The organism is Nocardia sp. KT25-26 (assembly GCF_056627695.1).
The window spans coordinates 4,985,765-5,101,107 of record NZ_CM152813.1; the positions used below are offsets into that span (position 1 = coordinate 4,985,765).

Annotated in this window: 107 protein-coding genes and 1 riboswitch (1 of these 108 cut by a window edge); of the genes, 44 read left to right on the plus strand and 63 right to left on the minus strand. The window is 67.9% G+C overall.

The genetic code is table 11. From position 1 onward, the window contains the following. Together AC1HFH_RS22630 and AC1HFH_RS22635 are read right to left on the minus strand one after the other, a co-directional pair. On the minus strand, positions 1-16 hold the beginning of the coding sequence (locus AC1HFH_RS22630; RefSeq protein WP_480244791.1) for a M20 family metallopeptidase. It extends 1,187 nt beyond the left edge of the window; the window shows 16 of its 1,203 coding nt (coding positions 1-16); it begins with the start codon at positions 14-16; the stop codon falls past the left edge of the window. Positions 17-84: 68 nt separating this feature from the next. Next, entirely contained in the window at positions 85-786 is a 702-nt protein-coding gene (locus AC1HFH_RS22635) for an enoyl-CoA hydratase/isomerase family protein (RefSeq protein ID WP_480244793.1), read from the minus strand. A gap of 93 nt (positions 787-879) precedes the next feature. Between AC1HFH_RS22635 and AC1HFH_RS22640 the strand changes: the two genes are divergently transcribed. Then, complete coding sequence (locus AC1HFH_RS22640) at positions 880-1,659, plus strand: purine-nucleoside phosphorylase (protein WP_480244794.1); 780 nt, start codon at positions 880-882, stop codon at positions 1,657-1,659. Beyond that, positions 1,660-3,519, plus strand: coding sequence for a phospho-sugar mutase (locus tag AC1HFH_RS22645; RefSeq protein ID WP_480244795.1), 1,860 nt, complete (start codon positions 1,660-1,662; stop codon positions 3,517-3,519). Positions 3,520-3,707: 188 nt separating this feature from the next. Here AC1HFH_RS22645 and upp read toward each other — a convergent pair whose 3' ends face one another. Continuing rightward, on the minus strand, positions 3,708-4,331 hold the full coding sequence (gene upp / locus AC1HFH_RS22650) for a uracil phosphoribosyltransferase (RefSeq protein WP_480244796.1): 624 nt from the start codon (positions 4,329-4,331) through the stop codon (positions 3,708-3,710). A gap of 157 nt (positions 4,332-4,488) precedes the next feature. Between upp and AC1HFH_RS22655 the strand changes: the two genes are divergently transcribed. The 5 genes from AC1HFH_RS22655 to AC1HFH_RS22675 are packed head-to-tail and all read left to right on the plus strand — an operon-like array spanning position 4,489 to position 7,905. After that, positions 4,489-4,821: a type VII secretion target gene (locus AC1HFH_RS22655; protein WP_480244797.1), complete on the plus strand. Its 333-nt coding sequence runs from the start codon at positions 4,489-4,491 to the stop codon at positions 4,819-4,821. Next, positions 4,818-5,924, plus strand: coding sequence for a C40 family peptidase (locus tag AC1HFH_RS22660; RefSeq protein WP_480244798.1), 1,107 nt, complete (start codon positions 4,818-4,820; stop codon positions 5,922-5,924). Before AC1HFH_RS22655 ends, AC1HFH_RS22660 begins: the two co-directional genes overlap by 4 nt. Before the next feature lie 9 nt (positions 5,925-5,933). Next, positions 5,934-6,293, plus strand: coding sequence for a hypothetical protein (locus AC1HFH_RS22665; RefSeq protein ID WP_480244799.1), 360 nt, complete (start codon positions 5,934-5,936; stop codon positions 6,291-6,293). Continuing rightward, entirely contained in the window at positions 6,290-6,643 is a 354-nt protein-coding gene (locus tag AC1HFH_RS22670) for a YbaB/EbfC family nucleoid-associated protein (RefSeq protein ID WP_480244800.1), read from the plus strand. The genes AC1HFH_RS22665 and AC1HFH_RS22670 overlap by 4 nt, the downstream gene beginning before the upstream one ends. Before the next feature lie 20 nt (positions 6,644-6,663). After that, positions 6,664-7,905: a primosomal protein gene (locus AC1HFH_RS22675; RefSeq protein ID WP_480244801.1), complete on the plus strand. Its 1,242-nt coding sequence runs from the start codon at positions 6,664-6,666 to the stop codon at positions 7,903-7,905. A 4-nt stretch (positions 7,906-7,909) separates the two neighbouring features. Here the strand turns inward: AC1HFH_RS22675 and AC1HFH_RS22680 are convergent, their stop codons facing one another. The 3 genes from AC1HFH_RS22680 to AC1HFH_RS22690 all read right to left on the minus strand — a co-directional run bounded on the left by AC1HFH_RS22680 (position 7,910) and on the right by AC1HFH_RS22690 (position 11,038). After that, positions 7,910-9,010: an adenosine deaminase gene (locus tag AC1HFH_RS22680; RefSeq protein WP_480244802.1), complete on the minus strand. Its 1,101-nt coding sequence runs from the start codon at positions 9,008-9,010 to the stop codon at positions 7,910-7,912. A 161-nt stretch (positions 9,011-9,171) separates the two neighbouring features. Further along, complete coding sequence (locus AC1HFH_RS22685) at positions 9,172-10,470, minus strand: thymidine phosphorylase (protein ID WP_480244803.1); 1,299 nt, start codon at positions 10,468-10,470, stop codon at positions 9,172-9,174. A 151-nt stretch (positions 10,471-10,621) separates the two neighbouring features. Further along, complete coding sequence (locus tag AC1HFH_RS22690) at positions 10,622-11,038, minus strand: cytidine deaminase (protein WP_480247948.1); 417 nt, start codon at positions 11,036-11,038, stop codon at positions 10,622-10,624. Between the two features lie 290 nt (positions 11,039-11,328). Between AC1HFH_RS22690 and sdhC the strand changes: the two genes are divergently transcribed. Genes sdhC through AC1HFH_RS22710 form a run of 4 tightly spaced genes read left to right on the plus strand, consistent with a single transcriptional unit; the run spans position 11,329 to position 14,741 of the window. After that, positions 11,329-11,733, plus strand: a complete 405-nt coding sequence (gene sdhC, locus AC1HFH_RS22695; RefSeq protein WP_480244804.1) for a succinate dehydrogenase, cytochrome b556 subunit — start codon at positions 11,329-11,331, stop codon at positions 11,731-11,733. A 2-nt stretch (positions 11,734-11,735) separates the two neighbouring features. Further along, a complete protein-coding gene (locus tag AC1HFH_RS22700) occupies positions 11,736-12,167 on the plus strand; it encodes a succinate dehydrogenase hydrophobic membrane anchor subunit (RefSeq protein WP_480244806.1) in 432 nt (143 codons plus the stop codon). Positions 12,168-12,183: 16 nt separating this feature from the next. Then, complete coding sequence (sdhA, locus tag AC1HFH_RS22705) at positions 12,184-13,974, plus strand: succinate dehydrogenase flavoprotein subunit (protein ID WP_480244807.1); 1,791 nt, start codon at positions 12,184-12,186, stop codon at positions 13,972-13,974. Further along, positions 13,974-14,741 carry a succinate dehydrogenase iron-sulfur subunit gene (locus tag AC1HFH_RS22710; protein WP_480244808.1) on the plus strand — a complete coding sequence of 256 codons (768 nt, stop codon included), beginning with the start codon at positions 13,974-13,976 and terminating at the stop codon, positions 14,739-14,741. Before sdhA ends, AC1HFH_RS22710 begins: the two co-directional genes overlap by 1 nt. A gap of 92 nt (positions 14,742-14,833) precedes the next feature. On the opposite strand, the gene AC1HFH_RS22715 is transcribed toward AC1HFH_RS22710, so the two are convergent. Both AC1HFH_RS22715 and AC1HFH_RS22720 read right to left on the minus strand, forming a co-directional pair. Continuing rightward, positions 14,834-15,508 carry a JAB domain-containing protein gene (locus tag AC1HFH_RS22715; RefSeq protein ID WP_480244809.1) on the minus strand — a complete coding sequence of 225 codons (675 nt, stop codon included), beginning with the start codon at positions 15,506-15,508 and terminating at the stop codon, positions 14,834-14,836. Positions 15,509-15,584: 76 nt separating this feature from the next. After that, the gene (locus AC1HFH_RS22720; protein ID WP_480244810.1) at positions 15,585-15,773 is read right to left on the minus strand and encodes a type II toxin-antitoxin system VapB family antitoxin; all 189 of its coding nucleotides are present in this window, start codon (positions 15,771-15,773) and stop codon (positions 15,585-15,587) included. A gap of 312 nt (positions 15,774-16,085) precedes the next feature. Here AC1HFH_RS22720 and AC1HFH_RS22725 point away from each other — a divergent pair, with 312 nt between their 5' ends. Next, entirely contained in the window at positions 16,086-16,982 is an 897-nt protein-coding gene (locus AC1HFH_RS22725) for a phenylalanine 4-monooxygenase (protein ID WP_480244811.1), read from the plus strand. A 132-nt stretch (positions 16,983-17,114) separates the two neighbouring features. Here the strand turns inward: AC1HFH_RS22725 and yhjD are convergent, their stop codons facing one another. The 7 genes from yhjD to AC1HFH_RS22760 all read right to left on the minus strand — a co-directional run bounded on the left by yhjD (position 17,115) and on the right by AC1HFH_RS22760 (position 23,992). Beyond that, entirely contained in the window at positions 17,115-18,137 is a 1,023-nt protein-coding gene (gene yhjD / locus AC1HFH_RS22730) for an inner membrane protein YhjD (protein ID WP_480244812.1), read from the minus strand. Between the two features lie 36 nt (positions 18,138-18,173). Further along, the gene (gene trpS / locus AC1HFH_RS22735) at positions 18,174-19,202 is read right to left on the minus strand and encodes a tryptophan--tRNA ligase (RefSeq protein WP_480244813.1); all 1,029 of its coding nucleotides are present in this window, start codon (positions 19,200-19,202) and stop codon (positions 18,174-18,176) included. 44 nt (positions 19,203-19,246) lie between these two features. After that, the gene (locus tag AC1HFH_RS22740) at positions 19,247-19,741 is read right to left on the minus strand and encodes a barstar family protein (protein WP_480244814.1); all 495 of its coding nucleotides are present in this window, start codon (positions 19,739-19,741) and stop codon (positions 19,247-19,249) included. Continuing rightward, a complete protein-coding gene (locus AC1HFH_RS22745) occupies positions 19,741-20,238 on the minus strand; it encodes a guanyl-specific ribonuclease (RefSeq protein ID WP_480244815.1) in 498 nt (165 codons plus the stop codon). Before AC1HFH_RS22745 ends, AC1HFH_RS22740 begins: the two co-directional genes overlap by 1 nt. 60 nt (positions 20,239-20,298) lie before the next feature. Next, entirely contained in the window at positions 20,299-21,171 is an 873-nt protein-coding gene (locus AC1HFH_RS22750; protein WP_480244816.1) for a hypothetical protein, read from the minus strand. Between the two features lie 154 nt (positions 21,172-21,325). Next, the gene (locus AC1HFH_RS22755; protein WP_480244817.1) at positions 21,326-23,017 is read right to left on the minus strand and encodes a purine-cytosine permease family protein; all 1,692 of its coding nucleotides are present in this window, start codon (positions 23,015-23,017) and stop codon (positions 21,326-21,328) included. A gap of 117 nt (positions 23,018-23,134) precedes the next feature. Beyond that, entirely contained in the window at positions 23,135-23,992 is an 858-nt protein-coding gene (locus tag AC1HFH_RS22760; protein ID WP_480244818.1) for an alpha/beta fold hydrolase, read from the minus strand. 203 nt (positions 23,993-24,195) lie between these two features. Between AC1HFH_RS22760 and AC1HFH_RS22765 the strand changes: the two genes are divergently transcribed. Further along, positions 24,196-24,969 carry an exodeoxyribonuclease III gene (locus AC1HFH_RS22765; protein WP_480247949.1) on the plus strand — a complete coding sequence of 258 codons (774 nt, stop codon included), beginning with the start codon at positions 24,196-24,198 and terminating at the stop codon, positions 24,967-24,969. Positions 24,970-25,151: 182 nt separating this feature from the next. Here the strand turns inward: AC1HFH_RS22765 and AC1HFH_RS22770 are convergent, their stop codons facing one another. Then, positions 25,152-26,318, minus strand: a complete 1,167-nt coding sequence (locus AC1HFH_RS22770; RefSeq protein ID WP_480247950.1) for an MFS transporter — start codon at positions 26,316-26,318, stop codon at positions 25,152-25,154. Between the two features lie 257 nt (positions 26,319-26,575). Beyond that, positions 26,576-27,793 carry an NADP-dependent isocitrate dehydrogenase gene (locus AC1HFH_RS22775; RefSeq protein ID WP_480244819.1) on the minus strand — a complete coding sequence of 406 codons (1,218 nt, stop codon included), beginning with the start codon at positions 27,791-27,793 and terminating at the stop codon, positions 26,576-26,578. 416 nt (positions 27,794-28,209) lie between these two features. Next, positions 28,210-28,319, plus strand: a riboswitch (SAM riboswitch). A 14-nt stretch (positions 28,320-28,333) separates the two neighbouring features. On the opposite strand from AC1HFH_RS22775, the gene AC1HFH_RS22780 reads away from it, so the two are divergent. Both AC1HFH_RS22780 and metX read left to right on the plus strand, forming a co-directional pair. Next, positions 28,334-29,659: a bifunctional o-acetylhomoserine/o-acetylserine sulfhydrylase gene (locus AC1HFH_RS22780; protein WP_480244820.1), complete on the plus strand. Its 1,326-nt coding sequence runs from the start codon at positions 28,334-28,336 to the stop codon at positions 29,657-29,659. Continuing rightward, positions 29,656-30,801 carry a homoserine O-acetyltransferase MetX gene (gene metX, locus AC1HFH_RS22785; RefSeq protein ID WP_480244821.1) on the plus strand — a complete coding sequence of 382 codons (1,146 nt, stop codon included), beginning with the start codon at positions 29,656-29,658 and terminating at the stop codon, positions 30,799-30,801. Before AC1HFH_RS22780 ends, metX begins: the two co-directional genes overlap by 4 nt. Here metX and AC1HFH_RS22790 read toward each other — a convergent pair. Further along, positions 30,791-31,093: a DUF3017 domain-containing protein gene (locus AC1HFH_RS22790; protein ID WP_480247951.1), complete on the minus strand. Its 303-nt coding sequence runs from the start codon at positions 31,091-31,093 to the stop codon at positions 30,791-30,793. The genes metX and AC1HFH_RS22790 overlap by 11 nt on opposite strands. Positions 31,094-31,230: 137 nt before the next feature. On the opposite strand from AC1HFH_RS22790, the gene AC1HFH_RS22795 reads away from it, so the two are divergent. Beyond that, a complete protein-coding gene (locus tag AC1HFH_RS22795; protein ID WP_480244822.1) occupies positions 31,231-31,695 on the plus strand; it encodes a tRNA (cytidine(34)-2'-O)-methyltransferase in 465 nt (154 codons plus the stop codon). A 9-nt stretch (positions 31,696-31,704) separates the two neighbouring features. Here AC1HFH_RS22795 and AC1HFH_RS22800 read toward each other — a convergent pair whose 3' ends face one another. From AC1HFH_RS22800 to AC1HFH_RS22810, 3 genes are all read right to left on the minus strand, one after another. Then, positions 31,705-32,241 carry a hypothetical protein gene (locus AC1HFH_RS22800; RefSeq protein WP_480244823.1) on the minus strand — a complete coding sequence of 179 codons (537 nt, stop codon included), beginning with the start codon at positions 32,239-32,241 and terminating at the stop codon, positions 31,705-31,707. A 358-nt stretch (positions 32,242-32,599) separates the two neighbouring features. Further along, complete coding sequence (locus AC1HFH_RS22805) at positions 32,600-32,827, minus strand: DUF167 domain-containing protein (protein WP_480244824.1); 228 nt, start codon at positions 32,825-32,827, stop codon at positions 32,600-32,602. After that, positions 32,787-33,698 (minus strand): DUF4349 domain-containing protein, encoded by a 912-nt coding sequence (locus AC1HFH_RS22810; protein ID WP_480244825.1) that lies wholly within the window; start codon positions 33,696-33,698, stop codon positions 32,787-32,789. The genes AC1HFH_RS22805 and AC1HFH_RS22810 overlap by 41 nt, the downstream gene beginning before the upstream one ends. A 165-nt stretch (positions 33,699-33,863) precedes the next feature. Between AC1HFH_RS22810 and AC1HFH_RS22815 the strand changes: the two genes are divergently transcribed. Continuing rightward, positions 33,864-35,702: a multicopper oxidase family protein gene (locus AC1HFH_RS22815; RefSeq protein WP_480244826.1), complete on the plus strand. Its 1,839-nt coding sequence runs from the start codon at positions 33,864-33,866 to the stop codon at positions 35,700-35,702. Between the two features lie 71 nt (positions 35,703-35,773). Here AC1HFH_RS22815 and AC1HFH_RS22820 read toward each other — a convergent pair whose 3' ends face one another. From AC1HFH_RS22820 to AC1HFH_RS22845, 6 genes are all read right to left on the minus strand, one after another. Further along, on the minus strand, positions 35,774-36,409 hold the full coding sequence (locus AC1HFH_RS22820; RefSeq protein WP_480244827.1) for a DUF5361 domain-containing protein: 636 nt from the start codon (positions 36,407-36,409) through the stop codon (positions 35,774-35,776). A 431-nt stretch (positions 36,410-36,840) separates the two neighbouring features. Then, positions 36,841-37,236, minus strand: a complete 396-nt coding sequence (locus AC1HFH_RS22825; protein WP_480244828.1) for a hypothetical protein — start codon at positions 37,234-37,236, stop codon at positions 36,841-36,843. Positions 37,237-37,390: 154 nt separating this feature from the next. Then, the gene (locus tag AC1HFH_RS22830) at positions 37,391-37,771 is read right to left on the minus strand and encodes a hypothetical protein (RefSeq protein ID WP_480244829.1); all 381 of its coding nucleotides are present in this window, start codon (positions 37,769-37,771) and stop codon (positions 37,391-37,393) included. Between the two features lie 367 nt (positions 37,772-38,138). After that, positions 38,139-38,522, minus strand: coding sequence for a hypothetical protein (locus AC1HFH_RS22835; protein ID WP_480244830.1), 384 nt, complete (start codon positions 38,520-38,522; stop codon positions 38,139-38,141). A gap of 4 nt (positions 38,523-38,526) precedes the next feature. Beyond that, positions 38,527-41,787 (minus strand): HNH endonuclease, encoded by a 3,261-nt coding sequence (locus tag AC1HFH_RS22840; RefSeq protein WP_480244831.1) that lies wholly within the window; start codon positions 41,785-41,787, stop codon positions 38,527-38,529. 904 nt (positions 41,788-42,691) lie between these two features. Continuing rightward, positions 42,692-43,627, minus strand: coding sequence for an SDR family NAD(P)-dependent oxidoreductase (locus tag AC1HFH_RS22845; protein ID WP_480244832.1), 936 nt, complete (start codon positions 43,625-43,627; stop codon positions 42,692-42,694). 172 nt (positions 43,628-43,799) lie between these two features. On the opposite strand from AC1HFH_RS22845, the gene AC1HFH_RS22850 reads away from it, so the two are divergent. Together AC1HFH_RS22850 and AC1HFH_RS22855 are read left to right on the plus strand one after the other, a co-directional pair. After that, positions 43,800-44,255, plus strand: a complete 456-nt coding sequence (locus tag AC1HFH_RS22850) for a hypothetical protein (RefSeq protein ID WP_480244833.1) — start codon at positions 43,800-43,802, stop codon at positions 44,253-44,255. Positions 44,256-44,306: 51 nt separating this feature from the next. Continuing rightward, positions 44,307-48,014 carry an error-prone DNA polymerase gene (locus AC1HFH_RS22855; protein WP_480244834.1) on the plus strand — a complete coding sequence of 1,236 codons (3,708 nt, stop codon included), beginning with the start codon at positions 44,307-44,309 and terminating at the stop codon, positions 48,012-48,014. A 75-nt stretch (positions 48,015-48,089) separates the two neighbouring features. On the opposite strand, the gene AC1HFH_RS22860 is transcribed toward AC1HFH_RS22855, so the two are convergent. Together AC1HFH_RS22860 and AC1HFH_RS22865 are read right to left on the minus strand one after the other, a co-directional pair. After that, positions 48,090-49,970, minus strand: a complete 1,881-nt coding sequence (locus AC1HFH_RS22860) for a DNA polymerase Y family protein (RefSeq protein ID WP_480244835.1) — start codon at positions 49,968-49,970, stop codon at positions 48,090-48,092. Positions 49,971-50,127: 157 nt separating this feature from the next. After that, positions 50,128-50,865, minus strand: coding sequence for a hypothetical protein (locus tag AC1HFH_RS22865; RefSeq protein WP_480244836.1), 738 nt, complete (start codon positions 50,863-50,865; stop codon positions 50,128-50,130). A gap of 271 nt (positions 50,866-51,136) precedes the next feature. On the opposite strand from AC1HFH_RS22865, the gene AC1HFH_RS22870 reads away from it, so the two are divergent. Then, complete coding sequence (locus AC1HFH_RS22870; protein WP_480244837.1) at positions 51,137-52,270, plus strand: serine/threonine-protein kinase; 1,134 nt, start codon at positions 51,137-51,139, stop codon at positions 52,268-52,270. Positions 52,271-52,443: 173 nt separating this feature from the next. On the opposite strand, the gene AC1HFH_RS22875 is transcribed toward AC1HFH_RS22870, so the two are convergent. Together AC1HFH_RS22875 and AC1HFH_RS22880 are read right to left on the minus strand one after the other, a co-directional pair. Continuing rightward, on the minus strand, positions 52,444-53,103 hold the full coding sequence (locus AC1HFH_RS22875) for a response regulator (RefSeq protein ID WP_480244838.1): 660 nt from the start codon (positions 53,101-53,103) through the stop codon (positions 52,444-52,446). A gap of 108 nt (positions 53,104-53,211) precedes the next feature. Beyond that, positions 53,212-54,498 carry an ATP-binding protein gene (locus tag AC1HFH_RS22880; RefSeq protein WP_480247952.1) on the minus strand — a complete coding sequence of 429 codons (1,287 nt, stop codon included), beginning with the start codon at positions 54,496-54,498 and terminating at the stop codon, positions 53,212-53,214. 751 nt (positions 54,499-55,249) lie between these two features. Here AC1HFH_RS22880 and AC1HFH_RS22885 point away from each other — a divergent pair. From AC1HFH_RS22885 to AC1HFH_RS22895, 3 genes are all read left to right on the plus strand, one after another. After that, entirely contained in the window at positions 55,250-57,148 is a 1,899-nt protein-coding gene (locus tag AC1HFH_RS22885; protein WP_480244839.1) for a PspC domain-containing protein, read from the plus strand. Then, on the plus strand, positions 57,141-57,359 hold the full coding sequence (locus AC1HFH_RS22890; protein WP_480244840.1) for a hypothetical protein: 219 nt from the start codon (positions 57,141-57,143) through the stop codon (positions 57,357-57,359). Before AC1HFH_RS22885 ends, AC1HFH_RS22890 begins: the two co-directional genes overlap by 8 nt. A 66-nt stretch (positions 57,360-57,425) precedes the next feature. Beyond that, positions 57,426-57,581 (plus strand): hypothetical protein, encoded by a 156-nt coding sequence (locus AC1HFH_RS22895; RefSeq protein WP_480244841.1) that lies wholly within the window; start codon positions 57,426-57,428, stop codon positions 57,579-57,581. Positions 57,582-57,601: 20 nt separating this feature from the next. Here AC1HFH_RS22895 and guaA read toward each other — a convergent pair whose 3' ends face one another. Continuing rightward, positions 57,602-59,173 (minus strand): glutamine-hydrolyzing GMP synthase, encoded by a 1,572-nt coding sequence (gene guaA / locus AC1HFH_RS22900; protein ID WP_480244842.1) that lies wholly within the window; start codon positions 59,171-59,173, stop codon positions 57,602-57,604. A gap of 110 nt (positions 59,174-59,283) precedes the next feature. Between guaA and AC1HFH_RS22905 the strand changes: the two genes are divergently transcribed. Continuing rightward, complete coding sequence (locus tag AC1HFH_RS22905; protein WP_480244843.1) at positions 59,284-60,102, plus strand: alpha/beta fold hydrolase; 819 nt, start codon at positions 59,284-59,286, stop codon at positions 60,100-60,102. Position 60,103: 1 nt separating this feature from the next. Here AC1HFH_RS22905 and AC1HFH_RS22910 read toward each other — a convergent pair whose 3' ends face one another. Then, positions 60,104-61,261, minus strand: a complete 1,158-nt coding sequence (locus AC1HFH_RS22910; RefSeq protein WP_480244844.1) for a GuaB3 family IMP dehydrogenase-related protein — start codon at positions 61,259-61,261, stop codon at positions 60,104-60,106. A 149-nt stretch (positions 61,262-61,410) separates the two neighbouring features. After that, complete coding sequence (guaB, locus tag AC1HFH_RS22915) at positions 61,411-62,961, minus strand: IMP dehydrogenase (protein WP_480247953.1); 1,551 nt, start codon at positions 62,959-62,961, stop codon at positions 61,411-61,413. Between the two features lie 166 nt (positions 62,962-63,127). Between guaB and AC1HFH_RS22920 the strand changes: the two genes are divergently transcribed. Then, the gene (locus AC1HFH_RS22920; RefSeq protein WP_480244845.1) at positions 63,128-63,541 is read left to right on the plus strand and encodes a DUF5319 domain-containing protein; all 414 of its coding nucleotides are present in this window, start codon (positions 63,128-63,130) and stop codon (positions 63,539-63,541) included. 86 nt (positions 63,542-63,627) lie between these two features. On the opposite strand, the gene AC1HFH_RS22925 is transcribed toward AC1HFH_RS22920, so the two are convergent. The 3 genes from AC1HFH_RS22925 to AC1HFH_RS22935 all read right to left on the minus strand — a co-directional run bounded on the left by AC1HFH_RS22925 (position 63,628) and on the right by AC1HFH_RS22935 (position 66,359). Beyond that, positions 63,628-64,785: an anti-sigma-D factor RsdA gene (locus AC1HFH_RS22925; protein ID WP_480244846.1), complete on the minus strand. Its 1,158-nt coding sequence runs from the start codon at positions 64,783-64,785 to the stop codon at positions 63,628-63,630. Further along, positions 64,778-65,356: a sigma-70 family RNA polymerase sigma factor gene (locus AC1HFH_RS22930; RefSeq protein ID WP_480244847.1), complete on the minus strand. Its 579-nt coding sequence runs from the start codon at positions 65,354-65,356 to the stop codon at positions 64,778-64,780. The genes AC1HFH_RS22925 and AC1HFH_RS22930 overlap by 8 nt, the downstream gene beginning before the upstream one ends. A 178-nt stretch (positions 65,357-65,534) precedes the next feature. Then, positions 65,535-66,359: a hypothetical protein gene (locus tag AC1HFH_RS22935; RefSeq protein WP_480244848.1), complete on the minus strand. Its 825-nt coding sequence runs from the start codon at positions 66,357-66,359 to the stop codon at positions 65,535-65,537. 550 nt (positions 66,360-66,909) lie between these two features. Between AC1HFH_RS22935 and AC1HFH_RS22940 the strand changes: the two genes are divergently transcribed. From AC1HFH_RS22940 to AC1HFH_RS22950, 3 genes are all read left to right on the plus strand, one after another. Beyond that, positions 66,910-67,203, plus strand: a complete 294-nt coding sequence (locus AC1HFH_RS22940; RefSeq protein ID WP_480244849.1) for a WhiB family transcriptional regulator — start codon at positions 66,910-66,912, stop codon at positions 67,201-67,203. Between the two features lie 147 nt (positions 67,204-67,350). Next, positions 67,351-67,938 carry a sigma-70 family RNA polymerase sigma factor gene (locus AC1HFH_RS22945; protein ID WP_480244850.1) on the plus strand — a complete coding sequence of 196 codons (588 nt, stop codon included), beginning with the start codon at positions 67,351-67,353 and terminating at the stop codon, positions 67,936-67,938. Between the two features lies 1 nt (position 67,939). After that, entirely contained in the window at positions 67,940-68,188 is a 249-nt protein-coding gene (locus AC1HFH_RS22950) for an RskA family anti-sigma factor (protein WP_480244851.1), read from the plus strand. Between the two features lie 139 nt (positions 68,189-68,327). On the opposite strand, the gene groL is transcribed toward AC1HFH_RS22950, so the two are convergent. Beyond that, a complete protein-coding gene (gene groL, locus AC1HFH_RS22955) occupies positions 68,328-69,929 on the minus strand; it encodes a chaperonin GroEL (protein ID WP_480244852.1) in 1,602 nt (533 codons plus the stop codon). A 109-nt stretch (positions 69,930-70,038) separates the two neighbouring features. Next, a complete protein-coding gene (gene groES / locus AC1HFH_RS22960) occupies positions 70,039-70,341 on the minus strand; it encodes a co-chaperone GroES (RefSeq protein ID WP_480244853.1) in 303 nt (100 codons plus the stop codon). A 474-nt stretch (positions 70,342-70,815) separates the two neighbouring features. Here groES and AC1HFH_RS22965 point away from each other — a divergent pair, with 474 nt between their 5' ends. Next, entirely contained in the window at positions 70,816-72,345 is a 1,530-nt protein-coding gene (locus AC1HFH_RS22965) for a DUF7159 family protein (RefSeq protein WP_480244854.1), read from the plus strand. A gap of 10 nt (positions 72,346-72,355) precedes the next feature. Here AC1HFH_RS22965 and tsaD read toward each other — a convergent pair whose 3' ends face one another. The 8 genes from tsaD to AC1HFH_RS23005 all read right to left on the minus strand — a co-directional run bounded on the left by tsaD (position 72,356) and on the right by AC1HFH_RS23005 (position 79,907). Continuing rightward, positions 72,356-73,399: a tRNA (adenosine(37)-N6)-threonylcarbamoyltransferase complex transferase subunit TsaD gene (gene tsaD, locus AC1HFH_RS22970; protein ID WP_480244855.1), complete on the minus strand. Its 1,044-nt coding sequence runs from the start codon at positions 73,397-73,399 to the stop codon at positions 72,356-72,358. Beyond that, the gene (rimI, locus tag AC1HFH_RS22975) at positions 73,396-73,926 is read right to left on the minus strand and encodes a ribosomal protein S18-alanine N-acetyltransferase (RefSeq protein WP_480244856.1); all 531 of its coding nucleotides are present in this window, start codon (positions 73,924-73,926) and stop codon (positions 73,396-73,398) included. The genes tsaD and rimI overlap by 4 nt, the downstream gene beginning before the upstream one ends. Then, entirely contained in the window at positions 73,926-74,591 is a 666-nt protein-coding gene (tsaB, locus tag AC1HFH_RS22980) for a tRNA (adenosine(37)-N6)-threonylcarbamoyltransferase complex dimerization subunit type 1 TsaB (protein WP_480244857.1), read from the minus strand. The genes rimI and tsaB overlap by 1 nt, the downstream gene beginning before the upstream one ends. A 42-nt stretch (positions 74,592-74,633) precedes the next feature. Further along, positions 74,634-75,104 carry a tRNA (adenosine(37)-N6)-threonylcarbamoyltransferase complex ATPase subunit type 1 TsaE gene (tsaE, locus tag AC1HFH_RS22985; protein ID WP_480244858.1) on the minus strand — a complete coding sequence of 157 codons (471 nt, stop codon included), beginning with the start codon at positions 75,102-75,104 and terminating at the stop codon, positions 74,634-74,636. Further along, on the minus strand, positions 75,097-76,194 hold the full coding sequence (locus tag AC1HFH_RS22990) for an alpha/beta fold hydrolase (RefSeq protein WP_480244859.1): 1,098 nt from the start codon (positions 76,192-76,194) through the stop codon (positions 75,097-75,099). The genes tsaE and AC1HFH_RS22990 overlap by 8 nt, the downstream gene beginning before the upstream one ends. Continuing rightward, complete coding sequence (alr, locus tag AC1HFH_RS22995) at positions 76,191-77,336, minus strand: alanine racemase (protein WP_480247954.1); 1,146 nt, start codon at positions 77,334-77,336, stop codon at positions 76,191-76,193. Before alr ends, AC1HFH_RS22990 begins: the two co-directional genes overlap by 4 nt. Positions 77,337-78,106: 770 nt before the next feature. Continuing rightward, entirely contained in the window at positions 78,107-78,280 is a 174-nt protein-coding gene (locus AC1HFH_RS23000; protein WP_480244860.1) for a hypothetical protein, read from the minus strand. A 7-nt stretch (positions 78,281-78,287) separates the two neighbouring features. Further along, positions 78,288-79,907 (minus strand): NAD(P)H-hydrate dehydratase, encoded by a 1,620-nt coding sequence (locus AC1HFH_RS23005; RefSeq protein ID WP_480244861.1) that lies wholly within the window; start codon positions 79,905-79,907, stop codon positions 78,288-78,290. 185 nt (positions 79,908-80,092) lie between these two features. Between AC1HFH_RS23005 and AC1HFH_RS23010 the strand changes: the two genes are divergently transcribed. Then, positions 80,093-80,512 (plus strand): cupredoxin domain-containing protein, encoded by a 420-nt coding sequence (locus tag AC1HFH_RS23010; protein ID WP_480244862.1) that lies wholly within the window; start codon positions 80,093-80,095, stop codon positions 80,510-80,512. Positions 80,513-80,515: 3 nt separating this feature from the next. Here AC1HFH_RS23010 and glmS read toward each other — a convergent pair whose 3' ends face one another. Beyond that, positions 80,516-82,396: a glutamine--fructose-6-phosphate transaminase (isomerizing) gene (glmS, locus tag AC1HFH_RS23015; protein WP_480244863.1), complete on the minus strand. Its 1,881-nt coding sequence runs from the start codon at positions 82,394-82,396 to the stop codon at positions 80,516-80,518. 35 nt (positions 82,397-82,431) lie between these two features. Between glmS and AC1HFH_RS23020 the strand changes: the two genes are divergently transcribed. Then, positions 82,432-83,295: a poly(ethylene terephthalate) hydrolase family protein gene (locus tag AC1HFH_RS23020; protein ID WP_480244864.1), complete on the plus strand. Its 864-nt coding sequence runs from the start codon at positions 82,432-82,434 to the stop codon at positions 83,293-83,295. Positions 83,296-83,412: 117 nt separating this feature from the next. Here the strand turns inward: AC1HFH_RS23020 and AC1HFH_RS23025 are convergent, their stop codons facing one another. From AC1HFH_RS23025 to AC1HFH_RS23050, 6 genes are all read right to left on the minus strand, one after another. After that, entirely contained in the window at positions 83,413-85,062 is a 1,650-nt protein-coding gene (locus AC1HFH_RS23025) for a serine/threonine protein kinase (protein WP_480244865.1), read from the minus strand. 65 nt (positions 85,063-85,127) lie between these two features. After that, positions 85,128-85,784, minus strand: a complete 657-nt coding sequence (locus tag AC1HFH_RS23030) for a hypothetical protein (RefSeq protein WP_480244866.1) — start codon at positions 85,782-85,784, stop codon at positions 85,128-85,130. A 41-nt stretch (positions 85,785-85,825) separates the two neighbouring features. Then, positions 85,826-87,559: a hypothetical protein gene (locus AC1HFH_RS23035; protein ID WP_480244867.1), complete on the minus strand. Its 1,734-nt coding sequence runs from the start codon at positions 87,557-87,559 to the stop codon at positions 85,826-85,828. A gap of 26 nt (positions 87,560-87,585) precedes the next feature. Further along, positions 87,586-87,942 (minus strand): hypothetical protein, encoded by a 357-nt coding sequence (locus tag AC1HFH_RS23040; protein ID WP_480244868.1) that lies wholly within the window; start codon positions 87,940-87,942, stop codon positions 87,586-87,588. A 103-nt stretch (positions 87,943-88,045) separates the two neighbouring features. Continuing rightward, the gene (locus AC1HFH_RS23045) at positions 88,046-88,354 is read right to left on the minus strand and encodes a DUF6802 family protein (protein ID WP_480244869.1); all 309 of its coding nucleotides are present in this window, start codon (positions 88,352-88,354) and stop codon (positions 88,046-88,048) included. 83 nt (positions 88,355-88,437) lie between these two features. Next, entirely contained in the window at positions 88,438-88,629 is a 192-nt protein-coding gene (locus AC1HFH_RS23050) for a PspC domain-containing protein (RefSeq protein ID WP_480244870.1), read from the minus strand. 217 nt (positions 88,630-88,846) lie between these two features. Between AC1HFH_RS23050 and AC1HFH_RS23055 the strand changes: the two genes are divergently transcribed. Beyond that, positions 88,847-89,278, plus strand: coding sequence for a hypothetical protein (locus AC1HFH_RS23055; RefSeq protein ID WP_480244871.1), 432 nt, complete (start codon positions 88,847-88,849; stop codon positions 89,276-89,278). A 5-nt stretch (positions 89,279-89,283) separates the two neighbouring features. On the opposite strand, the gene AC1HFH_RS23060 is transcribed toward AC1HFH_RS23055, so the two are convergent. The 6 genes from AC1HFH_RS23060 to AC1HFH_RS23085 form a co-directional block, all read right to left on the minus strand. After that, positions 89,284-89,502, minus strand: coding sequence for a hypothetical protein (locus tag AC1HFH_RS23060; RefSeq protein WP_480244872.1), 219 nt, complete (start codon positions 89,500-89,502; stop codon positions 89,284-89,286). Positions 89,503-89,768: 266 nt separating this feature from the next. Then, positions 89,769-91,145, minus strand: a complete 1,377-nt coding sequence (glmM, locus tag AC1HFH_RS23065; RefSeq protein ID WP_480244873.1) for a phosphoglucosamine mutase — start codon at positions 91,143-91,145, stop codon at positions 89,769-89,771. A 149-nt stretch (positions 91,146-91,294) separates the two neighbouring features. Then, positions 91,295-91,807: a 30S ribosomal protein S9 gene (gene rpsI / locus AC1HFH_RS23070; protein WP_480244874.1), complete on the minus strand. Its 513-nt coding sequence runs from the start codon at positions 91,805-91,807 to the stop codon at positions 91,295-91,297. Beyond that, positions 91,804-92,247 carry a 50S ribosomal protein L13 gene (gene rplM / locus AC1HFH_RS23075; protein WP_480244875.1) on the minus strand — a complete coding sequence of 148 codons (444 nt, stop codon included), beginning with the start codon at positions 92,245-92,247 and terminating at the stop codon, positions 91,804-91,806. The genes rpsI and rplM overlap by 4 nt, the downstream gene beginning before the upstream one ends. 199 nt (positions 92,248-92,446) lie before the next feature. Continuing rightward, on the minus strand, positions 92,447-93,868 hold the full coding sequence (locus AC1HFH_RS23080) for a hypothetical protein (RefSeq protein WP_480244876.1): 1,422 nt from the start codon (positions 93,866-93,868) through the stop codon (positions 92,447-92,449). A 52-nt stretch (positions 93,869-93,920) separates the two neighbouring features. After that, positions 93,921-96,524: an FHA domain-containing protein gene (locus AC1HFH_RS23085; protein WP_480244877.1), complete on the minus strand. Its 2,604-nt coding sequence runs from the start codon at positions 96,522-96,524 to the stop codon at positions 93,921-93,923. A 109-nt stretch (positions 96,525-96,633) separates the two neighbouring features. Here AC1HFH_RS23085 and AC1HFH_RS23090 point away from each other — a divergent pair, with 109 nt between their 5' ends. After that, on the plus strand, positions 96,634-98,076 hold the full coding sequence (locus AC1HFH_RS23090; protein ID WP_480244878.1) for a neutral zinc metallopeptidase: 1,443 nt from the start codon (positions 96,634-96,636) through the stop codon (positions 98,074-98,076). Between the two features lie 103 nt (positions 98,077-98,179). Here AC1HFH_RS23090 and AC1HFH_RS23095 read toward each other — a convergent pair whose 3' ends face one another. Further along, positions 98,180-99,706, minus strand: coding sequence for an FHA domain-containing protein (locus AC1HFH_RS23095; protein ID WP_480244879.1), 1,527 nt, complete (start codon positions 99,704-99,706; stop codon positions 98,180-98,182). Between the two features lie 169 nt (positions 99,707-99,875). Between AC1HFH_RS23095 and AC1HFH_RS23100 the strand changes: the two genes are divergently transcribed. The 11 genes from AC1HFH_RS23100 (at position 99,876) to AC1HFH_RS23150 (ending at position 114,482) form a co-directional block, all read left to right on the plus strand. Continuing rightward, entirely contained in the window at positions 99,876-101,087 is a 1,212-nt protein-coding gene (locus AC1HFH_RS23100; RefSeq protein WP_480244880.1) for a DUF7373 family lipoprotein, read from the plus strand. 8 nt (positions 101,088-101,095) lie between these two features. Further along, a complete protein-coding gene (locus AC1HFH_RS23105) occupies positions 101,096-102,316 on the plus strand; it encodes a DUF7373 family lipoprotein (protein ID WP_480244881.1) in 1,221 nt (406 codons plus the stop codon). Between the two features lie 29 nt (positions 102,317-102,345). After that, complete coding sequence (locus AC1HFH_RS23110; protein WP_480244882.1) at positions 102,346-103,545, plus strand: DUF7373 family lipoprotein; 1,200 nt, start codon at positions 102,346-102,348, stop codon at positions 103,543-103,545. After that, positions 103,542-104,792: a DUF7373 family lipoprotein gene (locus AC1HFH_RS23115; RefSeq protein WP_480244883.1), complete on the plus strand. Its 1,251-nt coding sequence runs from the start codon at positions 103,542-103,544 to the stop codon at positions 104,790-104,792. Before AC1HFH_RS23110 ends, AC1HFH_RS23115 begins: the two co-directional genes overlap by 4 nt. A 51-nt stretch (positions 104,793-104,843) precedes the next feature. Next, entirely contained in the window at positions 104,844-106,046 is a 1,203-nt protein-coding gene (locus AC1HFH_RS23120) for a DUF7373 family lipoprotein (RefSeq protein ID WP_480244884.1), read from the plus strand. Then, positions 106,043-107,284: a DUF7373 family lipoprotein gene (locus AC1HFH_RS23125; RefSeq protein ID WP_480244885.1), complete on the plus strand. Its 1,242-nt coding sequence runs from the start codon at positions 106,043-106,045 to the stop codon at positions 107,282-107,284. The genes AC1HFH_RS23120 and AC1HFH_RS23125 overlap by 4 nt, the downstream gene beginning before the upstream one ends. A 73-nt stretch (positions 107,285-107,357) precedes the next feature. Then, positions 107,358-108,932 (plus strand): serine/threonine-protein kinase, encoded by a 1,575-nt coding sequence (locus AC1HFH_RS23130; RefSeq protein WP_480244886.1) that lies wholly within the window; start codon positions 107,358-107,360, stop codon positions 108,930-108,932. 218 nt (positions 108,933-109,150) lie between these two features. After that, positions 109,151-110,293, plus strand: a complete 1,143-nt coding sequence (locus AC1HFH_RS23135) for a DUF7373 family lipoprotein (protein ID WP_480244887.1) — start codon at positions 109,151-109,153, stop codon at positions 110,291-110,293. 103 nt (positions 110,294-110,396) lie between these two features. Beyond that, positions 110,397-111,560 (plus strand): DUF7373 family lipoprotein, encoded by a 1,164-nt coding sequence (locus AC1HFH_RS23140; RefSeq protein ID WP_480244888.1) that lies wholly within the window; start codon positions 110,397-110,399, stop codon positions 111,558-111,560. Between the two features lie 36 nt (positions 111,561-111,596). Next, on the plus strand, positions 111,597-112,829 hold the full coding sequence (locus tag AC1HFH_RS23145; RefSeq protein WP_480244889.1) for a DUF7373 family lipoprotein: 1,233 nt from the start codon (positions 111,597-111,599) through the stop codon (positions 112,827-112,829). Positions 112,830-112,955: 126 nt separating this feature from the next. Then, the gene (locus AC1HFH_RS23150; RefSeq protein WP_480244890.1) at positions 112,956-114,482 is read left to right on the plus strand and encodes a serine/threonine-protein kinase; all 1,527 of its coding nucleotides are present in this window, start codon (positions 112,956-112,958) and stop codon (positions 114,480-114,482) included. Between the two features lie 75 nt (positions 114,483-114,557). Here AC1HFH_RS23150 and AC1HFH_RS23155 read toward each other — a convergent pair whose 3' ends face one another. Further along, positions 114,558-114,851, minus strand: coding sequence for a WXG100 family type VII secretion target (locus AC1HFH_RS23155; RefSeq protein WP_480244891.1), 294 nt, complete (start codon positions 114,849-114,851; stop codon positions 114,558-114,560). Positions 114,852-114,886: 35 nt separating this feature from the next. Continuing rightward, positions 114,887-115,210, minus strand: a complete 324-nt coding sequence (locus AC1HFH_RS23160) for a WXG100 family type VII secretion target (protein ID WP_480244892.1) — start codon at positions 115,208-115,210, stop codon at positions 114,887-114,889. Between the last annotated feature and the right edge of the window lie 133 nt (positions 115,211-115,343).

Here is a 115,343-nt window from a genome sequence, read left to right on the forward strand (position 1 = left end):
TACGCGGAAGGGCCATGGCACCCAGTCTCGCACTGTGCGCACGGACCGGCACCTCGCCACCTCCGGCGGGCCCCGCCGGGCGGGTCAGTTACCGAACGGCAGATTCTCCGGCGTGACCGGCTCGGCCAGCGCCTGCAGGGTCGGCGCATGCAGGGTCGACTTGATGAACGGCGTGATCGGCTTGCGCAGCGGGGCCAGCGCCGCGGCGCGGGCGACGGCAGCCGAGAGCAGCTGATCCGGTTCGGCCTCGGCATCGACGATACCGGCCGCGATCGCCTCGGCGGCCGGGAAACGATGCCCGGTGGTCATGGCCTGCACGCACACCTGATTGGTCAGGCGGTTGCTCAGCAAGGCGTTCATGCCCGGGGTGAACGGCATGCCCAGCTGCACCTCCGGCAGCGACCAGTAGCCGCGGTCGGACCGCATCACCCGGAAGTCGTGGGCCGTGGCCAGCATCGCGCCGGCGCCGAAGGCGTGCCCGTTCACCGCGGCCACCGTGGGCATCGGGAAGGTCAGCAACCGGCTGTAGATGGTGTGCACCCGGTCCAGGTACCCGTGGATCTTGTCCATGTTGCCGAAGATCCAGTCGGTGTCCAGACCGTTGCTGAAGAACTTGCCGGTCGCGACGGTCACCAGGGCCGCGGGGCCGTCGGCGGTCTCGACCCGGTCCAGCGTCTCGTGGAACGCGTCCATCCAATCCGGGGAGAAACGGTTCTCGCTGTCGGTCTGACCCTCGTTCCCGAGGAAGACCACGAACACATCTCCATCACGCTCCAGATACGGCATGCACAAAGACTATGGGACGAGCCGGTCCGGGGTTACCGGCGGGTATCGGGCAATGCGGAGTTCGGCAGTGGCCCCGCGGATTAGACTCGCGGCATGCTTGCCGAACAGGCCGCCGAGGCGATCGCCGAACGTACCGGAGTGCCCGAACATCGAGCCGCCGTGATCCTCGGCTCGGGCTGGCAGGAAGCCGCCGCCGAGATCGGCACGCCGCGCGCGTCGGTACCGATGCCGGAGCTGCCCGGGTTCGGTGCGCCGAGCGCACAGGGGCACCACGGCACCGTGCATTCGGTGACCGTCGGCGACACCCCGGTGCTGCTGATGATGGGCCGCCGGCACCTGTACGAGGGCTGCACCCCGGAGGAGGTGGTGCATCCGGTCGCCGCCGCGATCGCTGCGGGCGCGCGGACGGTGCTGCTGACCAATGCCGCGGGCGGCATCCGGCCGGGACTGCGGGTCGGCGAGCCGGTCCTGATCGCCGACCATCTGAACCTCACCGGTCGTTCCCCGCTGTCCGGCGCCACTTTCGTCGATCTCGTCGACGCCTGGGATCCGCAGCTGCGCACCCTGGCCCGCGAGATCGACCCCGGCCTGACCGAGGGCGTCTACGCCGGCCTGACCGGCCCGCAGTACGAGACACCCGCCGAGATCCGGATGCTGGCGACCCTGGGCGCGGACCTGGTCGGCATGTCGACGGTGCTGGAACTGATCGCCGCCCGGGCCCTGGGCGCCCGGGCGCTCGGTATCTCGCTGGTCACCAACCTGGCGGCCGGAGTCACCGGTGCACACCTCTCCCATGCCGAGGTACTCGCCGAGGGGCAGGCGGCGGCACCGCGCCTGGGCAAGCTGCTGCGCGGCGTTCTGGAGCGGCTGTAGATGCTGCGCTTCGGCACCGCAGGCCTGCGCGGACCGCTGCGCGACGGCCCCGACGGGATGAACGTGGACACCGTGGCGCGAGCCACCGCCGGGGTGGCCGCCTGGCTGCGGGACCGGTGCCTGGGTGGGGGCCGGGTCGTCGTGGGCCGCGACGCCCGGCACGGCTCCGACGACTTCGCGACCACCACCGCCGAGGTGTTCACGGCGGCCGGTTTCCCGGTCACCCTGCTGCCGGAACCGCTGCCGACCCCGGTCCTGGCCTTCGCCGTCCGGGAACTCGGCGCGGTGGCCGGGGTCCAGATCACCGCCTCGCACAACCCACCGGCCGACAACGGCTACAAGCTCTATCTGGACGGCGGCCTGCAACTGGTCGCCCCGGCCGACCGCGAGATCGAAGCGTGTATCGACGCGGTACGGCTGCCGGTCGACCGCGCACCGGTACCGCCCGCACCGGCTGCCGACCGGCCTGCCTCGAACCACCCCGGCGCAGCCACGGACTACGCCACCACCGCTCTGGCACCGACGGATCGGGGTCATCGGCCGGCCGATGCCACCCGGCCCGCCACCGACCCCCGAAACCGGACCGGCAGCGCCGGAACCAGCGCCCCGGCCGCTGACCGACCTGCTGCCGGCGCATCCAGCGCCATCGCCCCGTCTCCGGTAGACCCGGACGAGGCGCCGTCCGTCGTGCGCGCGACCACGGATCGGTCGCGGCAACAACTACCGCCCGGCGGCGGCACCGCCGAGTCATCGGCCGGTACCGGCGGTTCGACCGGGCCGGACGGGGTGGGCGATCCCGATCCGGCGGCCGGGCTGCTGGATCGCTATCTGGCGCGGGTGGCCGCGCTGCCTGCCCTGCTGGGCGGGCCGGGTGAGCGGGCGCCGGTGCGGATCGCGCTGACACCGTTGCACGGGGTGGGCGGGGCGACCGCGGTGGCGGCACTGCGGGCGGCCGGATTCGACGATGTCCACGTGGTCGGATCGCAGTTCGAGCCCGATCCGGACTTTCCGACCGTCGGGTTCCCCAATCCGGAGGAGCCCGGCGCCACCGATCTGCTGCTGGAACTGGCCGACCGGGTGAGCGCCGACCTGGCGATCGCCCTGGATCCGGATGCCGACCGATGTGCGCTGGCCGTTCCGGGCGCGGACGGCCTGCAACTGCTGCGCGGGGACGAAACCGGCGTACTGCTGGCCGACCACCTCCTGGACACCGCCGAGCCGGGTGCTCTGGTCGCCACCACCCTGGTGTCGTCGCGCCTGCTCGGCAAACTGGCCCCGGCCCGCGGCGCCCGCTACGCCGAAACCCTGACCGGCTTCAAATGGCTCGCCCGGGCCGGTTCGGGGCTGATCTACGCCTACGAGGAGGCGATCGGGCACTGTGTCGACCCGGCGCGGGTGCGGGACAAGGACGGCATCTCCGCCGCCGTACTGGCCGCCGACCTGGTGGCGAAGCTGAAGGCGGACGGGCGGACCCTGCGGGACCGGCTGGACGACTACGCCGTGGAGTTCGGCCTGCACCTGGGTGACCAGGTGTCGCTGCGGCTGGCCGACCAGGCGGCGGCCAGCGAACTGGTTGCCGCCCTGCGCGCCGACCCGCCGACGCAGATCGCCGGCACCCCGGCCGGGTTCGTCGACCAGCTCGCCGCCCGCGGCCCGCTGCGCACCGACGCCCTGCTCCTCGAGGGCGACGACTTCCGAATCGTGATCCGCCCCTCCGGAACCGAACCCAAGCTCAAGTGCTACCTGGAGGTGTTCGCGCCGGTCCCCGACCGCACCGCACTACCCGCCATCCGCGCACTCGCCGCCGAACACCTCGCTCGGCTCGGCGAGTTCTGCCACACCCTGACCGAGCACCGCTGATCCGTGCCTCAGTCGGCCGGCGCCCGCGCATCATCGAAGGTCCCGCCCGGCGGCGGAACCGTCACGAGCGCCGTACCGGGACGGTGCCGGGCCACCGGACCGCAGCGCCGGAACGGCCCCGCCGGATCGAACACCTGCCGCAGAGTGGGATCCGCGTAGTCGAGCAGCCAGCGCGGATCGGCGGCGGATCAGCGCGGGCCGAACTGGCGGTCGCCGGCATCGCCGAGGCCGGGGACGATGAAGGCGTTGTCGTCGAGACGCTCGTCGACGGCGGCGGTGACCAGACGCACGGGCAGACCCGAGGATTCCAGTGCGGCAATGCCTTCCGGTGCGGCGACGACGCACAGGGCGGTGATGTCGGTGGCCCCGCGGTCGGCCAGCAGGTCCAGGGTGTAGCGCATGGAGCCGCCGGTGGCCAGCATCGGGTCCAGCACGAACACCGGCAGCCCGGTCAGGTCCGGGGGCAGCGACGCCAGGTACGGGACCGGCTTGTGGGTCTGCTCGTCCCGGGCCACGCCGACGAATCCGACCCGTGCGTGCGGGATGAACGCCGAGGCGGCATCCACCATGCCCAGGCCCGCGCGCAGCACCGGGACCAGCAGCGGCGGCCGGGCGAGCTGCACGCCCTCGGCCTGCCCCACCGGCGTGGTGACCGGTTCCCGGTGCACCGGCGCATCACGCAGCGCCTCGTAGACCAGGATCCCGGTGAGGTCGCGCAGCGCCGCCCGGAAGGCAGGGCTGTCGGTGCGGGCGTCCCGCATCGTCGTCAGGAGAGCGGCGGCGAGTGGATGATCCACGGTGTCGGTACGCATGGGATGACGATAGAGTGAGCGGCGGCGGGAACGGGTGGGAAGTTCGCGGGAACCGAAGGCAGCTGCGGTGCGTCCCAATAGGTGATTGACGTACTCTTGCTCACCGAGCATCTGCCCGCCGCCGGCGCTGCTCTCGATGACGAATGGGGGAAGTTCGATGCGAAAGATGTCGGCCGATACCGAAGGGATCGCCGCCTACGCCACCAGCGCCCAGGTCATGTCGGGCGAGCTCGCCACCGCCGCGGCCGGTTCGGCCGCTTCCGACCCGACGCTGCTGGGCCCGATCTTCGGCCTGATCGGCGGCGATTTCCTGACCGCCTATTCGGCCGCGCACGCCGGGCATGTCGCGGGGATCGGCCAGTTGTCCGCGGTGATGGCGAGCATGGGCGGTGCCGCCACCGCCGCCTCCGCCACCCTGGTGGACACCGACCAGGGCAACGCCGCGCCGCTCACCGCCGCCACCGCCGAACTGGACGGCCCGGTCGCATGATCGACATCAACACGCTGGCGAAACCACTGCTCGACCTGCTCGCCAGCTTCGGTACCGGCGTGCTGCCCAGCGGCGGCCCCTCCGACGGCCTGCGGTCGACCGCGACCAACCTGGACCAGATCCACGAGCTCGGCCGCAACAGCATCAACGCGATGAACAACGCCTGGGACGGGGTGGCCGCCGATGCGGCCACCGCCAAGGCGCTGCGGGTGCAGACCTCGGCCGCCACCCTGTCCGATCGTGGCACCGAGATGGCGACCGTGGTGGACCAGGCCGGTGCGTACGTCCAGGCGGGCCAGAAGGAGCTGGAGGCGATCGCGCAGTCGTTCGTGAACCAGGCCGCCGCGCTGGGCCCGGCCCTCGGCACCCCGGCCGGGCTGATGACGGTGGTGAGTTCGGCCATCGACCACATCGGCCAGGGCGTCGCGGTGGTGAACCGGGTACAGGGTGAGCTGAGCACCCAGACCGCCGCGATGCAGGAGCTGACCCCGCCGCCCCCGACCCCGTCACTCGCCTCCACCGCGGCCGCCGCGGCGTCGTCGGTGACTTCCTCGGGTGGCGGCCTCGGCCAGCTGGCCTCCGGCCTGTTGTCCACGGTGAGCGGGCTCGGCACCGAGGCCGCGGCGACGACGGCGCAGCCGATCGCCGCCGCGACCACCCCGAGCACCGGCGCCCCGGGCGACGGCACCGCATCGGACACCGGCACCGGAGTCAAGGTCACCCTGCCGGACGGCAGTGTGGTCGAGGCGCCGAACGAGGAGGCCGCCACCGCCGTGCGATCGGCCCTGGGCGCGGTCGGGACCCCGTACGTATGGGGCGGCAACGACCCGGGCAGCGGGATCGACTGCAGCGGTCTGACCAAGTACGCCTACGGCGAGGCCGGGGTCGAACTGCCTCGGCTCGCCCAGGAACAGCACATCGGGCACCCCCAGGTGTCCCCGGGCGACCTGCAGCCGGGTGACCTGGCGGTATGGGACGGCCACGTCGCGATGGTGATCGGCAACGGCCAGCTGGTCGAGGCGGGCGATCCCGTCCAGGTCGGCTCGCTCCGGACGGAGAACAGCGGTATGGAGTTCTACGGCTTCTACAGGCCCACGGCATAGGAGACGGGCATGAGTGACAGTACGACCCCCGGTCCCGGGGCGATCCCCAACGCCACCTCGGCGGTCAGCCGGAACCGGTCCGGCAGCATCTCGGTTCGGGCGACCAACCAGGGGCTGCCGATCGAGATCCAGTTCGAGCGCAGTGAGTACCGCTACGGCGCCCAGGCGCTCGCGGCCGAGATCCTGCGTCTGACCAAACAGTCGACGCTCAAGGCCAAGAATCGGATGCGGGAGGCCTACACCGAGGCCGGGATGCCCGACGAGGCACTCGACCAGCTGGGCCTGCCCACCCGCCGGCAGATGGTCGAGGAGCTCGATCGGATGGATGAGGCGGATACGGGACAGACGAGCTGGATGAGGCCGGTATGAGCGCAGAGATGGACGCCCTGGTCAACGGGGTCGTGGCGAAGCTGGAAGCCCTGGAGGCCGGGCTGTACGGCATGAAGCAGGTACGCGGGGAGTTCCGCACCGAGGACGGGGCGGTCACCGTCGAGGTCAACGGCGAGGGCGAACTGGTCGCGTTGTCGCTCGCCGAATCGGTGACGACGATGGCGCCGGCCGAGGTCGGGCAGCTGATCGTCTGGGCCTGCCGGCAGGCCACCGAGTCGGCTCAGGAGCAGCGTTCGAAGGTCGTTGCGACACTGAACGAGTCGTTCGCCGGCACCGACGCACCGAGCGCGGGCACCTCAGGTGCCGGGCCGGATAGTGCGCGGGGCTGAACCTCGCTAGGCTTCGCATCATGGCTTCTGGAGACCTCGTCCCGATCGAGCTCGGTCTGACCGACGGCGATCTCGTCACCCTGTGGGCACCGCGCTGGCGCGACGGCGACGAGGAGTGGGAGGCGTTCCTAGGGCACGAAGACGACCTCTACGGCTTCGAGTCGGTCGCGGAGCTGGCCGCCTTCATCCGGACGAACACCGACAACGACCTGGTCGATCATCCCGCCTGGCCGGTGGTCGCCGGGCTGTCGGCCGCGGAGCTGGAGCCGGAGGAGAACTTCACCTTCGACCTGGTCGGCGTCCCCGAACTGGCTGCCGGCCGGCCCGATGCGGAGACCGTGGTCGAACTGGACGACACCCTGACCATGGTGCGCAACATCGGCGAGATCTGCGAGCTGGAGGCGGTCACCGGCTTCTTCGACGCGAATCCGGCGCTCGGTGCGCTCACCGGCGGTGTGCACAACTTCACCGGCCGTGAGGGCGAGCAGCTGTGGGACGAGGTCGGCGCGGCCATCGCCAAGGGCTGGGACGATGTGCTCGATGCGATCGACAATGTGGTGACCACCCCCGAGGTGGATGCCGAGGCGGTATCGGTCGCCGAGGCCGAACTGCTCGCCGCCGAGGAGAACGAAGTCGACGCCGACGATGCTGCCGAGGAGGACGAGGAATTCGAGTCGGTCGATCTGGACGAGGACGACGAGGACGATGAGGACGACTCGTTCTGGAACCAGGTCGGGATCGACCCGGTGAAGATCATCACCTCGGACGGCACCTGGTTCACGCTCCGCTGCTATCTGGGTGATGAGCCGATCTTCCTCGGCCGGCGCGGCACCATCACGGTGTTCCCGTCCGAACGGGCGCTGGCCCGCTATCTGGCAGATGAGCACGACCACGACCTCGCCCGGGTGAGCACCTACGAGGACGTACAGGCAGCGGCCGTGGACGGCTCGCTCGAGGTCGAGGTGACCGACGAGAACGTCTACGTCCTGCCGGGCCTGTCCGATGATCTCGCCGAAGGCCCGGACGCGATCGACGTCGAACAGCTGGACCTGGCGGTGGAGTTGCTGACCGATGCCGCCGACTATGCCGGCGACGACGGTGTCGAACTCGGGTTGGCCAAATCGAATCCGCTCGGCTGGTACGTCTCCTATGTGTTGGAGCCGGACCCGACCCGGATGGCGCCGAAGCCACCGTTCGCGGCGGAAGCGCAGACCTGGCGCGAGCTCGAACGAGCCTTCGAGGGCCGCCTGGAGCGGCAGTGACCGATCAGCCCAGCAGCACCGCGTAGCCGGGCTTGATCACGCTGTCGATGAAACGCAGCCGGTCCGGGAACGGCAGGAACGCCGATTTCATCGCATTGATGGTGAACCTTTCCAGGTCACTCCAGCCGTAGCCGAAGGTCTCGACCAGTTTGCGCATCTCCCGGCTCATGGTGGTGTCGCTCATCAGGCGGTTGTCGGTGTTCACCGTCACCCGGAAGCGCAGCCGCGCCAGCAGGTCGAACGGGTGTTTGTCCAGCGACGGGACCGCCCCGGTCTGGACATTGGACGAGGGGCACAACTCCAGGGGCACCCGAGTGTCGCGCACGTACTGGGCGACCAGGCCGAGTTCGGCGCCCTCCGGCTCCCCATCGGCCGGCCGGATGTCGTCGGTGATGCGCACTCCGTGCCCGAGCCGGTCGCAGCCGCAGAAGGCGAGGGCTTCGTGGATGGACGGCAGCCCGAACGCCTCACCGGCGTGGATGGTGAAGTGCGCGTGGTTGGCGCGCAGATACTCGAATGCGTCCAGGTGCCGGGTGGGCGGGAAACCGGCCTCCGCTCCCGCGATATCGAACCCGCCGACGCCGCGTTCGCGGAACCGGACCATCAGCTCGGCGATTTCCAGCGATCGGGCAGCATGACGCATGGCCGTGAGCAGGCAGTTGATCCGGATCGGGGTGCCGCGCTCGGCGGCCAGCACCTCACCCTCGCGGAAACCGGCGAGGGTGTGCTCGACCACCTGATCCAGGGTGAGTCCGCGTTCCAGATGCTGTTCGGGTGCGAACCGCACCTCGGCGTACACGACGCCGTCGTCGGCCAGATCCAGCGCGCATTCCCGGGCCACCCGGCGCAATCCCTCGGGGGTCTGCATGACGGCCACGGTGTGCGCGAAGGTCTCCAGATAGCGTTCGAGCGAACCGCTGTCCGCGGCCTCTCGGAACCAGATCGCCAGGCTCGCTTCGTCGGTGGCGGGTAACGCGTCGTAGCCGCATTCGCGCGCCAGGTCCAGCACGGTGCCGGGACGCAGGCCACCGTCGAGGTGATCGTGCAGCAGAACCTTGGGCGCCTGCCGGATCGAAACGAGGTCGAGAGGCATGGGACCAGTCATGTCACGACGGTAGCCGCAGCAACCACCCCGCGGCCACGAAACTCGCTGGGTGGCAACCGGCTCGTTGCCGAGCGGTCGATTCCGCTTCACCCGGGCCGTCCACCGGTCACCCAGCCGGTGCCGCCGGAGGTCCGGGCTGTCCCCGCCCAGCGGTCGGCCGACTACTCGCCGATGCGCTCGAGGATCAGGCTGCCGCCCGCCACCGGCTCGGCGACGATGGCGACAGCGGCGGCGAGCGCGGCCCGGGCCGCCGGAAACGACTCCGGGGTATCGGTGTGCAGGGTGAACAGGGCCTGTCCGGCTCTGACGTGATCGCCGGGCCGGGCATGCCACTGCACGCCGGCGCCGAACTGCACAGGGTCACCCTGGCGAGCGCGGCCGGCGCCGAGCCGCCAGGCGGCGATGCCGACGGCGCGGGCGTCGAGGCAGGCGAGGTAGCCGGTGTCCGGCGCGGTGACCGTTTCGGTGTGCCGGGCCCGAGGCAGCGGTGCGTCCGGGGCCCCACCCTGGGCTCGGACCATGGCCCGCCAGTGGTCCATGGCGCGGCCGTCGGTGAGTGCAGCCGCCGGGTCGGCGTCGGGCAGCCCGGCCCGGTCGAGCATCTCCCGGGCGAGGGCCAGGGTGAGCTCCACCACGTCGGCGGGGCCGCCTCCGGCGAGCACTTCCACGGCTTCAGCGACCTCGAGGGCATTACCCGCCGCATTGCCGAGCGGCGTGTCCATGTCGGTGAGCAGCGCCACCGTGCGGACTCCGGCGTCCCGGCCGAGCTCGACCATGGCGGTGGCCAGTTCCCGGGCGGCATCGCGGGTCGTCAGGAACGCACCGCTGCCGACCTTCACATCGAGGACCAGCGCTGCCGTGCCCTCGGCGATTTTCTTGCTCATGATCGAGCTCGCGATCAACGGGATCGATTCGACCGTGCCGGTGACATCACGCAGCGCGTAGAGCCGTTTGTCCGCCGGTGCCAGCCCGGCACCGGCGGCACACACCACGGCCCCGATCGCCGGGTCGGTCAGCATCTCGCGCATCGCTGGCATGGTGACCTCGGCCCGCCAGCCCGGGATCGATTCCAGTTTGTCCAGGGTGCCGCCGGTGTGCCCGAGACCACGGCCGGAAAGCTGTGGCACCGCGGCGCCACAGGCCGCCACCAGCGGTGCCAGCGGCAGGGTGATCTTGTCCCCCACCCCGCCCGTCGAGTGCTTGTCGACCGTCGGCCGGGGCAGATCGGTGAAGTCCAGCCGTTCCCCGGAGGCGATCATCGCGGCCGTCCAGCGGGCCGTCTCCCGCCGGCTCATCCCGTTGAGCAGGATCGCCATCGCCAGCGCGGACATCTGTTCATCGGCGACCGCACCCCGGGTGAACGCATCGATCACCCAGTCGATCTGACCGTCGGAGAGCTCATCGCCGTCCCGTTTGGTTGCGATGACCGACACTGCATCGAATACCGGATCCGCTGTCACGCGGCCAGTCTCGCACGATCGACGATGTACGCAGGGTTGCCGCCTGCGCGCCGCGACACCGGCGACGCACCCGTGGACACCACATACCGCCGCTGCCGGCCCGGCCGCCACCCGGCCGAGTCACCGAGCACCCGAGTCCATCGGCCGCTGGTCACCGGTCGCCGGGATCGGTCCGCCCGGCGGCGAGATCGTCCGGCCCGAAGGCGTGCGGCAGCAGTTCGACGAGGCGTAGCGGGCGCTCGGCATGATCGACGATCAGCTCCGGCCCGCCGTGTTCGTAGAGCACCTGACGGCACCGGCCGCAGGGCATCAGTATCTCGCCCCGGGAATCGGCTACCGACATCGCCAGCAACCGCCCACCGCCACCGGAAAACAAGTTACCGACGAGTACAGTTTCCGCACAGAGCGTCAAACCGAGTGAGACATTTTCCACATTGCAGCCGCTCACAATTCGGCCGCCGACGGTGAGAGCCGCCGCACCGACGGGAAACCGGGAATAGGGCGCGTAGGCCACACCCCTTGCCTCGATTGCCTTGCTACGCAGTAGATTCCAGTCGATCTCCGACATCTCGGCCCTTCCGTCGAGCGCGCCGATTATGGCCGCGCGGTATCGACTACGCCACTGCACAGCCTCAGGAAAGGCAAACCTAACAAAGGCGACGAGTGGACAACGCGCGGCACGCCGAATTAGTTCCCGGATTGCAAGAGGATTAGAGTTCACCCCAGATCGGTTCAGGTCCCCGGCGGCGGCCCGCGCCCGGAAGAACGTTGCGCAGCCACCAGGGCTTTCGCCTCTCCACGTGGTCGGCGCCGGATCTGCGACCGGGTCCATCAACGACGTTGGAGGCACCGCACTCTATGACCACGATAGAAGCTCCGGCTCCGGCTCAGCCGAAGCGCAAGACGCTGTACCGAGGCGACCCCGGAATGTGGTCGTGGGCACTGCATCGGATCACCGGCGCGACCATCTTCTTCTTCCTGTTCGTGCACGTCCTCGATACGGCACTGGTGCGGGTCAGCCCGGAGACCTACGACGAGGCGATCGAGCTCTACAAGAACCCGCTCGTCGCGCTGATGGAGATGGGTCTGGTCGTCGCGGTACTGTTCCACGCGCTCAACGGTGTGCGGGTGATTCTGGTCGACTTCTGGTCGCAGGGGCCGCGCTTCCAGAAGCAGATGCTGTGGGTCGTGCTCGCCATCTGGATCGTCGTCGCCGGCGCGGGTGTCGGCCGCCAGTTCTTCTACCTGCTGACGGAGCACTGATCATGACTGCACCTGTTCTCGGAAAGTCCTATGACCGACCGGCGGGCCTGGACCTGCCGCGTGCGCCGCGGGGCCGCTCGTCCAACAACTTCGAGAAGTACGCGTGGCTGTTCATGCGCTTCTCCGGCCTGCTGCTGATCTTCCTGGTCATCGGCCACATGTTCATCATGCTGATGATCGACGGCGGCGTGAACCGGCTGAACTTCGCCTTCGTCGCGGGCCGCTGGGCCTCGCCGTTCTGGCAGTTCTGGGACCTGGCCATGCTCTGGCTGGCGCAGCTGCACGGCGGCAACGGCATGCGCACCATCATCGATGACTACGCGCGCAAGGACTCCACCCGCTTCTGGCTCAAGGCCGCCCTGGTCGTCTCGATGATCCTGGTCATGGGCGTGGGCACCTACGTCATCTTCACCTTCGACCCCAACATCAGTTAGGAACAGGCCACCTCGCATGAGTGAAGCAAGCAACGTGACAGGTGACTCCCGCCCTGTTCAGGAGCATCGCTACGACGTCGTGATCGTCGGCGCCGGTGGCGCCGGTATGCGCGCGGCGATCGAGGCCGGTCCCCGGGCCCGGACCGCCGTACTGACCAAGCTCTACCCGACCCGCAGCCACACCGGCGCGGCGCAGGGTGGCATGTGCGCCGCACTGGCCAACGTCGAAGAGGACAACTGGGAGTGGCACACCTTCGACACCGTCAAGGGTGGTGACTACCTGGTCGACCAGGACGCCGCGGAGATCATGGCCAAGGAGGCCATCGATGCGGTGATGGACCTGGAGAAGATGGGCCTGCCGTTCAACCGGACGCCCGAGGGCAAGATCGACCAGCGTCGCTTCGGCGGGCACACCCGCGACCACGGCAAGGCGCCGGTGCGCCGCGCCTGCTATGCCGCCGACCGCACCGGCCACATGATCCTGCAGACGCTGTACCAGAACTGCGTCAAGCACGACGTGGAGTTCTACAACGAGTTCTACGTGCTGGACCTGGTGATGACCGAGACCGACCGGGGTCCGGTCGCCACCGGTGTCGTCGCCTACGAGCTGGCCACCGGCGAACTGCACGTCTTCCACGCCAAGTCGATCGTGTTCGCCACCGGCGGCTCCGGCCGGATGTACAAGACCACCTCGAACGCACACACCCTCACCGGTGACGGCATGGCCATCGTGTTCCGCAAGGGCCTGCCGCTCGAGGACATGGAATTCCACCAGTTCCACCCGACGGGCCTGGCCGGACTCGGCATCCTCATCTCCGAGGCGGTCCGCGGCGAGGGCGGCATCCTGCGCAACGCCGACGGCGAGCGGTTCATGGAGCGCTACGCCCCCACCATCAAGGACCTCGCGCCGCGTGACATCGTCGCCCGCTCGATGGTCCAGGAGGTCCGGGAGGGCCGCGGCGCCGGTCCGAACAAGGACTACGTGCTCATCGACGTGACCCACCTCGGCGAGGACGTGCTCGAGGAGAAGCTGCCCGACATCACCGAGTTCTCCCGCACCTACCTGGGTGTCGACCCGGTGCAGGAGCCGGTGCCGGTCATGCCGACCTGCCACTACGTGATGGGCGGTATCCCCACCCGGATCCGCGGTGAGGTGCTGCGCAACAACTCCGATATCGTGCCCGGCCTGTACGCCGCCGGTGAGTGCGCCTGCGTCTCGGTGCACGGCGCCAACCGCCTCGGCACCAACTCGCTGCTGGACATCAACGTGTTCGGCCGCCGGGCCGGTATCGCGGCCGCCGAATACGCGCAGCGCGCCGAATTCGTCGAGATGCCGGAACAGCCCGCGCAGATGGTGCAGGACTGGCTGGCGCTGATCCTGTCCGACCACGGCAACGAGCGCGTGGCCGATATCCGCACCGAGCTGCAGGTCGCGATGGACGACAAGGCCGGCGTGTACCGCACCGAGGACAGCCTCAAGGACATGCTGACCGACATCCACGCGCTCAAGGAGCGGTACTCGCGGATCACGGTGCAGGACAAGGGCCGCCGGTACAACAGCGATCTGCTGGAGGCCGTCGAGCTCGGCTTCCTGCTGGAGCTCGCCGAGGTCACCGTGGCCGGCGCGCTCAACCGCAAGGAGTCCCGCGGCGGACACGCCCGCGAGGACTACCCGAACCGCGACGACGTCAACTACATGCGGCACACCATGGCCTACAAGACCGGGCCGGAGCTCGACTCCGATATCCGGCTCGACTACAAGCCGGTGGTGCAGACCCGCTACGAGCCGATGGAGCGTAAGTACTGATGACTGCTGTTGCCGAGACTCCGCAGAAGCCGGCTCCGGTGCCCGACGGCTCCGTGATGGTCGACGTGAAGGTGGCCCGGTTCAATCCGGAGAACGGTGAGGGCGCCTACTGGGACACCTTCCAGGTCCCGGTGCTGCCCACCGACCGCTTCCTGAACGTGCTGATCTACATCAAGTCCTACCTGGACGGCACGCTCACCTTCCGGCGTTCCTGCGCACACGGTGTGTGCGGTTCCGACGCCATGCGGATCAACGGGGTCAACCGGCTGGCCTGCAAGGTGCTGATGAAGGACATGCTGCCGAAGAGCGGCAAGACCCTCACCATGACCGTCGAGCCGATCCGCGGCCTGCCCGTGGAGAAGGACCTCGTCGTCGACATGGAACCGTTCTTCGACGCGTTCCGCGCGGTGAAGCCGTACCTGATCACCTCGGGGAACGAGCCGACCCGGGAACGGATCCAGAGCCAGGCCGACCGCGCCCGGTTCGACGACACCACCAAGTGCATCCTGTGTGCCTGCTGCACCACATCGTGCCCGGTGTACTGGAACGACGGCAGCTACTTCGGCCCGGCCGCGATCGTGAACGCGCATCGCTTCATCTTCGACAGCCGTGACGAGGGCGCCCGCGAACGCCTGGACATCCTCAACGACGTCGACGGGGTGTGGCGCTGCCGCACCACCTTCAACTGCACCGACGCCTGCCCCCGTGGCATCGAGGTCACCAAGGCCATCCAGGAGGTCAAGCGGGCCCTGCTGTTCACCCGCTGATCTGCCCGCACAACGCGAAGGCCGCCGCCCGGACTCCGGGTGGCGGCCTTCGCCGTATCGCCACCGGCTCGGCCGCTCCGGCGGCCGGCCTGTCAACCGGTGAACTCACCGGCGACGGACCAGGATTCGCCGGCTATCACCAGATGGTCCAGGAAGCGCAGGCCGACGGTGTGCGCGGCTTCGGCGAGCAGTGCGGTGGCGCGGTGGTCGTCGATACTCGGGGTGGGATCGCCGGAGGGGTGGTTGTGGACGACGGCGAAAGCCCGGCCGTCGTGCCGCAGAACCGTGTTCAGGATTTCCCGCAGTGGCACCGGGACGTGGTCGATCGCGCCTTCGGCGACGAAGGCCCGGTGTCGCAGCCGGTGCTGCGTATCGCAGATCAGCACGAGCAGTCGCTCCACCCGGACCCCGGCGAACAGCGGGGCCGCTGCGGCAGCGATATCGCCGGGCCGGTGCAGGCGCGGTGCGGCATCGACCGCGGCCCGGGCGCGGGCCGCCAGCTGGAAGGCGGCCACTACCGCCGCCGCCTTGGCCGGTCCTACCCCGGCCCAGCCGGCCAGCTCCTCCGGACGGGCGGTGGCCAGGCCCGCGGTGCCGCCGTAGCGGACGAGGAGCACACCCGCCAGTTCTAGCGCGGATTCGCCGCGGCGCCCCTGGCCGAGCAGCAGGGCGAGCAACTCGGCATCGCTGAGCGCCTGGGCGCCCAGCGCCAGCAACCGCTCCCGGGGGCGCTGCATGACCGGCAGATCGGCGATCGGAATCGACATCGGTACCCACCTCCGGTGGCTCGGTGACGCCGCCGATCATCCCAGCGACCACCGACAGATACGCCGGGGTCCGGACTCAGTCCGAGTCGTGGCCGGCGGAGAACACCGAATCCGCCATCAACCGCTCCAGGTTGCGAAGCTGCCGCTCGTGGACGACGATGCGGCGCAATGCCTCGGTCACGGTGGTTCTGCTGTCGCCGGTACCCAGAATGTCCGCCGCGGCGGCCAACAGCTGCTGGTCGAGATCTATCTGCACGGTCCGCACGTGGCCTCCAATCCGTGGGCGCCGACACCGGTGGCGGCGCCTTCGTACAATCGCATTCTTGCGTCCGGGCCCGGCCCGTGTCCTGGGAATTCGCGGCGCCGTTACCGGAACCCGACGTTCGCAGATTCGCACACCCGGCGGTTCTTCGCAGCGATTCCGCCGGTTGCCGGATGATCGCCACCGATGAGTCGTACCGGAATATTCCGGGTCCGGCGGGTGGAAACACCGCGGCTGCCGCGGGGCAAGTGGGCAGATTGCCCAGTTGCGCGCCGTGCTGTTGTCGCTCGGGGCCGACGGTGCCAGCCTGGCAATATGTTCACCGAGGCGCAGCTGTACTCGCCGGTGACCCGGGACCACGAGGGCGAGGTGACCGTCCATCTGGGTGACGATCACCCGGGGGTGAACGACCCGGACTACCGGGCCCGCCGCAATGCCATCGCGGCGCTGGCCCTGGACCATCGGCCGGGCGGGCCGATCCCGCAGATCGACTACACCGCCGACGAACAACAGGTGTGGCGGATCGTGTCGGCGGAGCTGGCCCGCAAGCACGAGAAGTACGCCTGCCGGGAGGTGCTCGACGGCGCCGCGCGGCTCCGGCTGCCCCGGGACCACATCCCCCAGCTCGACGAGGTCACCGCGGCGCTACATCCGCTGAGCGGGTTCTCCTACGTCCCGGCGGCCGGCCTCGTACCGCTGCGGGAGTTCTTCGGCTCGTTCGCCGAGCGGAAGTTCCACTCCACCCAGTACATCCGGCATCATTCGGCCCCGCTGTACACCCCGGAACCGGACGCCATCCACGAGATCATCGGGCATGCCAATCAATTGGCCGCCCCGAGGTTCGCCGCCCTGTACGAGATCGTGGGCGCGGCGGTGGCCCGGCTGCAGACACCGGAGGCGCTGAAGTTCCTGGCGGATGTGTTCTGGTTCTCGCTGGAATTCGGCGTGGTCCGCGAAGGCGCTGCGGGCGAGCGGGAAGTCCGGTGCTACGGCGCGGGCCTGCTCTCCTCGTTCGGTGAACTGGACGAATTCCGGTCCGCCGAACTGCGCTCCCTGGATATCGCCGAAATGGGCACCCTGGCCTACGACATCACCCGCTATCAGCCGGTGCTCTACTGCGCAGACTCGGTCGCCGAACTGGAGGACGTGGTGGGCGGCTTCTTCGCCGAAATGGACGACGACACGCCGGCCCGGCTCACCGCCCGCTCCTGAAACGGTCGAGCACCGGCGCCGCAGGGCCGGCAGCGGGCCGGCGCCGCAGGGCCGAACTCCAGCACCTCGAAGGCGGATGCTTCGCCGAAATGAACGCCGGACCCTGCCCGGTCGGCCACCTCCTGGAAACGGTCAGCGGCGGCGCCGCAGCATCAGCAGCAGGGCCGACAGCGCACCGGCGCCGAACCAGGCGGCACCCGCGACCGGGGACTGCGTGTACTGCACCACCCGCGGCCGGATCACCACCCCTTCGGCCGGCCGCACCGCATGATCGTGCACCCGGTTGTCCCGGGCGGTAGCGGCCCAGGCGGTCGCGAAGAGCAGGATCCGGTAGGTGATGTAGATGAACACGAGCAGGCCGATCACCGAACCGAACGCCGCGCCCGCAGGGCTCTTCAGCACCGTCTCCAGATAGACCGACCCGAAGTACTTGAAGATCTCGAAGGCGATCGCCGCCAGCAGCGCCGCCTTCGCGGCACTGCGCAAGGTCACCGATCGACGCGGCAACCGGGCGATGATCCAGACGAACACCGCCCAGGAGGCGAGTAGCGCGAGGGCGGTGGACAACGTCACCAGCACCAGCTGGGCACCGGGCACATCGTCGAGTCCGACCGCCTTCAAGGCCTGACGCGCGGGCCGCTCGGAACGCACCGCGGACAAACCGATCGACACCAGGAACGCCAGCCCGAGGCCGGCCAGGGCGCCCAGGTCACCGATCTTGGTCTTCAGGAAACTCCGCTTCGGCGCGTCCGCCTCCCACTGCTCGGTGAGCGCCCACCGCAGATTGTTCATCCAGCCCAGACCGGTGTAGAGGCCGGTGGCCAGGCCGAGCAGCCCGACCGCGCCACGCGAGTTGACCGCCTTGTCGATCAACTCGTTGAGCTGGTCGCCCAGGTCACCGCTGACGCTGTCGCGGACCCGGTCCTGAAGATCGGCGAGCACATCCGGTTGTCCGGCGAGCACGAAACCGGCGATCGAGAACGCCACCATCAGCAGCGGAAACAACGACAGCACGGTGAAATACGTGATGCCCGCAGCGTAGAAGTCACCCCGCTGTTCCTGATACCGGTTGCCGGCCCGGATCAGATGATCCAACCACGGACGACTACGAACCTGTTCCCCGGCCGTGGCCGAGATCTTGTCGAGCACCTGCACCGCCGAACCTTTCCGAACACGCCGGGCGCACCTCGATCAGCGGGCCAGGAAGCCCACCCGCTCGTACACCTGGGCAAGGGTCTTGCCGGCGATCTCGCGAGCCCGGTCCGCGCCCGAAGCGAGAATCCGGTCGAGTTCGCCCTGATCCGACAGGTACTCTTGCACCTTTTTCTGCAGGGGCGTGACAAATTCGACCAGCGCGTCGGCCACATCGGCCTTCAGATCGCCGTAACCCTTACCCGCGAAATCGCGTTCCAGCGTCACGATCGGCGTGCCGCTCAGCGCGCTCAGGATCACCAGCAGGTTGCTCACCCCTGGCTTGGCATCGGGGTCGTAGCGGATCTCGCGTTCGGTGTCGGTGACCGCCGAACGCACCCGCTTCGCGGTGATCTTGGGGTCGTCGAGCAGGTTGATCAGGCCGGCGTCGGTGGTGGCCGACTTGCTCATCTTGGCGGTCGGGTCCTGCAGGTCATAGATCTTGGCGGTGCCCTTCACGATATGGGCCTCGGGCACCACGAAGGTCTTCTTGTAGCGGGCGTTGAACCGCTGTGCCAGATTCCGGGTCAGCTCGAGATGCTGGCGCTGGTCCTCGCCGACCGGCACCTGATGCGGGCGATACAGCAGGATGTCGGCGGCCATCAGCACCGGGTAGGTGAACAGGCCGACGGTCGCGTTGTCCGCACCCTGTTTGACCGACTTGTCCTTGAACTGGGTCATCCGGCTCGCCTCACCGAACCCGGTCAGGCAGCTGAGCACCCAGGCGAGCTCGGCGTGCTCGGGCACCTGACTCTGCACGAACAGCGTCGACCGTTCCGGGTCGATGCCCAGCGCCAGCAGCTGCGCGGCGGCCGTCTTGGTGCGGGTCCGCAGCTGTTTGGGGTCCTGGGCGACCGTGATCGCATGCATATCCGGGATGAAGTACAGCGCCTCGTAGTCGTCCTGCATGGTCACCCAGTACTGCAATGCCCCCAGGTAGTTACCGAGGTGGAACGAATCGCTGGTGGGCTGGATCCCCGACAGCACGCGCTGTTTGCGCTTGGCGGCCGGTGTGGCAGGGCTGGACATGTCCCGATCTTCCCATGACCGGACAAGGCGATTTCGCCGGGTACTCAGGCCACCAGCGGCACTACGTCCAGCGGTCCCGCCTCGCCCTGCAGGACCACCCGGAACGCCACCTCGCGGCGGGCCCAGTAGTCCGCGCAGTCGGTCATCGCGTCCCGGAACCAGGTGCGTTCGGCGAGCTGATCGGCCAGCAACTGGGCCGCGTCGCGCACCACGGCGACGTAGCCGGGGCCGTCGCCGACGAAGTCGTCCAGATCGCGCAGGCACTCGTCGAAGGAGTCCTTGTTCGGCGCGAAGTAGTACGGGAACTGGAACGCAGCGGCGAACTCGTCGAACAGGCTCGCGACCGACCGCATCCGGCTGCCCCGCAGCTCACGCACCCGATACTCGGCGGGCGCGTCGTAACGCACCGCACCGAACTGGGCGGCGTCGACCGACAGCGCACCCAGCACCGGGTGCACTGCCCCGGCGACGGCGGCGACACCGTCCGGTTCCGCCACCGGACGGGCGAGGAACTCGGACAACGGCATCGGCTCCGGCATCAGCGCATCCTCGTGAAGGTTTCGTAGTGATCACCGGTATACCAGGCGGAACCGTCGGAACCGGTGACGATCCGCTCCGCGTCGCGGGATCGACCCGGCTGCTTCGGATTCACATCCCACTCCTGGTAGGTCACCCGCGCGCCGTCGTCACCCCGATCGGGCAGGTTGCCCTCCCGGTTCATGAAGCGCTGCCCGCCCTTGGTGCCCGGCGCGTCCGCCGACTCCGGCCAGCGCCCCGCATCGATCTCGGCGAGCGTGTCGTACGCGCGATCGGGAACCCCCGGCGCCCGCGGCTGCGTGGTCTCCGGGATCGAGGTGGCCCCCGATGCCGGGGCCGCCGGCTCCGCCGCAGTCGCCGGCACGGTCGCCGACGTGGCCGAACCCGCCACCTCGCTCACCGCACCGTCATCCGTCCCGGTCAGCAGGGTCACCAGGACGGCCACCACGAGGGCGAACACTGCACCGAGGGCACTCAGGGTCTTCTTCGAGAGATTCATCGGTAGTGCACGGTATTCGCCGCCGGTCCGATCGGGCTACCCGAGGACGGTGGCCGGGGTTCAGCAGGACTGGAAGTATCGCTCCAGCCGGGGCGGGACGCCGTCGGCGCTCGCCTCCGACCAGCACATATCGTGCGGGAACCCGACATAGGTGGTCCACCCTTCCGGCGTGTTCCGGACGATGCGCTGATTGTCGCCCGGGAGATCCCAGTTGATCACCGCCCACGTTCCGTCGCATTCGGTGACCCGGCCCGAGGCACTCTGCAGCCGGGCATCGACACCGAGTTCGTATTCGATGCTGTCGACCGCGCACCCCGGCGGCAGGCCCGGCTCCTGGAAGCGCAGGTTGCCGGAGACCGTCTGTCCGGGTTCGGTCACGAAAAGGTTGTGCATCCCCGCGGGAACCGGGGAGGTGTTCTCGGGGGCATCCATCCCGAAGTAGAAACAGCCGACGGGCACCGCGATGGTGGCAGTACCGTCGGCGCCGGTGACGCCCTCGTACCTGGCGGCGGTGTGCGTCGTGCCGACCGGAATGTTGTGGGTCGCCGGGTCACACGGCTTCATATGATCCAAGTACACGGGGATACCCGGAACCGGGTTGCCCGACAGGGTCTGCGTCCGTAGTACCGCCTCGGCGACCGGTGGATCGGGCTCGGCCGCCGGGCGGTCCGGTTCGGCGGCCGGTCGGTCCGGTTCGGCCGCGGGCGGATCGGGCGCCGGGGTGGGCTCAGTGGTGGATGGTTCCGCCGAGGGTGGATCCGCGGGCGGCCGTTCCGGCGTGGTGGGTGATGTCGAAATGACGGCGCTCGAGCTCGCCGGAGCCGAGGTGCTTTCCGCATCGATCGGCGCCGGCTCTTCACCCCCGCACGCCGCCGCGACGGCCGCCACCGCCGTGACCGCGACGAGCGTCCGGGTCAGCTTGCGCACCAGCATGTTCGAATCCTCCTGAGGGTCGGTCGACACTCGATGATCGCATCGCTTCGCGGAATGGTTAACGATGCAACCTGATCTGCCTTCACCCTCCTGGATCGAGCGCCCGCGCGCGGACCCGGCGCCGAGCCCGGTGCGGCCCGGCGCCGGGGACAGCTCAACGCTGCTCGGGCAGCACGTGCACACCCGCCTGATCGGTGGACAGCGCCAGCGAGCTGATGTACTGGATCTCCCCTTCAGGCCCCGGAACCGCGGAGGCGATCATGTCCGGCCGCTCGAAGTCCATCCCGGTGACGGCGCACGGCAGGGTGTCACCGGACGGGTTGCCGTGCTCGTCGAACATCGGCAGTTCGATGCCGTCGTCGGTGCGCCGCAGGTAGTACTTGCCCTTGGTCGCAACGGCGGTCACAGGGGTCACCACGAAGGCGATCACCACGGCGACCAGCGGCGAGTACGGCTTCAGCAGGTCGCCGAAGACGCCGAAGAAGGTCATGATCGACAGCACCGCCGAGAGCCCGAAACCGGCCAGGCCCACCGGGTTGAAGTCGTACAGCATGCCGCGCCGGAACTCGGGCACCTTCGGCGAGATCTTCAGCAGGTACTTGTTCACCGCGATATCCGTGGCGACGGTGACGATCCAGGCGATCGCGCAGTTGGCGTAGAAGCCGAGGATGCTGTCCAGGAACTCGAACATATTGGCTTCCATCAGCACCAGGGCAATGGCCAGATTGATGCCGAGGAAGACGATCCGGCCCGGATAACGCTTGGTGACCCGGGTGTAGGAGTTGGTCCAGGCCAGCGAACCGGAATAGGCGTTGGTCACGTTGATCTTGATCTGGCTGATCACCACCAGCACCACGGCCAGGGTCATGGCCAACCAGCCCGGCACCATATCGCGGTAGATTTCCAGGAACTGATGCACCGGCTGATTGGCGATACCTTGCGCGGCAGGAAGATTCGCAATCAAGTAGACCGCCAGAAACAGCCCGACCGCCTGCTTGAGCGCACCGAAGAGGACCCAGCCCGGGCCGCCCAGCAGCATCCAGGTCCACCACTTGCGGGAATTCTCCGGGGTCCGCGGCGGCATGAACCGCAGATAGTCGATCTGCTCGGCGATCTGCGCGATCAGCGACAGGCACACACCGGCGGCCAGCAGGGTGCCGGACACGCTGATCCCGGAGCCGTCCGCGCCACCGTAGGCGAAGAACTCACCGATCGAATCGGGGTGCCGGAACACCAGGAAGGCGAACGGCGCCACCATCAGCAACAGCCACAGCGGGGTGGTCCACACCTGCAGTTTGGCGAGCGTGTTCATGCCGTAGAGCACCAGCGGAAAGATGATCACGGTCGAGGCGAGATAACCCAGCCACAACGGGATACCCAGGCCCAGTTCCAGGCCCTGGGCCATGATCGACCCTTCCAGCGCGAAGAAGATGAAGGTGAAGGAGGCGAACACGATATTGGTGATCACCGAACCGTAGTAGCCGAAGCCGCTACCGCGGGTGATCAGGTCCAGATCGATGTTGTACCGGGCGGCGTAATAGGCCAGCGGGAAGCCGGTCAGCATCACCACCACGGCGAAGATGGCGATTCCGAGCAGGGCGTTGCCGGTGCCGTAGGAGATGCCGATATTGGCGCCGATGGCGAAATCGGCCAGGTATGCGATACCGCCGAGCGCCGAGACGCCGACGACTGCCGGACTCCATTTCCGGTAGCTACGCGGCGCGAAGCGCAGCGTGTAGTCCTCCAGGGTTTCCTTCGCGGCGGCGATTCCGTCGGAATTCGCCGCCCTGGTATCGACTTCGGTCACGTGTGTACTCCTCGTCAGCTGTCGGGAATCGGCAGCCATACGAAGGTCGTGCACAGTTGTTCACACGTAATGTCCGGTTCATTACGCCGTTGTAACGGCGCCACCTGGGCGTGTGAGGAGTCTCACTACACCCCGGTCGAGGGTGTGCGGGAACGGTCACACGGCACGCAGCCGGTTGCGGCTGGCGTAGATGTGCTCGGCGATGAGGGTGGCGATCCGGTCCGGTGCCTCCAGCATCGGAACGTGGCCGACTCCGTGCACCAGGATCCGGTCGGCGGATTCCGGGAGTTCACGCAGGTAGCGCCGGGCGTAGACCCGGTTGGGGATCACCCGGTCGTACTCGGCGAGCAGCAACCGCACCGGAGTGGCCAGATCGGCCAGGTCGTCGTGGACGGGCGCGCGCAGACTGCCGAGCAGGGTGGCCGCCTTGGCCCGGCAACCCAGGAGCGCCTGCGTCATGGCCCGCGTCTCCCAGCGCGGCACCCGGCCGGGACGCCGGGCCAGCGGGTACATCGCGAGTCGCTGCACCACCGGGTTGTCCGCCAGCCCGAGCCGCCGCCCGAGCTCGGCGAACGGGAGCAGCGCCGCGAACTTCAACCCGATCCGCAGCTGGGTCACCGACGGCGCATCCCAGCCGCCCGCCGGAGCGATGGCGGTCAGGGTACGGGCCCGGCCGCGCCGGGCCAGTTCGAAGCCGACCCAGCCGCCGAGCGAGTTACCGGCGATATGACAGGTTCGCCAGCCGAGTTCGTCGAGCTGATTCTCGATATCGTCGGCGAGTGCATACACGTCGGTGGTGATGTCGTCGAGTGGCCGGCCGCCCCAGTGCCCGGGGAAGGCCGGTGCGTAGACCTCGCAGTTTCCGGCGAGGCGCCGCCCGACCTGCTCCCAGCAGTGCGGGGAGAGCATGAAGCCGTGCAGCAACAGCACCGGCGCACCGGAACCGAGGTGCAGGGCCGGGGTCGGCTCGGGGCGACCCGTGGGCCGGGCGGGCATGGACGTCGGTGAAGGCATTCGTCATCACCCTTCCTGGACGACAGTGTCCGGGACGGCATTGCTGACCTGCCAGTCTATCCCCGAGCGGGGTCCCGGGAGTGCCGGTTGTCACAGTTCGATGCCGTGCCGCTGCGCCACCGGCCGCTCGGTACGGTCGGGGGGTGGCAGCAATCATCACAACGGTGAACGTGAACGGGGTCCGGGCGGCCTCGGGTAAAGGCATGCTCGAATGGCTGGCCGGGACCGAGGCCGACATCATCTGCCTGCAGGAGACCCGCGCCACCGATGCGCAGACCGAGGCCGCCCTGGCGCCCGCCCTGTCGGCCGGCTGGGTGCTGTCCCATGCCGAACCGTCGTCGAAGGGCCGGGCCGGGGTGGGCATTCTGTCCCGCCGGGCACCGGACGCGGTGCGGATCGGCTTCGGCGACCCCGAATTCGCCGCCACCGGCCGCTATCTCGAGGCCGAGTTCGGCGACCTGACCGTGGCCAGCGTGTACGTGCACACCGGTGAGGCAGACACCCCCAAACAGGACGAGAAGGTCCGCTTCCTCACCGGCCTGCGCACCCATCTGAACAACCGCACGGACAACTTCGTCATCGCCGGCGACTGGAACATCGCCCACACCGAGCGCGATCTCAAGAATTGGAAGGCCAACCGGAAGAAGTCCGGCTTCCTCCCCGAGGAACGTGCCTGGATCGACGACCTGCTCGCCGCCGGATACGTCGACGTCGTCCGGTCCCTGCACCCGGAAGGCGACGGCCCCTACAGCTGGTGGTCCTACCGCGGCCGCGCCTTCGACAACGACGCCGGCTGGCGCATCGACGCGCTGTACGCCACCGAAGGCATCGCACAATACGCGGAGTCGGCCCGCGTCGAGCGCGCCGCGACGTATGCGGAACGCTGGTCCGACCATGCCCCGGTCACAGTGGGCTTCAGCCGGGTTCCGAGCAGCGGTGACGACCGGGCAGAACGCGAGCTCGTCCACGCGCGGTAACCGCCGGCCGACGAACCGACCGATCCGGCGGGTGGATCGGTAACGAATCAGCTGCAAACAGATCTCGACGAGAGGAGTAGACCGGTGGTTTTCGACTTCATCGACGGCGTCATGGGTGCACTTCAGGACCTGATCGACTGGCTTTTCTGACCTGCATCCACGGGTCGAAACCCGGTACCGGGTCATCCGGCGGTAGTGACGCCGGATGACCCCCTACCGGCACGAGCAGCCGCCCAGACCGTCCCGGTGAACAAAACCAGTCCGATCGTGGCCAGGCCCGCGCCTACCAGGGCCGGCGCGGTGTAACCCAGCCCCGCGGCGATGACGAGGCCACCGAGCCATGCGCCGAGGGCGTTGGCGACGTTCAATGCTGCGTGGTTGAGCGCCGCGGCCAGGGTCTGGGCGTCCGATGCCACATCCATCAGCCGGGTCTGCAGGGCCGGCACCAGCGCGGCGCCGGTGGTGCCGACCAGGAAGGCGCCGACGGCAGCGGACAGCGGGTGCTGTGCGGCGAGGGTGAAGCCGGCCAGCACCACCACCATCACGATCAGGCCGCCGAAGATCGACCGGTCCACTCCGCGGTCGGCGAGCACTCCGCCGACGATATTTCCGGCCACCATGCCCAGCCCGAACAGCATCAGCACCAGGGGCACGGCGCCGGCGGACATCCCGGCGACATCGGTGAGGGTGGTGGCGATGTAGGTGTAGACGGCGAACATGCCGCCGAAACCGACCGCCGCAACGGCGAGGGTGAGCAGCACCTGCGGCCGGCGCAGGGCGCCGAGTTCGGTGCGCGGGTCGGTGGGGCGGAATCCGGACAGTTCCGGGACGAATCGCAGCAACGCGGCGATCGTCGCGAGGCCGATCAGGGCGACCACCACGAAGGCGTCCCGCCAGCCGAGTGTCTGACCGAGCCAGGTGGCTGAGGGAACGCCGACGACGTTGGCGGCGCTCAATCCCAGCATAACCGCAGCAACCGCCTTGGCGCGCTGCCCGGCCGGAGCCAGCGAGGCCGCAGCCAGCGAGGCGACACCGAAATAGGCACCGTGCGGCAGACCGGAGACGAACCGCGCCGCCACCAGCAAACCGAAGGTCGGGGCCAGCACCGTGGCGGTGTTGCCGACGGTGAAGGCCACCATCAGCAGCACCAGCAGCTTCTTGCGGGCCATCCGGGCACAGAGCGCCGCGATCACCGGGGCGCCGACCACCACACCGAGCGCGTAGGCCGACACCGCATGCCCGGCCGTCGGCTCGGACACCCGGAACGCGGCCGCGATATCCGGCAGCAACCCCATGGTGACGAACTCGGTGGTACCGATCCCGAACCCACCTAGCGCCAGCGCCAGCATGGCCGGCACATGCCAGCCGGTCCGTGGCACGGCGTCGGTACGGTCGGTGTTCACCGGAGGCGCGGAAGTCACGTCTCAGTTCAACAAGGCCATGCTGCGGTTCGCTCCTCGACAGCACGTGAGTTCCGCCACCCGGCCACCCGGCCCCGGGCCCGCATCCCGAAACGACAACGGTCGTCGCAGCACCCTCGATCGAGGGCGTTGCGACGACCGTACAACCGGAAACGGGCCGCAGATGTGGCGGCGGAACCGGCTCGTTATCGCAGCGCGCGGGCCAGGTTCACATCCAGCGCACCGAGGAACTCTTCGGTGGTCAGGTAGCCCTGGTCGCCGCCGACGAGCAGCGCGAGGTCCTTGGTCATCTGGCCGCCCTCGACGGTCTTGATCACCACATCCTCGAGGGTCTGCGCGAAGTTGATCACCTCGGGGGTGTTGTCCAGCTTGCCGCGATGCTCGAGACCACGGGTCCAGGCGAAGATCGAGGCGATCGGGTTGGTCGAGGTCGGCTTGCCCTGCTGATGCTGCCGGTAGTGCCGGGTGACCGTGCCGTGCGCGGCCTCGGCCTCACAGGTCCGGCCGTCCGGAGTGAGCAGCACCGAGGTCATCAGGCCGAGCGAACCGAAGCCCTGGGCGACGGTATCGGACTGCACGTCGCCGTCGTAGTTCTTGCAGGCCCACACGTAACCGCCCTCCCACTTCATGGAGGAGGCGACCATATCGTCGATGAGGCGGTGCTCGTAGGTCAGCCCGGCCGCGTCGAACTCGGCCTTGAACTCGGCGTCGAACACCTCCTGGAAGGTGTCCTTGAACATGCCATCGTAGGCCTTCAAGATGGTGTTCTTCGTCGACATGTACACGGGGTAGTTCTGCTGCAGGCCGTAGTTGAACGAGGCCCGCGCGAAGTCCTCGATGGACTTCTTGAAGTTGTACATGCCCATCACGACGCCGCCGTCCTCGGGCATCTTCACGACCTCGTGGACGATCGGCTCGCTGCCGTCCTCCGGGGTGAAGGTGAGGGTGACGGTGCCGCCCTGGAAGACCTTGAAGTCGGTGGCCCGGTACTGGTCGCCGAAGGCGTGCCGGCCGATGATGATCGGCTTGGTCCAGCCCGGTACCAGCCGGGGCACGTTGGAGATGATGATCGGGGCGCGGAAGATGGTGCCGCCGAGAATGTTACGGATGGTGCCGTTGGGCGACCGCCACATCTTCTTGAGGCCGAACTCCTTGACGCGGGCCTCGTCGGGGGTGATGGTGGCACATTTCACACCGACGCCATGCTTCTTGATCGCATTCGCCGCGTCGACGGTGACCTGGTCGTCTGTCTTGTCCCGGTACTCGATCCCGAGGTCGTAGTACTCGAGGTTCAGGTCGAGGTACGGGTGGATCAGCTTGTCCTTGATGAACTGCCAGATGATCCGGGTCATCTCATCACCGTCGAGTTCGACGACGGTGCCTTCAACCTTGATCTTGGACATGGATCTTCGTGTCCTCCTAGGATGGTGCCCTCATTGCACGGCCAGGTGAACACGCTTGTGAGCGGACCCCAGCTGTTCAACAGACAACGTATATGCCCCGCGTTGTTTGCGAGACGTGTGGTGCAAACAAGACAAGCGTACTGCTGTCGGCATCCTCACCGCTCGGGGAGGGCCCACTGTGCGGACCCTGGCCGGGAGACGAACAGCCGGTGCTGCCGACGTGACAGGAAACACTTCCGAGGCCCCAGCTTACCGACCGGCACCGACGGCGAACATCGGCAACCGATACCCACCGCGCATAACCGGCGACACGCACACCACCACGCTCCCCGCCCGGTACCGGGCCGCGGCGGCCCACCCGGGAATCGGACCGAAATTTCCGCACGGACGCCATCGACAGTTAACATGTCGAATCAGGTCATGAGTGCCAGCGCCAAGCCCCGGCTCGCTGGCCGGCAACCCTCCTGTGCGGTGGGGTGCTCCGGGTGATGACCGGGCTCTCGAGAGTCGAGAGCAAGCGCGCAGTTCAGGAGGTATCCGATGACCGACTGGTCCTTCGAAACCAAGCAGATCCATGCCGGGCAGGCACCCGAGGACGGTACCGGCGCCCGCGCCCTACCGATCTACCAGACCACTTCCTACGCCTTCCGCGACACCGACCATGCCGCCGCGCTGTTCGGGCTCGCCGAACCGGGCAATATCTACACCCGGATCATGAACCCCACCCAGGACGTGGTGGAGCAGCGCATCGCCGCGCTCGAGGGCGGGGTCGCCGCCCTGCTGCTGGCCTCCGGGCAGTCCGCGGAGACCTTCGCGATCCTCAACCTGGCCGGCGCCGGGGATCACATCGTGGCCAGCCCGCATCTGTACGGCGGCACCTTCAACCTGTTCCGCTACACGCTGCCGCGGCTCGGCATCGAGGTCACCTTCGTCGAGGACCCGGACGACCTGGACCAGTGGCGGGCCGCCGTCCGGCCGAACACCAAGGCGTTCTACGGCGAGACGATCGCCAACCCGAGCAGCGCGGTCCTGGACATCCCGGGCATCGCCGAGGTCGCGCACACCGCCGGGGTCCCGCTGATCGTGGACAACACCGTGCCGACCCCGTACCTGGTCCGGCCGCTGGCGCACGGCGCCGACATCGTGGTGCACTCGGCGACCAAATACCTGGGTGGGCACGGTACGGCGGTGGCCGGTGTGCTCGTCGACGGCGGCACCTTCGACTGGACCGGACGCGACGCCGACGGCGCCCCGCGGTTCCCCGGCTTCACCGAGCCCGACCCCAGCTACCACGGCGTGGTGTACGCCGACCTCGGTGCCCCGGCGTTCGCGCTGAAGGCCCGGGTGCAGCTGCTGCGCGATCTGGGCGCCGCGGTGGCCCCGTTCAACGCCTTCCTGATCGCGCAGGGCCTGGAGACGCTGAGCCTGCGGATGGAACGGCATGTCGCCAACGCCGAGGACGTTGCGAGGTTCCTCACCGAACAGCCTGCTGTCAGCGCCGTCCACTACGCGGGACTGCCCGGTTCACCCTGGTACGAACGTGCCCGGCAGCTGGCCCCGAAGGGTGCCGGCGCGGTCGTCTCGTTCGAGCTGCGCGGCGGCCTGGAGGCCGGTAAGAAGTTCGTCGACGCATTAACCCTGCACAGCCATGTCGCTAACATCGGTGACGTGCGTTCCCTCGTGATCCATCCGGCGTCCACGACGCATGCGCAGCTGACGCCGGAGGAACAGCTGGCCGCCGGCGTCACTCCCGGCCTGGTCCGGCTCGCCGTGGGCATCGAGGGCATCGACGACATCCGCGCCGATCTCGAGGCCGGGTTCGCGGCGGCCGGATCGGCTGCCGACGACACGGCGGTTGCGACGTGACTGTGAGTACCGAATCGCCGAGCTGCCCGTCCGGCGTCGCGCTGCTGCCGCCGGGCGACGGGCAGCTCGGCACAGTCGCGGTCGGGGATATCGCGCTGGAGAACGGCGCGGTGGTCCCCGATGTGGAGCTGGCCGTGCAGCGCTGGGGTGAACCGTCGGCCGCGCTCGACAATGTGGTGCTGATCGAACACGCTCTGACCGGCGATTCCCACGTCATCGGCGGCCCCGGTACCGCGCCGGGCTGGTGGGAAGGCATGGTCGGGCCGGGCGCCCCGATCGACACCGACGAATGGTGCGTGATCGCCACCAACGTGCTCGGCGGCTGCCGCGGCAGTACCGGACCGGGCGCACCGGCACCGGACGGGGCGCCCTGGGGTGCCCGCTTCCCCGGGATCTCGATCCGCGACCAGGTGACGGCCGAGGCGGCACTGCTGGACCGGCTCGGCATCGAGCGGGTGGCCGCCGTCGCCGGTGGCTCGATGGGCGGCATGCGGGTGCTGGAATGGATGATCGGCTACCCGGACCGGGTCGGCGCCGCACTGGTGCTGGCGGTCGGCGCCCGGGCCACCGCGGACCAGATCGGCACCCAGACCACCCAGATGGCCGTGATCCAGGCCGACCCCGACTGGCAGGGCGGTAACTATCACGGCACCGGCCGGGCCCCGACGACCGGGATGGGACTGGCCCGGCGGATCGCCCATCTGGCCTATCGCACCGAAGGCGAACTCGACCACCGGTTCGAGAATCACCCGCAGGGCGACGAGGATCCGTGGACGGGCGGGCGCTATGCGGTGCAGAGCTACCTCGAGCACCAGGCCGACAAGCTGTGCAAACGCTTCGACCCGGCCACCTACGTCCTGCTCAGCGAGGCGATGAACCGGCACGATGTCGGCCGCGGCCGCGGCGGGATCGCCGCCGCGCTGGCCAGCACTCCGGTGCCGTGCGTGGTCGGCGGCGTCGACTCCGATCGGCTCTATCCGCTGCACACCCAGGCCGAACTGGCCGAGGGGCTGCCCGGTTGTTCCGGGCTGGAGATCGTGCACTCGCGGGACGGCCACGACGGGTTCCTCACCGAGGCCGCCGCGGTCGGCAAGCTGCTGACCGAGACCATGCGGCTGGCCCGTTCGGCCGTCAAACGCTGAGCGTAGCGGCCAGGAATACGATCGAGCTGCCGAGCACGGTCAGCGCCGCCACATCGAAGGGCTTGCTGCGCACGGCCAGCAGACCGGCCTCCACGGTCGGCAGCGACAGCCGGAAGGCCGCCCCGACCAGTGCCGCGCTGCCGAAGATGATCGCGCCGCGGCGCCACCGATCCCAGGCGACGAAGCCGACCGCGATGCCGATCAGCACCGCCACCACGATCATCGGCAGATGCCCACGCAGAACCTTCGACCGGGGCGCCTCCTCGGGCTCCCGGTGCCGCGCCTCGGCCATCGTCACCTCGCTCATGCCCCGTCCCACTCATGTCGGCGTCTCACTCGTGTCCGTCCGCTCACCACGGCCGGAACAGCGCCCCGATTCTCGCAGACTCCCGGCGACCGCGGTGGCCCGGCGTGACAGGATGGGCGGCTGTGCTTCATCTGATGTTCCACGAGCCGGTGATTCCACCGAATACCGGCAATGCCATCCGGCTGGCCGCGGGCACCGGCTGCACGCTGCACCTGATCGAACCGCTCGGCTTCGATCTGTCCGAACCGAAGCTGCGCCGCGCCGGGCTGGACTACCACGACCTGGCGGTGGTGCGCGTGCACCCCGATCTCGAAACGGCCTGGTCGGCCATCGAACCGGAGCGGGTGTTCGCCTTCACGACGGCGGCCACCACCCGCTACACGGATATCGCCTACCGGGACGGTGATGTGCTGCTGTTCGGCACCGAACCGACCGGACTGCCCGACCCGGTACTGGCCGATCCGCACATCACCGAGACGGTCCGGATCCCGATGCTGCCCGGCCGCCGGTCGATGAACCTGTCCAACGCGGCGGCGGTCACGGTGTACGAGGCGTGGCGCCAGCTCGGTTTCCCCGGCGGGGAGTAGCGGAGCAGTTCAGCCCAGCACCAGGCGCGGCTCGGGCAGGTACGTCCGCGCATGCGACCGGACCGTGCTCCACATGGCCATGCCCACGGCCGGGGTGTTCTCGGCGATGTGCAGCTGCCGGGCGCTCAGGTCCACTACGGCCGGCACCACCACGGCGCCGAAATTCATCGGGCGGTTGGTCACTGCCGGTAGTGCGGCCGGCTGGACGCGCTCGGACACCAGCGCGGCGACCCCCATCGCACCGCCCTTCACACCGAACATGCTGCGCTTGCGCAGGGTCTTGGCGAACTCGGAGACCTGCCGCGGATAGTCCGTCACCGCGGCCGGTGAGATCTCGTCGAGCACCGCGACGCAGACGGTCAGTTCGATCGGGTTCAGGGCCAGTTCGACGGCGGAGTTGACGCCGATCAGGCTGGGCAGCGGGCCGATATTGCGGTGCGACAACTGCATCCGGCCCATCACCAAGTGATGCGTCACCGCCGCCAGATAGGCCTGCACTCGGGGACCGCCGGGCAGGCTCGGCGGCTGCGGCGCGACCGGCGGCATCGGCTGTGCTGCCGGCGGCGGATGTGCCGGCCCCGGATGGGGGCGCGGTGCATGCGGATGCTGCGGAGCACCGTACGGCCCGGGTGGCGGCGGCCCGGGTGGCGGCGGCCCGGCCGGATGCCCGGGCCGGGGCGGGTACGCCGGACGCGGGTGGGCAGGACCCCGCGGGTGGGCAGGACCCCATGGCCCCGGTGCGGTCATCGTGCTGCACTCCTCCCGTGCGATATCCGCCCCGGACCATACCCGGACGGTCACCGGGCTGCCACGGCGGCCACACCGGCCGTGTCACGACCGCAGGCGTACCCGAATTCCTTTACCACACAACGGTATAACCGGAAAATATCCTTCCTGCGGCGGCTCAGTCGTCGACCTCGAACCGCTTGAACCGGGAGGTGGCACCGCCGGTGAGCCGTACCGCCGACCTGGCCACCCCGAAGTGCTGCGCCAGCAGTTCGACCGCGGCCTTGTTGGCTTTGCCCTCGACCGCCGGAGCGCGCACATAGAGGGTCAGGGCGCCGTCGGCGCCTTCCTCCACCAGCGGGCCCTTACGGCTGTTCGGTTTGATCGTCGCCCGAACGGTCGGCACCGCCACCTCCTGCCTCGGTCTTGCGCCGGCCACGCCGCAGCACCCGCACCACCGCCCAACCGACGGCGCCGATCACCGCGAAGAAACCGAGCCAGGGAATCGCCTTGCCGGTGAACACCACCGCATCACCCAGCCAGTCGACCAGGCCGCGCCAACCGGCGACGATTCCACCCCAGAAGCTGTCGTCGTCGCCGGATTTCGGTGCATCGGTGGTGATGGCGATGGTGAGCGTGGACAACGCCACCTGGTCGTCGAGCCGGCGCTGCTGGGCGGTCAGGCTGTCCAGTTCGCCCTGCCGGTCCGAGAGGGCCTCCTCGGCGGCGATCAGATCGGCCGTGCTGGTGGCGTCGGCGATCAGGGCCCGCAGCCGTTCCACCGAAGTACGCAGGGCCCGGATCCGGGCGTCGAGGTCCTCCCACTGCATGGTCACATCGCCGCGGTTCACGCTGATCCGGGTCACCGTGCCGATCTCGTCGAGGCCATCGATGAAACCGTCGGTCTCGGTGGCCGGCACCCGGACGATCAGCTGGGCGCTGGGCAGGGAGTCCTCGTCGTCGGTGCCGGGCTGCTCGGTACGGCTGTCGATCCGGCCGTCCAGCTCGGCCACCCGGCCGGCCACCTCGTCGGCGGCCGCGATCGGATCATCGGAGTCGAGATCCACCGATCCGGTGATCACGAGTTTGCGTTCGGTACCGGGCTCACCCGGCATCGGGGCCTGCTCACGCAATCCGGGCGAGGGCGACATCATCGCCGTCTCCGGGGCCAGATCGGCCACCGCCGAATCGGCGCTCTCATCGGAGGAATCGGCGCCGCATCCGGCGAGCAGCGCGAACCCGAACAGAACGAGGAGCGCAGGCGCAAGTTTCCGCATCACCGGAGAGTAACCGCCGCCGCCCGGCCGCGTCGAGCATCGCGGCCCGGGGACGCCCGACGCCTCGCGGGGCGAGTTACGGGCGTTGCCCGGGTGTTCGGAGTAGCGTCGAATGCCCTGGGTGACAGGCAGCCGGCACGGCACGGACAGGGGAACGATGCGGCAGTGAGTATCGGGCAGAGCGGCCAACCGAATCCCGGCTCGGCGCATGCGCTGCGCCGGCGGGGGTTCCTGCTCGCCGCACTCGGCGCGTTCGGGTCGCTGGCCACCGGGCGGGCGGCCGCCGATCTGATCCCGCTGCCGCCCCCGCCGCTGCCGCTGCCACCGTTGCCACCGCCCTCGATCACCCCGCTGAACTATCGGTCACCACCGCTCGAACCGTTCGTCGACACCCTGCCGATCCCGGAGACCCGGCCCGCGGCCGGGCGGCTGGTCGCGACGTCCGGGCGGCATCGCTACCACCGCGATCTGCCGGAAACCCGGACCTGGGGTTATTCGCGGCCGATCCTCGGGCCGACCCTGGAGGCGCATCGGGATCGGCCCACCCGGATCACCTTCCGGAACGAACTGGGTCCGCATGTGCTGGCCCCGCATGTCGACACCGGCATGCACGGCACCACCGACCTGGACCGCACCGACCCCCGGATGGTCGTTCATCTGCACGGTGCGCCCAACCCACCGGACGCCGACGGGCATCCGATGATCACCTGGCGCAACGGCGGCGAGACCACCAATTCCTACACCAACCGGCACGAGGCGGCCACGTTCTGGTACCACGATCACGCCATGGGGATCACCCGGCTCAACATCCAGGCCGGACTCGCCGGGATGTACTACCTGCGCGACGAATTCGACACCGGCACGCCGGACAATCCGCTGGGACTGCCGACCGGCGAATTCGAGATCCCGTTGATCATGCAGGACCGCACCTTCGAGCCGGACGGCAGCCTGCAGCCGATGGTCGGCATCTACATTGCCGAGGGGTACAACCAAGCCAGCCAGTTCGGCGATGTGGCGTGCGTCAACGGGGTCGCCTGGCCGCGACTCGAGGTCCGGCGCACCCTGTACCGGTTCCGGGTGCTGCAGGCCGCCAACTCCCGGGCCTGCACCTACGAGTTCGCCGACGGGATGCCGTTCTGGGTGATCGGCAACGATCTCGGCCTGCTCGATGCGCCGGTGCAAACCACGGCGGTCCGGCTGAGCCCGGGCGAGCGGGCCGACCTGCTGGTCGATTTCGGCGGACTTCCGGACGGGCATCGAGTGGAATTGATCAACACCGAGCTGAACGACTTCGGCAACACCGTCTTCATGGCCACCGAACTCACCCGGATCATGTTGTTCACGGTGTCCGGCGACGGCCCAGCAGCCACGGTACCGGCACGGTTACGCGGCGGTACCGGCCGGCCCGCGCCCCTGCCACCGCTCGCCGCACCGGAACGCACCCGGCCGGTACTGATGCTCGGCCTCGGCGACACCGAACGGCCGCCGATCGCCTCGACGGTGATGGCGCTGAACAACCTGCCGTTCCGCAGCCCGGATATCGATGTGGCCCGGGCCGGCACGGTGGAACAGTGGGACATCGTGAACGCGACGCCGTTCGACCATCCCGTGCACCTGCATCTGGCCAGAATGCGCCTGATCGGCCGGCAACCGATCCTCACCTCGGCCTATTGGATCGCGAACCTGCCCGCGCCACCGTGGGGAGTGCGCTGGAGCCCGCCGGCGGACGCGTTCGCGATGGGTGCGCAGCAGCCACCCGCCCCGTGGGAATCGGGCTGGAAGGACACGATCTTCTGCCCCACCGACACCATCACCCGGGTCCTGGTCTACTGGCCCTCGGTCGCCGACCTGGGTTTCGACCCGGACACCCCGTTGCAGGTTCCCGAGGGCGCGGCCTACACCGCGCTGCCCGGCGGCGGCGAACTCCGGGGCTACGTCTGGCACTGCCACAACCTCGATCACGAAGACCACGACATGATGCAAAGGATCCGGGTCACCGGTTGACTCCGCACGCAGCCTCGGCTTCGGGCCGACGGTCGGTGTGGGCGCACCCTCTGGAGCCCCGCCGCCGTCGGCTACGCACTCCAGCCGAGGAACTCGTTCATCTCGTTCACACCGGTTGCAGTGCCGACCCGGCGTGCCTGCTTCTTGCGGCCCGGCCGGGGAAGCGGCTCCGGGATATTGCGCCCTTGTTGTCCGTCGCGGGTCTTCGCCCAGAACAACAGTCGCAGACAGTCGACGGCATCGGCCAGCAGGTATTCGGTGAGGTCCCACCCCCGGTGCTCGGGGAACCGCTCCCGGTGGAACGCCGAATCGGTCGGCAGGTAGCGGACGATGACCGCCAACTCCCGCCATGTGAGATGAACCGTTCCCAGGTCGTCCAGCCGCAGGCCCATCTTGATCAGCTCGTATTCGATCGGCCCACCGTAATTTTCGAGCAGATCATCGAGGGCGCGTAACGTGGCGATGTTGATTCTGGAGTAGTCGCACCATGCAGACAGAACGTCTATGAACCTATCCTGATCGAGGTCGTCGAGAAGTGCCATCCCGGCCGCCGAGGTATTGGCTTCGATCAGGGTGAACGCGGCGTCTTCGTCCGACCGGTGCCGCAGATCTCGAACTACGGCAGGGGAAAGATGGGCCAGGGAAGGCCATTCGAAATCGATATCATTGATTCTGAACGTGAACGTTTCTGCACCGTCGGTGCCCAATGCTGTGGACATCAGTCGCATTCCTTCTCGAACGAGTCCCGGCCGGAGGTGTCCGGCCGGACTCACGTGTTCTACTGTATGAATCTCAGCCGCGGGGACGCCCGGAATTCGCTGCGCAGGCTCGAATATCCCTGTGCACGACGTTACTTGCGCGATCCAGCACCCTCGATCGCGCCATGAACATCGCGGGCCTGTTTCCCGTGGGATAAATTCGGCCGCTATATTCCGTAATCCTCAGGTCGACCCGAACCTCGTAACCCTGCTCCTCCCATTCGGACCACCTTTTCGCCATCGCCTTCATGGCGTCCTGCCGGGAGTGTTCGCTGCTCCAATAACGCATATTCTACCTCGATTTTCACATGAGAAAGGCCCGGCCGGAACATCCCCTGGCCGAGCCTTCGGTGTCTTCAGTTGCAGTCTTGTCAGCCCGGTCAGGATGGCCGAAGCGCCTCGATGGACTCTTCCAGTTCAGCCGGCCGGATCCTCCAGCGATCGGGATCGTTGAATTCGAATTCGACATCGATTGCCATCGTCGACCGTTTGATCTGGAGCCGACACGCCAGCCACCGGGGATCACCGCCCGACGCCATTGCGTCTTGTAGCGCGACCATTGCGTCCATCAGGCTCGTGTTAGCCGGCGTTTCGGCCCGCCACCCACCTTCTTTGAGGTAGATGTATCCGAAAACGGAAATCGTGGCATCGATTTCATAGACCAGGGTCAGCGACTCCCAGTTGTTGTCCTGATACCGGTCGTCGAGGACGATCAGCTCGCCGATCGTGGTGAGTAGTTCACTTGCAGTTGCAGAGTCGAAAGAAGGTGATTTCATATCTTCGGCTTCCTGTATTGTTGTATTGAGAGGAACTCAACGGTCGCGAGCACATGAGGCGCTGGAATAATATAGCTTGAACTCAGGCCCCGGTCGAGTGCAGTTTGACCGGGGCCGCTGCCGCCGCCAAATATCGGCAACAAGCCTTAGAGTGTCAGATCGAAATGAACGGAAATACCTCCCTGAAGCGATCTAGGACATCCCCCTTCTCCGCGAGCGCCGCCGCGGCCTTATCTTTCGTTATTTCTGGATCGTAAATCTCCATTCCGCGGGAATAGGAAATTCCGTATAACGCATCAGAAATGCCTTCGGGGGGCATCGGGACAAACGGGTCGACAATACCACCCATATCACCAGCAACTCCGCGGAAATTGAGGAGGTCGAACATGTACTCGGGTAGATCGTCAACGCTGTTTGCTTCCACCGTGTTCAGTGCCCACTGGGCCACATCGTTGTCGTCAATCGCCTGGCAGAACAGGCACGCCAGAACGAATCCCGCATCCTCTGAAATAGCTTGCGCCGGCCCATCGCCCATTGGAATCAAACCTCTTTGTCATCTTCTCGCCACCGACGTGTTCGGTCTTACTGTGTACATTGCCGACGCAAATGGCCCGTGCAGGGCGTAAGACCGGCATGGAGTTAGAATCCGTCAGGGCACCATCTGTTTTGATCTTCGTACTCGAACTCCATGCTGGCACTCATTGCATCGCCATCGATGTGAACCCTGCACGATATCCATCCGGGGTCGTTAAATTCAATCATGAATCTCCTGAGACTGGCGATTTCTGAGATGAATTCCGGATTTCTGGCATCGAAATGTTCGCGTCCACCACTACCCCCGGTCGAGCGCAGTCGACCGGGGCCTGTGTCGCCACCGAATATTGACAACAAGCCTTGAGTTGTCAGATCGAAATAAACGGAAAAACCGCCCTGAAGCGATCCAGAACATCCCCCCGATCAGCTAGTGCCGCCATCGCCTGGATTTTCGTTATTTCTGGATCGTAAACCTCCATTCCACGCGTGAAGGAAATTCCATATAGCGCATCCGAAACATCGTCTACGGATGGCATCGGAATGAATAGTCCAACCATCTTCCTCATATCGCCAGCGACTCCTTTAAAATTGAGGAGGTCGAACATGTACTCGGGTAGATCATCGACACTGTTTGCTTCCACCGTGTTCAGTGCCCACTGGGCCACATCGTTGTCGTCAATCGCCTGGCAGAACAGGCACGCCAGAACGAATCCCGCATCCTCTGAGATGGCTTGCGCCGACCCATTGCTCATGGAATTAGACCCCCTTTGTCATCTTCTCGCCGCCGAGATGTCCGGTTTTGCTGTGCTCGAACTCGTGGACCAACTGCATTCTACCCCGGTCTTGATGATGGTGCCATGTGTAGCCATCAATTTTGTGCCTTCCTGAATGTATCTGCGATAGTTGCTTTTTACTAAAAATTGATGAGTTGAATTCCCCTCGGCTGATCGCAGCAGATAGGTCACGTGAGGCCATCCTCATCTGCTCTCGGTATTTGGCCCCGTGGAACCGACTCCAAGTAATTCGTGTATCATACACTGCGAAACTATCGAAAATAGGAAATCCTCGACTATCGAACGGAACTCCTGTTGTCGGATGTTTCTTTCCAGCCAGTTTTACGTTCTTGCTGGTTACCTTCGGGATAGTATTGGATACGACGTTTCCTTCCCCGTAGACTGCTTCGAGGTCGCTTCGGGCTGTCCGAGGCGAGTACGGCCCGGACGGTGGGGTATTTCCGCGGCCGGCGGGACCGGTGCGGCCGGAGTTGGCCCCCCAGTTGCCTGGCCGACCTCCTCCAGACCCGCCGGGACGTCCGGTTCCGCCACTGGGTGGTCTTCCCCCTCCGCCGCCGGACCATCCTCCGGGTGGGCTGCTACTTGCCCGGCCGCCGGATCCGGTCGCCCCTATTCTGATCCCTGTGTTGGTTTGCTGGGCAGCGGCTGCCCCGGGGCCTCCGGCCTGTGCGGTCACCGTGGTTTCGGTAACGACTGCCGGTTGCTGGTGCCTCGATCTGGGGTTGGGTTTGTCCCCGGGGCGGGCGGGTGGCCGTCCACCGGGTTTCGGCGTGGCCTTGGGGCGTGGGCTGGCACCAGGGCGTGGACCCGGACGGTTTCCGGGGCGGGGCCGTTGACCTGGCCCGCGGGTCGGTGATCCGCCGGCGGTTCCTGGGGTCAACGTTCGCTCCGATTGCTGGGCAGCCCGAGGAACTTCGGCAACAGCTGGTTGTTGGTCCGGCCTGGGGTTGGGTTTGTCTCCAGGGCGGGCGGGTGGCCGTCCACCGGGTTTCGGCGTGGCCTTGGGGCGTGGGCTGGCACCAGGGCGTGGACCCGGACGGTTTCCGGGGCGGGACCGTTGACCTGGCCCGCGGGTCGGTGATCCGCCGGTGGTTCCTGGGGTCAGCGTTCGCTCCGATTGCTGGGCAGCCCGAGGTACTTCGGTGGCCTGAGCGCCGGTCGTTCCCGATGTGCGCGGGGCCGGTGCACCCGCTGTCGATCGCGGCGGTACTGCGGCGCGTCCGGTGCGCCACCCCCGGTAAGCATTCAGCCCGGCGCGGCCGGCGCGGAGCGCGGCGCCGCCTACAACGCCGCCTACCGTCCACCACGCGGCTTCGACGAGGAGGATCTTTCCGATTTCGGTGAAGGCCTCCCTGGTTGTGGGTGGCTTGCCGGGATCGGAGGACCAATGGATACCGGTTTCGTCATGGATGAGGAACCCGCCCCCGTCGACGGCGTACACCCCATATGCGTTGAGGCCTTCGGGGGTTTCGGTCCTCGGCGCATTGGGTGTGCCGGCTTGTGGGTGGTCGACCTGGATCAGACCTGGGAAGTAGGGGCGCGGTTCGGCGAAGAACAGCACGTCGGCTTGGTCGACGTGCGGTTTACCGGAGGGAACAAGTTTTCCGTTGTCGTCGACCGGGATCAGTTCGTCACCGAGCTGCAGCAGCCGATGCCCGGCGAGGTCGGTCAGCGTGCCGTCGGGGCGACGCTTGAACTGGAGGAATTCCTCCGATCCGTCTCCGAGGGTGACGATGTGTTCGGACCCGTCGGGATTGAGTCCGGTGACTCCGGAAAGGCTTCCGTCCGGGTTCGTGCTGATCGCCACATTCGCCGCGCCGGCGGACTCGGCGAGGCGAATCATCTCCCACAGGCGTTTGGCCTCGATGTAGTCGGGTGAGGAGTTCAGGATGCTCGGGTCGTCGGCGAGGGCCTTCGTGTCGATGCCGTTGCCGTAGAGGAATCCGGTCAGCCTTTCGGCGGCGTTCTGTCTGGCCTCGTCGGTCGGTGTTACCCGGATCGAGCCGTTGTCGCGCGACCATGCGTTGAGGAGTTGTCCGTCGAGGGAATAGGTTTCGAAGGCGATCAGTTCGCCGTTGCTGTTGTGGATGTCCTTTCGGTAGGTGTCGCCGACCCGGTACTCCTCGACGGGCCCTCCGGTCTCGGGATGCTGGTAGTTGTATCGCGGGTTGCCGTTCTCATCCGGGGCGACATCCATTCGAATGCCGTTCAAGGTGAGCCAGCCGTATCCTTCACTGTTCGTTTGGCCGACGAGGACGGTGTCGATGCCGCCCTGGCCGTCGGGCCGGGCCTCGGTGCGGGTCTCGTTACCGGCGAGATCGGTGTGGATGTTGTCGTAGAGTCCGTGCTCGTTGAGCACCCCGGTGTCGTAGCCGATGAGATTGCCGTTGTCGTCGTAGGAACCGGTGTCGACGACCTCGCCATCGGCGGTTACGCTGAACTCGTGGTCGGGTCTCCCGGAGGTGGACGACTCGGGGTCGAAGTGCTGGCCGTACGCCGGGGCGTCGGCGGTCGGTTGGTCGATATAGCTGCTGCTGTCATCCGGGTTCGTCTGCCATCGTTGGAAGCCACCGCGGCCATTCGAGACAACCCGCGCAGTCCACGTCTCGCCGGTCTCCGGGTCGACCATTGTCACGTCGACGGTGTTCGTGCCGTTGCCCTCCGGGATGGTGTAGGTGACTTCGAGATCACCGATCTTGTCGTTCCACTCGTCCCCCGGCTGGCGCCCGGTGACATCCGGCGGCGCTGCCATTTCGAGGAGGTCGCCGGGATTGTCGGACTCTTCCGGTACCGGCGGCGGTTCGGTTGCCGGATTCTCGGGTGTCGCCGGATCGCGTTCGGAGTCGTCAGCTGGGACTGCGGGCTTGTCCGACTCGGGTTCGGCTTCCTTGTCCGGAGCCGGCGGTCCGCTCGTCGGGGGCGCGGGATCCGACGCCGGCGGGCCGGCAGGTGCCTTGATCGGGGTAGCCGTCGGAACCGGCGGCGCGGTCTCGATCGGATCGGCGATGTGCTCGGCCGAGTTCTCCTGTCGCGCAGCGGCGGCGAGCATGTCTTGCTTCGCCCAGATCCGTTCCAGTTCCTGGGCCGCGGTCTCGGCGGTCATTCGGTAGTAGTTGTGCACCCGAGGCTTGCGTGGCCGGGGGATCTTCCTCGGGGTTGTCTTGCGAGCCCAGGCGGCTTGAACCTGCCAGTTGTACTCGTACGGTTCCTCGGTCAGCGCCATGGCATCTCCCGGATCGGGAAGACATGGCCGAACGCCTCGGAACACCTTGCTGATCGGGGCGCTGCAGAATAGTCGGCTGCCCCTCGGGTGATGGATAGAAATGAAGTGAGCATGAAGTTTTCGGTCCTGATCGGTGCAGATACGCGAAGAGCCCGAGCCGGGTTCCGGCTCGGGCTCTTCGGTGTGTGGGAGTGCGTCATCGAGGGATGGCGCGGGAGGTCATGTAGGCGAGCAGCTACCTCCCTTCTTCAGACATGCGGATACGACGAATCCCCGGGCCGGATGGCCCGGGGATTCGTTTGCGGTCGGCAGGACTCGCGCTGCCGCTAGCTACGTTCCGTGACGGAACGTGTGTGTTTGTGGATCGCACCACCGTGGAGGTGCGTATCGGGGCAAACAGTCTCAGCTGCCTGCGCCGAAGAGTAATAGATACAGATCTCCCCCGCTAACGAACAGGATTCCATGTCGAGGCTGAGATGTCAACGAGGGGAGTAGAACTCGGTGACCGCGCTGGTCAGCGAAGTTTCCTCGGACTGCTCGACGACCCGTCCGCGGGGCGGAACGAGTAGCACGTAAGGAAATGGGCGCTGCGCTCACATGGGAACGGGCCGGTTCGACTCCAGTTGGCAAACTTTCGGCATCGGCCAGGTCCGTCGGTGCCGATGCTTCCTACTGATACCCAGCCGCTCGCAACGACTCGAACCCGACTCGTCCCCTCCGGCTGGCGGCGCCGGAAGCAACGCAGACGGCTGACTCCGGCGGGCCGGAGGCGGAAGCGGGGGCTGCCAGCGCCCCGAACCTCAGTCGCCTCCAACACCGACTGATCCCGGCGGGGCCGGGAAAGGGCCTGCCGGAGCCGCGACCGGCCCTCGAGGGTCAGTCGCATCCAACACTGCCGACCCGACTACCAATGGGTCCCGGGAACCCAGCGGGCAGCGCGGCGCACGGCGTTCCCGGCGGCCCGCCGCGCGGCCGATGGGGCGCGGGTTTCCGATGTGGCCTGCGGCGGCTCGGCGGGCTCGGCGGGGCTCGCCTCACCCTTGGCCGCCGGCGAGTCCGGCAGGGCCCGGTAGTAGCGGTGCAGGACCCGTTCCCGGATGCCCGGTGCGAACATGGCCCCGTATTCGGCGAGGGTGCCGATCGGGACATCGATGCGGCGCGGACGTTCGGTGAGCGCCCGGACGATGGTGGCGGCCGCCCATTCCGGGGACTGGGTCCGCCCCTGGTCACCGCTGGGGGCGATCATCGGGGTCCGGACCAGCGGCATGTGGATGGTGGTGAAGGTGACCCCGTCGGCCCGGGTCTCGGTCGCGGCGACCTCGGCGAACTTGTCCAGTGCGGCCTTGCTGGCCAGGTAGGCGGCGAACCGGGGCGTGGCCACCTGGACCCCGGCGCTGCTGATGTTGACGATGTGGCCGAATTTGCGTTCCCGCATCTGGGGCAGCAGCGCGAGGGTGAGCCGGAGGGCGCCGAAGTAGTTGACGGCCATGGTTCGCTCGAAATCGTGCAACCGGTCGGTGGAGCGGTGGATCGCCCGGCGGATGGACCGGCCGGCATTGTTGACCAGCATGTCGACGTGTCCGTGCTCGGCCAGGATCTTCTCGACGGTCCGCTCGGTGGATGCGGAGTCGGTGATGTCACAGGGGTAGCCGTGCGCCCGGCCGCCCGCCGCGCGGATCTCGGTGACCACCGTGTCGAGCTCGTCGGGGCGGCGGGCCAGCAGGAACACCGTCGCACCGCGGGCCGCGACGGCCTGGGCGGCGGCGCGCCCGATTCCCGAGGATGCGCCGGTGATGAGCACGTGCTTGCCGGTGAGTTCCCGGTCGGAAGTGCGGGCCATCTCTGCTCCCTTGCAGGTAGATCCCAGTCTCTGGCAGTACGGGCGCGAATCGCACCCGCCGTCCCCGCCGAACTTACTCCAAAGTCAGTTAGGCGACCAGACCCTGCGCGCAGATCGAAAACACGTTCGATTTCCGCTCGAAATATTCGAACGTGTGTGCGATACTGACGGCATGGCGGATGATCGGATGGCGGATATCTATGCCGCGGTGCGGCTCGGCGGAAACGATCCGGTGGCTGGGCGAACGGCGCTCACCCGGCTGTGGGAAGAGATCGGCCCGGGTGGCGACCCGCTACATCGGTGCGTGATCGCACATCACCTGGCGGATCTGCAGGACACACCCGACCAGGCGCTGCTCTGGGACGAGCGCGCCCTGGCGGCCGTATTCGGCCCCGGCGTGCCGCTCGACGAGGGCTTGCGCGGATTCCTGCCCTCGCTCTACCTGAACCTGGCCGATTCACACCGGCGCGTGGGCGATTTCGCCGCCGCGAAGATGCAGCTGGCCATCGCCCGTGGCCATCTCGACGTGCTGGCACACGACGCCTACGGCGCGGTGATCCGATCGGGTATGGGGCATGTGGAAGCGGCGCTGGCGGTGCAGTCCACCGAACGGCTGCCGGCGAACTGAGTCGTCCGGACACCCGGGGAAGGTGTCCGGAGGTGTGGTGGAGGTGTCCGGGTGGGATGGAGCAACGGGCCGCCGACCTGGTCCGAGCTGGAGCGCGTGCTCTCCGGCCGGCCGCGGCGGGCCGCCCCCGAAGTGGGCGACGGCAGCGACAGCCCCGCCTGGACCCGCACCCGCGGGGAGTACCGGGCCGAGCCGGGGGAACGTCCGGCCGGCCCGGTGGTCCCGTATGCGGAGCTGCACGCCCATTCGGCGTACAGCTTCCTCGACGGGGCGAGCCACCCCGAAGAACTGGTGGAAGAGGCGGTGCGGCTGGGTCTTTCCGCCCTCGCCCTCACAGACCACAACGGGCTCTACGGCACCGTGCGGTTCGCCGAGGCGGCGCGGGAATGGAGCCTGCCGACGGTCTTCGGTGCGGAGCTCTCGCTGGGAGCCCGACCGACATCCGGCCGTCCGGCACGCGGAACACCGCCGTCCGCCGGGGAACCGGTCCGGCGCCCACCCGCAGCAACTGCGGCACAGCCGGCGAACGCGCATCTCTTCGCCCCGGACTCGCTGCCGCGCACCGGCACCCCGGACCCGGCGGACACTCATCTACTGATCCTGGCGCGCGGCCAGGAAGGGTATCGCCGACTCTCCCGGGAGATCGCGGCGGCACACCTGGCCGCCGGCGAGAAGGGCATTCTGCGCTACGACCTGGATGCACTCACCGCTGCCGCCGGTGGCCATTGGCAGATACTCACCGGATGCCGCAAAGGACAGTTGCGGCGGGCCCTGGCCCGGGACCTGGCCGCCGGTGCCACCGGGCTGCCGGATGCCGAAGCAGCACTTCGAGATCTGATCGACCGATTCGGCGCCGACCGGGTCACCGTGGAACTCACCCGATACGGCATACCCACCGACGACGAACGCAACGCCCACCTGATCGCCCTCGCCGACCGGCTCGGGCTGCCGGTGGTGGCGGCCACCGGAGCACACTTCGCTGCCCCGGCGCAACGCCGGCGGGCGATGGCGCTGGCCGCGCTGCGCGCCCGGCTCAGCCTGGACGACATCGCCGGCTGGCTCGCCCCCACCGGCGGCGCCCACCTGCGTTCCGGTGCCGAGATGGCCCGGCTGTTCGCCGACTGCCCCCGCGCGGTGACCGGGGCCGCCGAGCTGGCCGCCGAATGTGCTTTCGACCTCGCGCTGATCGCCCCGGAGCTGCCGCCCTTCGACGTCCCCGCCGGACACGACGAGAACTCCTGGCTGCGCGAACTCACCTATACCGGCGCCGCCCGGCGATACGGTCCGCCGCAACAGAACCCGCCGGCGTACCGGCAACTCGAACACGAACTGGCGATCATCCGGCAGCTGGGCTTTCCCGGCTATTTCCTGGTGGTGCACGACATCGTGACCTTCTGCCACGAGCACGACATCCTCTGCCAGGGCCGAGGTTCGGCGGCCAACTCGGCGGTCTGCTTCGCGATCGGCATCACCAATGTGGACCCGGTACGCAACGAGCTGCTGTTCGAACGCTTCCTCTCCCCGGAGCGCGACGGCCCACCCGATATCGACGTCGACATCGAATCCGACCGCCGCGAGGAAGTGATCCAGCACGTCTACACGAAGTACGGCCGCGACTATGCCGCGCAGGTCGCGAACGTCATCACCTACCGGGGCAAATCGGCGGTCCGTGATGCCGCGCGAGCGCTCGGGTTCTCCCCCGGCCAGCAGGACGCCTGGAGTAAACGGGTGAGCCGATGGAGTGGGGTCGCCGCCGATACCGATACCGGCATCCCCGAGAACGTGCTGACCCTGGCCGCCGAATTGGAGGGCCTGCCCCGGCATCTGGGTATCCATTCCGGTGGCATGGTGATCTGCGACCGGCCGGTCGCCGACGTCTGCCCGGTGGAGTGGGCCCGGATGCCGGGCCGCAGCGTATTGCAATGGGACAAGGACGATTGCGCCGCCGCCGGGCTGGTGAAGTTCGACCTGCTCGGGCTGGGCATGCTCTCGGCACTGCACTACATGATCGATTTGGTGGCCGAGCACAAGGGCGAGACCGTACACCTGCACCGGCTCGACCTCACCGAGCCCGCGGTGTACGAAATGCTGTCCCGCGCCGACTCGGTCGGCGTGTTCCAGGTGGAATCCCGGGCGCAGATGGCCACCCTGCCCCGGCTGCGCCCGCGCGAGTTCTACGACCTCGTGGTGGAGGTGGCATTGATCCGGCCCGGACCGATCCAGGGCGGTTCGGTGCACCCGTACATCCGCCGCCGCAACGAGCAGGAGGAGGTCAGCTACGACCATCCGGCGCTGGCGAATTCGCTGGGCCGCACGCTCGGGGTGCCGCTGTTCCAGGAGCAGCTCATGCAGATGGCGGTCGATGTCGCCGGGTTCACCGCCGCCGAGGCCGACCAACTGCGCCGCGCCATGGGTTCGAAACGCTCACCCGAGAAGATGGAACGCCTGCGGGAACGGCTCTATGCGGGTATGCGGGAAAAGCACGGCATCACCGGCGAGGTCGCCGACCGCATCTACGAGAAGCTCTACGCCTTCGCGAACTTCGGTTTCCCGGAGAGCCATTCGCAGAGCTTCGCCGCCCTGGTGTTCTATTCGGCCTGGTTCAAACTGCATCATCCGGCGGCGTTCTGCGCCGGGCTGCTCCGGGCCCAGCCGATGGGATTCTATTCACCGCAATCGCTGGTCGCCGACGCCCGCCGGCACGGCGTGCGCGTCCACGGCCCGGACATCAACGCCTCCGCAGCCGAAGCGACCCTGGAACACCGGGGCACCGAGATCCGTCTCGGTCTGTCCGGAGTGAGACACATCGGCACCGAACTCGCCGAACGAATCGTCACCGAACGGGCGGACCGCCCCTACACCTCGATGCGTGACCTCACCGGGCGGGTGGAACTCACCGTCCATCAGGCGGAGTCCCTGGCCACGGCGGGCGCACTGGACACACTGGTGGCCACGGCGGAATCCGGCCACGGCAACACGCCGGCGCCGGGCGACCGCCGGATCGATGGCGTCTCGCACCGCCCGGATTCGAGGCACCCGTCCGGAACCAGCTCGGACCACGATGCATCACGTGCGGAGCAGCCGGAACCCGGCCGTACACAACCGGCTGCGCCAGGAAATCCGGGCAGGGTGGGACGGGCTACCCCGCATGCGCCCGGAGATGACGCTCGGGGCACGGGTGCTCGATCAGCGGTTGCGGAATCGGGGGCGGATCCGGCGGGTGCCTCCCCGGAATCGGGGTCGGTGCGGCGAGCGGCATTGTGGGCCGCGGGTGCCGCCGCCCAGGAACGGCCGCATCTGCTGCCCGGTACCGGGCCGGTGGTGAACGCACCCGCACTACCGGGGATGAGCGCCCTGGAACTGGCGGCAGCCGATGTGTGGGCCAACGGCATCTCCCCCGGCAGCTACCCCACCGAGTTCCTGCGGCAGTATCTCGACTCCCTCGGTGTGGCCCCCGCCGCCACCCTGCTGTCGATCCCCGACGGAACCCGGATCCTGGTCGGCGGTGCCGTCACCCACCGCCAACGCCCCGCCACCGCCGCCGGCGTCACCTTCATCAACCTGGAAGACGAAACCGGCATGGTCAATGTCGTCTGCTCGGTGGGCCTGTGGACCCGCCACCGCCACCTGGCCCAGAGCGCCCCCGCCCTCCTCATCCGCGGCCGCCTCCAGAACGCCGAAGGCGCAGCAAGCGTCCTCGCCGACCACCTCGCCCCCCTCGACCTCCGCATAGCCGCCCGCTCCCGCGACTTTCGATGAACCCAAAGCCTCGACACCCCGGGTCCGGCCTGCCCTCACATCACCGGGGCGTTGCCGCTTTCGCCCACCTCGCGGCTATTCGTACACCCCTTCCGCGCACCAGACTTCGTCGCGAAAACACAGCAGGACCGCCCGGACCTCCGCGGGCGTGCCGTCCGGCAGCACCTGGGCGCGGGCGATGAACGCACCGTCCGGGGTCCACCACTGTTCGTCCACCGGCCAGGGGCCCGCCCACCCGGCCAGCATCCAGCTGCGGCTGCCCCATTCCAGCCGGACGGGATCGGCGCTGAACGAACCCCGCTCGGTGACCCGCACCGGGGCATCGGATCGATCGAGCAGATGGACCCGGGGCCGGTCGAGTAACAGCAGCGTGGGTGCGGGTTGCGGAAGCTGCCCCGGCCAAGGTGATTCCGGATCGGCAGCGGGCACGAGCTCGTCGCCGAGCGCCACCAGGGTGACCCGTTCCGCCGGTCCCCGTCCACCACTGCGCACCCCTACTCGCACCGCTTCGCCGCCGAGCAACCCCTGCACCCGCACCAACGCCCGACGCGCCCGCTCCTGCACCTCCCCCGCACCACCCCACAGCCCCAGCTGCAGTGCCGAAGCGGCCACTACTTCCACCGGCTCCAGCCGCAAGACGGTGATCGGGTCCGCCACACCGAACGGCCCACCTTCCGCACTGCCGGGCCGCCCCTCGAAAACCGCACGCCGCGACAGCGCCGGCGCATCGTCTTCCTCGGTACCACTGTTGCGGACGAGACCTCGTCCAGCGGCGAACTCGGGCCCGCGGACGTAACCGCCGGTTCCTGCCCGATGCCGACGGCCCGCCGCAGCGGGGTGGGTGCCGTCGCCCGACACCTCGGGATCGCCCGGTTCACCGCGGGGCATCCGGCCGATTCGCCATCCGGCGGTATCGGCGCGAGAACCGGAGTCGACTGCTTCGTCGTTCCGGGATCGCGCTTCCCGAGCCAGGCGTCGCCGCTCGGCGGTGAGCCAGCCGTCCAGTTGCCAGCGGATCCGGTCGGCGGTGTCATCCGGCGTGAGCGGCTCGGCACATCGCCAGGTCCTGGACAGTTCGCGACCGGATTCGGTCACGGCACCGATCGACAGTCGAGTACAGGCCACGCCCGCATCGGACAGCGCCGCATGCAACCGAGCAGCCAGCATTCGACCGGCGAAAGCGGCGGCATCGACCCGATCGATCGGCGGGTCGCAGACATATTCGACCGCCAGGTCGGGGCTCGGCGGCCGGGCGCCCGGGGCACGTTCCGGCCGGGCCCGGGCACACCGGTGCGCCAGGACCGCATCGGCGCCGAACCGCCCGGCCACATCGGCCACCGGCAGCCGGGCGAAATCGCCGATCCGACGCAGGCCGAGCCGGTGCAGCAGATCGATCAGTTCCGCGCGTTCCGGCCCGGCCAGGCTCGGCTCGCGGCCGAGTTCGGCCACCGGCAGCGGCGCCAGGAACCGAGCGCTCTGCCCGGCCGGCACGATCGCTGCCTGCCGGGCCGCGACGACCGCGGTGGACAGTTCATCGGCGATCCCGATCTGTGCCTCGGCACCCGCCGCAGCCACCGCATCGATCAGGCGCTCCGCAGCCGCCGCCTCGGACCCGAAGAACCGGGACGCACCCCGAGCAGGCAACACCAGCAGCCCCGGTCGCAGCACTTCCGCCCCGGGCACGACCTCTGCGACCGCGGCCACCACCGGCTCGAACAGCCGCGCATCCCGATCCGGGTCCGCGGCTACGGTCACCAACTCCGGACACCGCGCCTCGGCCTCGCGCCGGCGCAGCCCGCGCCGCACTCCCGCCGCCCGGGCCGGCGCCGAACAGGCCACCACCCGGTTCGCATGCAGCACCGCCACCGGGCGGGCCGCCGGTACCCCGCCCACCGCGGCGGCCGCCACGGCCGGCCAGTCCGGGCACCACACCGCCAGCACTCGCCGTGCCGCCATCACCGCCACCCCGGCGCCGGTCCCCCGGGCGGGAGGACACCGGAGACCACACCCCACCCCGACACCGCGACCCCAGACGAGAACACACCGGGGGCCGTATTTCGCCCCGCCCCGGGCACCCGGGTCCCGGCAGCAACCGCCGGATCCGGAGGGGCGCTCATCCCGTCGCCTCCCGGACAGCCGCGGCGGGCACCGCCGCGGACCCGGCGGCTTCGGTCCGCCACTCGGTGCGGCCGGGCCCCGCGCACAGGTCCAGGCGTCCGTATGCGGGTGGGCCGGACCGGCTGCGCACCCGGACATCCAGGCACACCGAACGCAGCCGCCCGCGCCCCGCGCCCAGCCCGCGATACCCCGCGATACGGGAGTCCAGGCGAAGTGCCGGATTCGCCCAGTCGCCGTCGGTGACCACCAGGGTGGTGCTGCGGTTGCGGGCCCGGGCGGCCAGCACCCGGCAGCGGGCCGGTGGCATCGCCCGGCCGCCGAGACCGAGCACCACCAGGTCGAGCCCGTCGAGCAGCACCGCCGCGATCTCCGCCGGGTCCGCGCCCGGGTCGGGGATCACCGCCAGCCGGGACAGTTCGGCACCCATCTCCGCCGCCGCCAGCAGCCCGAGCCGGGGCAGACCGACCACCGCCGCATAGCCACCGGCTTCGGTCACCGATGCCAGCAGACCGGAAAGCAACGAGTTCGTTCCGTGGAACGCGATCACGGACCCCTTGGCCAGACCACCGTCCGGCAACAATTCCGCAAGGGCGGCCGGTACCGGCAGGGTCGCCGGCGGCACCGGGGTGCCCGAACCGTGTTCCCGGACCGCATCTGTCGCGTCGCCGACTCGGCCGGGCACCTCGGCCATCCGTCGTCGCAGTTCATCGAGCAACTGCACATTCGAACCCATCAACACCACCTACTTCCACGATGGACCCGAGGTGCGACACGCCTGCCACGAACCGGCGGGACAGTCCCGGACCGGAACAGGTCAGCATCACCTCAGCTATCGATCATATTCGAATGTATGTTCGAGTATGACAGTGGTGGTCGGCCACGTTCGGACGAGGCACGGTCCGGCCCCGGCACCAGGCCGTCTTCCGGCCCGGCCCGGTGACGTGTCGCACCGGTGAAGCACAGAATCCGGTCAGGTGTCAAGGATTTCCGCTACCCTCGCTCCCGTGACCGAACGTGCTCGTCCCATCGTCGGCCCCGACTACCTCGTCGCGGGCCGCTACCGCCTGCAGTCGAAGTTGGGAGGCGGCGGAATGGGCGCGGTGTGGCTCGCGACCGACCGACTGCTCAACCGCGATGTCGCCATCAAACAGGTGCTCTCCACCGTCGGAATGAGCGAAACCGAAGCCGAGGAGATCCGGCGCCGGATCGTGCACGAGGGCCGGGTTGCCGCCAAGCTCTCCCACGAACACGCCATCGCCGTCTACGACGTGGTCATCGAGGCCGGCGAACCCTGGCTGGTGATGGAGCACTTGCCCTCACGCAATGTGGCGAAGGCGCTGGCCCTGGTCGAGACCCTGCCCCCGATCGAGGTCGCCCAGATCGGCGCCCAGGTCGCCGACGCACTCTCGGCCGCCCACGCCGTCGGCATCGTGCATCGCGACATCAAACCCGGCAACATCCTGGTCGCCGACCGCGGCAACGGTGTCGGCATGGCCAAACTCAGCGACTTCGGCATCTCCCGCGGCGCCGGCGACGCGGACGACTCCGAAGACATGATCACCGGCACCCCCGCCTATCTGCCGCCCGAAGTGGCGCGCGGCGCCAAACCCACCGAGGCCAGCGATGTGTTCTCGCTCGGCGCCACCCTCTACACGGCCGTCGAAGGACAGCCGCCGTTCGGCTTCCACGAAGACAGCGACGTGCTGGTCGAGCGGGCCGCCATGGCACAGATCATTCCGCCCGGACGCAGCGGTGTCCTCACCGCCGCCCTGCTGCACATGATGGAACCCGCCCCGCAGCGCCGCCCCACCATGGCCGAGGCCCGCGACGAAATCCTCACCGCCGCCTTCGGCCCCGGCACCGCCCCGCACATCCTGGGCGCCCCGGTACGCACCGAAGACGGCACCATCCCGGCCTGGGCCGCCCGCAACTCGGCCGCCGGCCTGCGCAGCCCGCACTCGACACCACTACCCCGGCCCCCGCGCCCCACCCCCACCGCTGCCGCTGCACCCACCACATCCGGCGGCAACCGGAGCATCCTGGACGAACTCCCCGACGGCGCCCCCTTGGCCATCGCCGTCGGCCTCCTGATCGGCCTGATCATCCTCATCGGAATCATCATCGCTGTGCTCAATTGAGCAGCTCCGCTGCTCGAGTCGCGGCCCCTGACGGGGCCTCGATTTTTCCCTCCTCCGCTCAGTCGCTTCGCTCCTTCGCTCCGTCAGTCCAAAATCGAGGCGGGGCCGCTCCGGGAGCGACTTCGTCGCTCCGGGAAGCCCTGCCTCTGAGATTGTTTCCGGTTGCGGGGCGCTCAATCGATGCGGCGGCGATGTGCCCATCTGGTCAGGGCGTTGCGGTTGGACTGCTGGGTCTTGCGCAGCACGTTGGAGGCGTGGGTTTCCACCGTCTTCACCGAGATGAACAGGGTTTCGGCGATCTCGCGGTAGGTGTAGCCGCGGGCGAGCAGCCGCAGTACCTCGAGTTCGCGCGGGGTGAGCGAGTCCAGCTCCGGATCCAGGGGTGGCTCCGGGGCGGGGGAACGGCCGGTGAACGAGTCCAGGACGAAACCGGCCAGGCGTGGACTGAACACCGCGTCGCCCCCGGCGACCCGGCGGATACCGTCGGCCAGCTCGGCGCCGGAGATGGTCTTGGTGACATAGCCGCGGGCACCCGCCCGGATCACCGCGATCACGTCCTCGGCGGCATCGGAGACGCTCAGCGCCAGGCATACCGGGGCCGAACCGGCTTCGGCCCGGTCATCGATACCGCGCAGCACCGCCACCCCGCCGCCATCGGGCATGTGCACGTCCAGCAGCACCACGTCCGGCCGGGAGGCGCCGATCCCGGAGATCGCTTCGGCTACCCCACCGGCCTCGCCGACCACCTCCATATCGGCCTCCCGGCTCAGCTCGGCCCGCACCCCGGACCGGAACACGGCATGGTCGTCGACCAGAAAGACCCGAACAGACACTGACAGCTACTCCTCATCTCCTCCGCCACCGTGAAACGTCTCCGGGGCCCTTCATCGGTACCACAAGCTCCCGGAAACGCTCAGCGGACACCGAACGAACCACGGCAATCAGTCGCGGCCCGCCTCCGCGGTCTCGGGTTCCGCATCGGAGGGCTCCGGCTCCGCACCGGAATCCCGACGGGGGAGGGTGATCCGCACCTCGGTGCCACGGCCGAGAGTCGACCGGATCTCCACCCGGCCACCGCGCCGCTCCATCCTGGCCCGCATCGACTTCGCCACCCCCTGCCGGTCGCCGGGCACGGTATCGGGATCGAACCCGGTGCCGCGATCACGCACGAACACGCTCACCTGATGCGGTTCGGTCTCGGCGAACAGGTCGATCTCGGCCACGCCGGCGTGTTTGGCGGCATTCACCAGGGCCTCCCGGCAGGCGCCGAGCAGGGCGGTGAAATGTTCCTTGGGCAGGCCGGCGCCGGAATCGTCCAGGTCCATCGAGACATCGCCGACGGTCACCGGGGCCACCTTGACCCCGTGCTGATCCTCCACTTCACCGGCGATCGTCTTCAGCGCCGCCGCCAGGCTGGATTCGACGGGCGCGGGATCGTCGAACAGCCAGTTACGCAGCTCCCGCTCCTGACCGCGGGCCAGCCGCAGCACCTCCTGGGAGTCGCCGGCCTGCCGCTGGATCAACGCCAGGGTCTGCAGCACCGAATCGTGCAGATGCGAGGCGATCTCCTCGCGTTCCTCGTTGCGGATCCGGGCGGCGCGTTCCGCATCCAATGCACCGGCCATCCGCAGCCACAGCGGCACCGTCAGCAGTCCGGCGCCGACCAGGGTGACGGCCACCGCGATCAGCGCGGACCCGAGCGAGTTCAGATCGATGCGCGCCAGCACCACCACCCCCAGACCGACCACGATCAGCGTGGCCCCGGCCACGATCCGGGACCAGGTGATCACCGAGGGCCGGGCGGGCAGGCCGAACAGCGCGCGTGCCCCGGGCGCGGCGGTGTCGTATTCGCGCCAGACCAGCGCCGCACCCACCGCCACCACCACGATCGGGATCACCACCCGGGCGGCGCTGCCCTGGAACAGCACCGACACCGCGGCCGCCAGACCGAACCCGAGCAGGGCCAGGCCGATCGCCTGCCGGCGTTCGTCACCGGACGGTTTCGTGGCGTCCTCGCCGCCGGGAGTGAAGATCCACAGCAGGGCATAGGCCACCAGACCGGCCCCCATCAGCGCCGACAGCAGCACGAATACCATCCGCACCTTGAACACGTCGACGCCGAGATGGTCGGCGATACCGCCCGCGACACCGCCGATGATCCGGCCGCCCGATCGGCGGACCAGCCGCGGCCCGTCCGGTATCGGCGCCGGCGCGGCGCCGGGCCGCACCGGTGCGGGGTACCCGGCCGGGGCACCGGACCACCACTGCGGCGCACCGCCACCGACCGGCCCGTAAGCCGCCCCGGCGGCGCCCCACTGCGGTCCTCGGTTACGCGTCCCCGCCCGGGCGTACCAGCGCCGCACGTACAGCGGAACGTTGCCGGACGCCCAGGGGTTGCCCGTCCCGCAGCCGTACCGGGCATTGCCGACGGTCGGCGGAGCACCGGCGGATGCCGCTGGTCGAGCCACTCGCCCCGGACCACCGGCAGCCGTCGTACCGTCACCGCTGCGTGCCCCCGGGTCGGATGCCCCCAGGTGGGATGCCGCGATCGGAGACACACCGGCCGTTGCGGAGGGAATCCTCGCGTGGGCATCCGCGAATTGCGCCATGCCGGATTCTGATCCTGGTGCCGACGCTGCAGCGTCGGGCGCCGGGGTGTGGGCGGACGGCGCCGACGTGCCCCGCTGGTCCGGCGATGCGGGTGCACCTGTGGTCGACGGGGCGGTTCGCGAGTCGGCCGGGATCGGGCGGGACGACGCATCCTCCTCGACGCCGGGGACAGCGGTCGGGGAAGTCCCCGAGTCGGCTGCGGACCGGGGCACGGCGGGCACGGATGGGTCCATGATTCCGATACTGGCACGCATGCCCCGATCCGGGCATCGGGAATCACCCTGAACCTTTCCGTGCAGGTCGGATCGGGTGAGGATTCAGGGTTGCCCCTGATGCGCCGGACCCCCGGGCAGGCACACCATGGAGAACATGACTAGAACGAGCTTCGCCGACCAGGTCCACCAGATGTGGCAGACGCGGCCCGTCCGGCTGCCCCGGCGAGGCCCGATCGCCGGTGTCGCCGCCGGCTTCGGTCTGCGCTACGGCGTGGACCCGGTGCTGATCCGGGTCGCCTTCGTCGTGTCGACGATCTTCGGCGGCGCGGGCGTGGTGCTCTATCTGCTGGCCTGGCTGGTCCTCAATGCGGCCGAGACAGAGGCAGGCGCCACCGCAGCCCTCGCGGACAATGCCTCCCGGCCCACCTCGCAGACCAAACGGGTGGTCCTGATCGTGGCACTGGTGATCGCAGCGGTCACCATGGCACCACTCGGCTCCGGAATGGGCGGATCAGGACTGATCAGTCTGGCACTGATGCTGGCCAGCTGGTGGATGCTGTACCTGCGACATCCACAACTACCTTCCGGTTACCCCTGGACCGGGGCCGGCGACGGCACCGCCGGTTTCACCGATACCGGATACCCGACGGCGCCGATGTCCGGGTACCTCTACACCCCGTACACCAACCTGCCGGACGCATACGTTCCCGAACCGGGCCGCTCGTTCACCGCCCCGGGTGCCGGAACCGCCACTCCGGCGACGCCCGGCAACACCGCCCCGACCGGGGCCGAAACCGCCGAGGGCACCACGACCACCCGCATCGACCTGCAGAAGGACGAAGCCGTCACCGAGCCGGTCCGCCACTCCGGGGGCGACTCCGCGGCGCCCCCGAACCGCACCGCGGATGTCACGGCAGCCGCGATCCCCGATCCGAACCCCGGTGATCCGGCGGCACCCCGCACCACCGGCACAACTCCCGACCGCTCCACCGACACAACTCCGGACCGGCCCACGGCCCCACTCGCGGCCCGGCCGGAATCGGTCGCCACCGCTGCCGGTTCCCCCGAGCACCCCGGGGACACCGACAACGAAGCGCCGAACCCCGGGGACACGGACAACGACGCCCCGCACCCCGCGGCGGCCGACGTAGACCCGAACCCTGCTGCGACCGACGTAGACCCGCCCCTCGTGGCCGCCGACGCAGCCCCGGACACCGGCACCACCGCGGCGGCCGACGCCGATGCACCGGAAACCGGTACCCCCGCATCCGAATCCGATACTCCTGAGCCCGCACCGGAACCTCCCACGTTCACGAAGACGCCCGGATCGGGTCCCGAACCCACCCGCACCACCGTGCAGGACGGGTCGCGTGGCGCACAGATCCCGCCCGGCTGGGATCCGCTGGGCGTCGCGCCGATGGCCTGGGACCTGCCCGAGCCGGCTCCGGTAACGGCACCGGTGCGCGAGGCGCAGCCGCCCAGGAAGCCGCGTTCCCGCCTGACACCGGTGGTCATCGGCCTCGCCATGCTGGCGGCGGCCGGAGCCGGAGCAGCCGCGGCAGCCGGCGCGGAGTGGATGACACCGGCCCGGATCGCCGCGATCGCACTGGCCGTCGTCGGCCTCGGCCTGGTCGCCGGCGCATTCCTGCGGCGCGGATACGGGCTCCTGCTGCTGGCGGCGCCGCTGGCCGGGTTCGTCCTGCTGGCCTCGTTGATCGGCCCGATCGACTTCACGGAATTCACCGCGGGGGAACGAGTGTGGACGCCGGAATCGGTCGCCCAGCTCGAATCCGAGTACCGGCTGGGTATGGGATCGGCCACCCTGGATCTGCGAAACCTGGACCTCACCGAGTCCAAGGCGGTGGAATTGTCGATGGGTATGGGCGACGCCACCGTGCTCGTCCCGGCGGATATGACCGTCGACGCCACCTGCGATGTCGCCCTGGGTGAATCGAATTGCTCCGGCATCACCGGCCCGAACACCCCGGGCGCTCCCGTGCTGGACCTGACCGTGGACATCCGAGTAGGAGAGGCGGCGATCGTCCGTGACTGAATCGAAAACCAGCGCGACCGGCACCGGTAAGCGCCGCCCGGCCTACGCACTGCTGATCAGCGGCCTGCTGGCGATCCTGCTCAGCATCTGGGCCCTGGCCGGCCCGTTCACCCTGCCGGATGCCACGCTGCTGCCGATCGGCTGGATCGCGGTCGGTGCCGCGATCGTCGTCGGGCTGCTGCTGATCATCGCGCCCCGGCGCAAGAACTGAACCGAATCCCCGATGACCGATCCGGCCCGCCCCGCGCGGGCCGGATCTTTGGACAGGACGCCAGGAATGACCGATCCGAACCCCTCCGGCACCACGGTGCCACTCGCCCGGCTGCTACTGCTCGGCGCCCAGTCCCCGCCCGGCACCACCAGATTGAGCCCGCTGCTGTGGAGCGTCGAATCCGAAGCCACCCACCGGCCCCGCGGCGAGATGCCCGACTGATCCCGGCGGGCCGGAGCTGATCACTCCCATTCGATGGTGCCCGGCGGCTTGCTCGTCACATCCAGCACCACCCGGTTGACCTCCGCGACCTCGTTGGTGATCCGGGTGGAGATCCGCTCCAGCACCTCGTAGGGCAACCGGGTCCAGTCCGCGGTCATCGCGTCTTCACTGGTCACCGGGCGCAACACGATCGGATGCCCGTAGGTGCGGCCGTCGCCCTGGACGCCGACGCTGCGCACATCGGCCAGCAGCACCACCGGGCACTGCCAGATCTGCCCGTCCAGCCCGGCCGCGGTGAGCTCCTCCCGGGCGATCGCATCGGCCTGGCGCAGCAACTCCAGCCGCTCGCCGGTCACCTCGCCGACGATCCGGATCGCCAGCCCCGGCCCCGGGAACGGCTGCCGCGCAACCATTTCCTCCGGCAGGCCGAGCTCCCGGCCCACCGCACGCACCTCGTCCTTGAACAACAGCCGCAGCGGCTCCACCAGCTGGAATTCCAAGTCCTCCGGGAGCCCGCCGACGTTGTGATGGCTCTTGATGTTCGCGGTGCCGGTGCCACCACCGGACTCGACCACATCCGGGTACAGGGTGCCCTGCACCAGGAATTCCACAGCGGGCGCGGCATCTCCGGTCGTATCGGCAGCCACGATCCCGGCCACCGCGTCCTCGAAGGAGCGGATGAACTCGCGGCCGATGATCTTGCGCTTCTGTTCCGGGTCGGACACACCCTTCAGTTCGCCCAGGAACTTGTCGACGGCGTCGACGGTGACCAGCTTGGCCCCGGTCGCGGCGACGAAGTCCTGCTGCACCTGCTCCCGCTCACCGGAACGCAGCAGCCCGTGGTCGACGAACACACAGGTCAGCCGGTCCCCGATGGCCCGCTGCACCAGCGCGGCCGCCACCGCAGAATCCACGCCACCGGACAGGCCGCAGATCGCATGCCCGGAGCCGATCTGCGCACGTACCTGCTCGATCAGCGATTCGGCAATGTTCGCGGGCGTCCAGGCTGCCCGGATGCCGGCGACCTCGTGCAGGAAGCGGCTCAGCACCTGCTGCCCGTGCGGCGAATGCAGCACCTCGGGGTGGTACTGCACACCGGCCAGCCGCCGCGCACGGTCCTCGAACGCGGCCACCGGCGCACCCGCCGTGGTTCCGGTGACCTCGAAGCCGGCGGGCGCGTCGGTCACCGCATCACCGTGGCTCATCCACACCGGCTGCACGGTCGGCAGACCACCGTGCAGAATGCCGCCGTCGATGTTCAGCTCGGTGCGGCCGTACTCGCGGGTGCCGGTGTGTGCCACCGTGCCGCCGAGGGCCTGCGCCATCGCCTGGAATCCGTAGCAGATACCGAAGACCGGGATGCCGAGATCGAACAGCCGCGCATCCAGCTGCGGCGCGCCTTCGGCATACACGCTGGCCGGACCGCCGGACAGGATCACCGCCAGGGGCTCCTTGTCGGCGATCTCCTCCACCGTGGTGGTGTGCGGAATCACTTCGGAGAACACGCTCGACTCGCGCACCCGGCGCGCGATCAGCTGGGCGTACTGGGCGCCGAAGTCGACGACGAGGACCGGTCTCTGCGTTTCTGCCACCGGCCCAGTTTAGTGAGGCGGCTCGGCCGGTAGCCACGGGGCTGCCCGCACCCGCACCGATCCGGCGGATGCCCTGCATCGGCCGCATCCGGCTGACTATCCTCGTGCACGTGCCATTCGCCCGCGCGATCGATGCCGACATCTACTACGAGGACAGCGGTGGCACGGGACCGGTGATTCTGCTGGCCCACGAATTCTTCATGGACCGCACCATGTTCGCTTCCCAGCAGGCCGCGCTGGCCCCGGAGTTCCGGATCGTCGCCTGGGATGCCCGCGGCCACGGACGCACCGAGGACCAGCGGTTGCCGTTCACCTTCTGGACCGCCGCCCGGGACGCGCTGACCGTGCTCGACCATCTCGGCGTGGAACGTGCCGTGATCGGCGGCACCGCGCAGGGCGGATTCACCGCGCTGCGCGCCGCCCTGATCGCACCCGAGCGGGTGGCCGCGCTCATCCTGATCAGCACCGAGGCGCACGGCCCGACCGAGGACCAGCGCCGCGCCACGCAGCGCTTTCTCGACGATTGGCACCATCGCGGCGACCGGACCCGCGCCGCGCGGCAGCTCGCCGACTGGCTCATCGGTGACGACGAGTGGTACCGCGACATCTGGACCCGTCGCTGGCTCACCCTCAACCCGCGCGGGCTGCACGCCGCCGCGGGCTGCCTGCTGGGCCGGGATTCACTGCTGGATCGGCTGGCCGAGATCACCTGCCCGGCCCTGATCCTGCACGCCGCGGACAGCGGTATCGCCGAATCCCGGGCCCGGGCGCTGGCCGATGGCCTCACCGATGCGGCCTATGTCGAGGTGCCCGGTGCGCGACTCGGCGTCACCATGACCCATGCCGATCGGGTCAACGGTGCCATCCGGACCTTTCTGCGGAATCGCGCCGGGCTGCCGCGGATACCGGCGGCCACCCCGGCCCGCTGAATCAGGCGCGCACGCTCAGGCCGACCTTCTGGAACTCCTTGAGGTCGGAGTAGCCGGCCTTGGCCATGGACCGCCGCAGCCCACCGACCAGATTCAGGGAACCGAACGGGTCGTCGGACGGCCCGTAGAGCACCCGTTCCAGGCCCGGGCGGGTGGTCTCACCGCCGGGCCCGTCGGTCCAGGCCTCGTCGACCGGCAGGAACGAACCGCGCGGCACCGACGGATGGGCCGCCGCGGACGGCCAGTACCAGCCGCGGCCGGGCGCTTCGGCGGCGACGGCCAGCGGACCGCCGAGCATCACGGCGTCGGCACCGCAGGCGATGGCCTTGGCCAGCTGGCCGGAGGAGGCGATGTCGCCGTCGGCGATCACGTGCACGTACCGGCCGCCGGTCTCGTCCAGGTAGTCGCGGCGGGCGGCCGCGGCATCCGCGATCGCGGTAGCCATCGGCACGCCGATACCGAGCACCTCACCGGTCGTGGTCGCGCCCGGGTAGGAGCCGTACCCGACGATCACACCGGCCGCGCCCGTCCGCATCAGGTGCAGGGCGGTCCGGTGGTCGCTCACGCCGCCCGCCACCACCGGCACATCGAGTTCGGCGATGAAGGTCTTCAGGTTCAGCGGTTCGCCGTCGCCGACATGCTCGGCGGAGATGATGGTGCCGTGCACGACGAGCAGGTCGACACCGGCCTGCACCAGGCCCGGGGTGAGCGCCCGCGCATGCTGCGGGCTCACCCGCACCGCGGTGGTGATGCCCGCCGCCCGGACCTCGGCGACCGCCGCGGCCAGCAGATCCGGCTGCATCGGTGCCGCATGCAGCTCCTGCAGCAGGGCGATCGCCTGTTCGTAGGATCCCTTGTCGACCAATCCCAGTAACTGGTCGATCTTGTCCTGGACGTCCGCGTGCCGGGCCCAGAGCCCTTCGCCGTTGATCACGCCGAGGCCGCCGAGCCGGCCCAGCTCGATCGCCGAGCGCGGCGACACCAGCGCATCGGTGGGGTGAGTGAGCACCGGGATCTCGAACCGGTACGCATCCAGCTGCCAGGCCACCGACACCTGCTTCGACGACCGGGTGCGCCGCGACGGCACGATATCCACATCGTCGAGTTCGTAGGTACGACGCGCGGTACGGCCCATGCCGATCTCCACCATGTCGCGCATGCTTTCAGCTCCTTGATATCAGCGGCCGGCGCCGCGTGTCCGGGGCCGGGCCGCACCGGCTGCGGCCCGGTCGACCCGAGCGAAACCGCCCGATTGCGCCTGAAAAGTCAGTGCCCGGACGTTTCGAGCGTGTCGGAATCCAGCCCGCTTTACGACTTTCCCCGACCCGTGTAGTTCGGGGCTTCGACGGTCATGGTGATGTCGTGCGGATGGCTTTCCTTCAGGCCGGCCGCGGTGATCTGCACGAACTGCGCCTGCTGCAGGTGCTCGATGTTCGACGACCCGGTGTAGCCCATCGCGGCCCGCAGTCCGCCGATCAGCTGATGGATCACCTGGTTCACCGGGCCACGGAACGGCACCCGGCCCTCGATCCCCTCCGGAACGAGCTTGTCCTCGGACAGGACGTCGTCCTGGAAGTAGCGGTCCTTGGAGAACGACTTGGCCTGGCCACGTCCCTGCATGGCCCCCAGCGAGCCCATACCGCGGTAGCTCTTGAACTGCTTGCCGTTGACCAGGATCAGCTCACCCGGCGACTCGGCCGTACCGGCCAGCAGCGAGCCGAGCATCACGGTCGAGGCACCCGCGGCGATCGCCTTCGCGACATCGCCCGAGTACTGCACACCGCCGTCGGCGATGACCGGGACATCCGCCGCCCGGCAGGCGGCGACCGCCTCCATGATCGCGGTGATCTGCGGGGCGCCGACACCGGCGACCACGCGCGTCGTGCAGATGGAGCCGGGCCCCACGCCGACCTTCACCGCATCGACACCGGCCTCCACCAGCGCCGCCGCACCCGCCCGGGTGGCGACGTTGCCGCCGACGACCTGGACCCGATCGCCCACCTCGGCCTTGACCTTGGCGACCATCTGCAGCACCTGCGCCTGGTGACCGTGCGCGGTGTCGACGATCAGCACATCGGCACCGGCATCGGCCAGCGACATCGCGCGCGACCACGAATCCTCACCGACACCGACCGCGGCGCCGACGAGCAGCCGGCCGTCCCGGTCCTTGGTGGCGTTCGGGTACTGGTCGGTCTTGACGAAGTCCTTGACGGTGATCAGCCCGCGCAGGCGGCCGTTGCCGTCCACGATCGGCAGCTTCTCCACTTTGTGCCGGCGCAGCAGCCCCAGGGCCGCCTCCGCGGTGACCCCCTCCTGGGCGGTGATCAGCGGCGCCTTGGTCATCACATCGGCGACCCGGCGGTCCTGATCGACCTCGAAGCGCATATCGCGGTTGGTGATGATGCCCACCAGCGCCCCGGTCTCGTCCACCACCGGCAGGCCGGAGATCCGGAACCGGGCGCACATGGCATCGACCTCGGCCAGCGTGTCACTCGGCCGGCAGGTGACCGGATCGGTCACCATCCCGGCCTCGGACCGCTTGACCGTCTCCACCTGGGCGGCCTGGTCGGCGGCCGACAGGTTGCGGTGCAGCACACCCATACCACCGGCCCGGGCCATCGCAATGGCCATCCGGGCCTCGGTGACGGTATCCATGGCCGAGCTCACCAGCGGCGTCCGCAGGGTGATCTCCCTGGTCAACCGGCTGTCGGTCTGTACCGAGCTGGGGATGAGATCCGAGGCGGCCGGCAGCAGCAGCACGTCGTCGAACGTCAGGCCGAGCATGGCGATCTTGTTCGGGTCGTCGCCACCCGTAGGAGGGCGCACGGCGACTCGTTCGCCCGATACGGGATTACTCATTCGGATCGACCCCTCCTGGTCGTCGGACAGCAGCCCCATCGCCACCGGCGGCGGTGCGGCCGACCGGGGAATGGATGAACGCATCCATGGTATCTGTGCCGCGATCGGCGAAACTGGCAGCCCGCATAGCTGGCGCAGACCACCCTGTTCTGCGTACCGTGGGGATGTGCGTGACCATCTACCACCTGGCTTGCCGCCGGATCCGTTCGCCGGAGATCCGTCCGACCCGTCGGCCGCGCTCGACGCCATCGAGCCGGGCGAACCGCTGGACGCTCACGAGCGCCTGGCGGTCGAAGAGGATCTCGCCGATCTCGCCGTCTACGAGGCGCTGCTGGCCCATCGAGGCATCCGCGGACTCGTGGTCAGCTGCGAGGATTGTCGGCAGGATCACTACCACGACTGGGACATGCTGCGCGCCAACCTGCTGCAGTTGCTGGTCGACGGCACGGTCCGCCCGCACGAGCCCGCCTACGATCCGACTCCCGAGGCCTACGTCACCTGGGACTACTGCCGGGGCTATGCGGATGCCTCGATGAACGAAGCTTTCCACGGCGACGGGTTCGACAGCTTCGACAGCTGAACCGCGCGACCACGCACACACGGATACGACGGCGAAGGCCCCTACCGAGACTCTCGGTAGGGGCCTTCGCCGTCGTAACGAATACCTCAGCTGCCGGGAAGCCCACCGGTGCCGGGTAGCGGCAGCGGTGTCGTCGGCAGGTTCGAGTAGGTCGGCGGCGCCGGCAAGGTCTGCACCGGCGGTGTCCCCGCGGTCGGGGTCACCGGCGGCACCGGTGTGGTCGGCAGATCCGCGGTCGGCTGGCCGGTCACCGGAGGTGAGGTCGGCTCGGGCACGGTGGGTGCGTCGCTGGGCACCGTCGGAACATCGCTCGGCACCGTCGGCGCGTCGCTGGGCACCGTCGGAGCATCGCTCGGCACCGTCGGCGCATCACTGGGCACCGTCGGCAAGTCCTCCGGGGCGGGCGTCGACATGATCTCCGGCGGCACCGTCGTGCCCGGATCGGCCGGTCCCTCGACATCCGTCGGAGTCTCGGGGTCGGCCGGAGCCGTCGTGGCATCCGTGCCCGGCGCCTTCGGCGTGGTCACCGGCGGCACGGCCGGATCCGTACCCGGCAATTGGGCCGCGATATCCGGCGCCATCCGGGCCAGCTCGTCGCGCAGCTGGTTCCAGCGATCGAGCAGCTGCCCGCGCTTGACCGGATCGTCGACCTGTGTCGCGTTCGCCGACGCCTCCTCCAGCTCGGCACGGGCCTGCTGGGCGTTGCCGCTGACCAGCATGTCCTGCGCGGCGGCCAGATCGCCGTCGGCACGCTGCACGACCGTGGTCTGTGCCTGCTCGCTGAAGACGACTTCCTTCACCCGCCACAACGGATCGCCCGGCGCGGCGTTGTAGGAGAAGGCCGTGAGGCTGCCGACGACCAGCGCCAGCGCCGCCGCCGTGCCCAGAACCGGACGAAGAAGCCGCAGACGCCCACCGCGGGCCGCACCGACACGTACCTGCCGGGCACCGATCTCCTGATTGACCGCCGCGACCACGGTGTCCAGGTCCGGATCCGCGGGTATCGGGTCGGCCGTCAGGTCCGCTCGCCAATTGGCCAGCAGTGCCGCCAGCTGGTATTCCTCGGGGCTTTCGGTCGCCACGGGTCCCGAACCGGCGATGGCATCGATCAGCGCATCGTCACGGCGGACCGCCGCAATGTCGACCGGACCGGGGTCTCCGGCCTCGTCGGCGGCGTAGGGACCGCCGTCATGCGACCCGAACCGCGCTGTGCGGTCGGGATCGCGATCGCCATCCCTAGCCATACATTTCACCTGCCCTCGCCACTTGTGACTTGAGTTTCGCGAGCGCCCTGTGTTGGGCCACCCGGATCGCTCCCGCCGTGCTGCCCACAGCGGTTGCCGTTTCTTCTGCTGACAGACCCATGACCAGTCGCAGGATCAGAATCTCTCGATGCTTCTCAGGCAAAGTCGCGAGCAAACTGTTCATCTGCCTGCTCGTTTCCGAATCGAGAGCCTTCTGTTCCGGGCCGTGGTCCGTGGATATGACATCTGGTACTTCGGCCATCGCGTCCGCCTTGTTACGGGCGGCATTGCGATGGGCGTCGGCGACCTTGTGCGATGCGATGCCATAGACGAAGGCCATGAATGGACGGCCCTGATCCTGGTATCGCGGAAGTGCTGTCATCACGGCGAGACAGACCTCCTGCGCAACGTCGTCCGCGGAGAGCTGCCCACGCTCCGCGGCTCCGATCCGGGCCCGGCAGTAACGAACCACCAGTGGCCGGACCAGTTCCAATACCTGAGCTAAAGCGGCCCGGTCGCCCTGCGCAGCGGCAGCGACGGCGAGGTCCAGCTCTTCGCCCGTGTGCGTCATCGTCAGAGGTTTTCCTGGCGTTACGAGTGGCGCGGTCGGTGTGACCGAGCTTCCACCGAATAGTGGAACGAAACCACCATAGCGACCCGGTCGGACCCCGACGTTCGGGGCAGCGCTTCCCCGGCCGGCCGCCTGCTCGCACCGCACCGGCTGCCACCGGCCGAACCGCAGGCCGGGGCTACCGGAAGCAGCCGCCGAGTTCACCGATCCGGGCGGCACATTCGGCGGCCTCCGCTGCCGGCCCCGGCGCACCGGTGACGCCCGCCCGCAGCATCGCCGCGGCCCAGCGCAGCGGCAACAGGCCGTGTTCCCGGCAGGCGTCGGCGACCCGGGTGGCCAGCAACACACTGTGCTCCGGGTCGCCCGCTGCCGCGGCCGTCGCGGCGACCAGCAACTCCGATTTCACGCGATGCCGGACCGACGGGCCGGTGCGAGCCGATGCAGCGTCGGCATGGCCGGCGGCGAGCGCGGGCATGCCCGCCGCCAAGGCGGTTTCGGCGCCGACCCAGTGCCGGCGCACCGCGGTCCGGTCGGACACTCGCTCCGCGAGCGGCGCGATGCGCTCCAGCAACCGCGTGGCCAGCTGCAGTCGGCCACAGCCGAGCGCATCGGCAGCCAGCCCGGTGACGGCGTCACAGCGCGCCTCTGCCGGATCCGGGCCACCCGGATACCGGCGCTGCACCGGCTCGGCCACCAGAGCTGCTGCGCGGCCGTCCAGCTCCGCCGCACGGGCGTGCCCGCCGAGCTGGCGCACGAAGGAGGCCCGGGTACTCAGGGCGAGCGAGCGCAGCGCCGGATCCGCCGTCCGGACCGGCACCCGGTCCAGTTGCACGCGCGCCGCCGCATACCGCCCCTGCGCTCCCAGCGCCACCGCGGCGAGCCAGCAGCCCAGTGCATCGCCGGGATCGGCCGGTACCACGACTGCGGTTGCCGGATGCGGACCGAAGGCCACGGACGTCAACTGCGAAACCACGGGATCGGCGGATGTGACGGTCAGAAACACCGGCCGACTGTATCCGGCCACAGCCCGCCCCATGCCGTCGACGTGAACCCGGAGCAACCCCGCAGCATTTCGCCCCACCGCCATGTTTCCATCAGGTAAAACTCCGCCGGATATCGCCCCCAGCGTAATTTCGGCGAATTCACACCCGTCTCGCGGAATTAACCGGTACGCCCCGCGCTCGCCATGTCCACCACACCCGGGCTGCGGCCCGGTAGCTGCGGCAAGCAGCGGCGGGCTCGCCGTCAGCCGACGGAACGAGCCCGCCGACCACCGAGAGAACCGGCACTGAACTGGGGAAACATCAATCCTCCGAGATACGGGCACACACCCGCCGCCCGAGGCAATCGCACAGTATGTACCGCTGCCGGGTTAAAAGTAAATAGTGTTCCGGTTAAATCTTTTCACCGGCGGAGCGGGATTCTTCGACAATGACGCTATTGACGGAAATTCCCGGCGCGCCCTAATGTAACTGACCGCCGCAGTCGGCGCCGTGTGAAATCGCAGCGACCGCCGGGCGGCGAATCCGGAGCTGTACGACGAGGAGTTCATCATGCCCGCGCCCACCCACCTCCCCGGTCCGAACGCCGACATCTGGGACTGGCAGATGCGGGGCGCTTGCCGCGGCCAGGACTCCGCGGTGTTCTTCCACCCGGACGGGGAACGCGGCCGGGCCCGCACCGCTCGCGAGATGCGGGCCAAGGAGATCTGCCGGGCCTGCCCGGTCCTGATGCAGTGCCGCTCGCACGCACTCAAGGTCAGCGAGCCCTACGGCATCTGGGGCGGCATGTCGGAGACCGAGCGGGAGATGCATGCGCGCCGCAACCGGCGCCGGATGGCCGTGTGACGACGGTCGGCAAATCGACCCCCATCCGTAAGCGGCGACGCGCCGAATGCCTAGCAAACACCCGGCACCGCACCGCGGCCGGGCTGTAGACGGCTACCGGCACCCCGACGGAGGGAGGTCATAGCAGGGGCGCTACATTGGTGACCGATGACACAGAATGGGGATTCTGCGGTTACCGCACGCGCAGCCGAAAGCATCGAGCTCGCCGCCCTTTTGCATCGCTGCGGCCAGTCCGATCAACAAGCCTTCGCCGAACTGTACGACCGGACTTCGTCCCGGGTGTTCGGCCTGGTGCTCCGTGTGCTCCACGATCCGGGCTACGCCGAGGAGACCACCCAGGAGGTGTATCTCCAGATCTGGCGGACCGCCGCCAGCTTCGATCCGGCCAAGGGATCGGCCGTCACGTGGCTGATGACGCTCGCCCACCGGCGGGCCGTCGACCGGGTTCGTGCCGAGCAGGCACACACCCAGCGTGAGGTCGCCTACGGGATCCGGGTCCTCGGCAACGAATTCGACGAGGTGACCGAGGAGGTGGAACGCAGACTCGAACAGCAGTCCGTCCTCGCCGGACTCTCGACCCTGACCGAGACCCAGCGCGAGGCGATTTCGCTCGCCTATTACGGCGGGCGCACCTATGCCGAAGTAGCACAGCATCTCGGCATCGGGCTTCCGACCGTTAAGTCCCGAATCCGGGACGGTTTGACACGACTGAAGAAAAGTTTGGGGGTGACGTGAGATGAACGAACGCCGCATCGATCTCGCGCACACCGTCGCGCTCGGATCGATCGACGACGCAGACCATCACGCTATCCAAGAGCTCATCGATACCGATGACCCCGACGGTTGCGCGGACTTCCTCCGGGAGGTCCGCAGTACCCGGGGGGCACTCGCAGCCCTGGCCGAGACCTCCGCCACCGCACCACCGGCGTCCCTGCGGGCGAAATTGCTCGCCGCCATCGAATCCGAAGAACCCCGCGCCAGCTGATCAGATTTCGCACGACCCGATAGCTTCGCTCGACCCGATAGCAACCGAATTCGCTCGAACTGATTGCAGCAGCTGAACAAAGAACGAGGACCCCTGGACCCACCGAAGTGGATCCAGGGGTCCTCGCGTAACCGATAACTCAGTGTGCGTGGCCGTGGCTGTCTTCTTCCTCGGCCGGCTTGTCCACGACGGCGCTCTCGGTGGTGAGCACCATGCGGGCCACCGAGGCCGCGTTGACCACTGCCGAACGAGTCACCTTCACCGGATCGACGATGCCTTCGGTGAGCAGATCACCGTAGGTGAGGGTGGCGGCGTTGAAGCCCTCCTTGCCCTCGGCGACCTTGCTGACCACGACGGCGCCGTCGAGCCCGGCATTGGCGGCGATCCAGTACAGCGGCGCCTGCAGCGCCTGGCGCAGCACCTCGACACCGACGGCCTGATCGCCGCCGAGCGAGTCCCGCAGCTCCACCAGCTTGGTGGCCGCCTGCACCAGGGCGGTGCCGCCACCGGGGACGATGCCCTCTTCCACGGCCGCCTTGGCCGCGGCGACCGCATCCTCGACCCGGTACTTGCGCTCCTTCAGCGCGGTCTCGGTGGCCGCACCGACGCGGATCACCGCGACGCCACCGGACAGCTTGGCCAGCCGCTCCTCGAGCTTCTCGCGGTCCCAGTCGGAGTCGGTCGCCTCGATCTCGCGACGCAGCTGCGCTGCCCGGTCGGCGATGTCCTCGGCGGTGCCCGCACCGTCGACGATCGTGGTCTCGTCCTTGGTCACGACGATGCGCCGGGCGCTGCCCAGCTGCTCGAGGGTCGCGTCGCGCAGCGTGATCCCCAGATCGGGGTTGATCACGGTGCCGGCGGTGACCACGGCGAGATCGTCCAGGAACGCCTTGCGGCGGTCGCCGAAGAACGGCGCCTTGACCGCGACGGCCTTGAGCGTCTTCCGGATGGAGTTGACCACCAGCGTGGACAGCGCCTCACCCTCGACATCCTCGGCGATGATCAGCAGCGGCTTACCGGATTCGGCGATCTTCTCCAGCAGCGGCAGCAGATCGGGCAGCGAGCTGATCTTCTCCCGGTGCAGCAGGATGTAGGGGTCCTCCAGAACCGCTTCCTGCGCATCGGCGTCGGTGACGAAGTAGGGCGACAGGTAGCCCTTGTCGAACTGCACACCCTCGGTGACGACGAGTTCGGTGTCCAGCGACGAGGCCTCTTCCACGGTGACCACGCCGTCCTTGCCGACGGTGGTCAGCGCCTTGCCGACCATCTCGCCGATCTGCGGGTCCCGCGAGGAGACGGTGGCGACCTGGGCGATGGCCTGTTCCCCGGAGACCGGGGTGGCGGCCGCGAGCAGCGCCTCGGAGACCACATCGGAGGCCTGGGCGATCCCGGCCCCGATCGCGATCGGGTTGGCCCCGGCAGCAACGTTCTTCAGGCCGCCGCGGACGAGCGCCTGCGCGAGTACGGTCGCGGTGGTGGTGCCGTCGCCGGCGACGTCGTTGGTCTTGGTGGCGACGCTCTTGACCAGCTGGGCACCGAGGTTCTCGAAGGGGTCCTCGAGGTCGATGTCGCGGGCGATGGTCACGCCGTCGTTGGTCACGGTGGGCCCGCCGAAGGCCTTCGACAGCACCACGTGGCGGCCACGCGGGCCGAGGGTGACCTTGACGGCATCGGCGAGTTGGTCGACACCGCGTTCCAGAGCCCGGCGAGCCTTCTCGTCGAACTCGATCTGCTTTGCCATATGTCCTGTTCCTCGGTTTCGAAGCAGCGCTACCCCGGCGCCCCGAGCGGGGGCACCGGGGTAGCGACGTGACGACTCGATCCCGGCGCGGGATGCGCCGGGACTGCGATCACTTGGCGACGACCGCCAGGATGTCGCGGGCCGACAGGATGAGGTATTCCTCGCCCTCGTACTTGATCTCGGTGCCGCCGTACTTGCTGTAGATGACGACGTCACCTTCCTGGACGTCCAGCGGGATGCGCTTCTCGCCGTCCTCGTCCCACCGGCCGGGGCCGACGGCGACCACGGTGCCCTCCTGGGGCTTCTCCTTGGCCGTATCGGGGATGACCAGGCCGGAGGCCGTCGTCGTCTCGGCCTCGTTGGCCTGGACGAGGATCTTGTCCTCGAGCGGCTTGATGTTCACGCTCGCCACGTTGAGCCCTCCACTTTCAGGGGATTACGGTCGTCCGGAACTGTTGTCCCGGACCATCTTCGGTCAGGATGCGACACTGCGCTCAGCCCCGTCGTCGCGGGTGCCGGGACCCCTGCTCAGTAGTCGAACCGGCACGCGGCGCCGACGACCCCTTCGAGCGACCTGCATGCGATCACTACGGTCGGACCGATCGGCTACCCGGTACCGACTAGCACTCTATACGTGAGAGTGCCAGCACTCAAGGTCGGGTACTGCGCGACACGCCGCCCACAGGATCGAGGGCTTCCGGTTGAAGGCGCGAGTGTGTAACGTTCACATAACAGGCTGAGACATAGTCGGTGAAAGCACCAGTGTCCGGCCGTAATGCTTCACCAGAAGGCCACCGCGTCGCTCACCAACCCCGCAGCGACCCGGTACGTCCATTCGCCGATGGTTGCACTACAGGCGCGGCCGTCCGCACGAAGGGAGGTGAACATGCGAACGTCCCTAGGCATCTCCGCCGGCAGTGAGGTCGTGTGCTCGGCCCTGATGGCAACCGGCGCGGCCGGTGAACAATCCTTCGACTACCGGGTGATCTCGGCCGATGCGGCCCACTCTGATCTCGGTGAACTGGTCGCTTCCTCGATCGAGCTGATGACCACCCAGCTGCCGGCACCGCATCTGCCCGGCGCCCCGGCCGCGACATTACCCGGGCCGCCCCCGAATTCGGTCGCGGTCGCTTATCGCACCAAGGAACAGGCCCAGCAGATCCGGTCCGCCACCGGCCGGATGCGCGACCTGCGGTTGATCTCCGAAGACACCGCTGCCCTCACCTATCTGCGGGAGACCGGCCTGCTGGCCCGTTATCAAACCGTGGCGGTGCTGGATTTCGGCGCCACCGGGCTCACCGTCGCGATCGCCGACCCGGCCGACGGCACCATTCTGGTCAGCGAGCGCACCTCGGTGGTCAGCGGCAATGCCATCGACGACCTGATCTATCACCACCTGGTGGATCTGCACTTCGCCCGGCGCGGCACCCGCCCCAACCGGAGCATGCTCACCAACCGCGGTCGCGCCGCCAAGGAGCACCTCTCCATCGCGCCGGTGGTGACGATCGACCATGTCGCCGGGCGCCCGCTCAAGCTCACCCGGGCCGATTTCGACGAGCTGATCGCCGGGGTCCTGCACCGGGCCGCGGTCTTCACCGGCACGGTCTGCGAACGCGCCCCCAAACTGCCGGAAGCGATCGTGGTGATCGGTGGCGGCGCGAACATCCCCGCCGTGCGAGCGGTGCTCGAACAGCAGCTGGACCTGCCGGTGCACACGGTGTCCGATCCGGAAGCGGTGATCGCCAAAGGAGCCGCGCTGGTCGCCGACGCCGCGGCCCCTTCCGGATTCCCGGTGACGACCATCGGGGAAGGGTCGATGAGCACCTTCACCAAGGTGGTGGGCACCCTGGCCGGTGCGGTCGTGGTGGTCGGGCTGGTGATCGGCTACGGGGTCAAGGCGGTCACGCCGGACGAGCACGACGTCTCACCGGCCGGCACCACCAGTTCGCCGCGGCAGCCCACGGCCGAGATACCGCCGCCGCAGGTGGCACCGACCACCGCCCGGAACCTGGAGAGCGGCGACCGCACCGAAGATCAGGATCGGCGAGCCGAACGTCCGGAGACCACCCGCGCCCCGAGTTCCACACTGCCGGAACCGACGTCGGCCACAACCAGCACGCCCACCGTGCCGACCCTGCGTCCGGATCCCGAACTGCCGGTCATCCCGTTCCCGGAAGCACCGCTGATCGGCCCGCTGCAGAGCGGATCCGCCAGTGGCGAGACCACCGCAACACCGGACCCGGAGACGCCGGACGAAAGCACCGATCCCCTCGCCCCGGAATCTACCGGGGAGCCGGACGACACCACGCCGACCACCACCGGAACCCCGGAGCCCGAACCGACGTCGACGCCCCGGCAGACATCTGCCCGCGGATTCGTTCCGCTGCCGGGTGCGCCGTTCGACTCGACCGACTAGACCCCGGCGGCTAGTGCACCTGGCTGCAGGAGACCGGCAGGCCCGGATCGCTCGCCACGGTCAGCTCCGAAGGCGCGGCACCGCCACCGATCACATGTGCGCCCAGGGCCGCGATCATCACCCCGTTGTCCGTGCACAACCGCGGTTTCGGCACCCGCAGCGTGATCCCGTCCGCCGCGCAGCGCTCCTCGGCCAGTGACCGGATCCGCGAATTCGCCGTGGCGCCACCGCCCAGGACCAGGGTGTCGACACCCACGTCCTGTACCGCACGCACCGCCTTCATGGTCAGCACATCGGCCACGGCCTCCTGGAACGACGCGGCGATATCCGGAATCGGCAGCCGGTCCGGCCGCACACCGCTACGTTCCGCTGACTCCACATAGCGGGCCACCGCGGTTTTGAGGCCGGAGAACGAGAAGTCGTAGCGGGCGTCCCGCGGCCCGGTCATGCCGCGCGGGAAGGCGATGGCGGTGGGATCGCCGGTCTGCGCCGCCGCGTCCAGTGCCGGACCGCCCGGATAGCCGAGACCGAGCAGCCGGGCCACCTTGTCGAACGCCTCCCCGGCCGCATCGTCGACCGTGCTGCCCAGTTCCACGATCGGCTCGGCCAGGTCGGTGACGTGCAGCAGATGCGTATGCCCACCGCTGACCAGCAGCGCCACCGCCGGCGGCATCGGGCCGTGTTCCAGGGTGTCGACGGCGACATGCCCGCCCAGGTGGTTGAGGGCGTAGAAGGGGATATCCCAGGCCGCCGCATAGGCCTTGGCGGCGGCGACGCCCACCAGCAGCGCCCCGGCCAGGCCCGGGCCGATGGTGACTGCGAGGGCATCCGGCCGTTCGATACCGGCCGCCGCGAGGGCTCGCCGCATCGCGGGCACGATCGCCTCCAGATGGGCCCGCGAGGCGATCTCGGGCACCACCCCACCGAATCGGGCGTGCTGATCGACGCTGGAGGCGACCTCGTCGGCGAGTAGTTCGCAGCTGCCGTCGGGCCGCCGACGCACGATACCGACCCCGGTTTCGTCGCAGGAACTCTCGATTCCCATCACGATCACGACAGCACCTCGTCCTGTTGTCCGGGGTCGGCCGAGCCGAGTGCGGGCCACTCCCCGGTTCCGGCGAGCGCGGGCCGGCGCATCGTATAGGCGTCGGCACCACTCGGGTGGTAGTAGTTCTTGCGCAGGCCGATGATGTGGAATCCGTGCTTGGCGTACAGCGCGATCGCCGGTTCGTTGTCCGTGCGCACCTCCAGGAACACCGGTCCGCCGCGTTTACCCGCCTCGGCCAGCAGCGTGGTCAGCAACAGTGTCCCGGCGCCGCCGCGATGACATTGCGGATCGACGCCGATGGTGTGCACTTCGGCCTCCGGATGCTCGGCATCACCGAGCAGGGCCACTCCGGCATAGCCGACGAGCCGGTCGTCGGCGTCGCGCGCGGTGAAGTACCGGTTGTGCCGGGCCGCCAGTTCGGACCGGAACGCGACCGCATGCCACGGATCATCCTCCGGGAACAGCAGCTGCTCCAGTTCGGCGCAGCGGTCGATATCGCCGAGGGTCATGGCGGCGATGTGCAAGCCCGCCATCACGCACCCGCCCGATCCAGGGTCCGGAAACTCTTCTCCACCGCATCCGGCCGCCGCAGGTACAGCGGCACCAGCGGTTCCGGTGCGGCGCCGGCGCGCAGCCGGTCCGCCGCCACCCGGACCAGTCCGGCGGGCGACGGTGTGGCCACCTCCCGCACCGGCAGCTCGAATCCGGCGATATGTGCCGGTGACCCGGCGATGGCCGTGGCCGCACCGGCCGGGACGTCGGCCGGCTTGTTCACCGCAGGCCCCTCGACCCGGGTCCCGGCGCGGTACCGGGCCCAGTACACCTCCCGGCGGCGCGCATCGGTCACCACCAGCAGCTCGGGTTCGTCGGGCAGTTCGGCGGCGATGGCGTCCAGGCTCCCGGCCGGGTACACCGGCAGGTGCAGTGCGTCGGCGAATCCGGCGGCGGTCGCCAGCCCGACCCGGAGCCCGGTGAACGGACCCGGCCCGACCCCGGCCACCACCGCATCCAGATCGCCGCGGGCCGCCCCTGCCTCGGTCAGGCACGCCAGGATCTGCGGGGTGAGCGCCTCGGCATGCGCGCGCGCATCCACCAGCACCCGGGCGGCCAGGGTCCGCACCTCGGAGCCGGGGTCGGTCAGTTCCACCAGTCCCGCTGTCACGGCAGGCGTCGCGGTGTCGACAGCTAGTACAAGCATGATTGCCCCAACAATACCGGGTGGTAGAGCGCTGCCCGCCGGTCAGCTGCACCACTGCCAGATCGCCGTGCGCACCTCGGACTCGGGCTCGCGGGACAGCTCCACCCGCAGATGGCGTTCACTCAGATGCTCCGCCACACCGAGGCCCCATTCGACGACGACGACCGCATGCTCCAGATCGGTGTCCAGGTCCAGCGCGTCGAGCTCGTCGAGATCACCGCCGAGCCGATAGGCGTCCACATGCACCATGGCCACCGGTTCCCCGCCCGGCCGGTCTCCGGGACGATGGGCCCGGGCGATGATGAAGGTCGGCGAGCTGACCCGGCCCGCAACTCCGAGACCGGCGGCAATTCCCCTGGTCAGCGCGGTCTTGCCGGCGCCGAGCGGTCCGTCGAGGATGACCAGATCACCGGCGTGCAGGGCGGCGGCCAGCTCCCGGCCGAGCGCCTCGGTGTCGGCGACGGTGGGCAGCACCCGACGCTGTGGTTCCGGTTCCCGGTTCGGATCAGGCATCGACTTCCTCCGCTGTCACCAGGCCGGCCCGGACCAGCAGCCGATTCAACACGGTGTCGACCGCCTCCGGGAACTGCAGATGCGGCATATGCGCGGCGTCCCGGAGCCGGACCAGCTCACAGTCCGGGAGTTCGCGGGCCAGCGCGCGGGAATTGTGGAACGGGATCACCAGATCGCGGCTGCCGCACAGCACCAGCACCGGCAGCCGAGCCAAGGTCGGCAGTGCCGCGGACTCGTCGTGCAGTTCGAACGCCCGCAGGAACTTCTCGATGGTGCCGACCGGGGTCCGATCGATCATCGAGGTGGTGAACCGGGACAGCGTCGGGCTGACCGGACCGTGGAAGGAACTGACATGCAGCAGCGGAGTGATCAGGTGCTGGGCCGCGGACCGGGACACCTGCACCAGCGTCGGCACCGTATGCGCGGCCACCCGGAAGCCGTCGATCGCCGGATGCCGGAGCAACTGCCCGAGACCACCCGCGGTGACCTCCGCGGCGGTGGTGCTGAACAGGCCCACCGCAACCACGCGCCCGGCGGTGGAGGCACCGTCGGCCGGCACCGCGAACAGTTCGGGCGCCTGCGCGGCCGCCGCCAGCACCGCCATCCCGCCCAGCGAATGCCCGACCAGCACCACCGGGCCGTCGTCGGCGTGTGCGGCCAGTACCGCAGCGACATCGCGGCCCAGCTGGGCGACGGTGCAGCTGTCGGCGTCGGGGGTACCGGACCGCCCGTGCCCGCGCATATCGAAGCAGACCAGCCGGACCCGCGAACCCCACCGCCGCGCCAGATCGCGCCGCTGGAAGAGGAACGACTCCATGCTGTTGCAGAAGCCGTGCACGAAAACCACGGTGAACTCGGCCGATTCGTCGCCGTAGGTGCGGGTGGCCAGGCGGACACCGTCGTCGGCGATCACGACGCCCGGGCGGTCCTCGTCGATGAGGGCGAAGTTCTCGTCGCGGTAGTCGTCCCGTTCGGCCGGCCACAGCGTCCGGGCGCCCAGGCGGCGCAACGCGTGGGCACCCGCCCAGGTCCCCAGCACCCCGGCCGTCGCCAGGCCGCCGCGGGCGAGGGTCTTACGCCGCACGCTCATCGGGCCGCACCGCCGACGAATCGGCGGCTCACCCGGCCCCGGGGCGAGCACACGACCTCGTAGTGGATGGTGTCGAGCAGATCGGCCCATTCCTGGGCATGCGGAACACCGGCTGTACCGCCGAACAGCACTGCTCGATCCCCTTCGCTCACCCCGGCCGGATTGTCGCCCAGGTCGACGACGAACTGGTCCATGCACACCCGTCCGACATTACGGTGCCGGGCACCGCCGAGCCACACGTCGAAACGCCCACTGAGCGGACGGAACACACCGTCGGCGTACCCGGCCGGGACGAGCGCGACCGTGGTGTCCCGGTCCGCGACCCACTGGTGGCCGTAGGAGACGCCCTCGCCGGCTGCGACCCGTTTCACCAGGGCGACCTGCGCCTGCCAGGTCATGGCGGGACGCAATCCGAAGTCGTCGCCGGGGACCGGTGAGAGTCCGTAGATCGAGATACCCGGCCGCACCATGTCGAACCGCAGGTCCGGGCGGGTCAGCGTGGCCGCCGAATTCGCCAGATGCACGAGTTCGGGCACCAGGCCGTGCTCCTTGGCCTGCGCGATCGCCTGCTCGAACCGCACCCGCTGGGTATCGATCATCGGATGTCCGAGCTCGTCGGCATGCGCCAGATGCGAGAAGATCGCCCGGAATCGCACCGTCTCGGCCGCCACCAGTTCGGCCAGGTCGGTGAGGACCCCGGCATACTCGTCCGGCGCGACCCCGTTGCGGTTCAGCCCGGTGTCGACCTTCAGGGTCACCGTGGCGGGCCGGCCCAGCTCGCGCGCCGCCACCGCCACCTCGTGCAACTGCCGCCGGGACGAGACACCGATCTCGATATCGGCCGCGATCGCCGCCCCGAAGTCCGCGCCGGCGACATTCAGCCAGGACAGGATCGGTGCGTCGATCCCCGCCGCCCGAAGACGCAACGCTTCGGCGATGGTGGTGACACCCAGTTCCCGGGCACCCGCCGCCAGCGCCGCACGGGCCACCTCGACGGCGCCGTGGTTGTAGGCGTCCCCCTTGACCACCGCCATCATCGCTGCGTCGCCCGCCGCCGCAGCCAGCACCCGCACATTGTGGGCGATGGCGTCCAGGTCGATGACGGTCTCCACTTGCGCATTCACAGCGATCGATCCTGCCAGCCCGCCCGAACCGATCACCCACCGGCGCCCGGCGGCCCCCGCCGGTAAGCGGACCACCAGCAACCGCACCCGGGCGTCCGGCCGAACTGATCCCGACCGAAGTCGCCGACGGTTCGGAGACAGTCCGTGGCTGCCGTCATCCACATCGGCCTGGCCGAGCGGCGAAGATGGCCGACCGACAGGGAGCCGAGACCAGCGCACCCGATCTATCGGACGCAGCTGCGGCGCGGGCTCGTCCGATCGGCCGGGCGACCGGAATCCTCGACCGCATAAGGCCCGCAGCAATCGCGTCGCCAGCCGGACCCAGCCCAGCAGCAAGCCACCGAAACGATCCCCACGAACCAGGACACCTGCACTTGCACCGAACACCTGCCCCAGCCGCAGACCACCGCCGCGGAGCGTGGCGGCGCCGGCCAACGCAGGCACTCCGGGCTCACCCAGCCGCATACTCCCGCAAACATCCGAATCGCCGAACGGAGGTGGCCCAGCAGCGGGGTAGCCGAGATCGGCGCACCGACCAGGGCATACTCGCGGCCAGCCAAGGGGTGAGCGCGGACGGCGGCCCAGCCGTAGGTCGCTGCCTGAGAAAGGCCCGACCTCCCGGGTACCTATTCGTAAACCGCCCACCTCCGAGCGACAAATAGCCGGCCCGCCGTCCAGGACGCCGGTTTGTCGCTCATAGGTGGGCGGTTCGGGAAACGGTTCTGCCGAGTCCCGCTTCGTCGGCCCTGCTCGCGGCCGACGGCCGCACGGCACCGAGCACCCCGGACTCACGCAGCCGCGTACTCCCGCAACACCCGGCCCGCCGGACGAAGGTGGCCCAGCAGCGGGATAGCCGAGATCGGCGCACCGACCAGGGCATACTCGCGGCCGGCCAAGGCGTGGGCAGCGGCGGCCGCGGCCCAGGCCTGCTGGCAGCCGGCCGCCGGCCGGGCACGTATCACGCTGGACTCACCTGGCCGCATACTCCCGCAACACCCGAATCGCCGGACGGAGGTGACCCAGCAGCGGGGTAGCCGAGATCGGCGCACCGACCGGGGAATGTTCGCGAGCTGCCAGGGCGGCGGCCAGGGCGTGGGCGCGGGCGGCGGCGGCCGCGGCCCAGGCCGGTGGGCGGCCGGCGGCCAGCAGGGCACCGATCACCCCGGACAGCACGTCGCCGGAGCCGGCGGTGGCGGCCCAGGAACCGCCGGCCTCGTTGACCAGGGTGCGTTCACCCGGTGCAGCGACGAGTGTGGCGCGTCCCTTGAGCAGGACGGTTACCTGCCAGGCTTCCGACAGCGCCCGGACCTCGGCGACCCGGTCGTCGCCCGGTTCCCGGCCGGTGAGCCGGGCGAACTCACCGGCATGCGGGGTGAGCACGGTCGGGGCGGTGCGCCCGCGGACCAGCTCCGGTTCGGCGGACAGCAGGGTGAGACCGTCGGCATCGATGCAGACCGGCAGGTCGGTGGCCAGGATCTCGACGAGGCGTTCGCGGGCCTCCGATCCGGTCCCGGAGCCGGGGCCGAACACCCAGGCCTGGACGCGCCCGGCCGCGGCCACCGTGGGTGTCGCCACGACTTCCGGGAACCGGTGCAGCACCTCGGCGTCCGGCCCGGCGTAGCGGACCATCCCCGCAGTGGCCGCTACCGCTGCTCCGGTGCAGAGCACCCCTGCCCCCGGATAGGTGGCGCTACCCGCGCACACCCCGGTCACGCCCTGGCTGTACTTGTCGTCGAACGGGCCGGGCACCGGCCACCCGGCGCCGACGGCGGCAGGCTCCAGCGCGGCCAGACCCGGCGGCGGCAGTTCCAGGCCGATCGGGACCAGCACCGTCCGGCCGCACTGGGGTGCCGCCAGCGCATGCACCGGTTTGAGCGCACCGAAGGCGACCGTCACGTCGGCCCGCACTGCCGGTCCGGCCACCACCCCGGTATCGGGGTCGACACCGCTCGGCAGATCCACCGCAATGATCGGCGCCGCGGTCCGCGCCACGATCTCGGCTGCCACCGGCCGCAGCGGCCCCTTTCCGGAGATCCCGACGATTCCATCGAGCACGAGATCTACACCGGACAGTACGTTGGCGGTCGGGCGAACCACGTCCACTCGCGATTCGACAACCGTCGGAGCCGATCCGGCCTCCCCGTCCTCGGCCGAGCGCTCGACACCGACAGACGCCTCGCCCCCGCCGAACTCCGAAACCAGCCCGGTCTCCGCCGCCGATCGCGCATCATCCAGATCACCGTGCGCGACGCCGGACCGCACAATCCGCCCACCGGCCCGCCGCAGCGCTTCCAGCCCGGCCCGGTGCGCGCGCTCCGGGTTCAGCAGCACCGCCGTCACCGCCACCCCACGTCGCCGCAGAAAGGCCCCCGCCCACAATGCATCTCCCCCGTTGTCACCGGAGCCGACCAGCAGTCCCACCGAGCGGCCGACCACCCCACCGGTACGTTCGCGCAGTTCCTCGGCGACCACCCGGGCCAGTCCGTATGCCGCCCGGCGCATCGGCACCCCGTCGGCCACCCGAGTGAACAATTCCGCCTCGGCCGCCCGCACCTCATCGACCGGGTAGAAACCCCGTTCCGCACCCATGAACGCCTCCCGCAGCACTTCCGGATCGGTCCGACGCGACCTTACTCCGCCGCATCGGTTGCGCTAATCGCACAGAAGCGACCCGGATCGGCGCAATTTCGAGCTTTCGGCGCGGTTTGTGTGCGAATAGCGCAATCGGACCCGGCCGAAACCCGGCACCGAACCCGAGGACTACGCTCGACCGCATGCCGACCCGTCTCCGTACCGGAACCGCCCGCCGCACCGCCGGAATCGCCCTCCTGCTGGCGGTGACGCTGTCCGGCTGCACCGACGATACGGACGACACCACCGGCACTACCACCGGCAACTCCGCCACCTCGACGATCGACACCAGCGATTCACCACCGGCGACCCTCACCGTGCGGGTCGACGATATGGCCTTCTCCCCCGCGACAGCGACCGTCCGCGTCGGCGACACCGTCACCTGGGTGTTCAGCGACGACAAGCCGCATTCGGCGCAAGGTATCGGTGACAAGGCGATGGGCATCAACAGCCCGATCATGGACGAGGGCGAATGGAGCTACACCTTCACCGTCCCCGGCGAATTCCGCTATCTGTGCGCACTGCACCCGGATATGCGGGGCACCATCACCGTCACGGAGTAGCCGCTATTCGACCGTGACCGACTTCGCCAGGTTGCGCGGCTTGTCGACGTCGTAGCCGCGGGCCTGCGCCACCTCGGCCGCGAAGATCTGCAGCGGGACGGTGGACAGCAACGGCTGGAACAGCGTCGGCGCCGCGGGGATCTCGATCAGGTCGTCGGCGAACGGGCGCACGGCGTCATCGCCCTCTTCGGCGATCACGATGGTGCGGGCGCCGCGCGCCTGGATCTCCCGGATGTTGCTGAGCAGCTTGGAATGCAGCACCGCGCGACCCTTCGGCGAGGGCATCACCACGATCACCGGAAGGCCCTCTTCGATCAGCGCGATCGGTCCGTGCTTGAGTTCGCCCGCCGCGAAGCCCTCCGCGTGCATGTACGCGAGTTCCTTGAGTTTCAGCGCGCCTTCCAGTGCCACCGGGTAGCCGACGTGCCGGCCGAGGAAGAGCACGGTCGGACGGTGCGCCAGCTCCCGGGCGATGGCCCGCACCTGCGGCCCGGACTCCAGTACCCGCGACACCAGCTCCGGCATCGCCTCGAGCTCCTGGAATTCGCGGGCCACCTCATCGGGGTACTTGGTGCCGCGAGCCTGCGCCAGGGCCAGGCCGACCAGGTAGTTCGCGGCGATCTGCGCCAGGAAGGCCTTGGTGGAGGCCACGCCGATCTCCGGCCCGGTGCGGGTGTAGACCACGGCATCGGATTCGCGGGGGATCTGCGCGCCGTTGGTGTTGCAGATGGCCAGCACGCGGGCCTTCTGTTCCTTGGCGTGCCGGACCGCTTCCAGCGTGTCGGCGGTCTCGCCGGACTGCGAGATCGCCACCACCAGCGTCGACCGGTCCAGCACCGGGTCGCGGTAGCGGAACTCGCTGGCGAGCTCCACCTCCACCGGCACCCGGGTCCAGTGCTCGATCGCGTATTTGGCGAGCAGGCCCGCATGGTAGGAGCTGCCGCAGGCCACCACGAACACCTTGTCGAACTCGCGCAGTTCCTGATCGGCGAGCCGCTGCTCGTCCAGGACGATCCGGCCGCCGCGTTCGTCGGTGACGAAGTGGCCGATGAGCGTGTCGGCGACCGCCGTCGGCTGCTCCTCGATCTCCTTGAGCATGAAGTAGTCGTGGCCGCCCTTCTCGGCGGCGGCCAGATCCCAGTCGATGGTGAACGGACGCGGGTGCACGTCCTCGGTACCACCGGCGAAATCGGTGACCGAGTAGCTGTCGGCGGTGATCACCACGGCCTGGTCCTGACCCAGCTCGACCGCTTCCCGGGTGTGCTCGATGAACGCGGTGACGTCGGAGGCGATGAACATCTCACCCTCGCCGACCCCGACGACCAGCGGGGTGGACCGGCGGGCCGCGATGATCGTGCCGGGATGGTCGGCATGCGTGAACACCAGCGTGAACGCGCCTTCCAGCCGCCGCAGTACCGCGAGCGCGCTGGCAGCGAAATCACCGGCCGTCGGCCCCTCGGCGTAGGCCCGGGCCACCAGGTGCACGGCGACCTCGGTGTCGGTGTCGCTGAGCAGCTCCACCCCGGCATCCTCGAGTTCGTGGCGCAGCGGGGCGAAGTTCTCGATGATGCCGTTGTGCACCACCGCGACCTTCCCGGCGGCATCGGAATGCGGGTGCGCGTTGCGGTCGGTGGGCGCACCGTGGGTCGCCCACCGGGTGTGTCCCATCCCGGTGGTCCCGGCGAAACGCCCGGGCCCGTCGGCGTCCAGTTCGGCTTCCAGGTTGGCCAGCCGGCCCGCCTTGCGCTCGACCGCGATCGTGCCGGTACCGTCCAGGATCGCCACTCCGGCCGAGTCGTATCCGCGGTACTCCATGCGGCGCAGCGCATCGACAACGACGCCGAGCGCGTCCCGGTACCCGACGTAGCCCACGATTCCGCACATGGTTCACCACCCTACTTATCGGCTAACCTGCTCGCGTGTCGGTGTCTGTGAAATCGCTTCTGAGCGCCCTGTCCGTCCGTGGCCCACACAAGGTGCTGCGCGGGAATCTGGGCATCGCGGGCCAGCCCGGGGTGGTGTACACGCCCGAGCAGGGCAAGAATCTGCCAGCCGTGGCCTTCGCGCACGGCTGGCTGACCGGACCGGACAACTACCGTGGCCTGCTCGAACACCTCGCCTCATGGGGTTTTGTGGTCGCCGCCGCCGATACCGAACGCGGGCCGATTCCGTCACATCAGGGCTTGGCGGCCGATCTGCTCACGACTCTCGACATCTGCACCGGTGTCCGGCTGGGTGACGGTTCGATCAGCGTGCACCCGGACCGGCTGGCACTGGCCGGTCACGGCATGGGCGGCGGCGCCGCCGTACTGGCCGCTGCGAAGCGCCGGGTCGCCGCGGTCGTACCGCTTTTCCCGGCGCCCACTTCCCCCGCCGCCATCCCGCTCGCCCGCGATATCGACGCCACCGCCCTGATCCTGACCGGGACCGAACTGGACACCGCCAATTCCACCGCCCGCGACCTCGCTGCCGGCTGGTCCGGCCCGGTGGTGCTGCGGCAGCTGACCGGAGCGTCGAACACGGGCATCGTCGAGGGCCGCCGGGTGCTCTCCGCTCTCGGTGGCGGCAAATACGATCGCAAGACCGACCGAACCACCCGAGCCCTGCTCACCGGTTTCCTGCTGAACACCCTGGCCCGGGACGAGAAGTACGCACCGTTCGCCGACCCCGAACAGGCCATCGCGCACACCACGGTGATCGACCCGGACGCGCCGGTCGAGAAGGAAGACGACCGGCCGTCGGCCGCCCAGATCCGGCAGCTGATCAAGACGTTGCGGTCCTGAGGGGCCGCCGGACCCTCGGCACCGTACGGCCGTATCCGACGCCGAACCGAAATCCGCTGGCCCCACGCCTTCGGCCACCGATGGTCCCGGAGCCGGCCGCCCGGGCACACGCCGTGGTCAGTACGAGCAGAGCGGGGCGTCCTGCCACCAGTCGGTGATGATCTGGTCGTTCGTGTGGCCGATCCAGTCCACCAGGATCAGGAAGCGGCGCTGGTCCACGTCGCTGAAGGTGATGAACACCTGGGCCTCGATCGCAGCCCAGCTACCGGGGGCTGCCTTGTACACCCCAGGCGGGTTGAAGCATCCGTCGTGCGCGATGTACTCCGGCTCCATCAGCGGGTCGGAGAACTGCTCGTTATCCGCATTGACCTCGTCGATCTTTTCCTGCACAGCAGCCTCGGTGCCGTAGTCGTATACCTCGAACCACGGGCCGTCACCGCCGAGGCAGGAAATCCCCGGGTGACCGTCCTGCTCTACGTCATGGCATCGCGTGTCGCCGTATCCCCTGCTCCGGTAGGAATCGTCTGTGGGCAACAGTTCGGGAAACACGTCGACAATGGCTTGCTGCTGGGCGGGCCAGGGTTCCCTGGTCGCATCGGAAACCGAATCAGCGATCGCGCCGACGATGCCGATGCCGCAGAGCACGACCACGACGCCGATGATGGCGAGCACGATCCAGATCGCATTGCTGCTGCGCCGACGCGGCACGGCCGGGCCGATCGGCCGCATCGGCGCATACGGCTGTCCCGGTCGCATGGCCGGATTCGGCGCCGGGTGACCGGGATTCGGTGCCATCGGGCGGGAATACGGCTGCGGTACCCGCTGGTTCGGCATCGGGGCAGCGTAGTGCGGTGAAATCGGCTGCCCGGGCAGCGACGGGCTCGGCGGCACCGGGTGTGCCGGGAACGACGGATGCCGCCCCATCGGGGCAACGCCACCACGCAACGCCTGTTCGGCTGCGGCAGCGAATTCGCCGCACGATGCGTACCGATCCTCCACCCGCTTCGCCATCGCCCGCGCCAGTACCGCATCCAGTGCCGCCGGGAGTTCGGGGCGGCGGGAACTGGGCGGCGGTGGCGGCGCCGACATATGTGACTCGATCACCGAGACCGGGTTGGTCGCGGCGAACGGGGCGTCCCCGGTGAGCAGCACGAACAGGGTGCAGGCCAGCGAATACTGGTCGCAGCGATGGTCCAGGGCGAGCCCGGCCAGCTGTTCGGGCGCCGCATAGGCGAGCGTGGCGGTGAAGGTGCCGGTCTGGGTCAAGCCGTTGGTGTCGTCACGCAGCCGGGCGATCCCGAAGTCCGCGAGCAGCACCCGTTCGGGCCGCCCGTTCTCGGCCGCACCGAGCAGGATGTTCGCCGGTTTGATGTCCCGGTGCAGGATCCCCTGCCCGTGCGCATAGTCCAGGGCCGCAGCGGCTTCGGCGACGATCCGGACGGCACGCGCCGGATCGGTGGCCCCCAGCGCCGCCGCATCCGTCCCGTCGACGTACTGCATCGAGATCCACAGCGTCTGCCCCTCGAGCCCCCGGTCGTACACCGAAACGATATTCGGATGCTCCAGCTGCGCAACGAGATCCGCTTCCCGCTCGAACCGCCTCCGGACCTCCTCCTCCCCGAAGACATCCTCGTTCAGCAGTTTCAGCGCAACCTTGCGCGGCAACCGCGGATGCCGCGCCAGGTACACCGTGCCCATCCCGCCCCGGCCGAGCACTCCTTCGATGCCGTAACCGACGAAAACATCACCAGCACCCAGGCCACGCACCGGCGCCCCCCATCCTCTGTCGAACACAACCGAGCAGCGCCAATGCTAGCGCCCTACAGCCCGGTTCAGATCAGCCAGCTCTTGCGCTGATAGAACTCGGCCTCCGGATCGCCCTCGTCCAGCGGCCGCACGGTGTCGGATTGCGCCTTCCGCCTGGCCCGGGCCGCCGCAATGGCCGCCCGCTGATCCTCCTCGGTTTCCAGCGACCGTGTTTCGGGCGCCCAATGCCGCCCCTGCTGTTCCTCGGCACCCGGTGCGAGCCAGTGCCGCCCGGCCTGCGGTTCCTGGTGGTGGTGCGCGGCCGGTGCCATCGGCTGTCCCGGCGGTGTCGTGCTGCGCGCGGCCCAAGGGTCTTGTCCCACTACCGGACCGGGACCGCCGGGGTGCGCAGGCTGGGGAACGGTCGAACCCGGTGCGGCCCACGGGTCGCGCCCCGGTACCGAATCAGCCGGGCCGGGCCGCGTCATCCCGGGTTCCGCCCGCTGTGCGTCGGGGTTCTGTTCCTGCTCCGATTGACGCTGTTCGGCTTCGCGGCGTTCCTGCTCCGCCTGCTCCTCGGCCTTCTCCTCCCAGAACTCGCGCATCTCCTGGGCAGACCGCTCCGCCAGCTCCCGAGAGCGAGCCGCGGTCCGTTGGTTGATCTCGTGCAGTTCCTCGAGCAGCAGCCGGGACCTGCGCTGATGCTCCTCGCCGATGCGTTCGATCTCCGCGATCGGATCCATGCCTTCTCCTTCGAATCGCTAGCTGCGGAGTCCGGGCGCGATCACAGTGGACCGGCCTGAGCCAGTTCGCCACCGGTATCGGGCACCGGTGGCTCGGATTCCGACGGAACCGGAGCGGTCGGCGGCTCGACAGGCGGTGGGGTCTGCGCGACCGGCTGCTCGGGCGGCTGCTCCGCACTCTCGTCCGACTCTTCCTCGGACTGTTCCACCGGCATCGGCTGCGACCAGTGCTCACCATCCGGTTCCTGTCGGCCGCTGCCACCGGGCCCACGCAGTCCGCCGGCTCCGGGGGTCTGCGCCCCTTCTTCACCGTCGCCTTCGCCGGTGTCCTCGGATTCGCCCTCTTCGGCCTCCGCGTCCGGATCGGTCAGCGTCGGCACACCGTTCTCATCGAATTCCAGCTCGTAGTCCTGCGGCTCGCCGTTCTCGTCGGTCACCACCAGTTTCAACTCGCCGTCCGGGCCGATCTCCACCGACACCTGCTTGCCGTCCACCTCGAACTGGGCAGCCGGCGACTCACCCTCACCACCTTCCGGATCGAGGATGTCCTCGGCCTGCTCCTGCAGCTGTGCTACCGCGGTATCGAGGTCCTCCCCCAACGTGCTCGTCAGCGATTCCAGCCCCGTCTCGGCCTGCGCCGCCATCGTGCTGACCAGCGACCCCAACTGAGACCCGATATCAGTCAGCGAGGAAAGCCCGCTAAGTAGATCCGAGAGATCCAGGGCCTCGTCATCGTCGTCTTCGTCGTCATCCGTGTCGGTATCGGTGGTCGGCGTCTCGGTATCGGTCGTCGTCGGCGTCGTACTGGCCGGTGTGGTCGAAGGAGTGCCGCTGCCGTCTCCCGACCCATCCCCGTTGCCGTCACCGTTCCCGTTGTCGTCGGTATTCACCTTTTCCGGATCACCGGCAGGCGACTCGTAGGCAGACGTTTCGAACCGACCAAGAACACCCGTCAACATCTCATAGACAAGTTCACAACTCTCGTGTGAGGAATCGCAGTTCTCCACAAAAGTACTTCGCTTGTCATCGTACTCGACTTTGAAAACCTCATCCAGCCAATCATTGCATACCCGACGCACCTTCTTCGCAAAATCGGAATCAGCTTGATAGCCGGCACCCAAGGTTGTAGAAGTTAGTACCGTCCACGCGTTGTCGAGACTGTTTGCATCCAACTCCGGAAATATTCGCCCCAACTTGGTGATCAACTTTTCCCCACCGAACGGGTTTGCGCCCGATGAAAGCCAACCCGATTGCGCGCCCGATATTATCTCATCGATATCCTCTGGACTTTTGCCATCAACAGAAACTTCGTCGGTAAACCCACACGAGTCCTCATCGGCAGATACCATAAGTTCCTTGGCATGCAATGCAGTCCTCTCGGCAATCGAACGAAACTGCGGCACCGCAGCCCGGAACACAGTCATCCCATCACGAACCTGCTTCAGATCGATTTCTGCTTGCCCGAGCTGATTTCGCAACATCCCGATGCCCGACTCAGCAGCAGCACCACCCCACACGCTGGGCAGCGAATTGGCTATCCGGTCCTGCGATTCCCACTCGGTATCGGCAGATGCAAGCATCTTTTCAAGACCGTCCACCGCCGCTTCCATACTGGCCAAGCTCATTCCGCGCTGGCGGTCATATTTGGCACACAGCTGTTTCCAGCTCAGCCCGCCCAAACCGCCAAACGCTCGCTCATATCTACGCTCGAGTTGAATGAAGTACTGCAGACCACCCGCGCCATCATCCAAAATCTCATCGACGTCCTTACCCATTCAAACCCCCTACCCTCCGGTTCGGATCACGACTCGAGCGCTGGGTCATCAGCCAATTCATTGGTCGATTTTGCATTTCTCTCATCCACATGAGTTACCTCGATGACCACCTTGCCGATGGCATCCCCAACATTCTCGGTTGCAGTCGACCAGATACTCAGCCAGTCGGCAACATTTTCCAAGAAGTCGTGGACTTTTTCCCCATAAGACTGGTATGCGCGGCCACACTCCAGCTCGTCGCCATTACTTCCCGTGCCAAACATGTTATCGCTTATGTTCTGCGCCGATGTTCGGACGTCACTAGCCGACATACGTAGTCCGTTCCCACACTGCGCGACACCGGCCTCATCGAGGACGAAGCCCCCTCCGACAGACTGTCCCATACTTCCTCCATGCTCCCGATCAGACGTGTAAGGGCATCGACCGATTACTGAACAGTTTTACGTCTTTAGACGCACCCCACCCCCATCCGGTTCCACCGAACCCTTACTCGTCCAACTTCCCCTGGTCCGTACGCACCCACTCCGACGTCCCGTCGGGGTTGCGCCGGTACTCCCAGGCCGCATAGTCACCATCACCTTCGACGACGGTGACGTGGTCGGCGAGGCCGTCCTGGTCGTAGTCGGACCAGATGCGGGTGGCGTCGGAGTCCGGCGAGGTGAGGGATTCGGGGACGCCGTCGCCGTCCAGGTCCTGGTCGACGTGTTCGAGCTCGACGGCACCGAGGCCGCCGAGCGGGGTGTGTGCGTCGACCTCGGGTAGGTCGAGACCGGGGAGTTCGCCCGAACTGGCCATGGATTCCTCCTCGACGGATGGGTGGGTGGGTCGGCGCTACCGACCCATCCTGTCATTCCCACGCCCGCAAAGCAGCCCCCGGATCACTTCTTCGGGATCACCAGCCACAGCACCAGGTAGATGATGAACTGCGGGCCGGGCAGCAGGCAGGACAGGACGAAGAGCAGCCGGATCAGGTTGGCGTTCCAGCCGAAGTATTCGGCCAGGCCGCTACAGACTCCGGCGATCCACTTGTCGCTGGTCGAACGGGTGAGGCGTCGTGTCGGTGTCGTCATACCTCCACGATCCGCGCCACGGGCGTCCGGCGCATCGGGTGCCGGACGGATTCGGACCCTGATTTCCCGGGATCCGATCTCAGGGACCGACCCTGAGCGATCCGGCCGATCCCCGGCTCGGCACCGGCACAATACCTCTGGTGTGCCGGATCGGTCTGGGCCGGACCGGCAGCACCGACCTGCCGCCGCCGGCGGCCCGTGCGAGGAACAGGACTCGATGATGACCGACACCGCACTCGGCCTCGACACCCGGATCACCCTGTTGGTCACCGGGGTGATCTTCCTGCTGGCGCTGCTGCTGGGCGTCTGGAAGTACCACGGCATGCGTACTTCACTGACCGGGGCGGCGCACGAGTACGTCGATATCGCGCACCGGGCCGCGCTGATGTACGCGTTCGCGGGCCTGCTGCTGGCGGTGTTCACCGAGCTCAGCGCCTGGCCGACCGCGGTCAATCTCACTGCCGATGTGGTGGTGCTGGCCTTCTTCCTCGGAGCGATCGGCTCGTATGCCTGGCACGGCTATCGGCGCGACACCACCAACCAGTTCCGGGGCAGCATCTCGCCGGCCCTGCGGTGGACGATGTACGCGCTGATCGGGGGCGAGATCGGCGGATTCCTGGTGTTGTTCAGCGGCTTCCTCGCGGCGTAGCGAGGTCAGCCGCCGAAATCGATCCCGGCGCCGATCGCCATCCCGAAAACTCCGGCCAGCAGGGCGGTCAGCACGACGACCAGCACGATGATGATCGCCCGAAGCTGGCGGGTACCACGGATATCCGCCAGCCGATCCCGGTTGGGCAGCGGGAGTCGGCCCGATACCGGACGCTGTCCGTATCCTTCGTCGTAGATCGGCTCGGTCGCGTATCCCGGTGGCATGACCGAACATCCCGGTCGGCCGCAGGCACCGCCACAGTTGTGCGGTGGGTGCGGATCATCGGAATACGGTGCGGCGGGCGGATAGCGATCCTGAACCGGGGCGTGATAGCCCCTCCCGGGCAGCTGCGGCACCATCGGGTCCCTTCGAATCGTACTGCGCGCCAAATCCTCCGGTGCACGCCGTGCACACCTGATTCGGGCACCCAGGGTCGGTGACTGCTGTTCCGATGGTAGCCGGACACCTGCGACCCTCGCCACAGCGCGGACTACACCGCGGCGACCCGCTGCGCCAGATCGTCGGCCAGCTGCCGCGCCTGAGCCGGATCGGTGGCCTCCACCATCACCCGGACCAGCTGTTCGGTTCCGCTGGGCCGCAACAGCACCCGGCCGTTCTCGGCGAGGATGCGTTCGGCCTCGGCGACCGCCTCGCGCACTGCGGGCGCGGCAGCCACGGCCGCTTTGTCCGTCACCGGGACGTTCACCAGCACCTGCGGAACGGTGGTGAGTACGGCGGCCAGCTCGGCCAACCGGCGGCCGCTGCGCGCCATCCGGGCCATCAGCTTCAGCCCGGTGAGCACACCGTCGCCGGTGGTGCTGTGCTGCGGGAAGACCACGTGCCCGGACTGTTCCCCGCCCAGCCCGTACTTGCCGCGGCGCAGTTCCTCCAGCACGTAGCGGTCGCCGACACCGGTGGTGCGCACGGTGATTCCGGCGGCACGCATGGCCAGATGCAGCCCCAGATTGCTCATCACGGTGGCCACCAGAGTGCTGCCGGGCAGTTCATCCGCTTCGTGCATGGCCAGCGCCAGGATCACCAGGATCGCGTCACCGTCGACCACGGAACCGGCGGCATCGACAGCCAGGCAGCGATCGGCGTCACCGTCGAAGGCGAGGCCGAGATCGGCGCTGTGCTCGCGGACGGCGGCACGCAAGGGCTCCAGATGCGTCGAACCACAACCATCGTTGATGTTGAGACCGTCGGGTTCGGCATTGATCGCGATGACGGTCGCCCCCGCCTCCCGGAACGCCGCGGGCCCCACCTCGGCGGCCGCACCGTGGGCACAGTCCAGCACCACGGTCAGCCCGGACAGATCCTGGCCGGTGGCTTCCACCAGATGCTCCACATACCGATCGCGGGTACCGGCCAGACTGTAGCGCTCGGCCAGTTCGGGATTCGGTTCGTGCGCACCGAGATCGCCGAGCACCCGGCCGATGCCGGCGCCGGTCGGCCGCAGTGTGACCCCCTCGGCGGCGACCGCCTCTATCCGGTCCTCGACGCTGTCGTCCAGCTTGTGACCGCCGGCGGCGAAGATCTTGATCCCGTTGTCCGGCATCGGATTGTGCGAGGCGGAGATCATCACTCCGAAGCAGGCGTCGTACAGCCCGGTCAGATAGGCGACCGCCGGCGTCGGCAGCACCCCGACGGACAGCACATCGACACCGGCCGAGGCCAGGCCCGCGGTGACTGCGGCCTCGAGCATCTCACCGCTGGCCCGCGAGTCCCGGCCGATCACGGCCAGCGCGCGGGACTTGCCGCGGGAGAGCACCTGCGCCGCAGCCCCGGCGACCCGCATCGCCAGCTCCGGACTCAGTGACTCGTTGGCGAGCCCGCGAACCCCGTCTGTGCCGAACAACCGTGCCATCCACAAACCCCTTGTATCGAAGTACCCCGCCCGCGAACCGTACCGGCCGAGCCGGTACGGACCAAGATTGAAAAGTCCCGTTCAACACCGAGAGCAGGCGACCAGCGGTGCTGGAAGCCTGCTCTCGGGCATGCGCTTGTCGAAGCTGATCAGCGCTTCGAGTACTGAGGCGCCTTACGCGCCTTCTTCAGACCGTACTTCTTGCGCTCGGTGGCACGCGGGTCACGGGTCAGGAAGCCGGCCCGCTTCAGGGCGGGACGATCCTCCGGGGTGGCCTCGATCAGCGCGCGGGCGATGGCCAGACGCAGGGCACCGGCCTGACCGGACGGGCCGCCGCCGACCAGGCGGGCGAAGATGTCGAAGGACTCGGTCCGCTCGACGGTCACCAGCGGCGACTTGACCAGCTGCTGGTGCACCTTGTTCGGGAAGTAGTCCTCGATGGTGCGGCCGTTGAGCACGAAGTTGCCGGAGCCGGGCACCAGGCGCACCCGGACCACGGCCTCCTTGCGACGGCCGACGGTCTGGATCGGACGCTCGATCACGACCGGGGCGTACTCGGTGAACTCCTCGGCCTCGTAGCCGGCACCGTCCTCGACGACCTCGACGACCTCAGCGGTCTCGTCGGCCACGTATTCGGAGTTGAATTCCTCGGGAGCGGTCACTGGGCCACCTGCTTGATCTCGAACGGAATGGGCTGCTGCGCGGTGTGCGGGTGATTCGGGCCCGCGTACACCTTCAGCTTGCCGGCGACGGCCCGGCCCAGCTTGTTCTTGGGGATCATGCCCTTGACGGCCTTCTCCACGAGACGGTCGGGGCGAGACTCCAACACCTCACCGACAGTGCGCGACTTGAGGCCGCCCGGGTGCCCGGAGTGGTGGTGGATGAGCTTGTCCGCCTTCTTGTTGCCGGAGAGGGCAACCTTGTCGGCGTTGACGATGATGACGAAATCGCCACCGTCGATATGCGGTGCGTAGGTCGGCTTGCCCTTGCCACGCAGCAGATTCGCTGCCTGGACGGCAAGGCGGCCGAGCACTACGTCAGTGGCGTCGATGACGTACCACTGCCGGGTCACGTCACCCGCCTTCGGGCTGTACGTAGGCACAGTCGTTCCCTGTCTGTCGTCGGTGTTGCCGGCCGAGCGCGCAGCGGAGGTTGTTCCCGGCGGCCGGTTGAGACCCGGGCCTCCTGGACGACCGTCACCGGCCGTTCCACACGCCAGTCGACCACGATACCACCGGTGCCGGCAGCCACCGAATCGCCCCGGTCCGCCGGACCACATCGTGGTCGCGGGCGGACACGGCTCAGATTTCGACGGGCGGACCCGGGTCCAGCGACCTGTCGGTCCCCGGCAGCACATAGCGCAGCGTGTCCACACCGGGCGCCGCACACTCCTGCCCGAACTGCGCATCGACCGCCCGCACCCGTTCCGGCGGTTCGGCCACCTGTGGCGTGTACCGGCAGATCCCGGACCGCTCCGGACCGGCCTGGGTGAGGCCGTCTCCGGGCCCGTAGAGCACGGCGGCCGCCGCAGCCGCGGCGAGAACACCGATCGCCGGTGCACCGAACCGGGCCCGGCTCTCCCCCGTGGCACCCGGCGGGCGGCGGGTGAGCATCGTGGTCGCCTCGACGTCGGCATCGGCGTCGGATTCCTCAGCCCGGGCATGCCGGGGACCGCTCGTACCCGGGCCCGCGGTACCCGCCGCGCCCGGCCCCCATCCGGCCGGTCGATCCGCCGGTCCGGGCGCCTGCGGAACACCGGGCGGCGAGCCCGGTCGTCCGCCCGGATGGGCCGCGCCGGGCCCGTGCTCACCGGCATGCGGCGGACCGGCGACGAACGAACCCGGTGCAGGCCGACCGGCCTGCAGATGTTCGTCACCGGCGGCTTCGGCCTCGGTCACCAGCAGGTGCGCCGCGCCGAGGACCAATGCGTGCATCGGATGGTCGGCGACCTGCAGCCGCTGCCCGAGATGGTTCTGGAAGGCCAGCCGGAGCGCGTCGTTGAAACACGCGTTACCGGCCAGCAGCACGGTCGAAGTGTCCGCGCCGATCGACCGGGCCGCGGCCATCGCCTCGATCACCACATTGTCCGCCGAGCGGGCATCCCGCATCGCCTCCGCGGTGACCGCCACCTCCACCGATTCGGTGGGCTGCTCGTCGTCACCGTGCACCGCGACCACCAGCATCGTGCGGCCGTCGGAGTAGACGGCGGTCGCCCCGACGCCGGCACTGTTGCGGTAGTCCGGCGGCCGGACCAGGCCGAGTGCCCGCACATAACCGGACAGCGCAACGCTCTCCGGCAGCGGTTCGGCGATCACGTCCAGCTGTTCCACCAGCTCGGCGTACAGGTCGACCTTCTCGTCGGGCCAGCTGTCCGGATACGGCAGCGCCACCAGTTCCGGTTTGCCGCGCAGGTGCTTGCCGATCGCGGCCAGCGGGTTGTAGAGCCGCGCCCGGAAGACCAGTTCGGCCGGCCAGGTCGCCCCGGCCACGACGATCTGCCGATGCCCCAGGATGTCGCGGACATCGGCGATCGCCATCCCGAGATCCGGCCGCTGCCGATCCACGGCGGGCGTGTGCAACCGGCCCGCGGCATCCGCGAGCAGATACGCCGCCGGCGTGTACGTTCCTTCGACCTGCACCGGACGGATCGGGGTGCCGCCGCCACCTGCGGCCACGGACACCACATCCCACCCCAGGTGCAGGGCCCCTACTCTCACCGTCACGACGTCAAGTGTGCCCGGTCCGGCCGGGACACGCTCATCAGGGCGGACCGGTTCACGATGTCTTCTTCTTCAGACGCAGGCGACTCCAGGTCACGACGGCGAGAATCGCGGTGATCGCCACCAGCATGGCGATATCGAGCGTCCAGAAGCCGATGGTGTGATCCCAGATCGGGTCCTTGTCCTCGTCGCTGAAGGCGAACTTGTTGAAGTCGATCGTCGATGCCGAGGCGGCGAAACCCCAGCGCGCCGGGAACAGATAGGACAGCTGTTCCAGGACGACCCGGCCGACCAGCGGGAACAGCCCGCCCGACATCACCAGCTGCACCATGATCACGACGACCAGCAGCGGCATGACCTGCTCGTTCGACTTGGCCAGGCTGGACAGCAGCAGGCCGACCACGACACAGCACACGGCGGTGAACGACAACCCCAGGTACAGCTCCACCGCACCGTTCGAGATCAGGGCACCTTCGGCCGGCGGCTCCTTGCCGAGGAAGGTCAGCCCGACCATCACGGCCGCCTGCAGGAATGCCGTCACGCTGAACACCGCGAACTTGGCCAGTAGATACGCCGAGGGCAACAGGCCGACCGCCCGTTCGCGGTGGAAGATCGAGCGCTCCCCCACCAGATCACGGACGGTCAGCGTGGTACCCATGAAGCAGGCGCCGACGACCAGGATCACCAGCAGCATCTGTGCTTCCTGCCGGCCGACCGGCACGATCACGCCGTCGCGTTGTGCGAAACCGCCGGCGAAGCCGTTGCTGCCGGGCACCACCAGCGCCAGCACCGCCAGCACGAACGGCAGTGCGGCCAGGAACCCCAGATAGCCGCGGTCGGCGAGAATCAGCCGGATCTGCCGGCGCACCAGAGTCGAGAACTGCTTCAGCGAACTCGACTGCGGCGGACTGCCGGCCGGTCCGTACTGCGGCGGCGGTGGCGGCGGTGGCGGCACATACGACTGCCGGGACCGGTACTGGGCGAACGCCTTGTCCGGTTCGGCCGCCACATCGGCGAAGATCTCCGCCCAGTCGTCGGTGCCGAGGGTGGCCTTGACCGCACCCGGATGCCCGCAGAACGCGGTCTTGCCGCCGGGAGCCAGCAGCACCACCTGGTCGCACATGTCCAGGCAGGCGACCGAGTGGGTGACCACGATGACGACGCGGCCGGCGTCGGCCAGTTCCCGCAGCATCTGCATGACCTGCCGGTCCAGTGCCGGGTCCAGGCCGGAGGTCGGCTCGTCGAGGATCAGCAGCGAGGGCCCCGTCAGCAGCTCCATGGCCACCGAGGCGCGCTTGCGCTGACCACCCGAGAGCCGGTCCACCCGGGTATCGGCGTGCTGGGTCAGCGACAGCTCGTCGAGGACCCCATCGATCACCCGCTGCCGATCGGCTTTGGTGGTGTCCGGCGGCAGCCGCAGTTCGGCGGCGAAGCCGAGCGCCTGCCGCACCGTGAGCTGCCGGTGCAGCACATCGTCCTGCGGCACCATCCCGATTCGGGAGCGCAGCGCCTCGTACTCGGCGTGCAGGTTGCGGCCTTCGAAGACCACCGCGCCGCCCGAGGGCTGGGTGTTGCCGGCGATGAGCTTGGCCAGGGTCGACTTTCCGGCGCCCGAGGGGCCGATCAATGCGGTGAAGGTGCCGCTACCGGCCTGCATGTTCACATCGACGAGCAGCTGCTTGTTGCCTTCGACGGTGAACCCGACGCCGTGCACCTGCAGGCCCAGTTCCGATGTCGGCTTCCTGCGGTGCACCAGGGTGCCCTGCTGCACCACGAAATCGACGTTGCCGATGGTGACGATGTCGCGTTCGCGCAGCACGGTGCGCTTCTGCCGGTGGCCGTTGACGAACGTGCCGTTCGCCGAACCCAGGTCCTCGACGACCAGGCCCTCCGAGGCGGGTACCAGGCGGGCGTGCTTGCGCGAGGCGAGCGGGTCGTTGACGACGATCTGGTTGTCGGAGGTGCGGCCGATGCTGAGCCCGCCCGGCGGCACTCGGTCCCCGCGCGCGATCGCCTCCGTCGAGACGGCCTTGCGCACCGGCGGCAGCACCGACGAATCCGCCCGGCGGGTCATGTTGATCGGATCCGGTTCCGCCGGCGCGGGCCGCGCGGGTTGCGGCGTGCCGGGCCGGGCCGGGTGCCGCTGGCCCGGCTGCTGCATCGGCGCAGGCATCGGATGCTGCGGCGCAGACTGGTGCGGCTGCTGATACTGCGGACCCGACCGGTGCGGCTGCGGCGGCCGGGCCGCATGCGGTGGTGACTGTCGCTGCGGCGGCCGCGACTGCTGCGGCTGGTGCAGCGTGGGCGGCGCCGACGGCTGCGACGGCGGCGGCATGGTGGCCGCCGGACGGGTCGGCATCAGATGCAGCAGCGGCCCGGTGAGTGCGTCGCCGAGGCGTACCTGCGTCGGCCGGTCGATCGATACGGGCTGGTCGAGCCGGCGGGCATCGACGAATACCCCGTTGGTGCTGCCGTTGTCGGCGAGTACCCAGACCCCCTGCTGGAATCGCAGCGTCGCATGTACCCGCGAGACCAGCGGACTGTCCACGAACAACGTGACCTCGGGTGCCCGCCCCATCGTGACCTGCTGGCTCGAATCGAAGATCCGTTCGTTTCCATCATGGCGCACGGTGATGGTCTGCGCCCCCGGTGAAGACATGCTGCGGATACTATTGCATGAACCGGACACGGGAGGTGCCACCGCGACCTGTCACGGCAGCTCGATCCGGCCGACACCCAGCTCGATACACGGCCGAACAGGGGGATGAATGCGCCGGCCTGTCCTGCTCGTCGCACTTGCCGCGGTGTTGGTCACCGCGCTGACCGGCGGGTGTACCAGGGCGATCGACGGCCACGCCGTCTCGGTCTACGCCGACCCGTTCCGGGTGGCGGGACTTCCGACCACCAGCGGTCCCAACGGTCCCCGGCCGGAGGCGGCCGATTCCACGCTGACCGCAATCAATTCCGACGGCGGCGAAACCGACCGGATGGCGCTCAACGCCGTGCATGATATCGAGGCGTACTGGCGCGACGAGTTCGGCGAGCACTTCGACACCGAGTTCACCCCGGTCGCCACCCTGGTCTCCTGGGATGCGGAAGCGCCACGAGCACAGGCGATAGAGTTCTGCGGCGAGACCTCCTACCATCTGGTGAACGCGGCCTACTGCCGTACCGACGACTCCATCGGCTGGGACCGCTCGATCCTGCTGCCGACCATGTCCCGGGCCTTCGGGCCGATGGCCACGGTGATGGTGCTGGCCCACGAATACGGCCATGCCGTGCAGAACCAGGCCGAACTGGTGGACCGGGAGACACCGGTGATCGTCAAAGAACAACAGGCGGACTGCTTCGCCGGTGCCTTCATGCGCTACGTCGCCGAGGGCCGGTCCGAGCACTTCACCATCAACACCTCCGACGGCTTGAACTCGGTTCTCGCCGCTACCGTCGCGATCCGCGATTCCGACCCGGACGACCCGGAAAGCGTGCACGGCTCCGCCTTCGAACGGGTGACGGCGGTCCAGATCGGCTTCACCGACGGCGTGCGCGCCTGCCGCAGTATCGACGCGACCGAGATCGAGCAGCGCCGAGGTGATCTGCCGACCAGTTTCGCCGGTGATGCCGGGCTCGGCGAATACCCGATCACCGAGGCGAACCTGGCCGAGCTGAGCATCGCACTGCGCACCATCCTGCCGCTGCCGGAGGAACCCCGGTACGAATACACCGGTGCCGAAGTGCCCTGCCGGGACGGCGCGGTCACCGCACCGGTCACCTACTGCCCCGAGCAGAACCTGATCGCCACCGATGTGCCGGGCCTGGCCGAACGCGGGGCCCGGACCGGGTCCGACGAAGGGCCGCTGCCGTTGAAGGTCTCCGGCGACTACAACGGTTACGTCGTTTTCATCTCCCGCTATGCCCTCGCCGTCCAGCGAGCCCAGGGCCGGGGCCTGGTGGGCGCGCAGACCGCGCTGCGAGCCGCCTGCCTGTCCGGGGTGATCACCGGTGCCCTGGCCCGGCCCGGCCGCCCGGCGTCGGCGGGAGATATCCAGCTGTCCGCGGGCGATCTGGACGAAGCGGTGTCCGGACTCCTCACCGACGGCCTGGCCGCCAGCGACACGGAGGGCAATACCGTCCCCAGCGGCTTCTCCCGGGTCGACGCCTTCCGCGCGGGGGTGCTGGACGGCGAACAGACCTGCACCGCGCGCTACTCGTAGTCGGTGATCTCCGGGCACGTCCGGCACCGCGGCGGTTTGCTCGCCTCATGAGCAAGTCCCGGGCGGCCGGTCGCATCCGACACGGAACGCGGCGCGCCGCCGATCAGCCGAACGGCGAGGTCGCCGGCGGTTCCAGGCGCAGCACCCGGTTGCCGATCATCACCTCGGCTCCCGGCACCAGCGTCAACGGCATCCCCGGGGTCAGCTGGATCCAATCGTGGTAGCCGGGCAGCCGGGCCCGGGTACCGTTGGTCGAGCCGCGATCCAGCAGGGTGATATCCCAGTTCACCAGCACGATCTCGGCGTGCGCCCGGGACATTCCACCCGAGGTGTCGTCGACCCGGAACGGGATCAGGCCACGCTGCTGCACCGCCTCGGAATTCTCCGGGTCGCGGCCCAGCACCGCATCGGCGGCGAGCATGAACACCTGACCGTCGTCGAGAAGCAACCGGCCCAGTGGTGGGCGCATCACCTCGATGAGTGCCTGCGTCTGGTCCACCGGCATACCGCACACCGTGCAGAACGCCGAGCGCGGATCGGTGGGATGCGCGCGGGCGCACTTGAACCCCATCACGTTCACCGACAACGAGGTCGCCTTCGCCGTGGCGTCGAGGCGACGGTGATCCGGTTGCGAGGTACCGCCGGTTTCGGCCTGTGGTGCGGGCTGCACCGGCGGAACGGTGCCACCGGCGGGTCGGTCGTGGGCTGTCGGTGCCGAGCTGTGGGTTCCGGGGCCGGGATGCGGGCCCGGCGGGTGCTGCCCGGGCGGTAGCTGCTGCCCGGGTACGGAGGAATGTGCCGGTCCCGTCGCGTGCGGACCGGGTGGGAGGGCTGATCCGGCGGCACCCGGGTGTTGCTGCGCATCGGGCGACTGCCAGGTGCCGGTCGGGGATGGTGTACCCGGCGAAGCCGAACTCCCGGCAGACTGCCGCTCCGCAGATCGGTCATCCGCCGGCACCGCGTTCATCGCCGCTGTCGCAGGCAGCTCACCCGTGCTCGGCCGGGCGGTGGGGCGCTGCGAAGGTTGCTGCTCCTCCCCCATCCGGGCGGTCCGGGATCGGTCGGGTTCGGCGGCCGGTCCCCGGCTCCGCGCCCCGTCCGACCACACCACGGCCCCCGCGCCCTGGGCGATCCCTTCCACCAGCCAGCCGATCCCACGCTCGGGCGGGATGTCCGGGTTGCGGCCCTTGGCATCGTCCACGAACAGGGCAACCGCCCGGGCAGGGGTCGTCGCGACCCGGTCGACGGTGAATGCGGCATCGCTGCCGCGATAGAACTCGGGTGCTCCCGTCCCGGCCAGCACCGCTGTGACCGCGCCGTGCAGGAAGATCGCCACCCCGCCGTTCGCGGCCGGTGAGAGGATGCCGAAGTCGATCGGCCGGCCGGGGCTGATCTGTTCCGCGTACTTCATCAGCCACCGGGTGGCCTCGCGGGCGATGACCGCCCCCGGCCCGTCCGGTTCCGCATCGAAGGCCTCGTGTACGAGGGCGGCCAGCGATTCCAGCGCGATCGCCGCGGGGACCTCCGGGGTCAGCCGTCCGGCCGCCCGGTGCCCCACCACCAGCAGTGCCCCGCCGACCCGAGCCACCGCGTGCCCACCGGCAACCACCTCGACCTGCCGATCCTTCATATCCTCCACCCTCCACCGGAACCGCAGCGCAAGGTCGTCGCCATGCGTTCCAGCGTAGGACAACCGGGATCGGCGCGGGGCCGAGGTCGGAGGTCCGCACCGGACCCACACCCGCCGTAACGTGTCGTACGATGCCGCAGACCATGTTTCCCGGGGAGGGATTAGGCCTGTGTTGAAATTCGGGGTGGCTCGCGCCGCGAGCGTGCTGGTCTCGGCGGGTGTGCTGATCGCCGGGGCCACCGCATGTGGAACGGACAGTGGAGCGGCGGCCGACCCACCGGTCGACCTGGCCACGCTCGACGTCGGTAGTTACGAGCCCGACCCCGAGCCGCTCGGCAAACCGACGAATATGGACCAGGCCCGGTTCATCGAGGCCGAACGGCTGGGCAACTACGTGCCGGCGGCGCTGGATATCGACCCCCGGTTCAAATACGGCAGCGTGGTCATCCCGCCGGTGTTCATCGACCCGAAGTCGGGGCTCGGCCAGGCCAGTGCCCCGATCATGGACGTCAGCCGCTTCGACGAGGTGGCGCCCGGCTTCGTCGGCGGGTTCATCAGCGTCGGTGGCACCGATCAGGTGAACCAGGGCATCGACCTGCTCAATACGGTGATGATCTTCTCCGACGAAGCCGCCGCCTCTGCCGCCGCGGCCGGGTTGGAGCGCGCCGACGCGGAGGTCAACAACCGAAACGAACGGATCGAGATCCCGGGCTACCCGGACGCCATCGCACACTGGCAGCCGGAAGTGCAGTCCATCGGGTCCTGGTACGCGACCGGCAAGCTGGTGATCCACACCTGGATCTACGACTACCTCAAGATCTGGCTGGAGAAGGTGGATCCGCAGGCCCTGGTCGAGCTGGTCCGCAAGAGTCTGGACACCATCGTCCCGGCGGTCGACGAGTTCGAGCCCACGCCGTCGGACCAGCTGATGGATCGCGATATCGATATGGACGGCATGCTGCTGCGTACGCTGCCGAAACCCCGTGAGGACAACTGGACCATCGTGCCGGGTGCCTTCGAAGGCCGGGTCGCGCTGCATTTCGCCGAGGATGCGGAGCGGGTGGATCGGGTGATCACCGAAAACGGTGTCGACCGCTACGCCACCGCCGGCGCCGAACTGTTCCGGGCGCGCGATGCCGCCGCCGCGCAGGCGGTTCGAGCCGAACTCGGCGGGTTGACCCGCAAATACACTCAGGTCGAGTCGCCGAAGAACCTGCCGCAGGCCTTCTGCCGGGAATATATCGGCAGTCAAGAGCTCGCGATGCGCTTCAAATGTTCCGTCGCCTACGACCGCTACGCCGCATTCGTATGGTCGAACCAGTTGCTCGACGCCCAGCAGCGCATCTCCGCGCAGTACGCCCGGCTGGTGAATGCGGAATGAGGAAGCCGATGCGTTCGTTCGTCCTGACCTGTAGCACCGTGGCCGTCCTGGCCACCACGGCCTGCGCGAGCACGGTGTCCGGAACAGCCCTGCCCGGTGAGATCGACATCCGTGACCTCGATTCCGGGGCCTACCCGACCGAACCGATCAACGCCCATGACGACGACTACGTCCCGCGGTTCTACGATATGCACGATGTCGCGGCAATGCGGCTGGCCGAGTACGTGCTCACCGGCTACGACGTAGACCCGGCCATCAAGTACGGCCACGGCGCGGGATACATCAGTGCCGGCCTGATGCCGTCGGAACTCGGCGACTACGACGAACTCGAGCCGATCGCCGAAGCGAACGGTCTGTTGTACGGCTTCTATTCGACCGGCACCGAGGACGACTGGTCGGTCTTCGGCACCGGCGACTGGCTGCAGAAAGATGAACAGAGCCGCCGCACCGTCAACATCATGGTGATGCGGTTTCCCGACGATGCCCGGGCCGCGGCGGCGGCAACCGCTATCCACGAACAGGGCCTGGCCGCCGAGGAGACCCGAGCCGGTGCGTTGCCGGCCTTCCCCGGCGCTCTCGTCCAGACTCGTGACGACTCCCCGTTCCTGCGGGCACTGCTGCCGCACGGACCATTTGTCGTCGGCGCGGTCGTCTCCGACGAGACACCGGAACTGGCCACTGTGCTCGCCGAGCGAACCTTCACCGAACAGCTCGCCCGCCTGGACGAGATGCCGATCCTCACCGACGAGGAGCTCTACCGGCTGCCCTGGGATCCCGACAACGTGCTCAGCCGGGCCCTGAACCCGGACAGCCGGCAGGCACCCGATGTCGCCGAGTCGTATTCCATCGTCAAGGCGCCCGCCATCCAGCATTACGCGAGCACCACCTTCTCCGGCGACCGCGCGTATGCCCTGGACCAGCTCGCCCATATCGAACCGGACCGGGCCGGTATCTCCCACGGGACCATCGTGCTGCGCACCCCCGATCCGGAAACCGCCGCCCGGGCCGTCGCCGACCGCCGCTTCCTCTCCCGATTCGACACCGAGATCGCCGCACCGCCGAACGTCCCGGACTCGGCCTGCGTGGAGAACTCGCAGGACTTCGACGTGGACCGCTACAGCTGCATGGTCGCCTACAAGCAGTATCTCGGCATCGTCAGCTCCGACCAGGAGCTGGACGCACACCAGCGGGCAGCAGCCCAGTACGCACTGTTCGCGAACAGCCGGTAGTGTTCTGACGGCACACCGAGGGGGAGCAAGTGAAAACAGCCTGGAGGCTACGCATCAGTGCCGTGGCCGCCCTGACCGCTGCGCTGACGAGTGTCGCCGCGTGCGGATCGGATGAACCGCCGGACGTGGCGCCCATCGTCGACCTGGCCGCCCTCGATGCCGGGGGATACATCACCGAGCCCCGCCCGCTCGGCAAGGTGAAGAACGAGGAACAGGGGCGGTGGCTCGAGGCGGAGCGACTCGCCGATCACGTTCCCGCGCCGATGGATATCGATGAACGGTTCGTATTCGGTAGCCAGTTGCAGCAGAACGTATTCATCGAACCGGACCGGTCGATCGGACAACTCAGCCACGTATCCGACTGGGAAGCACTGACGCCGGGCTTCATCTCCGGCTTCCTCACCCGCGCCGGTACCTCACCGACCGGCCTCGGCACCGATCTCGCCTACGCCGTGCTGATCTTCGCCGACGAAGCATCCGCGGCCGACGCGGCGACCGCGCTGGAAGCAGCGGATTTCGCCGACGGATCCGCGGACGGCTGGGTCCGCACCGGAATACCGAACCATCCCACGGCGGCCGCGCACTGGAGTCCCGCCGTGCAGTCGATCCGAGCCTGGCTGGCCACCGGAAACCTGGTCATCCACCTGTCGGGGTTCGACCCGGTGCGGATGCACCTGCAACAACCCGACCTCGGTGAGCTGCGCTCCCTCGCGGCAGCCGGCCTGGACCAGATCGTCGACGGGGTCTCGGAGTTCACCCCAACGCCCGCAGAAGAACTGGCCGAACTGGATCGCGACCATCTACTCGGGCGCACCGTCCCGGCCCCGCACGGCAGCCGGAACATCAATCCCCCGGGCCTGTACCGGGCCGGCACGGCCCGGCACTTTTCCCTGGAACCGGACCGGATCGACGCCGCTGTCCGCGAATACGGTGCCGACATCTATGCCGTCTCGGAGGCACAGTTCTTCCGGACGCGCGACGCCGCCGCAGCGGACGGTCTACTGACCGACCTGTGGGGGCTGGACCGCGCTCATCGCAGCGTCGACAGCCCTGCCGGCCTGCCGCAGGCCCGGTGCCGGGAATACCTGGGTCGCGACCCGGAAACGGTACCCAGATTCTCCTGCGCAGTGACCAACGGGCGATACGCCGCCGAGGCCTCCTCCGAGCAGCTGCTCGACGCCCAGCAACGAATCTCGGCTCAGTACGCACTGCTGGAAGGTGCACCGTGATCACGCCACGCCGTAATCGGGTCGCGGGCGTATGCGCCGCGTTATCCGTCCTCGCAACCTCGGCCTGCGCCGCGCAGCTCCCCGGGATCCCGGTGCCGGGCGAAATCGACCTGAGCGTGCTCGATGTCGGCCCCTACCCGACCGAACCGACCAACGCCCACGGCGACTATCTGCCGGATACCGGGGATATCTCCGCCATCGCGTCGATGCGGCTCGCCGACCATGTGGTGCTGCCCCACCGGATCGATCCGTCGATGACCAGGGGTTACGCCTCCGGCGGCAGCCGCGGTGTGCTCTGGAGCCTCGGGAACGAGGACATGTTCGAGCCGATCTTCGAGGAGACGAACCCGATCTACGGATTGAGTACCGTCGGCTACGCCGACGGCGTCTTCCTCGACACCTCGCCCGACGCGAACTGGCCGGAGGTCGTCGGTACGCCGGGGCGCGGGATCGGCTTGTACGTCATGCAGTTCGCCACCCCGGAGCAGGCCACCACCGCGGCCCGGGAAATGCATCGCGTCCAGCTCGAAGCGGAACCGGACAGCAATGAGCCACTGGAGCTGCCGCAACATCCCACCGCGCTCGCGCAATGGCGTCCCGGTGTGCCGATCCTCCGGGCCGTCCTCCCGTACGGCCCGTACGTGGTGGCCTTCAACCTGTCCACCGCCACCCCGGACCCGGCCGAGCTGACCGACCTCGCCGAACAGTTCCTCACCGCGCAGATCGATGAACTCGACCAGCTGGAAGACCTCACCGGCCGGCAGATCTTCGCCCTCGAATGGGACCCGCACGACCTGGCCGCCAGAGGCCTCAATCCGGACCGGCGGGAAGAGCCCAACGCGTCCGGCGGTGATGTCGTAGCCGCGAACCTGCCCGGCATCCTCCACTTCGTGACGACAGACCGGGCGCACGCATCGCAACAGCTGGACCTGATGAAGGCCGAGAGCGCCGCCCTGGTGTACGACACCATGGTCATCGCCACCCCCGACGACACCACCGCCCGCAAGGCGGTCGAAGACCGGCTCTTCCTCCCGAATACCCCGGCCGAGCAGGTGGACCCGCCCGACTCGATCGCCGACAGCGTCTGCGTCGAATTCTCCGGCCCGGCGGTCCGGGTGAACCAGGTCGAGCGCTACCAGTGCATGATCGCCTACGACCGCTACATCGGGATCGTCGGGTCCGACCAGCTCCTGGACGCCCATCAGCGTGCGTCCGCACAATTCGCAATCTTCGCCAACACCAGGTGAATCCGGTGCCCGAAGTGCACCTGCCGACATTCCTGAGGGGGGATCGAGATCGTGACAACTGTCAGCGCACGCCGTGCAGCATGTGCCGTACTCTCGGCGCTGCTGCTGACACTTGCGTCCGGTTGCGGTACCGAAGAGTCCGCAGCACCAGCCGGTCCGCAGGTCGACCTGGCCACCTTGGACGTGGGCTCCTACCCCGTCACACCGGTAGCCCCGGGCAAGGTGACGAGCCTGGACGGCGGCCGGCTCGTGGAAGCAGAACGGCTGGCCGACTTCGTACCGCATCCGATGGACATCGATGAACGGTTCGTCTACGACGGTGGGAGATACACGAACATCTTCATCGAGCCGGGGGCATCGATCGGGACCGATATCGATGTCGAAGGCTTCGACGAGGCAGCACCCGAGTACGTCTCCGGGTTCTACACCAGGGCAAACTCCGCGCCGAAAAGCCGAGGCGTCACCCTCTCCATCGGTGTCCTGCTCTTCCGGAACGACGACGCGGCCACGACGTCGGCGCGCAACCTCGAGCAGCTGCACTTCGACACCGCTACGGAGCAGCAACGCGTAGCGATTCCGAAATATCAGGAGAGCCGATCACACCGGTTGCCCGACGACACGAAGCTGATCACTTGGCATCCCAGCGGCCCCATGGTGGTGTTCGTCCTGGTCAGAGACTATCTCCAGGCAGCGCTCGGCACCTCGGACCTGGATCCCATGATCGAACTCACCAGCGCCGCACTGGATGCCGTCGTCGCCTCGATCGCCGACTTCACCCCCACGCCGTGGGACCGGCTGACGGACCTGTCCATCGAACGTGAGGGCATGGGCCTGCGGATCATGCCGTACTCGAAAAACGGTAAGGCCGCACCGAACCCGATGGGCGTGTACCAGGCCGCCACGGCCCGCCACTTCTACCGGGACCCGGCCGAGGCCGCCCGCATCGTCTCCGAATACGGCGCCGATCTCTATGCCACCTCCACTACCGACCTGTACCGGTTCCCGGGCCCTGCCGAGGCCACGGTCGCGCAGGCCGACCTCGGGGGCCCGGCCCGCTCCCTCAGCACCAGCGACCATCCGGCGAACCTGCCCCAGGCCACCTGCTTGGAATACGTCGGTAGCAACGAGTACATCGTCCGCTTCTACTGCTCGGTGGCCTACGACCGGTACGTGGCGTTCTCCGCCGCGAATCAGCTCCTCGATGCGCAACAGCAGATCTCGGCCCAATACGCGATGCTGGTGAACGCCGAATGAGGTATTCCGCTCTGATTCGCCTGGCCGCCGGAGTCGCGGTCACCGTGTTCGCCGCCGCCTGCAGTACCACTGTGCCGGGCTCCGCACTGCCCGGTGAGATCGACGTCCGGACGCTCGACACCGGGGAGTATCCGACCGAGCCACCCAATGCGCATGATGCAGACTACGAGCCGACGCTGCACGAGATGTGGCATACGGCCGCCACGCGGCTCGCCGAGCATGTCGTGCTCGGCACCGACATCTCGCCGCCGCTGACCCACCAGAACACCGTAGGCGGAAACGGCGCATACGTCGGAGAAGAGTTCGGCGGACCCGACCTGTTGAACCCGATCGCGAAGGATACCGGGATGCTGTACGGATTCGCCTCCAGCAGTGAGGATCCGAAGGCACCGACCATCATCTCCGGCGACGGCTGGCCGGAGATCATCGCGGACCTCGACGGTCAGGGTGACCGTTGGACAAAAGTCAAGGTCTGGCAATTCCGCGACAGCCAAGGTCCTGCCGTGGCGGCAAAGCGGTTCCATGACGCAACCCTCGCCTCGCCGGCCGACGAGATCCATCTGCCGGATCGGCCCACCGTCTTCGCCCAGCGGCATCCCGAGGAGTCGTTCCTGCGGCTCTGGGCACCACAGGGGCCGTACCTGATCGCGGTCCTCACCTACGCCCGCGAAATCACCACGGCCACCGACCTCGCCGAGCAGCTGCTCGATGCACAGATCGAGAAGCTGGAGCAGATCGAGACGCTGTCCGGCGAAGAACTCCTCACCCGGCAGTGGGACCCGGACCAGCTCCTCACCCGCGTGTTGAATCCCACCGGCCGGCAAGCCCCGCGCAGCGATGGCGATCACACGCTCACCGGACCGGAGGGAGCACTACACTTCCTGTCCCCGATCCGGTACCCGGACCGCGCGTTTGCGGCGGAACAACTCCAAGCCTTGCAGGCCGAACGCGTCGCGTTTTCGCACGGATCGATTGTGCTGAGCACCCCGGGCCCGGACGCTGCTGTTCGAGCCGTCGACGAACTCCTGTTCCTCAAACCGCACAACGCTGCCACCGACCCACCCCCGGATCTGCCCGACGCAGCCTGCGTCGACCACGTCAGCATCAAGGCCATGACGGACCGCTACAGCTGCATCGTCGCCTACGACCGATTCGTCGGGTTCGTCGGCAGCGACCAGCTCCTCGACGCACACCAGCGAGCAGCCGCCCAATACGCCATATTCGTCAACAGCAGGTAGATCCACCCCCTGGTAACGTCCAGTAAACTGCCCGCAGGGCCGAGCCCGGTATCGAGTCAGGAGATCGAAGAACATGGCGATGAGCCCCGGCACCATCGTCGGCGGATACCGCATCGAGCGTCTACTCGGTGCCGGCGGCATGGGCAGCGTCTACCTTGCCAAGCATCCCAGCCTGCCGCGGATGGACGCACTGAAGATCCTCAGTGCCGAACTGAGCCGCGACCCCGAGTTCCGCGCCCGATTCGAGCGGGAGGCCAACCTAGCCGCCGGCCTCGACCATCCGAACATCGTGTCGGTGTACAACCGCGGCGAGGAGCACGGCCAGCTCTGGATCGCCATGCAGTTCGTCGAGGGCACCGACGCCTCGGAAGAAGCGGCGAACGACCCGATGTCGATGACTCCGTTGCGTGCGCTGCGCATCGTCAGCGAGGTCGGCAAGGGACTCGACTACGCCCATCGCCGCGGCCTGCTGCACCGCGACGTCAAACCCGCCAACTTCCTGCTCTCCAACACCGACGGCGACGAAGAGCGGGTCCTGCTCACCGACTTCGGCGTCGCCAAATCCACCGACGACGCCAGCGAACTCACCCAGACCGGCAGCTTCCTCGCCACCATCGCCTACGCACCACCCGAACAACTCAGTGGCGGCCACCTCGACCACCGCGCCGACATCTACAGCCTCGCCTGCGCCTTCTACAAGCTGCTGACCGGCCAGAACCCGTATCCCGCAACGCAACCGGCCATGGTCATGATGGGCCACCTGCACGAGCCCCCACCCATGGCCACCCGAGTCAACCCCGGCCTGCCACCCGCGATCGATCAGGTCTTCGCCCGGGCCATGGCCAAGAACCCGGCCGAGCGTTTCAACACCTGCCGCGAATTCACCGACGCCGCAACGAATGCGCTCACCCCCGGAGCCAACCCGACCCTCACCAACACCTCCCCCACCTACCCGATCCAGGTCCCGCAGCAACACCAGCCGCACCACACCGACCCACGAGTCGCCCTGTCCGGCCCACACGGCGTACCCACCTCGGCTCCGGCCCCCGCAAGTAACAAATCCCGGAAGCTACTCCTCGGCGCCGGCGCAGGCGTTGTCGCGATCGCCATCGCCGCCGCCGTCGGAATCTGGGCCGCCGGCGGCGACAGCGGTCAGGACGACCCCACGAACCTCGCCGGATCGAGCGCCACCTCCGCAGCAGCCGCCGGACCGACCTCCGTCGAGCAGGCTCGGGAACAGAATCCCCAGTTCGAGGGTAAGACGATCACATTGGTCGATGTGACCACCGGAGGTGATGTCGCCGTACATCTCAACGGCACACCACAGGTGGCCTTTCTCCAGTCACTCGGCTTCGTCTACAACTTCGACTACACGCAGACCGGCGACGAACCATCACCACGCCCGTTGACCGGTACGTTCGACAACGTCGCCGTGCCGGAAGACAGCTATGTGCTGGCAGTGCGCAGCGACGAGAAGGCGGGCGGGGGCGGACTGCAAGGGTTGCCGTACTCGCTCTCGGGGTTGCGCGCGTCAGTCGTCCCCCTGGACGAACCTTCGACCGTCGCCGCACTCCGTACCTGGACATCGGACTCCGAACAGACGATGCTCGCTGACCTCGTACCTGTGTTGAGTTCTCAAGTGAAGTAAGATCCGGTCGCACCCGATAGCCAGGTCCGCAGTGTCCGGCAAGTCGGTACTAGCCGCCGCACAGGATGAACGGCCAGCGCCATGCCGGCCATGCACCACCGAACAATGGGGGGAAACAGATGACCGTGCGATCTTGTCTCAGTGTCGTTGTGGCAGCAGCGAGCTGCACAGCGTTGACAGCTTGTTCGAGCGCCGTTGTCGGGTATCCGCAACCCGGGATGGCAGATGTCGACGTCAGTTCATTGCACATCGGACCGTACTCGCCACAACCCACAGCATATACCGAAGCAGACGCAGCTCATAGTTCCTCATCTTTCACCCTATGGGATGTAGTTCAATTAGAGAGCAAGAAGCTACTGGGGTTCATTGTACCCAGCACAGAGATCGATCCAGCGGTCGACACAATAGGCGACGTAAGATTCTTCGCCAGCATCCATTCCGCATTCGGAATATCACCCGCATTTCCTGAGCATTACGAAGGTCCACTCAAGGCCAATCGAATGATTGGCGGCGCCTACGTTGCACGCAGCAACGACAACCCTCGTGACCAGAAGAACATCGTAATATCACTGCTCCGGTTTCCCACCACCGATCAGGCCGAGTCTGCTGCAGCAGAACTGAATCGAAGAAACCTGGAACTCGAGAATCCCAAAGCAACTGCAATCGATCTTCCAAAACATCCAACAGCCCTGGTCTCCACGCAGACGAATGCCACCGGTGTGGCATTCATCTCCCACGGCGTATATTTGATTATCGCCAATGCTCGGATACCGAAGCCTGACCGAGACTCCCTCTCCGCGACCATTTCACGAGTATTGGACGCCCAGACTGAACGCATCGAGAACCTTCAACCAACACCTCTGGAACAGGTCCTCGATACACCAATCGACCGTGATGGCATAATGCGTCGAGCGTTGCCGGAATCTCCGGACTATTCGGACCCTTTCATCGGCACCGACGATTTCGGGGTATACACACCAGAAGCTCATATTCACTTCGAGCGAAATCCACAGGAGCTCCAGCAAGCATACGCCGATTCCGGAGTCGACTTGATCGGCCGTCGAGCAGGAATAGTCTACCGAACCAAGGACTTGGCGTCCGCATACCGCCTGCAGAATGCCCTGGTCGACGTTACCGAAAAGTACGATCGCGAACTCCCCACTCCACCAAAACTGCCGGATGCCAGGTGTATCGAAATCGACGAGCCTGATGAGATTCGGCTTGCAGGTCAGATCTGCGCCGTGGTTCGTGGACGATACGTCGGACTCACACTGGGCCGATCCTCAGCCACCGGAGAGGTGGACGAAACGCTATACCCGCGCGCAGCAGCGCAGTACACCGTCCTAGCGAACAGCGAGTAAAACGATGCTCAGATCAGCGCTTTATCGCTGCACCGTGGCAGTTACAGTAGCATTCTTGGCCGGATGCAGTAGTTCGCCCACCGAGACTCCACCGGAACCGCCGGTGGACATCGAGACACTGGATACCGGGAACTATCAGGCGATTCCTTGGAACCCCGAAGAATCACGGACCGTCGAAACCGACTATGGACTGGAAGCCATTCGCCTGGGTGCTGCGATGCCGGCGCTCGTGGACATCGACGCGGCGTACGAATTCATCCCCAGATATGGAAGCGATGGCCGAATCACGCCGGCGGCTCCGGCGTCAATTTCAGGTGTCGAAAGGGACGAGTACGCTCAATTAACCGACGGTCTCGTGGTCGGCTGGGAGTGGGAAGGGAATCGCAGAGAGAGCTCCTTCGCCGGCCGATCAGTAGCCTTGATGGTGCTGCGTTTCGAAACGAGAGCACATGCGGACCATGCTGTGAATTCCTTATCCGAACACCAACTCGAGAACGATCTAATTGTAGAACCCAGCGATGTACTGGGTGAGGATTTTGAACCATATCCCGTTTCACCGGAACCAGTCGAAATTCCGGACTACCCCACAGCCAAGTCGACCTGGCGCCCTTCGAACCCGCAATACGACGCCGGAGCACCTCCCATCCTCAACTCATGGCTCAGCCACGGGGACTACGTATTCGGCGTTCGTGTCGATGACTTGCTGGCAATACCAGCCGATCCGAGTGAGGCGGTGGAAGTTGCACGGAAGTCTTTCGCCGCAATGGTCGAATCCATAGACGACTACACAGCTACACCGATCGAAGAGTTCGATACACTTCCAATTGATCACGAAGACTTGCTGAGCCGAACACTCCCAAGCGAAACATCCGAGGGTGACCTATCGGGTATGGTGCTACCTGCGCATGCCGCACTCTCTAGAGAGCTGCGGCCAGGAATCACCCAACGTGCATTCCAGGATTCGGGGGTTGATCTCGTAGCCTGGGGAGACTCGACCGTATTCCGAACTACAGATCCAGACGCCGCAAGTCGGCTTGTCGCTGGGCTGGCAGCTCCTGACCGTTCCCGGTATCAGGAAATCGACGGGCCAACAGGACTCGAAAACGTTCAGTGCTTCGAAAGAATCGATCCGGATGGCAACGAGTACAAATTTCCCAATACTTGCTACATCACAGTCGGTCGATTCGCCTCTCGAATCACTTCGAATAACATTCAGGAACTTCACCAGATGACCTCAGCCCAGTATGCGCTACTGACACAGTGGTAAATAGGCGACAGCTCAACAAGTGGAGGACTCCTGACCATGAGTGTACTTCGGTCGATAGCATTAATTCTCAGCCGGAGCATATCGGTTTGCGCACTTGCAGTCGGCGTCGCAGCATGTGGCACCGATATACCAGGCCAACCGAAACCGTCCGGCCCAGATATTTCTCGCCTGGATTTCGGAAACTATCCAGTAGAACCGAGAACGATCGGGAATGCCGATAACGATCGTGAAGCGCACGCGAGAGAATCACAGCGCTTGGCCGATCATGTCGTAATGCCGTTCGAGATCGACCCCTCGTATATTCAGTCGGCCAACAATCTGGCGCCGCACATCATATTCAACAAGAAATCGCTTGGCGCTTTGGTTATCAATGATACCTTCGATGACGTCGCGGCAGACCTGGTTGCCGGTTGGGTAAACTTCTCATCGACGGATCCGGATTCCGACGGAAAGTCCCGGGTCCTCAGCATTGCGGTTCTACAGTTCCCAGATGCCGCCACAGCCGCACATGTCGGTCCGACACTGGAACACGACGACTACACCTTCAACGTGGACAACAGTCCAGTGGAAATTCCTGGCTATCCGGACTCACGCTCCCACTGGAGACCTGGAATCTCGTCCATCGGTTCCTGGACAGCCCACAACAGATTCGTTATTTTCATAAAGGTCGATGATGGCACTTCCCAGTACGAAATATCCGACCTCGTACAACATGTCAAGGCGGTACTGGACATCCAGATTCCGCTGTTGGATGAATATGAACCGACCAAAGGCTCGGAACTCGACCACATTGCGCTCGACCCGGAAGGCCTCCTGGGAAGAACCATTCCGTCGGACCCGACTGCTCCAGCACGACTTGAGCCGGATGGCACCTACGCCGGCCGAGGAGTTCTGTCCTTGCTGGATGATCCAAACCAAGAAACGCTTGATACACTCCGACGCCACGAGATCGACCTGGTTGCGTTCGGTGAGACGGTCGTCTTCCGCAGCAAGTCTCGGAGTGGCGCACAAGGCCTGTGGTCGGACTGGTCGGCAGAGTTGGAGTCCACAAACCCTACGATCTCTTATCGACAGCTCGAAACACCAGCTGGAATCTCCGGAAATATCGAATGCCACGAGATGATCAGGAATCAGGATCCTGAACCAGCTTCTCTTGGCAATGTCTGCAGCTTCCAAGAAGACAACTACTACTCCCAGGCACGCGGCTCCAATCTACAGTTGCTGCACCAACGCATCTCAGCCCAATATGCCCTACTGATGTCCCCGTAATTAGGTACGACAAGCGGGAAGGCGTACTGGTCAGGAATCACCATCCTTCAGGGAGGAAAAATGGCACTGCACCCCGGCGCAGTCATCGGAGGGTACCGTGTGGTGCGCGTCCTCGGGAGTGGCGGTATGGGTACGGTGTACCTTGCGCAAAACCCGATCCTGCCGCGCCAGGATGCACTCAAGGTACTCAGCAGCGACCTATCGACTGATGCCGAGTTCCGGGCCAGGTTCGAACGAGAAGCGAACCTGGCGGCGGGCCTGAGTCATCCGAATATTGTTTCGGTCTACAACCGGGGCGAAGAGGACGGACAGCTCTGGATTGCCATGCAATACGTCGAGGGGACTGATGCTGCGGCAGAAGCGCGAAGATCACCGGCAGAAATGACCCCTGACCGTGTCCTTCGCATAGTCTCCGAGGTTGGCAAAGGCCTCGATCATGCGCACCGCCGCGGGCTACTCCATCGTGATATCAAACCAGCCAACTTTCTACTCTCAGATGTCGACGGTGTCGAGGATGAGCATGTTCTATTGACGGACTTCGGTGTCGCAAAATCCGCAGAGGACAACCAGGATCTGACCTCAACCGGAAACTTCATGGCGACCATGGCATTCGCTGCGCCAGAGCAGCTGATGGCCGGCAAACTGGATCATCGTGCCGATATATACAGTCTCGGGTGTTCCTTCTTCAAACTTCTGACCGGGCAAAATCCGTATCCGTCAACAGTCCCTGCCGTAGTCATGATGAGCCACATCAACGAACCGGCACCGAGGATATCTGCTCATCGCCCTGACCTTCCTCCCGGCCTGGACAACGTGATGGCTCGCGTAATGGCGAAGGACCCGAAGGAGCGCTACGGGTCGTGCCGCGACTTTGTCCAAGACGCCGCCATGGCTCTTCATGGAGGTTTTACCGTTCATGCAGATTTCAGCCGGAATCAACCTTCCGACGTGAGCCCCTGGGCATCACAATCACCACAGAACTTCACGCAAACCGGTCACCACCGGACCGAAGCGCGGACGTCGCCTTCTGCATCGAATATCGGCGGCACCACCGGTCTGACGGATCAGAACCTGATCTCCACGATCCGATCAGATCGACCGAGACGACCGTGGGTTCGCCGCCTATTGGCGGCCGGGGCAATCGGGTTGGTCGTCATGACCGGAATCGCTGCGACGCTGTTTCTTACATCTACGAACAACGAAACAAAAGACGGCAGCGGTGCCCTGTATGCTCAGATTCGATCCGAGAACCCCCAGTTCAGCGGAAAAACGATCACCTCGTACGGATACAGCGGTCCGGGCTTGTCCGTCGACCTTAGCGATAGCCCCCAGGCTGCATTCCTACGAAATATCGGCTTCGTATACAACTCCGGATATTCCCCCGTAGGTGGCGAGGAGTCTCCGAGGCAACTCTCAACCGACATTTCCACTACCGATGTAGACTCGGATGTGGTTCTCGTGTTCCGAACCGATAACGAGGCCGGCAACGGCGGCCTTCGTGGACTACCATACGGTTTCTTGAATTCATCAGACTCAAGAATCGTGGTCGTCGACGATCCCAAAACTATCAATGCTTTTCAGATCTGGACGGACCAGTCATCAGAAGTGCTCGCCGACAACCTAGTACCTTCGATCGCAAACACCATCAGGTGACGTAGGCGGGCCGGACATGGGATCGGGCTCGGCGGAAGATCTTCCGCCGAGCCCGATCCTATTGGTACCGGAGGTTTAGCCTCCGAGCATGCCGGCCAAGGCCTTGTCAGTGGACTGCAGATCCGCGTTCCCCTGATCAACCAGCTGGCCGGCCCCGGCGAGGGTCGTGTTCAGCTGGTCGGCGTGCTGCTTCCACATGTCCTGAGTGCTGCTGAAAGCGGCAGACGCGTCGCCCTCGGGCCATGCTTCAGTCACCATGTTATGGATCTTGTTCTTGAACTCGGCAAGCATATTCTGCACATTCTCGGCCTCAGCCTTGATACGTGCGGCGTCCGCCTGAACCTGCTCGAAGTTGGCAGAAATCAGCATCTTGATGGTTCCTTTCGGTCGAGTCGAAGTGGGTGTCAGAGTGCCGGCAGGTCCAGGCTCGAGGCCCGCTGCTCGATCGACTGGCTGAACTGCACGTCCTGATCAGTGAACCCGTCGGTTGCGCGTACGAGCTTCTCGGACTCCTCAAGAAGCTTGTCGTTCAGCTTGTCTGCCTGAAAGTAGTAGCGCTCCATGAAGGAGTTGAACGCCCGACGGGCTTCGCCGTTCCAGTTGGCGGTGAGGCTGTCCTCGAGGTTCTTGAGATTCCTGATAGCTGCCACGAGGTCCGAGTGCTGCTGCTCGAACTTAGGCGCAAACTCCCGTACGACCTCAACGTCAATCTGAGTGTTCCCGGCCATGTCTTCCTCTCGGTGTCGTAGTCATAGCGGTGAGTCCAGTTGGACTCCCCTTCTACTTCTTTGGACGCATGTGACCGTCGATCGGTTCCATCGACCTGAGTGAGCATCTTGGCCCACGTTCCAGACCTTCGCA

Bases quoted from the DNA above. Each gene is read 5' to 3' on its own strand.
- AC1HFH_RS22800 (WP_480244823.1), bottom strand. From the start codon at position 32,241: ATGCCGCCGGTCGCGCCGCAGCCGCCGAGCCTGCCCGGCGGTCCCCGA.
- AC1HFH_RS23105 (WP_480244881.1), top strand. From the start codon at position 101,096: ATGCGTTCGTTCGTCCTGACCTGTAGCACCGTGGCCGTCCTGGCCACC.
- AC1HFH_RS23090 (WP_480244878.1), top strand. From the start codon at position 96,634: ATGCGCCGGCCTGTCCTGCTCGTCGCACTTGCCGCGGTGTTGGTCACC.
- rimI (WP_480244856.1), bottom strand. From the start codon at position 73,926: ATGGCGGGCTTGCACATCGCCGCCATGACCCTCGGCGATATCGACCGC.
- AC1HFH_RS23060 (WP_480244872.1), bottom strand. From the start codon at position 89,502: ATGCCACCGGGATACGCGACCGAGCCGATCTACGACGAAGGATACGGA.
- AC1HFH_RS23040 (WP_480244868.1), bottom strand. From the start codon at position 87,942: ATGGGACAGTCTGTCGGAGGGGGCTTCGTCCTCGATGAGGCCGGTGTC.
- AC1HFH_RS22660 (WP_480244798.1), top strand. From the start codon at position 4,818: ATGATCGACATCAACACGCTGGCGAAACCACTGCTCGACCTGCTCGCC.
- AC1HFH_RS22740 (WP_480244814.1), bottom strand. From the start codon at position 19,741: ATGCCGGAGCCGATGCCGTTGTCCGAGTTCCTCGCCCGTCCGGTGGCG.
- AC1HFH_RS22930 (WP_480244847.1), bottom strand. From the start codon at position 65,356: ATGACGCACACGGGCGAAGAGCTGGACCTCGCCGTCGCTGCCGCTGCG.
- AC1HFH_RS22845 (WP_480244832.1), bottom strand. From the start codon at position 43,627: ATGGCCCGCACTTCCGACCGGGAACTCACCGGCAAGCACGTGCTCATC.
- AC1HFH_RS22940 (WP_480244849.1), top strand. From the start codon at position 66,910: ATGCCCGCGCCCACCCACCTCCCCGGTCCGAACGCCGACATCTGGGAC.
- AC1HFH_RS22850 (WP_480244833.1), top strand. From the start codon at position 43,800: ATGGCGGATGATCGGATGGCGGATATCTATGCCGCGGTGCGGCTCGGC.
- AC1HFH_RS22825 (WP_480244828.1), bottom strand. From the start codon at position 37,236: ATGAAATCACCTTCTTTCGACTCTGCAACTGCAAGTGAACTACTCACC.
- tsaB (WP_480244857.1), bottom strand. From the start codon at position 74,591: ATGCTTGTACTAGCTGTCGACACCGCGACGCCTGCCGTGACAGCGGGA.
- sdhC (WP_480244804.1), top strand. From the start codon at position 11,329: ATGACCACGATAGAAGCTCCGGCTCCGGCTCAGCCGAAGCGCAAGACG.
- AC1HFH_RS22635 (WP_480244793.1), bottom strand. From the start codon at position 786: ATGCCGTATCTGGAGCGTGATGGAGATGTGTTCGTGGTCTTCCTCGGG.
- AC1HFH_RS22830 (WP_480244829.1), bottom strand. From the start codon at position 37,771: ATGGGCGATGGGCCGGCGCAAGCTATTTCAGAGGATGCGGGATTCGTT.
- AC1HFH_RS22640 (WP_480244794.1), top strand. From the start codon at position 880: ATGCTTGCCGAACAGGCCGCCGAGGCGATCGCCGAACGTACCGGAGTG.
- AC1HFH_RS22750 (WP_480244816.1), bottom strand. From the start codon at position 21,171: ATGCTGGTGCGCAAGCTGACCCGGACGCTCGTCGCGGTCACGGCGGTG.
- AC1HFH_RS22710 (WP_480244808.1), top strand. From the start codon at position 13,974: ATGACTGCTGTTGCCGAGACTCCGCAGAAGCCGGCTCCGGTGCCCGAC.
- AC1HFH_RS22725 (WP_480244811.1), top strand. From the start codon at position 16,086: ATGTTCACCGAGGCGCAGCTGTACTCGCCGGTGACCCGGGACCACGAG.
- glmM (WP_480244873.1), bottom strand. From the start codon at position 91,145: ATGGCACGGTTGTTCGGCACAGACGGGGTTCGCGGGCTCGCCAACGAG.
- AC1HFH_RS22680 (WP_480244802.1), bottom strand. From the start codon at position 9,010: ATGACTGGTCCCATGCCTCTCGACCTCGTTTCGATCCGGCAGGCGCCC.
- tsaE (WP_480244858.1), bottom strand. From the start codon at position 75,104: ATGCCTGATCCGAACCGGGAACCGGAACCACAGCGTCGGGTGCTGCCC.
- AC1HFH_RS22860 (WP_480244835.1), bottom strand. From the start codon at position 49,970: ATGGCGGCACGGCGAGTGCTGGCGGTGTGGTGCCCGGACTGGCCGGCC.
- AC1HFH_RS22745 (WP_480244815.1), bottom strand. From the start codon at position 20,238: ATGAATCTCTCGAAGAAGACCCTGAGTGCCCTCGGTGCAGTGTTCGCC.
- AC1HFH_RS22765 (WP_480247949.1), top strand. From the start codon at position 24,196: ATGCTCGAATGGCTGGCCGGGACCGAGGCCGACATCATCTGCCTGCAG.
- AC1HFH_RS22665 (WP_480244799.1), top strand. From the start codon at position 5,934: ATGAGTGACAGTACGACCCCCGGTCCCGGGGCGATCCCCAACGCCACC.
- AC1HFH_RS23160 (WP_480244892.1), bottom strand. From the start codon at position 115,210: ATGGCCGGGAACACTCAGATTGACGTTGAGGTCGTACGGGAGTTTGCG.
- AC1HFH_RS23005 (WP_480244861.1), bottom strand. From the start codon at position 79,907: ATGGGTGCGGAACGGGGTTTCTACCCGGTCGATGAGGTGCGGGCGGCC.
- glmS (WP_480244863.1), bottom strand. From the start codon at position 82,396: ATGTGCGGAATCGTGGGCTACGTCGGGTACCGGGACGCGCTCGGCGTC.
- AC1HFH_RS22760 (WP_480244818.1), bottom strand. From the start codon at position 23,992: ATGCCTTCACCGACGTCCATGCCCGCCCGGCCCACGGGTCGCCCCGAG.
- AC1HFH_RS22950 (WP_480244851.1), top strand. From the start codon at position 67,940: ATGAACGAACGCCGCATCGATCTCGCGCACACCGTCGCGCTCGGATCG.
- AC1HFH_RS22835 (WP_480244830.1), bottom strand. From the start codon at position 38,522: ATGAGCAATGGGTCGGCGCAAGCCATCTCAGAGGATGCGGGATTCGTT.
- AC1HFH_RS22670 (WP_480244800.1), top strand. From the start codon at position 6,290: ATGAGCGCAGAGATGGACGCCCTGGTCAACGGGGTCGTGGCGAAGCTG.
- upp (WP_480244796.1), bottom strand. From the start codon at position 4,331: ATGCGTACCGACACCGTGGATCATCCACTCGCCGCCGCTCTCCTGACG.
- AC1HFH_RS22910 (WP_480244844.1), bottom strand. From the start codon at position 61,261: ATGCGCGACATGGTGGAGATCGGCATGGGCCGTACCGCGCGTCGTACC.
- AC1HFH_RS23050 (WP_480244870.1), bottom strand. From the start codon at position 88,629: ATGACGACACCGACACGACGCCTCACCCGTTCGACCAGCGACAAGTGG.
- AC1HFH_RS22885 (WP_480244839.1), top strand. From the start codon at position 55,250: ATGACTAGAACGAGCTTCGCCGACCAGGTCCACCAGATGTGGCAGACG.
- AC1HFH_RS23150 (WP_480244890.1), top strand. From the start codon at position 112,956: ATGGGTACGGTGTACCTTGCGCAAAACCCGATCCTGCCGCGCCAGGAT.
- AC1HFH_RS22770 (WP_480247950.1), bottom strand. From the start codon at position 26,318: ATGCTGGCGCTGGCGCTAGGTGGGTTCGGGATCGGTACCACCGAGTTC.
- AC1HFH_RS22990 (WP_480244859.1), bottom strand. From the start codon at position 76,194: ATGAGCGTGCGGCGTAAGACCCTCGCCCGCGGCGGCCTGGCGACGGCC.
- AC1HFH_RS22965 (WP_480244854.1), top strand. From the start codon at position 70,816: ATGCGAACGTCCCTAGGCATCTCCGCCGGCAGTGAGGTCGTGTGCTCG.
- AC1HFH_RS22780 (WP_480244820.1), top strand. From the start codon at position 28,334: ATGACCGACTGGTCCTTCGAAACCAAGCAGATCCATGCCGGGCAGGCA.
- AC1HFH_RS22755 (WP_480244817.1), bottom strand. From the start codon at position 23,017: ATGGCTGCCGATTCCCGACAGCTGACGAGGAGTACACACGTGACCGAA.
- AC1HFH_RS22645 (WP_480244795.1), top strand. From the start codon at position 1,660: ATGCTGCGCTTCGGCACCGCAGGCCTGCGCGGACCGCTGCGCGACGGC.
- AC1HFH_RS23095 (WP_480244879.1), bottom strand. From the start codon at position 99,706: ATGAAGGATCGGCAGGTCGAGGTGGTTGCCGGTGGGCACGCGGTGGCT.
- AC1HFH_RS23125 (WP_480244885.1), top strand. From the start codon at position 106,043: ATGAGGTATTCCGCTCTGATTCGCCTGGCCGCCGGAGTCGCGGTCACC.
- AC1HFH_RS22775 (WP_480244819.1), bottom strand. From the start codon at position 27,793: ATGTCCAAGATCAAGGTTGAAGGCACCGTCGTCGAACTCGACGGTGAT.
- AC1HFH_RS23155 (WP_480244891.1), bottom strand. From the start codon at position 114,851: ATGCTGATTTCTGCCAACTTCGAGCAGGTTCAGGCGGACGCCGCACGT.
- AC1HFH_RS22790 (WP_480247951.1), bottom strand. From the start codon at position 31,093: ATGGCCGAGGCGCGGCACCGGGAGCCCGAGGAGGCGCCCCGGTCGAAG.
- AC1HFH_RS23035 (WP_480244867.1), bottom strand. From the start codon at position 87,559: ATGGGTAAGGACGTCGATGAGATTTTGGATGATGGCGCGGGTGGTCTG.
- AC1HFH_RS22655 (WP_480244797.1), top strand. From the start codon at position 4,489: ATGCGAAAGATGTCGGCCGATACCGAAGGGATCGCCGCCTACGCCACC.
- AC1HFH_RS22810 (WP_480244825.1), bottom strand. From the start codon at position 33,698: ATGCGGAAACTTGCGCCTGCGCTCCTCGTTCTGTTCGGGTTCGCGCTG.
- AC1HFH_RS22690 (WP_480247948.1), bottom strand. From the start codon at position 11,038: ATGTCGGAGATCGACTGGAATCTACTGCGTAGCAAGGCAATCGAGGCA.
- AC1HFH_RS23135 (WP_480244887.1), top strand. From the start codon at position 109,151: ATGGCAGATGTCGACGTCAGTTCATTGCACATCGGACCGTACTCGCCA.
- AC1HFH_RS23085 (WP_480244877.1), bottom strand. From the start codon at position 96,524: ATGTCTTCACCGGGGGCGCAGACCATCACCGTGCGCCATGATGGAAAC.
- AC1HFH_RS23030 (WP_480244866.1), bottom strand. From the start codon at position 85,784: ATGGATCCGATCGCGGAGATCGAACGCATCGGCGAGGAGCATCAGCGC.
- AC1HFH_RS22945 (WP_480244850.1), top strand. From the start codon at position 67,351: ATGACACAGAATGGGGATTCTGCGGTTACCGCACGCGCAGCCGAAAGC.
- AC1HFH_RS23045 (WP_480244869.1), bottom strand. From the start codon at position 88,354: ATGGCCAGTTCGGGCGAACTCCCCGGTCTCGACCTACCCGAGGTCGAC.
- sdhA (WP_480244807.1), top strand. From the start codon at position 12,184: ATGAGTGAAGCAAGCAACGTGACAGGTGACTCCCGCCCTGTTCAGGAG.
- AC1HFH_RS22840 (WP_480244831.1), bottom strand. From the start codon at position 41,787: ATGGCGCTGACCGAGGAACCGTACGAGTACAACTGGCAGGTTCAAGCC.
- trpS (WP_480244813.1), bottom strand. From the start codon at position 19,202: ATGTCCAGCCCTGCCACACCGGCCGCCAAGCGCAAACAGCGCGTGCTG.
- groL (WP_480244852.1), bottom strand. From the start codon at position 69,929: ATGGCAAAGCAGATCGAGTTCGACGAGAAGGCTCGCCGGGCTCTGGAA.
- AC1HFH_RS23055 (WP_480244871.1), top strand. From the start codon at position 88,847: ATGATGACCGACACCGCACTCGGCCTCGACACCCGGATCACCCTGTTG.
- AC1HFH_RS22715 (WP_480244809.1), bottom strand. From the start codon at position 15,508: ATGTCGATTCCGATCGCCGATCTGCCGGTCATGCAGCGCCCCCGGGAG.
- AC1HFH_RS22675 (WP_480244801.1), top strand. From the start codon at position 6,664: ATGGCTTCTGGAGACCTCGTCCCGATCGAGCTCGGTCTGACCGACGGC.
- AC1HFH_RS22925 (WP_480244846.1), bottom strand. From the start codon at position 64,785: ATGGCTAGGGATGGCGATCGCGATCCCGACCGCACAGCGCGGTTCGGG.
- AC1HFH_RS22895 (WP_480244841.1), top strand. From the start codon at position 57,426: ATGACCGATCCGAACCCCTCCGGCACCACGGTGCCACTCGCCCGGCTG.
- AC1HFH_RS23145 (WP_480244889.1), top strand. From the start codon at position 111,597: ATGAGTGTACTTCGGTCGATAGCATTAATTCTCAGCCGGAGCATATCG.
- AC1HFH_RS22865 (WP_480244836.1), bottom strand. From the start codon at position 50,865: ATGGGTTCGAATGTGCAGTTGCTCGATGAACTGCGACGACGGATGGCC.
- AC1HFH_RS23010 (WP_480244862.1), top strand. From the start codon at position 80,093: ATGCCGACCCGTCTCCGTACCGGAACCGCCCGCCGCACCGCCGGAATC.
- AC1HFH_RS23130 (WP_480244886.1), top strand. From the start codon at position 107,358: ATGGCGATGAGCCCCGGCACCATCGTCGGCGGATACCGCATCGAGCGT.
- AC1HFH_RS22700 (WP_480244806.1), top strand. From the start codon at position 11,736: ATGACTGCACCTGTTCTCGGAAAGTCCTATGACCGACCGGCGGGCCTG.
- guaB (WP_480247953.1), bottom strand. From the start codon at position 62,961: ATGAGTAATCCCGTATCGGGCGAACGAGTCGCCGTGCGCCCTCCTACG.